We start from the raw sequence: 113,267 nt of genomic DNA on the forward strand, positions 1-113,267 counted from the left end.
AGGGCGAGGGCGCCGCGCACGCCGCCGTTGCAGCCGGGGCTCCAGCAGTAGACCACCACGGGCACAGCGGGATCGAGTTCTCGGGGTGCGCGGGCAGGGAGGTCTGCGTGCGGTATGTGTGTGGCGCCCTGGACGCGGCCCTGGGCCCACGCCTCGGCGTTCCGGACATCGATGATCACGAAGCGGTCTCCGGCGCGTTGTGCGGCATACACATCCGCGGGATCCGTCTCGTGCTGCAGGCGACGCTGGAAGTAGTCGACAGCGTCTTCTGGGGTCGGCATGGGTCCACCGTAGCGACGCGGGGTCGTGGTGCGGCCTCCATGGACCGCCATGGGGCGTACGACGAGCGCCATTCTTTCCGCCGTGGCGTCGGCCCTCCGTCAGGCGCAGAAGAACGGCCCCTCTCGGAAGAGGGGCCGTTCTCACATATGACTCAGCGTCAGGACTTCTTGCCGTCGTCCTCCGGGATGATCACGTTGGAAGGACGGACAGCGGTCTCGGACTGGTGACCGTCGTCGATCGGGACGTGCGGTGCATCCGGAACGCCCGCGCGCTCGTGGGCGGCCTGCAGCTCGCGATCCTCTTCCTCGGCGATGTGTTCGAGCTCATGGTGCTGGTGAGCCAGCGCGGCGTCGAGCTCGGACTGCGTGACCGGGGTCAGGCGGTCCTCGAAGAACCAGCGCGACACGGCGGCCCGGAGGTTCTGGTGCCAGGGGATGCTGCCCTTGGCGTTCGGACGCACGACGAGCGGCTCGTAGGTCTCGTAGTCGATGAGCTTCCAGCGCTCGTACTCGTCGACGGGCTGGTGCACCTCGATGTACTCACCACCGGGGAGGCGGACGATGCGTCCGGACTCGTAGCCGTGGAGTGCGATCTCACGGTCCTTCTTCTGGAGCGCGATGCAGATGCGCTTCGTGACGAAGTAGGCGACGATCGGGCCCAGGATGAGTGCCGCCTGGAGTCCGTGGATGACTCCCTCCATCGTCAGCCAGAAGTGCGTGGCGATGATGTCGGAGGATGCAGCGGCCCAGAGCACGGCGTAGAAGGTCACGCCGGCGGCGCCGATGGCGGTACGCGTCGCGGCGTTGCGCGGACGCTGGGCGATGTGGTGCTCGCGCTTGTCGCCCGTGACCCACGCCTCGATGAAGGGGTAGATCATCACCAGCACGATGAAGACGCCGAGTCCGACGAGCGGGACGAGGATGTTCATCGAGAAGGTGCGGTCGAAGAGCACGAACTCCCAGTGCGGCGGAATGAGACGCAGAGCCCCGTCCGCGAAGCCGATGTACCAGTCAGGCTGCGTTCCCGCGGACACCGGTGACGGGTCGTAGGGGCCGTAGTTCCAGATGGGATTGATCGTGAAGAGCGACGCGATCAGCACCAGCACGCCGAAGACGATGAAGAAGAAGCCGCCCATCTTCGACATGTAGACCGGCATCATCGGGTAGCCCACGACGTTGCTGTTCGTGCGACCGGGACCGGCGAACTGCGTGTGCTTGTTGATGATCATCAGCATCAGGTGCACCGCGAGGAGGGCCACGAGGATCGCCGGCAGGATCAGGATGTGCAGGGCGTAGAGGCGACCGACGATCGCGGTGCCGGGGAACTCGCCGCCGAACAACAGGAACGACGTCCACGTGCCGATGAGCGGGATGCCCTTGATCATGCCGTCGATGATCCGGAGGCCGTTGCCGGAGAGCACGTCGTCCGGAAGCGAGTATCCGGTGAAGCCTTCGGCCATGGCGAGGATGAACAGGACGAATCCGATCACCCAGTTGATCTCGCGTGGCTTGCGGAACGCGCCGGTGAAGAACACGCGCAGCATGTGCACGCCGATGCCGGCGACGAAGACCAGGGCGGCCCAGTGGTGCAGCTGGCGGACGAGGAGACCGCCGCGGGTGTCGAAGGAGATCTCGAGCGCCGACGCCATGGCGGCCGACATCTCGATGCCCCGCATCGGCTCATACGCGCCGGTGTAGTGCACCTCGGCCATGGAGGCCTGGAAGAAGAACGTCAGGAACGTCCCCGACAGGAGGACGACGACGAAGCTCCACAGCGCGATCTCGCCGAGCATGAACGACCAGTGGTCGGGGAAGATCTTGCGACCGAGCTCCTTGACCATGCCGGAGAGGCTGGTGCGCTCGTCGATGTAGTTCGAGGCGGCGCCGACGAAGCGGCCGCCGAGCGGCTTGTCGCGGGTGCCGGCCTCGGCCGGCGTCCCCTGCGGATCAGTGGTTGCGGTACTCAATGACGCTCCCAGAAGCTCGGGCCCACGGGCTCGGTGAAGTCGCTGCGGGCGACGAGGTATCCGTCGGCATCCACGGTGATGGGAAGCTGCGGCAGCGGGCGGGCAGCCGGTCCGAAGATGACCTTGGCCTGATCGGTCACGTCGAACTGGGACTGGTGGCACGGGCAGAGCAGGTGGTGCGTGAGCTGCTCGTACAGGGCCACGGGGCACCCGACGTGGGTGCAGACCTTGGAGTACGCGACGATGCCGTCGTACGACCAGTCGGCGCGGTCGGCCGGCTCGATGAGATCTTCCGGCTGGAGACGCATCAGGAGGACGATCGCCTTCGCCTTCTCCTCCAAGTAGCCGTCTTCGTGCGACAGGGCGGCCAGCGGCTGCGGGATGACGTGGACCGCCGAGCCGATGGTCACGTCGGCGGCGCGGATCGGCTCACCGGTCGGGTCATGCGCGAGGCGCATCCCCGGCTCCCACATCGTGTGGCTGAGCAGGGCGACCGGGTTTCCCGCGATCGGGTTGGTCGGGGTGTTGAACGGAGCAAGGCCACGGAAGAGGACGACCGCGGGCGCCACGGAAGCGACGAGCGCCGCGATGAGGGAGTTGCGCACCATCGTGCGGCGGCCGAAGCCGGACTCCTCGTTCGCGACCTCGAAGACCTCGATGGCGGCGGCACGGGTCTCGTCCCGACCGCGGGTCGCATGCCGATCCTCGACGTGCTCCTTGTCGGGCATGACCGCCTTGGACCAGTGGATCGCCGCGATGCCGATGGCGAGGAGGGCCAGGGCGATTCCGAGACCGATGAACAGGTTGTTCGCCCGGATGTCGACGATCTGACCGCTCTCGATGGGGAAGAGCATGTAGGCGGCGATCGCCCAGATGCTCCCCGCCACCGAGAGGTAGAACAGCGTGTAGATGGTGCGGACCGCGCGCGTCATCGCCGCCGGGTCCTTGTCCGTCATCCGCTCGCGGTGCGGAGGAAGGTCCGGGTTGCGCACCGGGTCGCTGACGACGACGGCGAGCCCCGACGAGGGCTTCCAGCTCTCCCTCTCGTGCTCGAGGGCGTCAACCTCGTGTGCCATGCTGCTCCTCGTTCGTGCTGGTGTTCATGATTCGGTCAGTTGGATTTCGCCGTGATCCACACGGTGATCGCGATCAGAGATCCGATCCCGAAGATCCAGATGAACAGGCCCTCCGACACGGGACCGAGGGAGCCGAGCGAGAATCCACCGGCGGACTCGTTCTCCTGCAGGTAGAGCAGGTAGGAGATGATGTCCCGCTTCTCCTCGAGCGTCAGGTTCAGGTCGTTGAAGACCGGCATGTTCTGCGGGCCGGTGACCATCGCGGCGTACATGTTCAGCGGCGTCGTGGTGTGCAGCGCCGGGGCGTACTTGCCCTCGGTGAGCGCGCCACCGGCGCCGGCGACGTTGTGGCACATCGCGCAGTTGATGCGGAACAACTCACCGCCGTGGGCGACGTCGCCCTCGCCGTCGAGCACGGCGTCCGCGGGGAACGACGGCCCGGGGGAGGTCGACTGGACGTACGCGCCGATGGCGGCGATCTGCTCGTCCGTGAACTGGACCGGCTTCTGCGGAGCCTGGGGGCCCTGCATCTGCAGCGGCATGCGACCGGTGCTCATCTGGAAGTGCACGGAGAGCTCGCCGACGCCGTAGAGCGCGGGGCCCTCGAGGCTTCCCTGGAGGTCGAGTCCGTGGCAGGTCGCGCAGTTCGCCTGGAAGAGCTTCTTGCCGTCGTCGATGGTCAGCGCGGAGTTGATCGTCGGCTCGGTCGTCGACGCCATCGCGGCGGATGCGCCCGCGTAGGCCCCGCCCGTGATGAGCAGGCCGATGCCGATCAGCGCGGCGGCTGCCCAAGGGCTGCGACGTCCGTGATTGCGGCGCTGTGTGGTGCGTGCCATGTCGGGAATCAGCTCCTATTTCAGGAAGTAGATGACGAGGAACAGAGCGATCCACACCACGTCGACGAAGTGCCAGTAGTACGAGACGACGATCGAGGAGGTCATCTCCTTGCGGCCGAAGTTCTTCACCGCGTAAGCGCGGCCGATGACGAGGAGGAAGGCGACCAGACCGCCGGTGACGTGCAGGGCGTGGAACCCGGTCGTCAGGTAGAAGGCGGAGGCGTAGGCGTTCGTGTCGATCGCGACGCCCTCGGCGACGAGCTGCGCGTACTCCCACACCTGGCCGGAGACGAAGATGGCGCCGAGCGCGAAGGTCAGCCAGAACCACTCCACCATTCCCCAGCCGAGGATGCCGCGCTTCTTCGTCGAGTACGGCTGGAAGCGCTCAGCGGCGAAGACGCCCATCTGGCACGTCACGGAGGACATGACCAGGATGATCGTGTTCACGGTCGCGAAAGGGACATTCAGCAGCGCGCTTTCCTGGGCCCAGAGCTCGGGCGAGGTGCTGCGCAGGGTGAAGTAGATCGCGAAGAGACCCGCGAAGAACATCACCTCGCTGCCGAGCCACACGATGGTTCCGACGGCGACCGGATCCGGCCGCTTGACGGACCGCATGGCCTGGGAGTAGGTCGCAGTGGAGGTCGTCACGCTCACCATTATGGCCGATACCCGGCCCGCTGGATCGCACCGACGGAGATACTTTCGCCCGGCATGCACCTCGGACGGGCCTTCGCGCGGGCCGGGAATCGGCTGAGAACCCCCGACGAGAGCGCTGAACACCGGACAGCGGCATCCGGGTCACGGATCGATCTCGATTCGCCGTCGCCAGTAGGCTCGGTGGAATGGCGGAGCTGTACACCTGGCCGGATGTCCTGACCACCCTTCTCGACCGACGCGATCTGAGCGTTTCGGAGTCGACCTGGGCGATGCGCGGCATCATGCGCGGCACGGCCACGCCTTCTCAACTCGCCGCGTTCCTGATCGCACTGCGCGCGAAGGGGGAGACGGTCGACGAGATCGTCGGATTCCGCGACGCCATCCTGGAGTCGGCTCTTCCGCTCCCGGTCGACCCGGGAGTCCTCGACATCGTCGGCACCGGCGGGGATCGCTTCGGAACGGTCAACGTCTCGACGATGGCCGCGCTCGTGGCCGCCGCGACCGGCGTCCCCGTCGTCAAGCACGGCAATCGCGCCGCCAGCTCCTCCTCGGGATCCTCCGACGTCCTCGGCGCCCTCGGCGTGGATCTGAGTCTCTCCCCGGAGGCCGTCGCCGAAGCCCTGCCCCGGGCCGGGATCACCTTCGCCTTCGCCGCAGCCTTCCACCCCGGCTTCCGTCACGCCGCAGCCACCCGGAAGGAGCTCGGGGTCCCGACGGTGTTCAACTTCCTCGGGCCTCTGTGCAACCCCGCCCGGGCCGAGGCGAACGCGGTCGGTGTCGCCCATCTCGACCGTGTGCCCCTCATCACCGGTGTCTTCCGCACCCGCGGCGCGACGGCACTCGTCTTCCGCGGCGATGACGGGCTGGACGAGCTGACGACCACCGGTCACAGCCGTCTGTGGGAGGTGAGCCGCGGCGACATCCACGAGCATGATCTGGATCCGCGCGATCTCGGCATCCCTCTCGCCGACATCTCCGATCTCCTCGGCGGAGATCCCGCGCACAACGCGGCGGTGGTCCACCGCACGTTCCAGGGCGAGAGCGGCGCCGTCCGCGACATCGTCCTGCTGAACGCCGCGGCGGGTCTGGTGGCCTACCGTCTGTTCCGAGACGCGGGGCAGGTGCAGCGTCCGATCCTCGAGCGGCTCGCGGAGGCGCGCGACGATGCCGCATCGGCGATCGACTCCGGCGCGGCGGCGTCCACCCTTCAGCGCTGGGTCGACGCCACGCGCGATCTCGCAGGCTGACCCGGCAGGCACGATGGACCCGCACGCGGCACTGAGCGAGATCGCGGGTCTGCTCGAGCGCGAGCGGTCGTCCCGGTACAAGTCGCGCGCGTTCCGCGTGGCGGCGGATGCCGTCGCCGGCCTGACCGACGCCCAGCTGGACGACGTGGCGGTTCTGCGGCGCACGAAGGGGATCGGGGAGTCGACCCTCGCGGTGATCGTCCAAGCGCGCGCGGGAGTCGTCCCGGACTATCTCGCGGATCTCCGCACGCGTGCCGGCGTCGAGCAGGACTCCCGGCTGCGCGGGCTCCTTCGCGGGGACCTGCACGCCCACAGCGACTGGTCGGACGGGCTCACCTCCCCTGCGCTCATGGCCGCGGGGGCACGGGAGCTCGGCCACGAGTACCTCGCGCTCACCGACCACTCTCCGCGTCTGCGCGTCGCTCACGGCCTGAGTGCGGATCGGCTGCGTGCACAGCGCGATGTCGTCCGCGGGCTCGGGACGGACGCCTTCACCATGCTGTGGGGGATCGAGGTCGACATCCTCGACGACGGCGACCTGGACCAGGACGCCGAGCTCCTCGCCCAGCTGGACATCGTCGTGGCGTCGGTGCATTCGAAGCTGCGGATGGATGCGGACGCGATGACGAGGCGGATGGTCGCCGCCGTCGCGGGAGGTCGCGTCGACGTGCTCGGGCATGTCACCGGCCGGCTGGTGGAGGGTGCCCGTGGCATGCGCCCCCCGTCGGTGTTCGACGCGGCGGCGGTCTTCGACGCGTGCGCGGCCCACGGCGTCGCCGTGGAGATCAATTCCCGGCCGGAGCGACAGGATCCGCCGGAGGAACTGATCGCGATCGCCCTTGCGGCGGGCTGCCTGTTCTCGATCGACTCGGACGCCCACGCGCCGGGCCAGCTCTCGCTCCTCGACCACGGCGCGCGGAGGGCCGAGGACGCCGGGATCCCCGCCGACCGGATCGTGACGACGTGGTCACTCCCGCGCCTGAAGGACTGGATCGCGGGCCGACGACCCCGCGGGGCGTGACCCGGACCGCCGCCTAGACTCGGCGCGTGACCGCCGGCAACCGACCGTTCGTCCCCGGAACGGGTATCGCCCTGGTCGTGGTCGGCATCCTCGTCGCCGCGATCAGTCTGCGCGGTCCGATCGTCGCGCCCACGCCCGTGCTCCGTGAGATCGAGGACGACCTCGGAATCGGCTCTGCCGCCGCGGGACTGATCACAACCGCACCGGTGCTGATGTTCGCGCTCCTCACTCCGGTGGCGGCGCTGGTCATCCGCCGGGCGGGCGCCGAGATCGCGCTGCTGATCTCGCTCACGGGCGTCCTGTGCGGCACGCTCATCCGGACGGTTCCCGGATTCGAGTGGATGCTCGCGGGGATGCTCGTCATCGGAGCGGCCGTGACGATCGGCAATGTGGTCATTCCGGTGATCATCCGACGGGATGTCCCGGGGCCGAGGGTCGCCGTGGTGACCGCGGCCTACGTGGCGATGCTGAACGTCGGATCGCTCCTGACCTCCCTTGCCACCGCCCCGCTGGCCTCGCTCATCGGGTGGCCGGCGGCTCTGCTGGCCTGGGGCATCCTGACCGTGGCGGGCATCGCGCTGTGGAGCGTGCATCTCCGGCGAGCCCGACGATCCGGGGACCGGTTCTCGGGGCCGGCGACGGCCACGGCGGTCGCATCCGGCGGAGGTGGCGGGGAGGTGGCCCGCCTCACGGGGCCGCTCCCGGTCGTCGTCGCGCGGCGCGAGCGATCTTTCGCCCGTCGCCCCGTCACCTGGCTGCTCCTGGCTTCCTTCGCCGCCCAGTGCACCATCTACTACGCGCTGACGACGTGGTTGCCCACGCTCGCCGCCGACACCCTCGGCCTCGGCGCCACCGCGGCGGGCGCCCTCGCGTCCGTCTATCAGGGGGTGGGTGTCGTCGGGGCGTTCCTGGTGCCGCTCCTCGCGCGCTACGCCCCGCGCGCGGTGGCCCCGATGGTGATCTGCGTGTGCTGGATCCTCGTCACCGGCGGGATGCTCCTCGCGCCCGACCTGCTGTGGGTGTGGCTGATCGCCGGGGCGATCGGTCACTCGGGAGGATTCGTGGTGATCTTCTCGGCGCTCGTCGCCGTCGCACGCGATGACCGGGAAGCGGCCGGGATGTCGGCGCTCATCCAGGGCGGCGGCTATGCCGTCGGAGCGCTCGGTGGCCCTGCCATGGGCCTCATCCACGAGATCACCGGCCGCTGGACCGGCGGACTCGTCCTCCTGCTCGCGCTCGCGATCGTCTACTGCGTCGCCCTGTCGACGGCGGTGGCGGCGGCGGGCCGCGCCCGGCGCTGAGTCAGTCGGCTGCTGCCGAGATCGCCGCCAACGCGCGCCCCATCGCCGCCGCAGCGCCCCATCGGCGTCCGAAGGCCTCCGCCTCCGCGCGGGAATCGGTATCCGGCGTCCGCAGGCGCGCGTCGACCTCGGGGAGATCCAGATCGCGGACGACGGCGACCACTCGAGGGGCCACCGCGAGATAGTCGGCGCCCGCGATGATCTTGGCTCGCACTCCCGCGCTCAGACCGCTGTCGGGCGCGTCCGCGGCGGCACGGATGCCGGCGATGTCGCCGTGCGCGGCGAGCAGCGCGGCCGCGGTCTTGTCGCCGATGCCGGCGACCCCGGGGAGGCCGTCGGAGGCATCGCCGCGCAGCGTGGCGAAGTCGGCGTACTGCGCGGCGCGCACGCCGTACTTGGCGACCACGACGTCGTCGGTCACGGTCTCGAGGTTGCTCATGCCGCGCGCCGTGTAGACGACGCGCACGTCTCGGGCGTCGTCGATCAGCTGGAAGAGATCGCGGTCGCCGGTGACGATGTCGACGGGCATGCGCGCGTGCGTCGCGAGGGTGCCGATCACGTCATCGGCCTCGTGTTCAGCCGCTCCCACCACGGGGATGCCCAGGAGTCCCAGCGCCGCGCGGATGAGCGGAACCTGCGCCTCGAGGGGATCGGGGACCTCCTCGACGTCGGGTCCGGCCGCCACCTCCGCCACCACGCGATGCGTCTTGTACGTCGGAAGAAGATCCACACGCCACTGCGGACGCCAGTCGTCGTCCCAGCACGCCACGACGTGGGTGGCCTCGGAGAGGGGGATGAGCTTGGCGACCATGTCGAGGAAGCCTCGGAGGGCGTTGACGACCGTGCCGTCGTCTGCGCGCACCGAGTCGGGGACACCGTAGAAGGCCCGGAAATAGAGCGAGGCGGAGTCCAGCAGCAGCAGGCGGTCGGTCACGCCCTCATCCTGTCACGCGCCCCCCGACGGCGGGAGTTCACCGAATGGACGCGCGACGGACTCGCCCGCGCCACGCCCCGGTCGCCTTCGGCGCGGAAGGTGGCGCGAACGGCGAGGGCAGGAGGCGACATGGGACGAACCGATGTCATGGCGTGGGTGGAGTCCCCGCTCCAGCTCCTCGGCGCCGCCGAATGGGCCGAGACGCACGGCAAGACCGTGGGCGTGGCCGGGAGGCTCACGCCGCAGATGTCCGAGACCGCGGAGGAGCTCCTCGCCCGCGGGGCGCGGTTCGGCGTCCTGGAGCCGTACGTCGGCATCCCGTGGGCGATGCTGGCGCGTCACGGACACTGGCTGATCGGCGACGGGTTCTCGGGGCAGTTCCGGCTCGCGGCCACCGTGCTCGGTCCACGCCGGCTGACCTTCCTCGACGACGGCGCGGGAGCGCTCGCCTACGCCGCCACGCTCGCCGGCGAGCGCCCGTACGAGCGTCCGCATCAACGCGAGGGGCGCCTGCACCGCCTGCTCGGACCGCTCGCGCATGAGCGCGTCGCCCGTCGGGCCGTGGCCGGTCAAGTGGAGATCTTCACCGCCTTCGACCTCGGAGACGCACGCGTCGCGGCGCTGGAGGAACGCGGCTACCGCATCTCCCGCCACCGGTTCGCGGGGATCCGCCGCACCCCTCCGCGCACGTCGACCGGCGCGGTCCGCGAGACCCTCGGCGCGCGCATCATCCTCGGCAGCGCGCGACCCACAGACGGGCGGATGCCGCTGTCCGAGTACCGGGAATGGATCGGTCGTGTCGCGGACCGAGGCCCCGCGGTGTACGTCCCGCACCGTCGCGCGTCGACGGCGCAACGCGCTGCCGTGGCCGCGGTCCCGGGCATCCGGATCGTGGAGCCCGCCCTCCCGATCGAGGTGCTGCTGGCCGGGACCACCCGCGCGCTCGCCCTGTTCACCCTCCCCTCGAGCACGACGACGACCTTGCCGCCGATCCTGGCCGGGTCGGGTTCGCGCCTGCACGTGGGGCCCGCGGATGTCGGTCCGTGCCTCGCCGCGCCCGCGACGATCGGTCGAGACCGGTGAGCGCCGTGGTCGCGGTCATCCCCGCGCGCGGGGGATCGAAGGGTGTGCCGCGGAAGAACCTCCGGCGCGTCGGCGGCGTGCCCCTCGTCGCCCGCGCCGTGGCCGCCGCGCGGCGATGCCCCGAGATCGACCGGGTGATCGTCTCGACCGATGACGCCGACATCGCCGCGGTGGCGGCGGAGTGGGGCGCGGAGGTCGTCGAGCGGCCCGTTGAGCTGGCCGGCGACGAGGCCAGCTCGGAGAGCGCGGTCCTCCACGTTCTGGAGACTCTGGATCCGGATGCCGACGCGATCGGCGTGGTCGTGCTCCTCCAGGCCACGAGCCCGTTCCTCGACGTCCCGGCCCTGGGGGACGCAGTCCGGCTGGTCCGGTCGCGCCGACGCGACGTGGTCTTCTCGGCTGTGGAGACATACGGATTCCTGTGGCGCCGCGCGACAGGCGACGCCGCGGAGGCGGTCAACCACGGGGCGTCCGCGCGTCCGCGACGGCAGGATCGCGAACCGCACTTCCTGGAGACGGGGGCGTTCTACGTGCTCCGCGCGAAGGCCTTCCGTGTGACCCGTCACCGCTTCTTCGGCAGCGTCGGGATCACCGAGGTCGCCGCCCGCACGGCGATCGAGATCGACACCGAGGACGAGTTGGCCGTCGCGCGTGCGCTCGCCCCGCTCGTGGACCGACCGGAGCCGCTCGACGTCGACGCGGTCGTCACCGACTTCGACGGCGTCCACACCGACGACACGGCACTGCTCGATCAGCACGGCGTCGAAACGGTCCGTGTGAGCCGCTCGGACGGCATGGGCGTCTCGCTCCTGCGCCGCGCGGGCGTTCCGATGCTGATCCTGTCGACCGAGGCGAACCCGGTCGTCACAGCGCGGGCCCGCAAGCTCGGAGTCGACGTCGTGCAGCACTGCGACGACAAAGCCGCGGCCCTCCGCGCGTGGGCGGCGGAGCACCGCCTCCCGCTGTCCCGCATCGCCTACCTCGGCAACGACGTCAACGACCTGCCGTGCCTGGAGATCGTCGGCTGGCCGGTGGTGGTCCCCGACGCGCACCCGCGCGTGCGGGCAGCAGCCCGGGTCGTCCTGGACACCCCCGGCGGCGACGGGGCCGTTCGCGATCTCGCCGAGCGCGTGCTGTCCGCGCGCGACGCCGCCCCGGCGGCATCCCTCCCCGGCTCCGGCGTCGCCGCAGCCCCGACGAAAGAGAACCCGTGACCGTCACCATCGGAACCCGCGTCATCGGCGGCGGCCGCCCGGCCTACGTCATCGCCGAGATCGGCCTCAACCACAACGGCGACGTCGACCTCGCCAAGCGTCTCATCGACGTCGCGGCGGATGCCGGCGCCGACGCGGTGAAGTTCCAGAAGCGGACGCCTGAGATCGCCACCCCCGAGCACATGCGCGACGTCCCGCGGGAGACGCCGTGGGGGACGATGACCTACCTCGACTACCGCCGGCGCGTGGAGTTCGATCGGGCGCAGTACATCGAGATCTCCGATCACGCGCTGCTCCGGGGCCTCGAGTGGTTCGCGTCGCCGTGGGACGTGCCGAGCGTGGCGTTCCTGGAGGAGCTCGGCGTCGCCGCGCACAAGGTCGCCTCCGCGAGTCTCACCGACCACGCCCTCCTGCGGGCGCTCGCCGACACCGGCAAGCCGGTCATCCTCTCCACGGGGATGTCGACGATGGCCGAGATCGACGCGGCTGTGAGCGTCCTCGGCACTGATCGGCTGGTGCTGATGCACGCGACGTCGACCTATCCGATGGAGCCGGAGGAGGCGAACCTGCGGATGATCCCCGCGCTGCGGGAGCGCTTCCCCGGTGTCCCCGTCGGCTATTCCGGCCACGAGCGCGGACTGCAGATCTCCCTCGCCGCGGTCGCGCTCGGCGCCGTGGCCGTCGAGCGGCACATCACCCTCGACCGCACGATGTGGGGCTCCGATCACGCCGCATCGCTGGAGCCGACCGGGCTGACTCACCTCGTGCGCGACATCCGTGTCATCGAGTCGGCGCTCGGCGACGGGGTGAAGCGGGTGTACCCGGGCGAGCTCGCACCGATGGCGAAGCTCCGCCGCGTCCCCGCGTGAGCGGAGCGGATGCCGCACCCCTGCGGATCGTAGGACTCGCCGACACCGACTCCTACGTGAAGTGGGCGGCGCACCTGCTGGGCGCGCTCGGACCCGCGTGGTCTCCGGTGCTGACGGTGGTGACGACGCCACTGGTCGTGAGCGACGCGCAGCTGACCAGTGCGCTCGCGGGGAGCGGTCTCGCCGCACTCGACGTCGAGCGTCGCGACCTCGAGGTCGTCGCGGAGCGTCTTCGTGCGGACCCGCCCGACGTCGTGCTGGTGGCCGGTCGCGGCCCCCTCGTCCGGTTGCTCGCGTCGGTGGTGGCCGACATCGTCCCGCGGCCGGTGATCGTCACGGGGCTCCCCGGGATCTCCATCCCGGCGACGCGCAAGGCCCTGCTCTACCGCGCCCAGTGCGACCTGTTCGTCGTGCACTCGCAGCGCGAACGCCGCGACTTCACCGCCCTCGCGCGGGAGCAGGGTGTTCCGCATCGCTTCGCGCTCGCCACCCTCCCCTTCGCGCGGGGCGGAGTGACGGAAAGGCATACGGCGGTTGTCGGCGAGACCGCGGCGACCGCCGCGGGAGCCGACCTGGTCTTCGCCGCGCAGGCGAAGGTTCCGGCGCTCGCCGCGCACCGGCGGCACGTCGCGCGCCTCCTCGTGCGGGCGGCGCGCGCGCGTCCGGATCGCCGGGTCGTGGTGAAACTGCGCGCCAAGCCGGGCGAGAGCCAGACGCACCTCGAGGAGACGGACTATCGCGATCTCGTCGCGGAACTCGGGCCGATGCCGGAAAACCTCGTGTTCTCGACGGCGCCGATGGCTCGGGCGCTCGACAGTGCCGGAGGGCTCGTCACGGTCAGCTCCACCGCGGCGATCGAAGCGATCGCGCGCGGTGTCGGGGTGATCGCGCTGGACAGCTTCGGTGTGTCGGCCGAACTGATCAACGAAGTGCTCGCCGACGCCGGTCTCCTCGGATCGGAGGCGGATGTCGAGGCGCGGCGATTCCGGCATCCGGCGCCGCACTGGCTCGCGGAGAACTACTTCCACGACCTGTCCGCGGACGACTGGGAGGAACAGACCGCGAGGCTCGTCCGCGCTCGCCGTCGCGGCGACCTGGTTCCACGCCCGCCCGTCGCGGGACGCGGGGGGACTCTGCGGGCTGCCTGGGACCGGAAGGTCGTCCTGGGTCCGCTCGACACGTCGGCGGCGGGTCGCCTCGCGACCGTCGTCGGGATCCCCGTCCGCGCGGTCGTGCGTGCGGCGCGCCGGGTGCGCAACCGTGCGGCGGCGCGAAGCGATCGTCAGCAGCCCGCGGCGAGGGGATCCTCGGCGCAGGAGCGGTCGACGAGCGCCGTACGGACGTCGACGACCTCGACCGGGTAGGCGCCCGAGCGTGCCGTGACGACACCGTCGACCGGACGCCAGGTACCACTGCCGAAGTCGACCGCCGCGGCGTACTCCACGGCGACGACGACCGGGTAGACGCCGCGCGAGCGGTAGACGTGGCTGGTCGACGTGGGCGTGAATTGACCCTGCCCGAGGCTCTCCCATGTCGATCCGCCCGAGGTCGCGCGCGCCTGCGTGCCGTCGCCGTAGACGAACACGTAGCCGGAGGGCGTGAAGCGGACCACGACGTCCCAGCCGAGGATCGTGCCCGGGATGATCTGTTCGGACGCGGCCGCCACGACGTTCGTCGGCATCCCCGTCACGCCGAAGCCGTCGGGCTGCCCGCTGATGCTCGGTGACGCCGGGCGGAAGGAGGCGAGATCATCGATCGTGACGTCGGGCGGAGTGACGACGGTGTAGTTGCCGCGGCATCCGAGCGGCCCGCAGTCCTCCGGCTCGACCGCGGCGCCGGGCTGCGCCGCATCCTGTGGCGGAGCACCGCCCCCGGAATTCCCACCACCCCCCGGGGTGGTGATGCCCGCGCTGATGTCGACCTGCGTCCCGTCCGTCGACGTGACGTCGCAGAAGGTCCAGGTGCTTGACCCAGTGCATGAACTTGTGGGGACGGACAGGGGTTGTGGAGCAAGCATGAGCGCCAACACCAGAGCTACGGTCCGCATCTGTCGTCCTCGACAGCGTTGCTGCTGCTTATCTTCAGGCCGAACTCGGCGTCCGGCTCCGGTACGAACGTGACCGACAGCGCGTATACGTCGGGGCGAGCGTCCGGAACAACGGAAGTCCCACCCGAATCAACGACTTCGACGCGGGAGACGTCGCTACACACGACGGCTGCTGTTGGACTGTCGGTCGATGGGGCTGTAGGACGCAAGAAGGAAGCGACTACGGTGTCGCCCTCTACCTGCCATCCGTCCGCTGACATCTGGCTCAATGACTTGCGCTCGTTTGCATTGGCCTCGCCGGTGGTCCAGGCGTAGACGGGTTCGAAGGTGGCGGGGTCGCTCAGATCCACCTGGTTGAGGGCGTCGACGTAGGCGCGATAGGTCGCTTCGGCGGCGGCGAAGGCATCCTCGTCGCTCGAGAACGACGGTGTCGGTGTCGGCTCGGACGCGTCGGGCGCGCAGCCCGTCAGGAGCGCCCCCGTCACGAGAGCGAGGAGGAGCGTGCCGGTCCAGCGAGTCATCACGCGACCACGGTAACCGCCGTGGCGCCGCGCCGGAGCGGTTATCCACAGGGCGGACGCCGCGCGTCGCTTCCCTCGCCGTCACCCGCGGTGCCATGCTGAGCGCATGCGAATCTCGAGAGTCCTGACGGCTTCGGTCGTGGCGGTCGGTCTGTTCTCCCTCGCGGCCTGCGCGCAGCAGGAACCCGCTCCCACACCGGTGATCGCGCCGGTCACCCTCGACGTCGGGGACCTCCAGGGGCAGGCGGTCGATCTGGTCGTCGGCCAGGTGCTCAACATCAACACCGGCGACCTCGCGGTCGACAGCTACAGCGGCGAAGTGTCCGACCCCGCGGTGGCGGAGTTCACGGCCGGTCGCGAGGAGGGCGGCACGGTGTTCAACCCCGGCGTCACGGCGCTCGCCGAGGGCTCGACCACGGTGGTGCTGGAGAACTCCGACGGCGGCATCCAGCCGGTGACCTTCACCGTGGACGTCTCGGGCTGACCTCCTGCGGGGCCGCATCCTCGCCGCGAGCGGCGTCGGACGCAAGCCCCGGTCCCCGGTCGGGGCGGTCGTTAGCGTGAGCGCATGACCACTTCACAGGACAAAGCCCGTACGCTCGCCGACCTGCACCGCGCCCCGGAGATCCTCCGCGTGGTGAACGTCTGGGACGCCGTCTCCGCGGCGACCGTGGCGGCCCTGCCGGAGACGCGCGCGCTCGCGACCGCGGGTCATTCGATCGCGGCGACGTTCGGGTACCCGGACGGCGAGAACATCCCCCGCGACCTCATGCTCGACATGGTCGCGCGCATCGTCGAGACCGCCGGGGCCCTGCCCGTCAGTGCGGACCTCGATGCCGGCTTCGGCGACCCCGGCGAGACGGCGCGGCGCGCGATCGGTGTCGGCGTGGTCGGCGCCAACATGGAGGACCGCCTCCGGCCCCTGGCGGACTCCGTGCGCGCGGTCGAAGCGGTGATCGCAGCCGGTGCGGCGGAGGGTGTGCCCTTCGTGCTGAACGCGCGTACCGACGCGTTCGTGCGGGGCGGCGACCGACCGGTGCGCGAGTCGATCGACGACGCCGTGACGCGGGGCCGCGCCTATCTGGACGCCGGTGCCGATCTGGTGTTCGTCCCCGGCGTCCTGTCGGCCGATGTCACCCGCGCACTCGTCGACGGCATCGGTGAGCGCAAGGTCAGCGTGATCGGACTGCCGGGTGCGCTGACGGCGGGGGAGTACGAGGCCCTCGGGGTGGCGCGCATCTCCTACGGCCCCATGACGCAGCGCGTCGCGCTGACGGCGCTGCAGGATGTCGCGTCCGAGCTCTATTCCGACGGAGTCGTCCCCGAGGGCACGCGCGCACTCAACTGAGGCGCGGGTGCGGGCCGGGTCATGTGTCGCGCTCGACGGGCCCGGCATCCTCGCGATGATCGTCGGTGCCCCCGGCGGGGAACTCGGCCCGCTCCGGTTGCCGCGCGAGGAAGACCACGCTCGCGATGAGTCCGCCCCAGACGACGACGATGGCGAGGACGAGGAAGGTGATGGCGATGGGGGTCATCGTGCGTCCTTTCGGCGGGCGAGGAGGGTCGTCGCGGAGGCCTCGTCGACCGGAGGCCACGCGGTGAAGTCGTCGGGCCGTCTCTTCCACGGGACGAGCGGCAGGATGACGGCGGCGACGACGAGGAGGAGCACGGTGCCCCAGCCGACGACCGCGAGGTATTCGCCGGGGTATCCCTCGTAGCCGTCGATGAGGAGCGCGATGATCCGCGTCACCAGCATGTAGGTGAGGACGACGGGCGCCAGTCCACCGACGAGGAAGACCCAGACCCTGCCGACCCGGAACGTCGAGACGGCGTTGAGGTGGAACCGCAGTTCGCCGCCCTTGCGCAGCACCCAGATGACGAGCACGGACGTCGCGATCGCCGACGCGACGATGCCGATGTTGTTGGCCCAGTGGTCGGTGGTGTCCAGCGCGATGAGGCCGGTCGTGGTGGAGAACAGCAGGATCGAGAGGATCGCCGAGACCACGCCGAGCGCGACCGCGGCACGCCGCGGAGACAGCCTCGTCTTCTCCTGGATGGCCGCCGACACGACCTGCAGGACCGACAGAAGCGACGTGAACCCGGCCATCACGAGCGACCCGAAGAACAGTGCTCCGAAGATCGGACCGCCCGGCATCTGCGACACGATCGCGGGGAAGGTGATGAAGGACAGCCCCACGCCCGTGAGGCCCTCGAGGTCTGCGACCGAGACGTTCTGCTCGAACGCGAAGAACCCGAGCGTGGCGAAGACGCCGATGCCCGCGAGGATCTCGAACGAGGAGTTCGAGAAGGCCACGACCAGACCCGGCCCGGTGAGGTTCGCGCGGCGGCGTCGGTAGGACGCGTACGTGATCATGATGCCGAAGGCGATCGACAGCGAGAAGAAGATCTGGCTGTAGGCGGCGATCCACACATCCGGGTTCGCCAGCGCCGCCCAGTCGGGCGTGAACAGCGCGTTGAGGCCGTCGACGGCGCCGTCGAGGAAGAGGGCGCGCACCACCAGGATGAGGAAGGCCACCACCAGCAGCGGTAGGAAGATGAGGTTCGCCCGCTGGATGCCCTTGGCGACTCCGGCGGCAAGGACGGCGATCACCGCGATCCAGACGATCGCGAGCGGGATCAGCACGCCGGGGACGAACTCGAGGCTGAAGCCGGGCTCGCCCACCTGGAGGTACTCGTTGAGCAGGAAGGCCTGCGTGTCATCGCCCCAGCGGAGGTCGAACGAGAAGATGAAGAAGCTCGCCGCCCACGCGATGACCGCCGTGTAGTAGAGACCGATGACGAACGCGATGGCGACCTGGAACCATCCGAGTCCCTCGAGCCAGCGGCCGTGACGCGGGCCCCCGAGCCGGCGGAACGCCGTGGGCGCCGCCCCGCGGAATCGGTGGCCGATGGCGTAGTCGAGGAAGAGGATCGGGATGCCGGCGGTGATCAGCGCGACGAGGTACGGAATGAGGAACGCCCCGCCGCCGTTCTCGTACGCCACACCGGGGAAGCGCCAGATGTTGCCGAGACCGACGGCGGAGCCGATCGCGGCGAGGATGAACCCGAGCTGGCCGGTCCATTCCTCCCGGGGCCGCTCCGCGGAGTCGGGGGCGGAGGTTCCACGGGCTGCTGAACTCATGAGTACCGTCCTTCGCTGGTCGCTCGGCTGCGTCGCACGCTATCAGGGCGACGGTGTCGGACACAGGAGATCCGGCGGAAAGAGGACGATGTCGCCGCAGTCGACCTGTTCCGGTACGGGCGCCCGCCCTCGGCGCATGCGCGGGCGCAGGATCGCGCACGGGCCGGGCTCTCTGATAGCCTGAAGTGTCATTCTCAGGACGCGCTTCGGCGTGCCCGCCGTCTCCGGACGGGGAATGACGCGTACGACCCCATCCACCCGGCCACGGCGAGGGCATCCGCCTGCCTCCGGCATCCGGAGAGAACCACTCCGTCGGGCCCCGATACCCCAACCATCCAAGGACAACCCACTACATGACTACCGCAACGACCGCCCCGGCCATCAAGCAGGTCGCGATCAACGACATCGGATCTGCCGAAGACTTCCTGGCCGCGGTCGAAAAGACCCTGAAGTTCTTCAACGACGGCGACCTCATCGAAGGCACCGTGGTGAAGATCGACCGCGACGAGGTCCTCCTCGACGTCGGATACAAGACCGAGGGTGTCATCCCCTCGCGCGAGCTCTCCATCAAGCACGACGTCGACCCCAACGAGGTCGTCAAGGTCGGCGACGAGGTCGAGGCGCTGGTCCTCCAGAAGGAGGACAAGGAAGGCCGCCTCATCCTGTCGAAGAAGCGTGCGCAGTACGAGCGCGCGTGGGGCGACGTGGAGAAGATCAAGGAGACCGACGGTGTCGTCACCGGTCAGGTCATCGAGGTCGTCAAGGGTGGCCTCATCGTCGACATCGGCCTGCGCGGCTTCCTGCCCGCCTCGCTGATCGAGCTCCGTCGTGTCCGCGACCTCACGCCGTACCTCGGCCAGGAGATCGAAGCGAAGATCCTCGAGCTCGACAAGAACCGCAACAACGTCGTGCTCTCGCGCCGCGCCCTGCTCGAGCAGACGCAGTCCGAGTCGCGCACCACGTTCCTCAACAACCTCCACAAGGGTCAGGTCCGCAAGGGCACGGTCTCCTCGATCGTCAACTTCGGTGCGTTCGTCGACCTCGGCGGCGTCGACGGTCTCGTCCACGTCTCGGAGCTCTCGTGGAAGCACATCGAGCACGCGTCCGAGGTCGTCGAGGTCGGCCGGGAAGTCACCGTCGAGATCCTCGAGGTGGACCTCGATCGCGAGCGCGTGTCGCTCTCGCTGAAGGCCACCCAGGAAGACCCGTGGCAGGTGTTCGCCCGTACCCACGCGATCGGTCAGGTCGCGCCGGGCAAGGTCACCAAGCTCGTCCCCTTCGGTGCGTTCGTCCGCGTCGCCGACGGCATCGAGGGTCTGGTCCACATCTCCGAGCTCTCCGGCAAGCACGTCGAGCTCGCTGAGCAGGTCGTTTCGGTCGGCGAAGAGGTCTTCGTCAAGATCATCGACATCGACCTCGAGCGTCGCCGCATCTCGCTGTCGCTCAAGCAGGCCAACGAGTCGGTCGACCCCAACGGCACCGAGTTCGACCCGGCCCTGTACGGCATGGTCACGGAGTACGACGAGAACGGCGAGTACAAGTACCCCGAGGGCTTCGACCCCGAGACCAACGCCTGGCTCGAAGGATTCGACGAGCAGCGCGAGAAGTGGGAGCAGGAGTACGCTGCGGCCCACGCGCGCTGGGAGGCCCACAAGGCTGCTGTCGCCAAGGCCCTCGAGGCCGAGGCCGAGGCCGTCGCGACCGCCGGCGTCGGCGGCTCGTCGTTCGCGTCCGAGAGCAGCTCCGTCGGCACCCTCGCCGACGACGAGGCCCTCGCCGCCCTGCGCGAGAAGCTCTCCGGCCGCTGAGTCGAGACACTCTGACGGTCGACGGGCCGGAATCCTTCGGGGTTCCGGCCCGTCGCCGTTTCATCCGTCGCGCGGTTCGCGTCGTCGTGGCGGGAGCACGCGGAGGAGCACGACCGCGGCCGCGGTGACGGCGGCGGCGAGCAGCGTGAACAGGACGCGTTCGACGTCCCCCCGCAACAGTTCGTCGCGGTCGAAGGTGAGCATCACCACCGTGATGGTCACGGCCGTCGCCGATTTCCAATAGGCCGCGCCGCGGACCGTGAGGACGACGTTGGCGGCGAGCGCGATGAGTCCGAGCGCCACCGGCGCGACGGCGGTGGGGAGGATCAGCGCCAGCCCGGCGGCGACCGCTCCGCCGATCAGCGTGCCCAGCACACGCGCGCCCAGCTTCGACCACAGCCGGTCGCGTGTGGGCTGCAGGATGATCGCGACCGTGAGGACCGTCCACCAGGCGTTCGAATCGGGGAACGCCCACAGGCTCACGAGCGTGAACCCACCCGCGAGCACGGCGAGCAGGACGCTGTAGGGCACCGTGGGGGTGGGCAGCTCGGGCCGCGGGAGCGTGTGGCCCCGGAGGGCGACGGACAGCACCGCGGCGATCCACCCGCTCGTTGCGCCCACCACGAGGGCGACGAAGACCGGTCCCGCCCACGCGCCGATGTCGTCGACGGGCGTCGAGACGGGCGTGATCAGAAGGAGAGCCGCGAGGGTGACGACCATCCCACCCGAGGCGGTGAGACCGTATCGGGGGAGGGCGCTGGTCGCGAGGGAGGCGATCACCACGAGTGCCGTGCCGATGATCGGCACCGCATCGCCCGTCAGCGTGGCGAGTCCCGCGAGCAGGGCCACGAGCGTCGACGACACCGCCATGCGCCACATCGCCGGCGTGCCGCGTCGGACGGACCCCGCCGTCGCGATCACCCCCAGGACACTCGCCCCCAGCGCGCTCGAGAGGGGAGTCGCGGCGACGACGACCAGCGGTGTGAGCACCGCGCCGACGAGGACGGTGAGCCGCGCAGGACCGATGTGAAGAGCCACGAGGCGATCCTGGCAGAGCCCGCGGCCGACACCGGGGTGACCCGCCTCGCTAGGGTGGGGCGCGTGAGTTCACCCGCCTCGCCGCAGGCTCCCGTCGAAGCGCCCCCGCGCCCCCGCCTCGTGCTGACCGCGCTCATCCTGGGAGCGCTGGTGTGCAACATCAACCTCGCGGCGGCCAACATCGCCCTCCCGGACATCGGCGACGCGTTCGGTGCGGGGCAGACGGCCCTCAACCTCGTCGCGGTGGGGTGTTCGCTGGGGCTCGCGATGTCGGTGCTCTACCTCGGGGCCGTGGCCGATCGGTACGGGCGCAAACAGCTGCTCGTCCTCGGGCTGGCGCTGACGGTCGTGGTGAGCTTCTTCGCCGCCTTCGCCGCCTCGATCGAGATGCTCGTGGTGGCTCGGATCTGCACGGGCATCGCCGCGGGGATGGCGTATCCCGTGACACTCTCACTCATCACCGCTCTCTGGGCACCGGGCCGCCAGCGCACGCTCGCGATCGCCCTGTGGTCGGCGGTGTCCGCGACGGCGACGGTCATCGGCTCGGTGCTGGCCGGCATCCTCCTCCTCTGGTTCTGGTGGGGGGCGGCGTTCTTCCTCGCGGTCCCCTTCGCGGTGGCCGCGCTGGTGCTGGTCGTGCTGTTCGTGCCCTCCCACGTGGCCGAGAACTCCGACCGCGTCGACCACCTCGGCGGGGTGCTGTCCGTGTTCATGGTCGCGTGTCTCGTCCTGGGACTGTCCACCGTGTTCGTCCCCACCACGGCGACGTTCGGGCTGATCCTCCTCGTCAGCGGAGCGGTGCTCCTCCTCCTGTTCGGGTGGCGTCAGCGGCGGGCGCGCTCCCCTCTGTACGACCTGCGTATCGCGCGGCGACGGATGTTCTGGGCGCCGGCCACCGGGGGGCTCATCGTCTTCGGCTCGCTCATGGGGGCGATGTTCGTCGGGCAGCAGTTCCAGCAGAACATCCTCGGGTACTCGACGCTCGACGCGTCGTTGTCGATCATCCCCGCCGGCGTCGGTCTGTTGCTCGTCGCGCCCCACTCGGCTCGTCTGGTCCTCGCCCGGGGGTCGCGTTTCACGATGCTGCTCGGATACGGCTTCGTTCTGCTCGGGTTCATCACGATGCTCTTCTGGAACACCACCACCCCCTTCTGGTGGGTGAGCGTGGCCTATCTCGTCATCGGGATCGGAGCCGGCTTCGCCATGACCCCCGCATCCCGGGCGATCACGGAATCCACGCCGGTCCGACGCGTCGGGATGGCGTCCGCCACGGCGGATCTGCAACGGGATCTCGGCGGCTCGATCATGCAGGGCGTGCTCGGGGCGATCCTCGCCGCGGGTTTCGCCCGTTCCTTCGGCACCCTCATCGCCGGCTCGGACGAAGCGGACAGCATCAGCGCCCAGGTGGTCGCCGCCCTGCAGGCCTCCTACGCCTCGGCGATGCACGTGGCCGAGCAGTACCCGCAGTACAAGGATCAGATCGTCCAGGCGGCGCAGCAGAGTCTCGTGGACGGGGCTATCGCGGCGTACGCGGTCGGGGCGATAGCGATCGCGCTCGGCGCGGTGGTGGTGGCGATCTTCCTGCCGCGGAGAGAGCGCGAGCTCGCGCTGGTCGCGGCGTACGAGAAGGAGGACGCCGGCCGATGAGCATTCCGGCGCATGCGGTCGACATCCCCGATCAGGTGCGCGCGCTCGTGCCCGGCGCGGACCTGAGCGCCGTGTGGCTCAACGACGCCGGCGGCGTGACGTTCCGGGGCGCACGCGAGGACGACGTCGTGTTCGTCAAGCTCCAGCCCCGCGGCGGCGAGACCTCCGTGGCGGAGGAGGTCGATCGCCTCCGCTGGGCATCCTCGTTCACCGCCGTGCCCGACGTGCGGCACTGGGGTGGGGATGCCACGCACGAATGGCTCGTGACGACGGGCATGGCGGGGGAGAGCGCGGTATCCGAGCGGGGGACCCGCGCGCCGCGACAGGCGGTCCGGACGATCGGCGCGGGGCTCCGGCAGTGGCATGAACGGTTGCCGGTCGACGCGTGCCCCTTCACGTGGGACGTGTCCGAGCGGATCGCGGCGGCGCGGGCGCGGGGGATCCGGGTGCCCGCGATGTTGCATGATGCGCCGCCCGTGGACCGACTGGTCGTCTGTCACGGCGACGCCTGCGCTCCCAACACGCTGATCGACGCGGGCGGCCGGTGGGCGGGCCACGTCGACGTGGGGGCAGCGGGCCGCGCGGACCGGTGGGCCGACATCGCCGTGGCCGTCATGAGCCTGGAATGGAACTTCGGTCCCGGGTGGGACGCGGAGTTCTTCGCCGCCTACGGGATCGAACCCGATCCGGTTCGCCAGGCCTTCTATCGCGCGCTGTGGAACGCGACGTGAGAGAGGGGGCGTGTCGCGGCGTCATTCGTCCGCACGGCACCCGCGGCATCCATTAGCGTCCCAGTATGACCCGGCGTGCAACCGGGCCGGCGACTCCCCGCATCGGCCGGCCCGTCGGGGCTCGCTCCCCACGAGCCGCATCCGACGCGAGCGACCTCGCGCGCGATCGCGCGGTCCTGTTGAACCAGATCCTGCTCACCGCCGTTGTCTTCATCGTCGCCGGACTCGCCGTCGTCGGGTCCTTCGCGGGCGACGCCGCGCTCTTCTTCCTGGGCGTCGTCCTGGTGTTCGCCGTGGCGGGAGCCACCCTGTTGGTCCCGTGGAATCGACTGCATCCGGTCTGGGTCGCCGTCGTCCCCGCGCTGGACGGCGTGGCGATCACCCTCATGCAGTTCGCGGCTCCCGGAACGACCCTCGGTCTGCTGTGGGTGTTCCCGGCGACCTGGCTCGCCGCGTCGTTCGGCCTCGTCGGGCTGTGGAGCGTGATCGCCGCGATGGTCGGCGTCAACGTTCTGGTGTTCCTCTCTACAGGGGACCCGCTGGGCGCCATGACCGTCCTGGTCCCCGTCGTCCTCGTCGCCGTCGCGGTCGGCAGCCACGTGGCCGCCTCGAGGAGCACGGCGCAGCGGAACCTGCTCGTCAAGCAGTCGGACCTGCTCCGGCGACTCCTGGAGACGACCCGCCTGCAGGAGCAGACGGTCACCGAGGTCTTGGATGCGGTCGACTTCGGCGTGATCCGGGTCGGCAGGGACGGACGTGTGGCGGTGACGAACGACGCGCATGCGCGCCTCCAGCGGGCCGTGGGCGGGGAGGGGACGGCCCCTGCTTTCCGCGACGACGGGGTCACCCCGCTCCCCGACGACGAGCGTCCGCTCGAGCGGGCGTTGCGCGGCGAGGGTTTCGACGACGCCGTCGCCTGGTTCGGCTCCGATCCGGCCACCCGTCGCGCGCTCAGCATCACCGCGCGTCGCCTCGTCGATGACACGGGAGCGGATGCCGGTGTCGTCGTGGTGTCGCGGGATGTGACGACGGAACTGCTCGCGTTGCGCGCGAGGGATGAACTGGTCGCATCCGTGTCGCACGAGCTGCGGACGCCGCTCACGTCCATCATCGGCTACCTCGATCTCGCCATCGACGCACCCGCGACGCCGACGGATGTCCGTCGCGACCTGCAGGTCGCCGAGCGCAACGCGGAACGGCTCCTGCTGATCGTCGGCGACATCCTCGCCGCCTCGAGCAGCGCCGCAACCGCGGCGACCTCCGTCGAACCGAGGATGGTCGCGGTGCAGGACATCGTCGCCGCGTCGGCCCAGGCCCTCCGCCCGCGCGCGGACGCACGGGGTGTGCTCGTGCACCTCGACGAGGTGCGTCCCGCGACCGGCTGGGCCGACCCCGATCGACTGCGCCAGGTGGTGGACAATCTCGTCGCCAACGCCGTGACGTACAACCGCGAGGGGGGTCACGTTCACCTGGCGACCGCGGTGGATGCGGGCTGGACCCGCATCGTGGTCCGCGACACCGGGCAGGGGATGTCCGAGGACGAGTGCGCGCGTCTGTTCCAGAGGTACTATCGCGCCGGGGCGCAGGTGACGGGGACGGGACTGGGGCTCGCCATCAGTCGCGACATCGTCCGTCAGCTCGGAGGCGAGATCACCGTGACGAGCGCCGTCGGCGTGGGATCCACCTTCGTCGTCAAGGTCCCTCAGGTCGAACCCTCCGAGAGGCTGTCATGACCCTCGATCTCCTCAGCGTCCTGATCATCTCCAGCGTCGTGGTCAACGTCAGCGGGATCGTCTTCATCGTCGAGACGCTTCTCCGGCGCGACGACGGGGCGGGACGGGTGTGGGCGCTGGGGTTCCTCGCCGCGATGCTCACGACCCTGACCTACGTGCTGTGGGCGCGCTCGGGGACGGAGCTGTGGGCGCTCGCCGCCGGGAACGCCACGTTCGTGACGGCCACCGGCTGCATGTGGCTCGGATGCCGCCGGTTCAACGGTCGCCGCATCCGTCGAGACGGTCTCCTGGTGGTCCTGGGCGCCGGCGGCGCGGCGGTGGCCGTGCTGGTGGAGGGGTTTCCGGCGGGGGACTGGGCGGGCGCGGTCTGGATGTTCCTGGCGCTCACGGTGTTCTCGGCCGCCGCGGCCGCCGAGTGCCTGCGCGGTCTGCTCGGCGCGACGCGATCAGCATGGGTGCTGGCCGTCGTGTTCGCCCTGCAGTGCGGGTTCTACATCGCCCGTACGGTCGCATTCCTCCTCGCCGGGCCGGAGAGCGCGCTGTTCCAGGTGGCTTTCGGCTCGATCGCGCTGAGCTTCGGCACGGTGACCCTCACCGTCGTCGCCGTGGTGATCCTGTCCGTCCTGCGTGCCACGCGGGTGCCGCTGGTCGATCAGAGCCGGATGACGCTCTCGGACATCGCGCGCGACGGCATCGTCTCCGACGCGGTGTTCACCGGCATGTGGACTGCGCTGTGCGTCCGGGCGCGCCAGCAGGGTGCGACGCTCGCGCTCGTGGCCGTGCGCATCGACGACCTCGCGCAGATGACGACGGCGTTCGGCGGCGATGTCACGGGTCTCGTCGTCGACGAATGGCGACGCGGTGTCGCGGCATCCGTCCCCGTCGGCGCGATCATCGGCGAGGACTCCCGGGCCGGGTTGCTGGTCGGATGCGTCGTTGACGACGCCCGCGGCGCCCGCGAGGCCGCCACCGCCGTGTACCGGGGCGTGTTCGACCGGCTCGGTGCCGCCACCCACGGCATCATCCCCGTCGTCGGGGTCGGGGTGGCCGACAGCACCGTCGTCGGGTACGACCCGCGCGCACTGGTCGAGGCGGCGCGCGACACCGCGCTCACCGCCGCGACACGGGTGGACGCCGCCGTGGTCTCGTTCGAGCCGCGCGACGCGACTCAGGCCTGATCGGCCGTGAGCCGGTAGCCCACCCCGCGGACCGTCTCGATCCATCGCGGATGGGTGGGCGACTCTCCGAGTTTCCGCCGGAGGTTGGCCACGTGGACCTCGATCGCCCGCGCGTCGCTCTCACTCACGAACTCGCCGCCTCCAGGCTCCTCACCGCGGAGCATCAGAGCGAGGTCCGACTTCGCCCGCACGCGGCGTCCCGATACCAGAAGGTCGGCGAGGATGTCGAACTCGCTGCGCGTGAGCTCCAGGTCGCGCGCGTCGACACTGGCGACCCGCATCGCGGGATTGAGTCGGAGACCGCGATGCGCGCGCCACTCGTCGCCGTCCTCGTTCTCCGCGCCGCCGCCGTCGACACGGTGGCGGGGGCGACGGAGCATGGCGTCGATGCGCGCGCGCAGCTCCCGCGGACGGAACGGCTTGGCGATGTAGTCATCGGCGCCCGCCTCGAGCCCCTGCAGTGCGTCGATCTCCTCCGTACGGGCGCTGAGCATGACGATGTACGTCGCGCTGAAGCTGCGGATGCGCTTCGTCGTCTCGAAGCCGTCCATGCCGGGCATGTTGACGTCCAGGGTGGTCACCAGCGGATCGTGCTGACGGACCAGTTCGATGCCCTCCGCGCCGGTCGCCGCTTCGAACACCTCGAAACCGGCTTGCGAGAGGATCGTCGAGAGCAGGCCTCGAATATCGTCTTCGTCCTCGACGACGACGGCGACGCGGGTCGTATCCACAGCACACTCCCTCAGCGCCGCGTGAGGGTCCGGCGCCCGAACGTCGGTCAGGATATCCCAGATCCGCCTGTATCCGCGGCCGGCGACCGCGACATGACATGCTCGTCGCATGCCTCTTGTCGCGCTCACCGGGGGGATCGCCTCCGGCAAGTCCACGATCGCCGCTCGGCTGGCGGAGCACGGAGCGGAGATCGTCGACGCCGACCGGATCGTCCGCGACGTCCAGGCGCCGGGCTCACCCGTGCTGGATCGCATCGCCGCCGCCTTCGGCGACGGAGTGATCGCCCCCGAAGGCACCCTCGATCGTGCCGCGCTCGGTGCGCTGGTCTTCGCCGACGACGATGCCCGTGCGCGTCTCAACGCGATCGTCCACCCGGCGGTGCGCGAGGAGTCCGCGCGCCGCTTCCGCACCGCGCTCGCGGCGGATCCCGATCGTGTGGTCGTCTACGACGTCCCGCTTCTGGCGGAAGCCCGATCGGACGATCCCTGGGATCTCGTCCTCGTCGCCGACGCGCCGGCGGACCTCCGTGTCCGACGCATGGTCGAGCTCCGCGGCATGGACGAGGCGGATGCCGCCGCCCGCGTGGCCGCGCAGGTCGATGACGCGGCTCGTCGCGCTCTCGCCGACGTCGTCATCGACACGAGTGGCGACCTCGCGCACACCCTGAGTCAGGTGGACGCGGTGTGGGACGGTCTTCCGTCGCTCATCGCCGCCCGCCGACGCTGACGACGCCGGGCGCGCCGAACCCCCCACACGGCGGCCACGACACCCGTCAGGAGCAGGAGGAACCCGAGGAGCGGCGCGAGCAGGGCGAGCACCGACAGGGTGAGAGCCGACGCATCCTCGACCGAGGACACCAGAGGTGCGGCGATCCCCGCGGTCGCGGCGTTGACGATCGGGCGCGAGAGCGCCTTGAGGGCGTGGACGCCCAGCGCGATGGCGATGCCCAGGACGATGGGGATCCAGCCGCCGTCCGAGACCAGGGTGGCCGGGTCGTCGACGGCGAGCGACTCGGCGCCGGATCCGGCGCCGAAGACGACTCCGCCGGCCGCGGGGCGGATGAGGGTCTGCACGACGTCGTTGATCGAATCCACCGCGGGGATCTTGTCGGCCACGATCTCCAGGACGAGAAGGATGCCGACGATCCAGAGCGCGACGTCGGAGGAGAGCCAGGACCATGCGGCGGGGAGCTGGACCGCCGGGAGGAGGCGGTCCGCCAGCCCGAGGACGAGCAGCGGCATCCACGCGTTCAGCCCCGCCGCGGCGGCGAGGCTCGATCCGACCATGAACTCCAGCACGTCGCCAGCCTACGGAACCTTCGCGCCGGCGCGTCCTCGCGCGTCCGCCTCCCGCGAACGGCCGACGGAGTGTCGGAGGCCGCGCCTACCCTGGATGAGTGCAGACCACGCGATCCGTCCGGCCCTTCGAGGTCATCAGCGAGTATTCCCCTTCGGGCGACCAGCCCCACGCGATCGCCGAGCTGGCCGCGCGCATCAACGCGGGGGAGACGGATGTCGTCCTGCTCGGTGCGACCGGCACGGGCAAGTCGGCGACCACCGCATGGCTCGTCGAGGCGGTCCAGCGGCCGACGCTCGTTCTGGCGCACAACAAGACGCTGGCCGCCCAGCTGGCCAACGAGTTCCGCGACCTCATGCCGAACAACGCGGTGGAGTATTTCGTCAGCTACTACGACTACTACCAGCCCGAGGCCTACGTCCCCCAGACGGACACGTTCATCGAGAAGGACTCCTCCATCAACGCCGAGGTGGAGCGGCTGCGCCACTCCACGACGAACTCCCTGCTGAGCCGGCGGGACGTCGTCGTGGTGAGCACCGTGTCGTGCATCTACGGGCTGGGTGCTCCGGAGGAGTACCTGCGGGCCATGGTCGCGCTCCAGGTCGGCGAGGCGTACGACCGCGACGCGCTGATCCGCAAATTCATCTCCATGCAGTACAACCGCAACGACGTCGACTTCTCGCGCGGCAACTTCCGCGTCCGAGGCGACACGATCGAGATCATCCCCGTGTACGAGGAGTACGCGATCCGCATCGAGATGTTCGGCGACGAGATCGAGGCGCTGTACATGCTGCACCCGCTCACCGGCGATGTCGTGCAGAAGATGGATGCGGTGCCGATCTTCCCCGCCTCCCACTACGTCGCCGGAACCGACACCGTCCAGCGCGCGATCGGGACGATCGAGACCGAACTCGCCGATCGGCTGGGCGAGCTGGAGAAGCAGAACAAGCTGCTCGAGGCGCAGCGGCTGCGCATGCGCACCACCTTCGATCTGGAGATGCTGCAGCAGCTCGGGTTCTGCTCCGGCATCGAGAACTACTCGCGCCACCTCGACGGGCGCTCCGCGGGCGATCCGCCGCACACGCTGCTGGACTTCTTCCCCGACGACTTCCTGCTCGTCATCGACGAGTCCCACGTGACCGTGCCCCAGATCGGCGCGATGTACGAGGGCGACGCGTCGCGCAAGCGCACGCTCGTCGAGCACGGCTTCCGCCTGCCCTCGGCGATGGACAACCGACCGCTGCGGTGGGACGAGTTCAAGAACCGCATCGGCCAGACCGTCTATCTGTCGGCGACGCCCGGTCGCTACGAGATGGGGATCGCCGACGGCGTCGTCGAGCAGATCATCCGACCCACGGGGCTCGTGGACCCGCAGATCGTCGTCAAGCCCTCCAAGGGGCAGATCGACGATCTGCTGGAGGAGATCCGACTGCGCGTCGAGCGCGACGAGCGCGTCCTCGTCACCACGCTGACCAAGAAGATGTCCGAGGAGCTCACGGACTTCCTCGCCGAGCACGGCGTGCGGGTGCGGTATCTGCACTCGGACGTCGACACGCTGCGGCGCGTCGAGCTGCTGAGCGAGCTCCGCGCCGGGGTGTACGACGTCCTGGTCGGCATCAACCTCCTGCGAGAGGGGCTCGACCTCCCGGAGGTGTCGCTGGTGTCGATCCTCGACGCCGATAAGGAGGGATTCCTCCGCAGCGGAACCTCCCTCATCCAGACGATCGGACGCGCGGCGCGGAACGTCTCCGGTGAGGTGCACATGTACGCCGACAAGATGACCGACTCGATGCGCAACGCCATCGACGAGACCGAGCGTCGCCGCGAGAAGCAGATCGCCTACAACCTCGAGCACGGCATCGATCCGACCCCCCTGCGCAAGAAGATCGCCGACATCACCGATGCCCTCATCCGGGAGGGGGAGGACACCAAGGCTCTCCTCGGCCGGAAGGAAGCCGCGGCGTCCAAGAGCGGGAAGGGCAAGAGCCCGACCCCGCGCCTGCGCCGTGAGGGGATCGCGGCGGAGGGGGCGACGCAGCTCGAGGCGACGATCGCGGATCTGTCGGACCAGATGCTCGCGGCGGCATCCGAACTGAAGTTCGAACTCGCCGCACGTCTGCGGGACGAGGTGCAGGACATGAAGAAGGAACTGCGGGCGATGGAACGGGCCGGGCACGCCTGAGCGCGTAGCGCTTCGCGGAGAGCGAAGCCACCCCGGAGCCCGTGTCGGAGGCCGCGCCTACACTTGACGGGTGCCCATCGTCCCCGTCTCCTCCCATGCCCACTCGAGCGGAACTCTGTCCGTCCGGGGAGCCCGCGTCCACAATCTGAAGGACGTCGACCTCGAGATCCCGAGGGACTCGCTCGTGGTGTTCACCGGGCTTTCCGGTTCGGGGAAATCGAGTCTGGCCTTCGACACGATCTTCGCCGAGGGGCAGCGCCGGTACGTCGAGTCACTGAGCGCGTACGCGCGCCAGTTCCTCGGGCAGGTCGACCGTCCGGACGTCGACTTCATCGAGGGTCTCAGCCCCGCCGTGTCGATCGATCAGAAGTCGACCAACCGCAATCCGCGATCGACGGTCGGCACCATCACCGAGATCCACGACTACATGCGGCTGCTGTGGGCCCGCATCGGCGTACCCCACTGCCCGGATTGCGGCGCGCCGATCCAGCGCCAGACGGTGCAGCAGATCGCCGACCAGCTCATGGAGCTCCCCGATCGCACCCGCTACCAGATCGTCGCCCCGGTCGTGACGCAGAAGAAGGGGGAGTTCGTCGACCTCTTCAAGGAGCTCTCGGCCAAGGGGTACGCCCGCGCCGTCGTCGACGGAGACCTGATCCAGCTGGCCGAGCCCCCGGCGCTGAAGAAGAGCTACAAGCACGACATCGCCGTGGTCGTCGACCGTCTGGTCGCCGGTCCCGACATCCTCACGCGGATCACGGACTCGGTCGAGACGGCGCTGGGACTCGCGGGTGGCGTCATGCAGGTCAACTTCGTCGACGAAGAGGGCGACGACGCGTGGCAGTCGTTCTCCGAGAAGCTGGCCTGCCCCAACGGGCACCCGCTGCAGCTGACCGAGATCGAGCCCCGCACCTTCTCCTTCAACGCCCCCTTCGGCGCGTGTCCCGCGTGTTCCGGGCTCGGGACACGGATGTCGGTGGATGTCGATCTCATGCTCGGCGACGAGGAACTGTCCATCCGCGAGGGGGTCATCATCCCCTGGACGACGCAGGGCAAGGGCCTCTTCCAGTACTACGAGCGTCTCCTCGAAGGCCTCGCCGCCGACCTCGGCTTCTCGCTCGACACTCCGTGGCGGAAGCTCCCTCAGCAGGTGCGGGAAGCCGTTCTCCGCGGTGAGAACTACAAGGTCACGGTCAAGTGGAAGAACCGCTACGGCCGCGAGATGCGCTACTCGTCGGGCTTCGAGGGCGTCGTGCCCTACATCGAACGCCAATACCTGCAGGCAGAGTCCGATACTCAGCGGCAGCGGTGGGCGGACTTCCTCCGCGAGGTCCCCTGTCCGATTTGCGACGGCGCCCGTCTGAAACCCGAGGTACTCGCCGTCCAGGTCCACGGACACTCCATCGCCGACGCGTCGCGTCTGAGCCTCGCCGACGCGCACGCCTTCTTCGCCGAGCTGGAACTGACCGACCGCGAGGCGAAGATCGCCGCGCAGGTCCTGCGCGAGATCCGACTGCGCCTCGACTTCCTCATCCAGGTCGGCCTGACCTACCTGAATCTCAGCCGTTCGGCCGGTTCCCTGTCCGGCGGCGAAGCGCAGCGCATCCGTCTGGCCACGCAGATCGGCTCGGGGCTTACCGGCGTGCTGTACGTCCTGGACGAACCGAGCATCGGGCTCCATCAACGCGACAACCGTCGACTCATCGAGACGCTCATCACTCTGCGCGATCTCGGTAACACCCTCATCGTCGTCGAGCACGACGAGGAGACGATCCATGCCGCCGACTGGGTCGTCGACATCGGCCCGCGTGCCGGCGTCGACGGAGGAGAGGTCGTCCACTCGGGCCCCCTCGCGCAGATGCTCGAGGACCGGTCCTCGATCACGGGCGACTACCTCGCCGGGCGTCGTGCCATCCCCACACCGACGAAGCGCCGACGCATCGACAAGAAGCGTCAGATCTCGGTGGTCGGCGCCCGCGAGAACAACCTGCGCAACGTGACGGCGGAGTTCCCCCTGGGCGTCCTCACCGCGGTGACCGGGGTGAGCGGCTCGGGGAAGTCCTCCCTCGTCAACGACGTCCTCTACCAGGTGCTCGCCGCACGGCTCAACGGAGCCCGCACGGTCCCGGGGCGCCACACGCGCGTGACCGGACTCGACAACCTCGACAAGGTCGTGCACGTCGATCAGGCGCCGATCGGACGTACGCCGAGGTCGAATCCCGCGACGTACACCGGGGTGTTCGACCGGATCCGCACCCTCTTCAGCGAGACGCTCGAGGCGAAGGCGCGGGGATACCAGCCCGGACGCTTCAGCTTCAACGTCAAGGGGGGTCGGTGCGAGGCGTGCTCGGGTGACGGCACGATCAAGATCGAGATGAACTTCCTCCCGGACGTCTACGTCGACTGCGAGGTCTGCCACGGCAAGCGGTACAACCGCGACACCCTGAGCGTCCACTACAAGGGGAAGAACATCGCCGAGGTCCTCGAGATGCCGATCTCCGAGGCGGCGGAGTTCTTCGAGCCGATCCAGGCGATCCACCGCTACCTCAAGACGCTCGTCGACGTCGGCCTCGGGTACGTCCGACTCGGTCAGTCGGCCACGACGCTGTCGGGCGGCGAGGCGCAGCGCGTCAAGCTCGCCACGGAGTTGCAGCGACGATCCAACGGGCGCTCGATCTACGTACTCGACGAGCCCACCACGGGCCTGCACTTCGAGGACGTCCGACGCCTCCTGGAGGTGCTCGGCGGGCTGGTCGACAAGGGCAACACCGTCATCGTCATCGAGCACAACCTCGATGTGATCAAGTCCGCGGACTGGATCATCGACATGGGCCCCGAGGGCGGCTCCGGCGGCGGGCAGATCATCGCCACCGGCACGCCCGAGCAGGTCGCGCGCGTCGCTGAGAGCCACACCGGCCAGTTCTTGGCCGAGGTCCTTCCGGGCGGCGCGGCGGTCCGTAAGGCGGGCTGACGTGGCGCGCGCCGAAACCGGGCGCGGCCGTGCGGCACCGACCGTGTCGTACAAGCCGCGTCCGGGTGAGATCCCGACCAACCCGGGCGTGTACCGCTTCCGCGACGCCGACGGGCGCGTGCTGTACGTGGGAAAGGCCAAGAACCTGCGGGCGCGGCTGTCGAACTACTTCGCGCCGCTGCACACCCTGCACGAACGCACGCGCCGGATGGTGCTCTCGGCGGCATCCGTCGAGTGGACGGTCGTGCCCACGGACGTCGACTCGCTGCAGCTGGAGTACCAGTGGATCAAGGAGTTCGATCCCCCCTTCAACGTCCGCTACCGCGACGACAAGTCCTACCCCTTCATGGCCGTGACCCTCGGCGACGAGGCGCCTCGGGTGCTCGTGACCCGCAACCGCAAGATCCGCGGCGCGAAGTATTTCGGGCCCTATCCCAAGGTGTGGGCGGTCCACGAGACGATCGACCTGATGATCAAGGTGTTCCCGATCCGCACCTGCAGCGACGCGTCGTACAAGAAGGCCATGCAGTCGGGGCGCCCCTGCTTCCCGGGCCAGATCGGCCGCTGCGGCGGCCCGTGCTCGGGGCGCGTGACCATCGAGGAGCACCGGGCGGTCGTCGAGGACTTCGTGGCGTTCATGGCCGGGGGAGACCAGCGGTTCACGAAAGACCTGACCGCCCGCATGCGCGCGGCGGCGGCGGCGATGGACTACGAGGCAGCGGCCGTGTACCGCGACCGGCTGCAGGCGATCGACGCCGTGCTCAACAAGAGTGCCCTGGTCCTCGCGGAGGACACGGATGCCGATCTTTTCGGCATCGCCGAGGACGAGCTCGCCGCCGCTGTCCAGCATTTCGTCATCCGCGGCGGGCGCGTGCGCGGTGTGCGCGCGAGCACCATCGAGAAGGAACTCGACATCAGCGGCGCGGATCTCGTCGACCAGGTCATCCAGCGCACGTACGGCAACGCGTCGGGCGCCGACATCCCGCGTCAGGTGCTGGTGCCCGCCCTTCCGGAGGACGCCGCGGAGCTGACGGAGTGGCTGCGGGAGCGTCGCGGGAAGAACGTGTCGATCCAGGTGGCCCAGCGGGGCGGCAAAGCCGACCTCATGAAGACGGCGACTCTGAATGCGCAGCAAGCGCTGATGGTCCACAAGACGCGCCGAACGAGCGACTACGTCGCCCGCACGCGAGCGCTGACAGATCTGCAGGAGGCGCTCGGCCTCGAGGAGGCGCCGCTGCGCATCGAGTGCTTCGACGTCTCCCACCTGAGCGGCACCAACGTCGTCGCTTCGATGGTGGTCTTCGAGGACGGGCTTCCCCGCAAGGACCAGTACCGTTCGTTCTCGGTGGCGGAGACCACGGACGACACCGACTCGATCCACCAGGTGCTCACGCGCCGGCTGGCCTATCTCGATCGACCCGAGCCGGACGCCGAGATCGCAGGAGACGGAACCGCACACAAACGCCCGCGGTTCGCCTACCGGCCCCAGCTCCTGGTCGTCGACGGCGGGCAGCCGCAGGTGCAGGCAGCTGCACGCGCGCTCCGCGACGCCGGTCACGAGGAGATCGCGCTGTGCGGGATCGCCAAGCGACTCGAGGAGGTGTGGCTGCCCGGGGAAGAGTATCCGGTCATCCTCCCTCGCACCTCGGAAGTGCTGTATCTCCTGCAACGCCTGCGCGACGAAGCGCATCGATTCGCGATCACCCACCAGCGCAAGCGTCGCCGACGGGACATCCAGTCGGTGCTGGCCGAGGTTCCCGGACTCGGTGACGCGAGGATCCGCGCCCTGCTCCGGCACTTCGGGTCGGTCACGGCGCTGCGCGGGGCGACCGAGGAGCAGATCGCAGAGCTCCCCGGCATCGGCCCGAAGCTCGCGGCATCGATTCGCGCGCATCTTTCCGGCGGATAGGCTGGGCGCAGCGACGACGGAGGTCAGATCCATGAGCGAGACCGAGCGCAGCGACACCGGCGAGGTGCTGATCGTCACCGGGATGTCGGGGGCGGGACGCTCGACGGCGGCGAACGCGCTCGAGGATCTCGGGTGGTACGTCGTGGACAACCTTCCGCCGCAGATGCTGCGGCCGCTCCTGGAGCTGACGAGCCTCGCCGGAGGCGTCCTCCCTCGTGTGGCGGTCGTGGTGGACGTGCGCGGACGCGATCTGTTCTCCGAGCTCCCGGAAGCGCTGCGGGCACTCCGAGAGCGGCGGGAGATGCGACTGATGTTCCTGGACGCCTCCGACGAGGCGCTGGTGCGTCGATTCGAGGCGGTCCGTCGGCCCCACCCTCTGCAGGGCGAGGGAACGATCGTCGACGGCATCCGCCGCGAGCGCGAACGGCTGGCGGCGGTGCGGGAGAGTGCCGATGTCATCGTCGACACGACGCGGTACAACGTCCACCAACTGGCCACGCGCGTGGTGGAGCTCTTCTCCGATGAAGGCGACGCGCGCCACACCCTGACGATCCTCAGCTTCGGCTTCAAGTACGGCGTGCCCCCGGATGCCGACATGATCGCCGACATGCGGTTCCTCCCCAATCCCTTCTGGGAGGAATCGCTGCGCGCTCTGACCGGAGAGGACGCCGCGGTGCGCGACTACGTCCTCGGACAGCGGGGCGCCGTGGAATTCCTCGATGCGTACGCGGGTGCGCTGGCCCCGGTCCTCGCCGGCTACCAGCGTGAGAACAAGCGTCATTCGGTCATCGCCGTCGGCTGCACCGGAGGCAAGCACCGGTCGGTGGTCATGGCCCGACAGCTCGCCGAGCGACTCGAGACCCTTCCGGGCGTCGCCGTGCGGGTACGGGATCGCGACCTCGGCCGCGAGTGAGCGCGGCGGCAGGATCGGGCGCGCGCGAGTAGGCTGGTCGATCGTCCCCCACCCCTGAACGACGAGGAGCCCCGTGTCGCTGACCGCCGATGTGAAGGCCGAGCTGATCACCGTGCGCGACCCGCGCCCGACGGCCCGGGTCGCCGAACTCACGTCGCTGCTGCGGTTCTCGGGAGGCCTGCACTCCATCGCGAACCGCGTCGCCGTCGAGGCGGAAGTAGACTCCGACGTGCTCGCCCGTCGCACCGCGCGCGACCTCATGGAGATCTACGGTGTGCGCCCAGAGCTAGTGCACGTCCAGGGGTCGGGCGGACGCGGGGGGAGCCACTACGCCGTCCGGGTGATCGAGGGCGGCGAGACGCTCGCCCGCCAGACAGGACTCCTCGATCAACGGCGGCGTCCGGTCCGCGGACTGCCCAACAAGCTCACCACCGGGAACAGGGGGGACTTGGCCGCGATCTGGCGGGGTGCCTTCCTGGCGGCCGGTGCGCTGAGCGAACCCGGTCGGTCGGCGGCGCTCGAGATCACCTGTCCGTCCTCCGAGGCCGCGATGGCGCTCGTCGGTGCGGCGCACCGTCTGGGCATCCCCGCCAAGGCGCGAGAAGTCCGCGGGGTGCCCCGTGTCGTCGTCCGGGAAGGGGAGGGCATCCGTTCCACCCTCGCCGCGATGGGTGCGCGCAAGGCCGCCGAGGAGTGGGACCAGATGCGTCAGCGGCGCGAGGTGCGCGCCGGCGTCAACCGTCTCGTCAACTTCGATGACGCCAATCTGCGCAGGTCCGCCCAGGCCGCCGTCGCCGCGTGCGCGCGTGTGGAGCGGGCCATGGAGATCCTCGGCGATGAGATCCCCGCGCATCTCCGACAGGCCGGAGACCTGCGACTCGCCCACCGTGACGCGTCCCTCGACGAGCTCGGCCACCACGCCGACCCTCCGCTGACGAAGGACGCCGTCGCGGGGCGCATCCGACGACTCCTGGCCATGGCCGACAAGAAGGCCGAGGCGGAGGGCATCCCGGGCACCGAGTCCGCCGTGCCCGCCGGCGTCGAGGACTGACGCATAAACCACGCTTCGGCGGGAAGCAAGTCCCGCCGTGCGCGGTTGGCGCTCAATAGGATGAACCCGTCACCCTCGCGGCGTCGAGGATCGTCGGCGCCGCGCCGATAGGAAGAAGAGAACATGGCGAAGTACACCTTGCCCGACCTCCCCTATGACTTTGCGGCTCTGGAGCCGCACATCAGCGGCAAGATCATGGAGCTGCATCACGACAAGCACCACCAGGCGTACGTGACCGGCGCGAACACCGCGCTCGAGCAGCTCGCGGAGGCCCGTGAGAGCGGGAACCTCGCGAATGTGAACAAGCTCGAGAAGGATCTGGCGTTCAACCTCGGCGGCCACGTCAACCACTCGATCTTCTGGACCAACCTCGCTCCCGCGAACGACGGCGGCGGGGGAGAGCCCGAGGGCGAACTGCGCGCGGCGATCGATGAGTTCTTCGGCGGGTTCGACAAGTTCAAGGCGCACTTCACGGCGGCTGCCACCGGCATCCAGGGCTCGGGTTGGGCGGTGCTGAGCTGGGACCCGATCGGTGAGCAGCTCATCATCCAGCAGCTCTTCGACCAGCAGAGCAACACCGCGCAGGGCACCATCCCGGTGTTCCAGCTCGACATGTGGGAGCACGCCTTCTACCTCGACTACCTCAACGTCAAGGCGGACTACGTCTCCGCGGCCTGGAACATCGCGAACTGGCAGAACGTGGCGCAGCGCCTCGACGCCGCTCGTGGGAAGACCGCGGGCCTGCTGGTACTGTCGTAAACGGTGTGGGCGTCCCGGCGGGATTCCCCGCCGGGACGCCGTTGTCCACTGTCTGAATCGCACCAACCGCGCGCTCGCGCACGACACTTCTCAGGAGAAACTCCGTGGCTGTCAAGATCGGTATCAACGGCTTCGGCCGTATCGGACGCAACTTCCTCCGCGCGGCCCTCGAACAGGGTGCGGACCTGGAGATCGTGGCGGTGAACGACCTCACCGACAACAAGTCCCTCGCGCACCTCCTCAAGTACGACTCCGTCGGCGGACGCCTGTCGGAAGAGGTGTCGTACACCGAGGACTCCATCATCGTCGGCGGCAAGAGCATCAAGGTGTTCGAAGAGCGCGACCCCGCGAACCTCCCCTGGGGCGAGCTCGGCGTCGACATCGTCATCGAGTCGACCGGACGCTTCACCAAGGCTGCGGATGCCGGCAAGCACATCGCGGGCGGCGCCAAGAAGGTCCTCATCTCGGCTCCCGGCACCGACGTCGACGGCACGTTCGTGATGGGTGTCAACGACGGCGAGTACGACCCCGAGACGATGCACATCATCTCCAACGCCTCGTGCACCACGAACTGCCTCGCCCCGCTCGCGAAGGTGTTCAACGACAACTTCGGCATCGAGCGCGGCTTCATGATGACCGCGCACGCGTACACCGCCGACCAGAACCTGCAGGACGGCCCGCACGGTGACCTGCACCGTGCGCGTGCCGCCGCGCTCAACATCGTCCCCGCCGCGACCGGTGCCGCCAAGGCCATCGGCCTCGTGCTGCCCGAACTGAACGGCAAGCTGAGCGGCTCGTCCTACCGCGTTCCGGTTCCCACCGGGTCGATCGTCGACCTCACCATCATCACGCCGACCGAGGGTCTGACCAAGGAGACCATCAACGCCGCGTACGAGAAGGCCGCCGCCGAGGGTGCCCTCGTCGGCTACCTGAAGTACAACACCGACCCGATCGTCTCCACCGACATCGTCCACGACCCGTCGTCCTCCGTCTTCGACGCGGGCCAGACCAACGTCAGCGGCAACCTCGTCAAGGTCTCCGCCTGGTACGACAACGAGTGGGGCTACTCCAACCGTCTGGTCGACCTGACCTCTCTCGTCGCCTCCAAGCTCTGATCGTCATGGCACTGCGCACCCTCGAGTCGCTGGGTTCGCTTGCCGGCAAGCGCGTCATCGTCCGTGCCGACTTCAACGTCCCCCTCAAGGACGGTCGGATCACGGACGATGGCCGCGTGCGGGCGGCGCTTCCGACCCTGAACGCCCTGATCAACGCCGGCGCACGCGTTGTCGTCTGCTCGCACCTCGGTCGGCCCGACGGTGCGCCGGATGCGAAGTACAGCCTGGAACCGGTGGCCCAGCGCCTCTCCGAGCTCCTCGGGTCTCCCGTCGCGTTCGCGCGGGACACCGTGGGCGAGTCGGCGCGTGACGCCGTGGCGGCGCTCGAGGATGGGGATGTCGCCGTCATCGAGAATCTCCGTTTCAACGCCGGAGAGACGGCGAAGGATGACGCCGTGCGTCGTGCCTTCGCCGAGGAGCTCGCCGCGCTCGGCGATGTGCTCGTCTCCGACGGTTTCGGCGTCGTGCACCGCAAGCAGGCCTCGGTCTACGACCTGGCAGAGCTCCTTCCGTCGGCTGCGGGACTCCTCATCGAGAAGGAGGTCGACGTCCTCGACCGCCTGACCGAGAACCCGGAGCGTCCCTACACCGTGGTTCTGGGTGGATCGAAGGTGAGCGACAAGCTCGGCGTCATCGAGCACCTCCTCCCGCGCGTCGATCGCATCCTCGTCGGTGGCGGCATGCTGTTCACCTTCCTCGCCGCGAAAGGCTACCGAGTGGGCTCCAGCCTCCTCGAGAAGGACCAGATCGACACCGTCACCCGGTACATGACCACTGCGGCCGAACGCGGCGTCGAGATCGTCCTCCCGGTCGACGCGGTGATGGCGTCCGCCTTCGCGGCCGACGCCGAACACGTCGTGGCTCCGGCCGACGCGCTGGAGGAGACGGCGTTCGGCGCGTCCGGCCTCGGTCTGGACATCGGTCCGGAAACCGCCCGCATCTTCGCGGACGCGGTCCGGTCGAGCCGCACGGTGTTCTGGAACGGCCCGATGGGCGTGTTCGAGATGCCGGCGTTCGCGGCGGGGACCAAGGCCGTGGCCGAGGCTCTGACCGCGGTGGACGGGCTGTCCGTCGTGGGTGGCGGCGATTCCGCCGCCGCTGTCCGTCAGCTCGGATTCACCGACGACGCCTTCGGTCACATCTCGACCGGCGGCGGCGCCAGCCTCGAGTTCCTCGAGGGCAAGAAGCTCCCCGGACTGGAGGTCCTCGGATGGCAATGACCACACGGATGCCGCTCATCGCGGGCAACTGGAAGATGAACCTGGATCACCTCCAGGCGGTGGCGTTCGTGCAGAAGCTGCACTGGACCCTCAAGGACGCCGGGCACGACCACAGCACCGTCGAGGTGGCCGTGTTCCCGCCCTTCACCGATCTGCGCACGGTCCAGACGCTTCTGGACGCGGACAAGATCCCCTTCGCCCTCGGCGCACAGGACCTGTCCACGCACGACTCGGGGGCCTACACCGGCGAGATCTCGGGTGCCTTCCTGTCGAAGCTGGACGCGCGCTACGTCATCATCGGGCACTCGGAACGGCGCGAGTACCACGCGGAGGGCGATGACGTCGTCGCTGCGAAGGTGCAGGCCGCCCTCCGTCACGGACTCGTCCCCGTCATCTGCGTCGGGGAGACCAGCGAGGATCTCGAGAAGTTCGGCGCCAGCGCCGTTCCCGTGTCCCAGCTGCGTGCGGCCCTCGACGGGGTCGCTGCGGACGCGGACATCGTCGTGGCGTACGAGCCGGTGTGGGCGATCGGCTCCGGCCAGGCTGCGACCCCGGACCAGGCGCAGGATGTCTGCGCGAAGCTCCGCGACGTCGTCGCCGAGGCGTTGGATGCAGATGCGGCCGCGCGCACGCGTGTGCTCTACGGGGGATCGGTGAAGGCGGCGAACATCGCCGGCTTCATGCGGGAACCCGACGTGGACGGAGCCCTGGTCGGCGGCGCGAGTCTGCTGGTCGACGAGTTCTCCTCGATCATCCGTTTCCAGAAACACGTCGGCGTCTGACCCCGCCTATACTGGGAAATCGTGCGCCCCGACGGGCGCGGTGAAAGGCGTAAGTTCCGTGCAGATCCTCGAGTTCGTCCTGCAGGTCATGCTGGGCATCACCAGTCTCCTGTTGACCCTCCTCATCCTGCTCCACAAGGGGCGCGGCGGGGGTCTGTCCGACATGTTCGGCGGGGGCATGACCTCGGCACTCGGCTCGTCCGGGCTCGCGGAGCGCAATCTCAATCGATTCACGATCGTGCTCGCGCTGGTGTGGTTCGTCGCCATCGTCTCGCTCGGGCTCATCACGAAGTTCCAGGGGATCTGATGGCAACCGGAGGAAACGCCATCCGCGGTACGCGGGTGGGTGCGGGCCCCATGGGGGAGCAGGATCACGGCTTCCACGCCGATCGCGTCGCGGTGTCCTACTGGGATGCGCTCGGCAACGAGACGGTGCGGTACTTCGCCGCGGGTATCCCCGACGAGGAGATCCCGGAGACGATCGATTCGCCGCACTCCGGTCTCCCCGCCGGTCGCGACAAGGACAACCCGCCTGCATTGGCCAAGACCGAACCGTACAAGACGCATCTCGCGTACGTGAAGGAGCGCCGCACCGAAGAGGAAGCCGAGGCTCTCCTCGACGACGCGCTCGCGCAGCTGCGGGATCGCCGCGGTCAAGACTGACCCGCTCAGCGTGAACGAAAGAGCCGGATCCGCCCTGGAGGCGGGTCCGGCTCTGTCATTCACTCGCGATCGATGAGTTCCGGCGGGACGTTGCCCGCGGCATCCTCGTCGACGAAGAACATGGTCTGTTTGCGGCCCTTGGCACCGGCCGCGGGAACGCTCGCGTAACTCGCGCCGGCCAGCGCCAGGCCGAGGGCGGACGCCTTATCGGTGCCGGCGAGGACCATCCACACGCGCTGGGCGCTGTTGATGACGGGGCGCGTCATGCTCACGCGCTCGGACGGAGGCTTGGGGGAGTCGCGGACGGCGACGACAGCGCGATCCGTGACCCGGATCTCCGACCGGTCGGGGAAGAGTGATGCGATGTGGCCGTCGGGTCCGACACCCAGGAAGCAGATGTCGAACGCCGGCCACGCGGCGTTCTCCGAGCCGAATCGCGCGAGTTCGGCCGCGTACGCGTCTGCGGCATCGTCGAGTCGGATCCCGCTGTCCGCCGCGGCGATCGCGTGGATGTTCGCGTCCGGCATCGGAAGGGAGTCCAGGAGCGCCTCACGCGCCTGGGTCTCGTTCCGATCGGCATGTCCGCGGTCGAGGTAGCGCTCGTCGCTCCACCAGAAGTGAACACGCGACCAGTCGACACGTTCCCGCTTCGGATGCCGTGACACCGCGGCGAGGACGGCCGACCCCATCGAGCCCCCGGTGAGGGAGACATGGGCGATGTCGCTGGACTCGAGCCGCTTGGCGACCTTGCGGAGGAAGCGATCGGCGACGGAGCGGGCGAGGGCCGTCGGGTCCGTGCTGATGATGACGCGCTTCTCGGACCAGACTTCGACCATGCCGCTCATCTCCGTGTTTCGTCCTGCGCCTTCGCGTTACCCGGGGGGCCCAGGAGCTCCCACCCCTCCGTGATCACTCGACCATACAGGACGTCCGGATCGAGACGGCGGAGCTCCTCGGCGAGGCACTCGCGCAGTGTGCGCCGGGGGAAGGCGAGGTCGTGACTCGGCTGCTCGGGCTGGGTGAGGATCGCCACATCCGAGCTGGGTCGCTCCAGGACGATGTCCCCGCTGTCGCGGTGGAGGCTCACCGACTTGATGCCGTGCGGCCACTCTTCGGCGGGCAGGTACGCCCAGTCCACCGGGACGTCCAGAGCCAGACGGAGCCACGCCGCGAGGAGCGCGGTGGACGGCGAATCAGCGGCGCCGCGCACGGTCACCGCAGTCACGGGCTCGTACGGAGGCTGATCGAGGATCGCCGCGAGCTGCTCCCGCCAGCGGGTGAGGCGGGTCCACGAGAGGTCGGTGTCTCCCGGCGCGTAGGAGGCCCCGAGCCCCGCGACCCACGCAGTGGGATCGGGCTTCGTCGCGGCATCCGTGATGCGGCGCTGGGCGATGCGGCCGATGGACGTCTTCGCCGTGACCGGCGGGGTCTCATCGGGCCACCAGACCACGACCGGTGCGTCGGGGAGGAGAAGGCCGGTCACGAGCGACTCCAGGGGTGCGCGCCCCGCCTCGCCGACCACGTGCAACGTGACGACCTCGCTCGCGCCGGCATCGCCGCCCACCCGGATCTGGGCGTTCAGGCAGGAGTCGGTCTGGGCGCCGTCGCCGATCATCAGGACGATCACGCGCATCGGATGCTCGCGGGAGGCGTCGTTCGCCGCTTCGATCACGGCTTCCTCGGCGCCGAGTCGGGTGATGATGATGAGGGTCAGGACGCGCCCGAGCGCGACCGCGCCACCCTCCTCCCGGACGCTCACGAGCGCCCGGGAGATCTTGCTCACGGTGGTGTCGGGAAGATCGACGATCACGGGCGCCTCCAGATGCGTCCATCGCGGGCGAGCATCTCGTCCGCGGAATCGGGGCCCCACGAACCGGGGGCGTACTGCTCGAGGGGGCCGCCCTGCTCCGCCCAGAACTGCTCGATGGGGTCGAGGATCTTCCAGGAGAGCTCGACTTCTTCGTGGCGCGGGAACAGCGGCGGGTCTCCGAGCAGGACGTCGAGGATGAGACGTTCGTACGCTTCGGGGCTCGCCTCGGTGAACGCGTGGCCGTACCCGAAGTCCATCGTCACGTCCCGCACCTGCGCGCCCGCGCCGGGGACCTTGGACCCGAAGCGGATGGTGACGCCCTCGTCGGGCTGGACGCGGATGACGAGGGCGTTCTGCCCCTGCCCCGACGTCTGGCTCCGCGGGAAGAGCATCTCCGGTGCGCGCTTGAAGACCACGGCGATCTCCGTGACGCGTCGCCCGAGGCGCTTCCCGGTGCGCAGGTAGAAGGGGACGCCTTCCCAGCGCCGCGTGTTGATCTCGAGGGTGATCGCGGCGTACGTCTCCGTCGGGGACTGGGGGTTCATCCCGTCCTCTTCCAGGAAACCGAGGACCTTCTCGCCGCCCTGCCAGCCGCCGGCGTACTGACCGCGCGCGGTCGAACGCGCCAGGTCGTCCGGAAGCGTGACCGCTGCGAGGACCTTCTCCTTCTCGGCGCGGAGATCCTTCGCGTCGAAGGAGATCGGCTCCTCCATCGCCGTCAGGGCGAGGAGCTGCAGCAGGTGGTTCTGGATGACGTCGCGCGCGGCGCCGATGCCGTCGTAGTAGCCCGCCCGTCCGCCGACGCCGATGTCCTCGGCCATCGTGATCTGGACGTGGTCCACGTAGTTGCGGTTCCAGATCGGCTCGTAGAGTTCGTTGGCGAAGCGCAGCGCGAGGATGTTCTGCACCGTCTCCTTGCCGAGGTAGTGGTCGATCCGGAAGATCGAGTCGGTCGGGAACGCCGACCGGAGGGCGTCGTTGAGCTCTCGCGCCGAGGCGAGGTCGTGCCCGAAGGGCTTCTCGATGACGACGCGGCGCCAGCGCTCCGGGCTGTCGGCGGTGTCGTCGACGAGGCCCGAGGCCTTCAGCTGCTCCGCGACCTGCGGGAAGTCTTTAGGCGGGATCGACAGGTAGAACGCGTGGTTGCCCATCGTCCCGCGCTCGGTGTCGAGCTTCTGGACGGTTTCGCGGAGGCGCCGGAACGCGTCGGGGTCGCCGAACTCGCCCGAGACGAAACGGATCCCCTGCAGGAGCTGCTGCCAGGTCTCCTCGCGGAACTCCGTGCGCGCGTTCTGCCGGACGGCGTCGTAGACGACCTTCGCGAAGTCCTGATCCTCCCAGTCGCGACGCGCGAACCCGACGAGCGCGAAGCCCGGCGGGAGGAGGCCGCGATTGGCGAGGTCGTAGACGGCGGGCATGAGCTTCTTCCGCGACAGATCGCCCGTGACGCCGAAGATCACCAGGGCGCTGGGCCCTGCGATGCGATTCAGGCGGCGGTCGTCGGCGGCGCGGAGCGGGTTCTTCCCGCGTGAGATCTCGACGGTCATCGAACTGGAACTCCTACTGTGCCGCTTCGAACAGCGACAGGATCTCGATCTGCGGATCGGTGAGGGTGAGGGTCACGACGGGACGGCCGTGGCCGTCGGCCAGGACACGGGCGTCGCCCGCCGCCTGAGCCGCGATGAGCTCGCCGAAGGTGAACGGCAGCCCGGGGATCTCGAGGTCGACGTCCGTGGCCTCCAGGATCTGCAAGAACACGCCGTTGGCCGGACCGCCCTTGTGGTACTGCCCCGTGGAGTGCAGGAACCGCGGCCCCCAGCCGAAGGTCGTGGGCCGCGCCGCATCGGCGGCGACGAGCTCGCGCAGTCCCTGAAGATGCGGCAGGGATGTCCGGTCGACGTACGCCTGGACCGAGACGTAGCCGCCCTGCGGGATCTCGGCCCACAGCGCGTCCAGCACGCCGGCGATGGTGCCGGATGCCGCGAGCGCGGGGTCCGACACGCGGACCTCCACTCCGTCGACGGTGAACGCCGGCGCCGTGGGTGCGGGCCGGTCGCGCAGCAGGGCGCGTGCGGCGGTCTTCGCCGACTCGACGTCGGGCTGGTCGAACGGGTTGATCCCCAGCATCCGTCCGGCGATCGCAGTGGCGTACTCCCACACGACGAACTGGGCGCCGAGGGATCCGCTGATGAGGATCTCGCCGGGATGGTGCTCGAACAGATGGAACCGGCGCGCCTCGTCGACCAGGCGCACGATCTGAAGATCCTCCGGGGTCGCCTCGACCTCGGGCGAGACGGGGAGGAGGACCACCGGGAGGATGCCGGTGCCGTCCTTCCCGGTCGACTCCGCGACGAGCTGCTCGATCCAGTCCGGCAGGCCGACGATGTGCGTGCCGTCGGTGACGAGCCCGAGCTTGTCTCGGCGCGGGTCGCCGCCGGCCAGCGCCGCGGCGAGGACGAGGGAGGGGTTGTCCGGACTGTCGATCGCGACTTCGAGCAGGGTCGCCTCGGCTTCGTCGAGGAGACCGGCGATGTCTGCACCCGCGAGTCCCGCCGGAACGAGCCCGAACGCGGTCAACGCCGAGTACCGGCCGCCGACGGTCGGGTCGGCGTGGAAGACGGTGTAGCCGTCGGCCCGGGCCGCGGCATCGAGCGGCGAACCCGGGTCGGTGACGACGACGATGCGCTCGGCGGGGTCGATGCCGAGGTCGCGGAACGCCGCCTCGAACGCGCGCTTCGCGGCATCCGTCTCCACCGTGCCGCCGGACTTCGACGACACCACGAGCACGGTGTGCTCGAGTCCGCCGGATTCCGCGTCGCCGTCGATCGCCGACAGCACCTGCGCCGGCGAGGTCGAGTCGAGGACGACCAACGGCACGTGCGCGGTCCGGGTGATGACCTCGGGTGCCAGCGAGGAGCCGCCCATGCCGGCCAGGACGACGCGCGTCACGCCGCGAGCGATGAGTCCCTCGCGCAGGGCGAGGATCTCTCCGACCAGCGGACGGGAGACGGAGACGGCCTGCAGCCATCCGAGTCGCTCGGAGGCCTCGGCCTCGGCCGCCGGGCCCCACAGCGACGAATCGCCCGCCGTGAGGCCCGACGCCACCAGCTCGGACACGAGGATGGGCAGTGTCGCGTCGACGACCGCCTTCACGTGTCCGCTCAGGTGGAGGTCGAAGGTCATGCGGATGTCTCCTGGGCGGAGCGCAGCGCCTCCGTGACGGTCTGCTGGAGCTCGTGCCAGGAGGCGATGAACTTCTCCACGCCTTCGTCCTCGAGCAGCTGGGTCACCTCGACGAGGTCGATCCCCGCTGCGGCGAGGCGGTCGAAGACCTCGTGTGCGTCGCCGTAGTTGCCGGTGATGGTGTCGCCGGTGATCTCCGCGTGGTCGAACGTGGCCTCGAGCGTCTTCTCGGGCATGGTGTTGACCGTGCCCGGCGCGACCAGCTCGGTCACGTAGAGGGTGTCCGGGAGCGCCGGGTCCTTGACGCCGGTGGATGCCCACAGCGGACGCTGGAGGTTCGCGCCGGCGTTGACCAGCGCCTGGGCGCGGCCGGTGGCGAACTCCTTCTGGAAGAGCTCGAACGCCAGACGGGCGTTGGCGACACCGGCCTTGGACTTCAGCTGCTCGGCGTCGCCGCCGATCGCCGTGAGGCGCTTGTCGACCTCGGTGTCCACCCGCGAGACGAAGAACGACGCCACCGAGTGGATGCCGGCGAGGTCGTGCCCGGCGGCCTGGGCCTGCTCGAGTCCGGTCAGGTACGCGTCGATGACCTCGGCGTAGCGCTCCAGGCTGAAGATCAGCGTGACGTTGACCGAGATGCCCTGTGCGATCACCGCGGTGATCGCCGGGAGGCCGGCCTTCGTGGCGGGGATCTTGATGAGAGCGTTGGGGCGGTCGACGCGCTCCCACAGCTGAACGGCCTGGTCGACCGTGGCGGCGGTGTCGTGGGCGAGATCGGGGGAGACCTCGATCGACACCCGTCCGTCCACTCCGCCGGTGGCGTCGTAGACGGGGCGGAAGATGTCCGCCGCCTCACGCACGTCGTCGGTGGTGATCTCGAAGATGGCCTGATCGGCCACGGCACCGCGAGCGGCGAGCGAGGCGACCTGCTCCTCGTAGGCAGCGCCCTGCGACAGGGCCGTGGCGAAAATCGTCGGGTTGGTCGTGACGCCACTGACGTTGCGGCTGGTGATGAGCTCGGTCAGGTTGCCGGACGTGATGCGCTCACGTGAGAGGTCGTCGAGCCAGATGCTGACGCCCGCTGCGGCGAGCTGTTCGGTGGGGGTGCTCATGCGTTCTCCTGGATCGTTTCGCGAGCCGCCGCGACGACGGCCTCGGCGGTGATGCCGAACTTCTGGAAAAGGGTCTTGTAGTCGGCGCTCGCTCCGAAGTGCTCGATGGAGACGGAGCGTCCGGTGTCGCCGACGATGTCGCGCCAGCTGAGGGCGAGTCCGGCTTCGACCGAGACGCGCGCCTTCACGGCACGGGGCAGCACGCTCTCGCGGTACGCCTCGTCCTGCTCGGCGAACCATTCCAGCGACGGTGCCGACACGACGCGGGCGTTGACACCCTCTTCGGCCAGCGTCGCGCGGGCTTCGACGGCCAACTGCACCTCGGACCCGGTGGCGACGAGGATGACGTCGGGGCTGCCGTTCGGCGCCTCCGCGAGGACGTACGCGCCCTTGGCGGTCAGCTCTGCGCTGGCGAACACCTCACCCGAGGCGTCTCCGTCACCGCGCTCGAACACCGGGATGTTCTGGCGGGTCAGCGCGAGACCGCCGGGGCCCTCGTTCCGACGCAGGAGTTCGAGCCATGCCACCGCGGTCTCGTTGGCGTCCGCGGGACGCACCACCGTGAAGTTCGGGATGGCGCGCAGCGACGCGAGCTGCTCGATCGGCTGGTGGGTGGGTCCGTCTTCACCCAGCGCGACGGAGTCGTGCGTCCAGACGAAGAGGCTCGGGATGTTCATCAGCGCGGCCAGGCGCACCGCGGGGCGCATGTAGTCGCTGAAGATCAGGAACGTCCCGCCGAAGGCGCGCGTCGGGCCGTGCAGCACGATCCCGTTGACGATCGCGCCCATGGCGTGCTCGCGGATGCCGAAGTGGAGCACGCGGCCGTAGGGGTCGCCGGACCACTCGTGGGTCGACCACTGGGCGGGGATGAACGACTTCGCCGACTTGATGGTGGTGAGGTTGGATTCGGCCAGGTCCGCCGATCCGCCCCAGAGCTCGGGAAGGACCTCGGCGAGGGCGTTGAGCACCACGCCGGAGGCGGCACGGGTCGAGACGTCCTTGCCCGATTCGAACGAAGGAAGCGCGGCGGCGACGTCCGCCGGCAGCTCGCGAGCCTCGAGCCGGTCCCACAGCGCCTTGCGCTCCGGGTTGGCGTCGGCCCACGCGTCCCACTTCTGCTGCCACTCCGCACGCGCCTCGGCGGCGCGCTCGGCGAGGGCGCGGGTGTGAGCGATCACATCGTCGGCGACGACGAAGGACTGCTCGGGATCGAAGCCGAGCACCTCCTTGGTCGCCTTGAGCTCGTCCGCGCCGAGCGCCGAACCGTGGATCTTGCCGGTGTTCTGCTTGCCCGGGGACGGCCAGCCGATGATCGTGCGCAGGATGATGAGGGAGGGCTTGTCGGTCTCGCCCTTGGCCGCCTCGATCGCGGCATGGAGCTCGGCGACGTCTTCGACGTACTCGCCGGTGCGCTTCCAGTCCACGGTCTGCACGTGCCAGCCGTAGGCCTCGTACCGCGCGGCGACGTCCTCGGTGTAGGCGACGTTCGTGTCGTCCTCGATCGAGATCTGGTTGGAGTCGTAGATCGCCACGAGGTTGCCGAGCTGCTGGTGACCGGCGAGGCTCGAGGCCTCGCTCGTCACACCCTCCTGCAGGTCGCCGTCACCGGCGATCACGTAGACGTGGTGGTCGAACGGCGAGGTGCCGGCCGCCGCCTCCGGGTCGAAGAGGCCGCGCTCGAAACGAGCCGCGTAAGCGAATCCGACGGCCGAGGCGAGGCCCTGGCCGAGCGGTCCGGTGGTGATCTCCACGCCGTCGGTGTGGCCGAACTCGGGGTGTCCCGGCGTCTTCGAGCCCCAGGTGCGCAGGGACTTCAGGTCGTCCAGCTCGAGGCCGAAGCCGCCGAGGTACAGCTGCACGTACTGGGTCAGCGAGGAGTGGCCCGCCGACAGGATGAACCGGTCGCGTCCGGCCCAGTGGACGTCCTTCGGGTCATGGTTCATCACCCGCTGATACAGCAGGTACGCCGCGGGGGCCAGGCTCATCGCCGTTCCCGGGTGCCCGTTGCCCACCTTCTCGACTGCATCCGCAGCGAGGACGCGGGCGGTGTCCACCGCGCGCCGATCGATCTCATCCCAACGCAGTTCCGACACCGGGCCGCCTTTCTCAAAGAGCCGCGCCCGGACGTGGTCGATCCCCGAGAACATTTCCGTGAGGAGATGGAGGATTCGGCGCTGGGCGCGCGTGTGGTCCTCAGCATAGCGAAGGGGTATGCGCCGCCCGTCATGCGTGCCCTCGTATGACGATCGCAGCCGCCGGTCGCCGTGGCGGCATGCCATAGACTTGGGAGGATTTGACTTGCGGTGATTGCGGGGGAGATGGACATCACGTCGACGGTCGGGACGGACGCCACGGTCCGCGCCACGCGCCCCTCTTTCGGTCGCACGGTGCGCGCGTACGTGGCTCTGATGAAGCCCCGCGTGCTCGAGCTGCTGCTGGTGACGACGGTGCCGGTGATGATCCTGGCCCAGGGCGGGCTGCCGAACATCTGGCTCGTCCTGGCGACGGTCATCGGCGGGACGGCGAGCGCCGGCTCCGCGGCGGCGTTCAACATGTACCTCGATCGCGACATCGACGCCCACATGCAGCGGACCGTCAACCGTCCGCTCGTCACGGGCGAGGTGTCGCCCCGCGGCGCTCTGATCTTCGCGTGGTCGCTCGCGGTCTTCTCGACGGTGTGGCTCTGGGCGACGACGAACGCGCTCGCAGCGGCGCTGTCCGCGGGAGCGATCTTCTTCTACGTCGTGATCTACACGATGATCCTGAAGCGCCGCACCGAGCAGAACATCGTCTGGGGCGGGATCGCCGGGTGCTTCCCGGTCGTGATCGGCTGGAGCGCGGTCACAGGTTCGCTCGCGTGGCCGCCGGTCATCCTCTTCGCCCTCGTCTTCCTCTGGACCCCGCCGCACTACTGGCCGCTGTCGATGAAGTACAAGGACCAGTACGAAGAGGTCCAGGTGCCCATGCTCGGAGCGACCCGGGCCGGATCGCAGGTGGGCCTGCAGGTCATCCTGTACGCCTGGGCGACCGTCGCGTGTTCGCTGCTGCTCATCCCCGTCGCCGGCATGGGTGTCGTCTACACGGTCTCCGCCCTCGTGTTCGGCGGATGGTTCATCTACGAGTCCCACCGTCTCTACACGCGCGCGGTCCGAGGGACGGAGCCGCGCCCCATGCGCGTCTTCCACGCGTCGATCACCTACTTGACCCTGTTGTTCGTCGCGATCGCCGTGGACCCGCTGCTTCCCTGGTGACCACCTCACGCAGGATGTGAGGAAGGGCCGGCCATCCATTCGGATGCCCGGCCCTTCCTTGTTCACTGCGTGGAGGTGCCACGCGTCAGCGCGACGTGGAGGCCTTCTCCAGATCGACGTCTTCCGCGGTGGGCGCCTCGCCGGCGTCCGCCGCGCCCGGAGCGACTCCGTCGCGTGCGGCGTCGTCGTCGAGTTCGGCGGCATCCGCGGAGGGGGCCGGCGTCACCGGCTCGTCGGTGACGTCCGCGAGGACGGTGGGCGTCGCGGTGGCCGGTGCGACGTAGGCGGGCGGTGCCGCGACGCCGGCGTGCGGGCGGAGCGACGCGGCGGCGGCGACGGCGAGAGCCAGCAGGATGCCGATCACGCCGGCGCCGATGAGGATGGCGCCGAGGACCGCGACGGACTGTCCGACGTAGACCTCGACGCCGGTCGCGGTGCCGTCGTTCAGGGTGGCGGTCATGACGCCGAGCCGGTCGGAGACCAGCCACGCGCCGACGGCCGTGGTCGCGACCGATCCGACGAGGAGCACCCAGAAGGGGATGCTGCGGGCGAGCGGGGGTCTGGTGGTCATGCGTCATCCTCCTGATCGGGCCGTGAGGGGATCACGGCGACGTTTAGTGTGGAGGACGCCCTTCCACCGTTCGTGTGCGTCGTCGATGAATCGGCTGTGAGGGGCGGCGACGGTTCAGGCGTGGACGTCGGCCCGATCGTTCTCCGCGGCACGCGCGTCGACGTCCCCGTGGCCGGACATGGGACGAGAGAGGTGCAGCACGACCGCCGTCATGGCGGCCGCCGTGAGTGCGGCGAGCACCATGTGGATGCCCACGGCGAGGATCGGCAGACCGTTTCTAGCCTGGAACAGTCCGACGGCGATCTGCACCAGTTCCGCCGCCAACAGGGTGATACTCCAGCCCGCGAGGAGCGGAGTCCGGTCGCGCTGACGCCACGCGCCGATCACGAAAGCGACCGTCAGGGCGAAGAGGACGTAGCTGGGCCACGCGTGAATGTGCTCCAGGAGCTCCGCGTCGAATCCGCTGCGGCCGGCATTCGGGTCGCCGGAGTGAGGGCCGGCGCCGGTGGTGAGGATGCCGAAGACGATCGTGACGACGAGGGCGGCGACCGCGCCGCGAGCCGTCCATCGCAGCCACGGCGCCACCGCGGAGACGCGGGGCAGGTCGGGGCGGTTCATCCTGACGAGGAAAGCGGCGGTGATGCAGACCAGACCCACCGACACGACGTAGTGGAAGCCGACGATGAAGGGGTTCAGTCCCGTAAGGACCGTGATGCCGCCGACGAGGGCCTGCGCGACCACTCCGATCAGGACGAGCCAGGCGAGCACCACGAGGTCTCGACGTGTCGGGGTGGTCCGAACGGAGCGCACGGCGGCCGCGATGACCGCGACGAGGAGGATACCGTTCGCGAGAGGGCCGGCCGGGATGTCCAGGGCGATGCCGAGTGCGACGGCGGCACCGGCCCCCACGATTCCGCCGAGCGCGAACCACAGGGTCGGCGGCAGCGCCCGGCGCCCGCCGGTGCGGACGATGATTCCGATCACGACGGCGAGCGCCAGGATGCCCACGAGACCGGTGAGCGTCCGGTTCCCGAACTCGATGACGCCGTGGATCCCCATCTCCGGGGTGGGGACGATCGAATCGGCCGTGCACCGAGGCCACGTGGGGCATCCGAGCCCGGAGCCGGTCAGCCGGACGGCCCCGCCGGTGCCGATGATGAGGACTTCGGCGAGGAACGACAACCATGCGAAAACGCGCAGAGGACCGCCGATCCGCCCCGGCAGTCGACGCGGACGAGGAGTGACGGTCGCGGGCGCGGACATGGGAGGACCTCCTGGGTCGGATGCCGCCGGGCATCCGACGCGGGCCGGAGGGAAGGCGGAACCTGTAGAATCGAGGGGTTCGGTCGCGCGCCGTCGGGCGCAACCCCTTCCGAACAGTTTAGGCGCCGATTCCGACGCCAGGAGAGGGTCCACCCAGCGGCTTTCCCCGCCGGTAACTCCACCGGTGGATCAGGGGGGCCGGAGCGGATGACACCGCCAGACCCGGAGGAGAACGAGACGATGTCTGATGTGCTGATCGACCGCCCAGAGCTTGACGGCCTGGGGGTCTACGAATTCGGCTGGCACGACACCGACGCGGCCGGCGCGGTGGCTCAGCGAGGAATCAACGAGGACGTGGTCCGCGGGATCTCCGCGTTGAAGTCCGAACCCGAATGGATGCTGAAGACCCGGCTCAAGGGCTATCAGCTATTCGGCCGCAAGCCGATGCCGACGTGGGGGGCCGACCTCTCCGCCATCGACTTCGACAACATCAAGTACTTCGTGCGGTCCACGGAGAAGCAGGCCCAGACCTGGGAAGACCTGCCCGAGGACATCAAGAACACCTACGAGCGGCTCGGCATCCCCGAGGCCGAGCGTCAGCGCCTCGTGGCCGGTGTCGCCGCGCAGTACGAGTCGGAGGTCGTCTATCACCAGATTCGCGAGGACCTCGAAGCGCAGGGCGTCATCTTCATGGACACCGACACGGCGCTCCGCGAGCACCCGGAGTTCTTCGAGGAGTACTTCGGAACGGTGATCCCCGCGGGCGACAACAAGTTCGCGGCGTTGAACACCGCCGTGTGGTCGGGCGGGTCCTTCGTGTACGTGCCGCCCGGCGTGCACGTGGACATCCCCCTTCAGGCGTACTTCCGCATCAACACCGAGAACATGGGTCAGTTCGAGCGGACGCTGATCATCGCCGACGAGGGGTCCTACGTCCACTACATCGAGGGCTGCACCGCGCCGATCTACAAGTCGGACTCCCTGCACTCGGCGGTCGTCGAGATCATCGTGAAGAAGAACGCGCGCGTGCGGTACACGACCATCCAGAACTGGTCGAACAACGTCTACAACCTCGTCACCAAGCGCGCCGTCGCCCACGAAGGCGCGACGATGGAGTGGGTCGACGGCAACATCGGCTCCAAGGTGACGATGAAGTATCCGTCGATCTTCCTCATGGGCGAGCACGCCAAGGGCGAGACCCTGTCGGTCGCCTTCGCCGGTCCCGGCCAGCACCAGGATGCCGGCGCCAAGATGATCCACATGGCGCCCTACACGCAGTCCTCGATCGTGTCGAAGTCCATCGCCCGCGGCGGTGGCCGCGCCGGCTACCGCGGCGAGGTCCGCGTCGACGCGAATGCGCACCACAGCGCCAACACGGTGCGGTGCGATGCGCTCCTGGTCGACACGATCTCGCGCTCGGACACCTACCCCGCGATCGACATCCGCGTCGACGACGTGCAGCTGGGACACGAGGCCACGGTCTCGAAGGTCAGCGAGGAGCAGCTCTTCTACCTCATGAGCCGGGGACTCCCCGAGGACGAGGCGATGGCGATGATCGTGCGCGGCTTCATCGAGCCCATCGCACGCGAGTTGCCGATGGAGTACGCCCTCGAACTCAACAAGCTCATCGAGATGGGCATGGAAGGATCCGTCGGCTGATGACGACAGCGACCCAGGCCCCCGCCGCGGCGGAGGGCCACATCGACCCTGCCGCCGCGTTCGTGCCGGTGCAGACCCGCTCCGAGCGGCTGACATCGTTCGCACCGGAGGACTTCGGCGTCCCGACCGGGCGCGAAGTCAACTGGAAGCACACTCCGATCCGTCTTCTCGAAGCGCTCTTCGACGATGTCGCGGGCGAAGAGGGCGCCGTGCGCGTCGGTGCCACGCTCCCCGACGGTGTCGAGAGCGCCGCACTCGAGGTCGGCCAGGCGCCGCGCGGGGAGGTCTTCCGGCCCGAGGATCGCGTCGCCGCCGTGGCCTGGTCGCAGGAGCGGATCGCGCACCTCGTGCGCATCCCCGCCGACACGGTGATCGACACGCCTATCGTCCTCGACATCGAAGGTCAGGGCGGTCGCGCGCACGCGCACATCGTCCTGGAGGCGCTGCCGCATTCGCGCGCCACGGTCCTCCTGCGTCACCGCGGGTCGGCGACGTTGGCCCAGAACGTCGAGATCATCGTCCGCGACGGGGCCGCTCTCGACGTGGTCTCGGTCCAGCAGTGGGCCGACGACGCCGTGCACGCCGCGTCGCACCAGGCACGCGTCGATCGTGACGCGACGCTCCGACACACGGTCGTGAGCCTCGGTGGGGCGCTCGTGCGCGTGAACCCCTCGGTGGAGCTCGCCGGTGCCGGCGCGGACGGACGCCTGTACGGACTGTCGTTCGCGGACGCAGAGCAGCACCTCGAGAGTCAGGTGTACCTCCATCACAAGGGGCCTCACACCGTCGGCGACGTCCTGTACAAGGGGGCGCTCCAGGGCACAAGTGCGCACACGGTGTGGATCGGCGATGTCCTGATCGGTCGCGACGCCGTCGGCACCGACTCCTACGAGGCGAACCGGAACCTCGTCCTGACCGACGGGGCGCGGGCGGACTCGATCCCGAACCTCGAGATCGAGACCGGCGACATCGTCGGCGCCGGACACGCCAGCGCCACGGGGCGCTTCGACGACGAGCAGCTGTTCTACCTGCAGGCCCGCGGCATCTCCGAAGAAGAGGCCCGTCGCCTCGTCGTGCTCGGCTTCCTCGCCGAGATCGTCCAGAAGACCGGCATCCCGTCGCTGGAAGAAGAGCTGATGGCCGCGATCGAGGCAGAGCTGGCCGTGGAGGAGCGGGCATGAGCGCGCAGAAGGTGCTGAATCTCAGCGACCTCGAGCAGGACACCGCGGTGCGGGTCGAGGTCGACGGCGTGCCGATGGCCGTGGTCCTCGACGGTGAAGGAGTCGTCCACGCCATCGGCGACACCTGCACCCACGGCGACATCTCCCTCTCGGACGGTTTCGTCGAGGGCGAGACACTGGAGTGCTGGGCTCACGGCTCGGCGTTCTCGCTCCGCACCGGGCGCCCCCTGAATCTGCCGGCGTACGAGCCGGTCCCCGTTTACGAGGTCACGATCGACGGCGACGATGTGCTCATCGATCCCGCCGTGACCAAAGCAGTCGACTGAAGAAGGTAGCCACTATGTCTGTTCTCGAGATCCGCGATCTCCACGTGACCGTGGAGACGGATGCCGGAACCACGCCGATCCTCAACGGGGTCACCCTGACGATCAGCACCGGTCAGACGCACGCCATCATGGGCCCCAACGGCTCGGGCAAGTCCACCCTGGCGTACACGATCGCCGGGCACCCGAAGTACACCGTCACGAGCGGCTCCATCACGCTCGACGGGGAGGACGTCCTGGAGATGTCGGTCGACGAGCGCGCCCGTGCGGGTCTGTTCCTGGCCATGCAGTATCCCGTCGAGATCCCGGGTGTCACGGTGACGAACTTCCTCCGCACCGCTAAGACCGCCGTCGACGGCGAGGCGCCCTCGATCCGTACCTGGACCAAGGACGTCAAGGGCGCGATGAAGGACCTGCGCATGGATCCGAAGTTCGCCCAGCGCAACGTCAACGAGGGCTTCTCCGGCGGCGAGAAGAAGCGGCACGAGATCCTGCAGCTCGAGCTGCTGAAGCCGCGCATCGCCGTCCTCGACGAGACCGACTCGGGTCTTGACGTGGACGCGCTCAAGGTCGTCTCCGAGGGGGTCAACCGCGCCAAGGAGGCCACCGACCTCGGTGTGCTCCTGATCACGCACTACACCCGGATCCTCCGCTACATCCGTCCCGACCACGTCCACGTCATGGTCGCCGGTCGCATTGCGGAAGAGGGCGGCCCGGAACTGGCCGATCGCCTGGAGGCCGAGGGCTACGACCGCTACCTCCCGACCGGTGATTCCGAGCCCGCCGACGCGCCCGCCGCGGCCGGCGCGTAGGATCGTTACATGACCGCAACCCTCTCGCCCGAGAAGTTCGACGAGGTCACCGAGGCCCTGAAGGACGTCATGGACCCCGAACTGGGGATCAACGTCGTCGATCTGGGGCTCATCTACGACCTCGGCTGGGACGACGAGAACGACGCCCTGGTCATTCACATGACGCTGACATCGGCCGGCTGCCCGCTCACCGATGTCCTCGAGGAGCAGACCGCGCAGTCTCTCGACAACGTCGTGGATCGCTTCCGCATCAACTGGGTGTGGATGCCGCCGTGGGGCCCCGAGCGGATCACCGACGACGGACGCGACATGATGCGCGCCCTCGGCTTCGCGATCTGACGACCGACCGCTTCGGCCCGCGCGTCGTTTCGTCCCGTGACGCCCGAGCGCGCAGGCCGCCGGCCTGCGTCCTAGGCTCGGGTCATGAGCGTCGTCCCGCTGCAGGCCCTTCCCCTCGACCGGTTGCGGGAGCGCGCGAGCACGAAATGGCGCAGCTACCCCGAGGATGTCCTGCCGCTCTTCGTCGCCGAGACCGACTATCCGCTCGCGCCCGCGATCACCGACGCCCTCACGCGTGCGGTGCTGCTCGGCGACACCGGGTACACCCCGCCTGATCCGGGGCTGGGCGTCGCGTTCTCGGGGTTCGCCCGACGCCGCTTCGGATGGTCCGTGGACCCGGCATCCGTCTCGTCGACCTGCGACGTGATGATGGGGGTCGTGGAGATCCTCCGCCGTGTCATCGCGCCGGGGGAGCGGGTCGTGGTGATGCCGCCGGTCTACCCGCCCTTCTACGACTGTGTGGAGGAGGCGGGAGGCGTCGCCGAGCGCGTTCCGCTCGCGGTGTCGGACCGCGGATGGCGGATCGATCTCGAGGGTGTCGGCCGCGCGCTCGATGGGGGCGCGCGCGCCGTGCTCCTGTGCAATCCCCAGAACCCCACCGGGACCGCCCATTCCCGCGACGATCTGGCCGCGCTGGCCTCGCTCGCGGCCCGCCACGGTGCGGTCGTCATCAGCGATGAGATCCACGCGCCGCTCACTCACGCACCGGCGCGGTTCACGCCTTTCCTCTCCGTCTCGGAGGAGGCGGCATCCGTCGGCTACTGCGTGACCAGCGCGAGCAAGACCTTCAACCTCGCGGGCCTCAAGTGCGCGCTGATGATCGGCGGCGCGGAACAGCAGCGTTCCCTGCTGCGCGCGCTGCCCCCGGAGGTCGGCTGGCGCACGGGTCTTTTCGGGGCCCTGGCCGGTGTCGCGGCGATGTCGCCCGAGAGTGACCCGTGGCTCGACTCTCTGCTCGTGGCGCTGGACGACCAACGTCGACTGCTGACCGATCTCCTGGCGGCGCACCTTCCGGATGCGCGGTACCTCGAACCCGACGCCGGGTATCTGGCGTGGGTCGACGTCTCCGCCTACGGCTGGGGCGACAATCCCGCGACCCGGATCCGCCGCGATGCGCGTGTGGCGCTCCACCACGGGCCGCTGTTCGGGGCCGAGGGGCGCGGACACGTGCGCATCAACATCGGATGCGCGCCCGAGATCCTCGCCGAGGCCGTCGAGAGGGTGGGTACACTGGCGAGGCGATGAGCTCCTCTTCCCGTTCCACCGGTATCTGGAGCGGGGAGTACCTCTGGGTCACCCTCGGAGCGGTCGCGATGATCTTCCTGGCCGCGACGCAGGCGTTGGCCGTCACGACCGTCATGCCCCTGGTCAGTGCCGATCTCGACGGCGAGGCGCTGTACGCCGTGGCCTTCTCGGCCACGGTCGCCACGAGCGTGATCGGCATGGTCGCCGCCGGTGCCTGGTGCGACCGCGGGGGAGTGCTGGCTCCGCTGTCCACCTCGGTGCTGCTCTTCGTCCTCGGTCTCGTCGTCGCCGGCGCGGCCGCGAGCATGGAGTGGGTGGTGATCGGCCGTCTCATCCAGGGGCTCGGGACGGGTGGGCAGACGGTGTCGCTGTACGTCGTGGTGGCTCGCGTGTACCCGGCGATGGTGCACGGGCGGGTGTTCGCGGCGTTCTCGGCGGCCTGGGTGATCCCCTCGCTGGTCGGTCCGCTGCTCGCCGGCGCCGTCGCCGAGTTCTTCCACTGGCGCTGGGTGTTCCTGGGCGTGGCGGCGCTGACGCTGTCGGCCTTCGCCGTCGTCGTCGCACGACTCCGCGGGCTCCCGTTGGACGCGCCCGAGCGCGGTGCGACCGACGTGGGACGCCGACTGGCGTGGGCCACGGCGCTGGCGGTCTCCGCCGTGGCCCTGAGCCTCGCGGGCGAGGCGGGTCCTGCGCGGATCCCGATCATCGTCGTGGCGGTGGTCGCGATCGCGGTGACGGTCCGGCCGCTCCTGCCGTCGGGTGCCCTCCGCGCGCGCCGGGGCCTGCCCAGCGTCATCCTCATGCGCGGCGTCATCGCCGGCGCTCTCTTCGGCGCCGAGATCTACGTGCCCTATCTGCTCATCGACGAGTACGGCTTCAGCGCGACCTGGGCGGGGCTCGGGCTGACCGCGGCGGCGCTGGCCTGGGCGGCGGCCGCCGAGGTGCAGGGGCGCGTGGGCGATCGGCTGGGGAACCGGCGCATCACCCTCATCGGAGTCGCGTTCCTGGCCTCGTCGATGGCGATCGTCGGCCTGGTCGCGGTGACGCACGCCCATCCGGGGATCCTCATCGCCGGATGGGGGCTCTCGGGTGCCGGGATGGGGCTGATGTACCCGCGCCTGACGGTTCTCACCCTGGCCTACTCGACGACGCAGAACCAGGGCTTCAACTCCGCCGCCCTCTCCATCTCGGACGCCGTCGGCGCGGCGACCACCATCGCCGTGATGGGACTCGTCTACACGGGCCTCGGTGGCGGCATCCTCGCCTTCACCTGGGTCTTCGCGCTCGGGACGATCGTGGCCCTCGCGGCTCTGGTGCCCGGACTCCGTCTCGGACATGGAGCGGAGGTGCGCGCGACGACCGTGCCGACGTGAGCAGGGCGTTACCGCGCGTTTGGCCATTCGGGGAAGGTGAGGCTACCCTTACTTCGTGCCCGCCATCGCTACCGAGGTCCGACCCGCGTACCGCCCGTACATCCTGCAGGTCGCCGGAGTCCAACGGCTCTCGCCGCATTTCGCGCGCGTGCGGCTCACGGGCGACGACCTGGAGCACTTCGGGACCGCGGGGCTCGACCAGCGCGTGAAGATCCTCTTCCCCGACTCGCGCGGCGCCTTCGCCGACGTCGGCCAGGACGAGGGCGCCGGCGACTGGTACGACCGGTGGCGCGCACTCCCCGACGCGTCGCGGAACCCGTTCCGGACGTACACCGTCCGGCGGATCGACCCGGTCCGGCGGGTCCTGGAGATCGACTTCGTCGTCCACGAGGACCCTGGCCCGGCCGGGGCATGGGTCGGCGTCGCCACGGTCGGCGACCCCCTGATCGTCGTCGGGCCCGACGAGCGCAGCCCGCACTCGCGCGCGGGCCTCGACTGGCACCCCGGGACGGCGAGGCGCGTGCTGCTTGCCGGTGACGAGACGGCGGTGCCCGCGATCAGCGGCATCCTCGAGGCGCTTCCCGCGGGATGCACGGCCGAGGCCTTCCTGGAGGTGCCGACCGCGGCGGACGCGCAGGACCTCGTCGTCGGCGCGGGTACGCGCGTCCACTGGATCGCGCGGGACGGGGCAGAGCACGGATCCGGCCTTCTCGTCGCGCTCCGGGCATGGACGGGGGAATCGTCCGATCTGCTCGCCCGCGCCTCCGCGCCCCGACCGCAGGCGCTCGCCGATGTCGACGTCGACGCGGAGCTCCTGTGGGACTCCCCGCTCGACGGCGAAGGCGAGTTCTACGCCTGGATCGCCGGCGAGGCCGCGATGGTCAAGACCGCGCGTCGTCTGCTGGTGTCGGAGTGCGGCGTGGACCGCAAGCGCGTCGCCTTCATGGGCTACTGGCGCCTCGGACAGTCAGAGCGCACGGGATGACCCGCGCCCCGCGGTCGGCGGGGCAACGTCGCATCGCCGTCACCGCCGTCGTCGCGGCGGCGCTGACGCTGGCCGCCGTCGTCCTGAGCCTCGCCGTCGGCGCGCGGCCGATCGCGCCCGCCGTCGTCGTCGACGCGCTCCTCGCCTACGACCCGAGCCTCAATGACCACGTCGTGGTCCTCACCCAGCGCGTGCCCCGCACCCTCATCGGCCTCCTCGCGGGTGCCGCGCTGGCGCTCGCGGGCACGACCATGCAGGGTCTGACGCGGAACCCCTTCGCCGACCCGGGACTCCTCGGCGTCAACGCCGGGGCATCCGTCGGCGTCCTCGCGGCCATCACGTTCGCGGGGATCCGTCAGCCCGCGGGTTTCGTCTGGTTCGCGTTCGCCGGCGCGGCCGTCGCAGCGGTCTTCGTGGCCGTCATCGGCTCCCGCGGACCGGATGCCGCGTCGCCGGCCAAGCTGGCCCTCACGGGGGCCGCGGTCACCGCCGGACTCACCTCGATCACGCTGCTCATCCTCACCACGCAGTCCGCGGCCCTCGACGTGTACCGCTACTGGTCGGTGGGCGCCCTCACCGCCCGGGGCCTGGACACGGTCGCGCTGGTCGTGGTCCCTCTCGCGGTGGGCACCGTCCTCGCTCTGGCCTCCGCGCGAGGCCTCGACCTCCTCGCGCTCGGCGAGCAGACGGCGACCGGCCTCGGACACAGTGTTCCGCGCACGCGCGCGATCGGCATCCTCGCGGCGGTCCTCCTCGCCGGGGGTGCGACGGCCATCGCCGGCCCGCTCGTCTTCCTCGGACTCGTCGTGCCTCACCTCCTCCGCTTCCTCGTCGGCGCCGGCTACGCGGCGCTGCTGTGGATCGGGATGCCGGTGGGGGCGACGCTGCTGCTCGTCGCCGACGTCCTCGGCCGTGTCGCGGCGCCCCCCGGCGAAGTCCAGGCCGGCGTCGTCCTGGCGATCATCGGCGCGCCGGTACTCATCGCGCTGGTCGTGCGCGGAGAGAGGGTGTCGCTGTGATCGCCGTCGCGGACGTCCGGCGCCTCGCCCGGCGTCGCTGGGGCGTCGTGCTCGTCTCTCTCGGTGCGCTCACGGTCGTCGCAGCCGCGGCGGCGCTCATGATCGGCGACTATCCGCTCGGCCCCGGACAGGTGCTCGCCGTCCTGTTCGGCGGCGGCGAGCCGGTGGAGCAGTACGTCGTCCTGCAGTCCCGCCTGCCGCGGCTGACCATGGCGCTGCTGGTCGGGGCGGCCCTCGGAGTGGCCGGTGCCCTGCTCCAAGCCCTGTTGCGCAATCCGCTCGCGAGTCCCGATCTGCTGGGGATCTCCGGCGGGAGCACGCTCGCCGCGGTGTTCTGCCTCCTCGTCCTCGGACTGACAGGGCCCGTGCTCGCCGCCTTCGCCCTCGTCGGCGGGCTCGCGGCATCCGCTCTCCTCCTCGCCGTGGCGCGGGGGCGCGCCGCGGGGTACCGCCTCATCCTCGCCGGGATCGGGGTGTCCTTCTTCTGCGCGGCCCTCGTCGGCTTCCTCATGACCCGCGCGCAGCTGCAGCAGACGCAGGCGGCGCTCGTCTGGCTCACCGGCAGCCTCGCCAGCACGCCGTGGTGGCAGGTCATCGTCCTCGCCGCGGTGTGGCTGCTCGTGCTGCCCCTGCTCCTTCCGCTGGCGCGTCGCCTTCCTGTCCTGATGCTCGGCGAGCAGACGGCGACGGGTCTCGGCGAGCACTCGGGGCGGGTCCGCACCGCCGGCGTCGTCGTCGCGGTCATCCTGACGGCGGTGACGTGCGCCTTCGCGGGCCCCATCTCGTTCGTGGCGCTGTGCGCGCCCGCGATCGCCCGGCCCCTCACCGGTCACGGGTCGGTCGCCCTCGCGCCGAGTGCGCTGGTCGGCGCGGCGCTGCTGGCGCTGTCGGATCTCGTCGCGCAGTACGCGCTCCCGAACGTGTCGATGCCGGTAGGTGTGGTCACCGGGGCGTTCGGCGCCGTGTTCCTGCTGTGGTTGCTCGCGACGTCGAAGGGACGCGCACTATGACGACATCCGCCCGCACCACCCGCGTCGAGGCGCGACGGCTGACCGCGCGTGCGCTGCGCGCCGGCTATCCGGGGCGCACGGTCATCGACGGGTTGGATCTGGATCTGGCCCCGGGCCGGATCACGATGATCATCGGCGCCAACGCGTGCGGCAAGTCCACGCTGCTCGGAGCTCTCGCACGCCTGCGGGCGCCGTTGTCCGGCGCGGTGGAGTTGGACGGAGAGGACGTGGCTCGGATCCCGCGTGCGTCGTACGCGCGCGCCGTGGGCCTCCTGCCCCAGCATCCGATCGCTCCCGAGGGGATCACGGTCGCCGAGCTGGTGTCGCGGGGGCGGCATCCGCATCGGGGACTGTTCCGTCGCTGGAGCGCGGAGGACTCGGCTGTCGTCGATGACGCACTGCAGCGCACCGGCACCGCGGAGCTCGCGGCACGTCCGGTCGGCGACCTGTCCGGAGGCCAGCGGCAGCGCGTCTGGATCGCCATGGCGCTGGCCCAGGACCCGAGCATCCTGCTGCTGGACGAGCCGACGACGTTCCTCGACCTCAGCCACCAGATCGAGGTCCTCGACCTCCTGCGCGAGCTGAACACCACCCGCGGTACGACCATCGTCGCCGTCCTCCACGACCTCAACCTGGCGGCCCGCTACGCCGACGAGCTCGTGGTCCTCGCGGGAGGACGGCTCATCGCGCAGGGTGCGCCCGTCGATGTCCTCACCGCGAAGGTCGTGGCCGAGGCGTTCGCGCTCGAAGCCCTCGTGATCCCCGACCCGCTCACGGCGACTCCGCTCGTCGTCCCCGTGCCCGGCGGTGCGCACGTCACCGCCGACCCCGCCTGATCCCGGCACCCGCGGATCACCATCAGAAAGGAAACCCGATGACCCGCTTGCGCCCGGTCCTCGCCCTCGCCGCCGCCACCTCGCTGGCGCTCTCCCTCGCCGGCTGCGCGTCCGCCGCCGAGGAGTCCGACGCCACCGCGCCCGCCGCCGGCGACAGCGCCGCCTTCCCGCTGACGATCCCCTCCGCGCTCGGCGACGCCGTCCTGGAGTCCGCCCCGGAGCGGGTCGCGACCTGGGGGTGGGGTGCCACGGACGCGGTGCTCGCCCTCGGCGTCGTGCCCGTCGCCATCCCCTCGGACGACTACTCCGGCGGCGAGTCCCGGATCTCCCCGTGGATCGAGGACGCGCTCGAGGAGATGGATGCCGAGACTCCCGTGATCCTGGACAACTCCGCGTACGAACTCCAGGTCGAGGAGCTGCTCGCCGCCGACCCCGACGTTCTGATCGCCCCGTACTCCGGGCTCACTCAGGAGGAGTTCGACGCGGTGACCGGAGCGGGGATCCCGGTCGTCGCGTACCCCGAGGCACCGTGGACGACGCCGTGGCGCGACGTGGTGACCATCACGGGGGAGGCGCTCGGGCTCGAGGCCGAGGCCGACGAGGTGCTGGAGTCACTCGACGCGGAGGTCGCCGCGGCCGCCGCCGCGCACCCCGAGTTCGAAGGCGTCTCGATCTCGGTGCCGAGCGATTCCGCGGGGACCTGGTACCTGTACCTGCCCGCCGACCCGCGTGTGGAGATCCTCGAGGACCTCGGCTTCGTCACGCCGCCGAGCGTCACCGATCTCGACACAGGTGAGTCGACGTTCTACACCACGGTGAGCCCGGAGAACCTCGACCAGGTGGATTCCGAGGTCGTGCTGACCTTCGTGGACAGCGAGGAGGCGTTCGAGGGCTTCCTCGGCTCGTCCACCGCGCAGCTCATGCCCGCGGTGGCGCAGGGTGCGGTGGCCGGCCTGGTCGGCGTCGAGGAGATCTCCGCGCTCACCCCCACGCCGCTCACCCTCCCGTGGATCCTTCCCACGCTGACGGAGAAGCTCGCCGCGGCGACGGCGGTCGCGCAGGGCTGACCGGCTCCGTCCAATACGAGGAGAGCCCCCGACCGCACGGTCGGGGGCTCTCCTCGTATCGTCAGACGATCACGCGTCGCGACGTCGGTCGACCGCGCGGACGCCCACCCAGGCGAGGGGCACGAGGACGGCCGCGGCGGCGGCCTTGATCAGGCCCGGCAGGATGAAGGGCACGACCCCCGCAGCGAGGACGGAGGCCGCGGTGACCTGCTGGCCGAGCACGGTGCCGAGGATCAGCGCCATGTAGGGGACGCCGACCAGGAAGGGGACGACGCTGGCCGCGACGAAGCCCACGAACGCCAGCCAGGGCTTCCGGTCCCAAGCGCGCTCGGCGAACCACCCGGCCAGGAAAGCGGCCGGAATGAACCCGACGATGAACCCGAAGGACGGCGACAGGACGTAGGCCGGGCCGGCGACCGGGCCGGCGAAGACGGGAAGTCCCGCGAGGCCGACCAGGAGGTAGGACGTCAACGCCGCGGCGCCGCGACGGGCGCCGAGGGCGGCGCCGACGACGATGACGCCGAGCGTCTGGCCGGTGATCGGGATCGGTCCGATGAAGAAGGACACCTTCGCGAGGAGCGCGACGAGCGCCACGCCGGACAGGACCAGGGCGGCATCCACGGCGAAGGCGCGGGAACGGGTTGCGGGACGACCGAGAGCATCGGCGAGGACGCGTCGGCGGTGCGGGGCGGCGAGCGAGGACATGGGTCTCCTTCGGCGTCAGGGGAGGGCGCCGCGCCGGTGGCGGCATCCCGCGTCTCACTCTAGGGCGACGCGCCCCGGCGACTCTGTCGGGTTCTGACGGAGGAACGAGGGAATCTTTGTATGGGCGGTCAGGCGGTAGACTGGGCGGCTGGCCGTCGGCCATCCTCCACCCTCGATCGAACGGACCTCCGCTGTGCTCGCCGTGCACGAACTCGAGATCCGCGTGGGCGCCCGTGTGCTCATGTCGGACGTGTCCTTCCGCGTCTCCGGGGGCGACAAGATCGGACTGGTCGGCCGCAACGGCGCCGGCAAGACCACGTTGACGAAGGTTCTCGCCGGCGACCTCCTCCCCGCCGGCGGATCGGTCGACCGCATCGGCGAGATGGGCTACCTCCCGCAGGACCCGCGCTCAGGGGATCCGGAGATGCTCGCGCGCACGAGGATCCTCGACGCGCGTGGCCTCGGCACGCTCGCGCTCGGAATGCACGAGGCGTCCCTCGCCATGGGCGATGACGACCCCGCCGTCGCGGCCAAGGCGATGAAGCGCTACGGATCGCTCACCGAGCGTTTCGAGGCGCAGGGCGGGTACGCCGCCGAGGCGGAAGCGGCCTCCATCGCGCACAACCTCTCGCTGCCGGACCGCATCCTCGACCAGCCGCTCAAGACGCTGTCGGGCGGGCAGCGGCGTCGCATCGAGCTCGCCCGCATCCTGTTCTCGGATGCCCAGACGATGATCCTCGACGAGCCCACCAACCACCTCGACGCCGACAGCGTCGTGTGGCTGCGGGAGTTCCTGAAGGGGTACAAGGGCGGACTCATCGTCATCTCCCACGACGTCGAGCTCGTCGGCGAGACCGTGAACCGCGTGTTCTACCTCGACGCCAACCGACAGGTCATCGACGTCTACAACATGAACTGGAAGAACTACCTGCGCCAGCGGGTGGCCGACGAGGAGCGCCGCAAGAAGGAACGGGCGAACGTCGAGAAGAAGGCCACCGCCCTGCAGCAGCAGGCTGCGCGCTTCGGTGCGAAGGCCTCCAAGGCCGCCGCGGCCCACCAGATGGTCGCGCGCGCGGAGAAGCTCCTGTCCGGTCTCGAGGAGGTCCGCCAGGAGGACCGGGTCGCGAAGCTGCGGTTCCCGAAGCCCGCGCCCTGCGGCAAGACCCCGCTGATGGCCTCCGGACTGTCGAAGTCCTACGGGTCGCTCGAGATCTTCACCGATGTGGACCTCGCGATCGATCGCGGGTCGCGGGTCGTGATCCTCGGACTCAACGGTGCGGGCAAGACCACGCTGTTGCGCATCCTGGCCGGGGTCGATCAGCCCGACACCGGCCAGCTCGAACCGGGGCACGGTCTGAAGATCGGCTACTACGCCCAGGAGCACGAGAACCTCGACGTCTCCCGCTCGGTGCTGGACAACATGATGTCCGCCGCTCCGGACATCACGGCGACCGAAGCCCGCAAGGTGCTGGGGTCTTTCCTCTTCACCGGCGACGACGTGCTGAAGCCGGCCGGGGTGCTCTCCGGCGGCGAGAAGACGCGACTCTCCCTCGCCACGCTCGTGGTCTCGTCGGCGAACATGCTCCTCCTCGACGAGCCCACCAACAACTTGGACCCGGCTTCCCGCGAGGAGATCCTCGGCGCGCTTGCGCACTACGAGGGCGCGGTCGTCCTCGTCTCCCACGATGAGGGCGCGGTCGAGGCACTGAACCCCGAGCGCGTCCTCATCCTCCCCGACGGGGTCGAGGACATCTGGGGTCGCGACTACGCCGAGCTCATCTCGCTGGCCTGAGCGTCGCGCGTGGGCCGCGCGCGGTCCGCGTCGAGGAGGGCGTCTTCGTCATCGGCGTCGCGATCGCGTCGACGGCGTCGGCGCGGAGACGGTGCCGCGGCGTCGTCTCCGGCATCCTGTTCATCCTCGAGGCGGTGGCGACGCTCGGTGCGGATCACATATCCGATGAAGATGAAGCCCATCAGGGCGAAGAGGATCCACTGGATCGCATACGACAGGTGCGGCCCGGGGTCTTGCGACGGAGAGGGGAGCGTCGCGGGGGTGTCCGCCACCGCGGGGGTCTCCGAGACGAGGATGCCGTACACACCCCCGATGAGCGCGTCCGCCGTCGCGGGGGAGAGCTCGCCCCCGATGAGGTCGACGTTGATCGTCGGGACTTGCCCCTCGGGCGCGGATCGTCCGGATGTCGGCGCGGCCTCCTCCGGGCGCAGGCGCACGATGACGGTGGACTCGCCGAGCGGTGGATCGGGCACGACCGCCGGCCCCGTGCCTTCCTCGGCGGGAGGCACCCAGCCCCGGTCCACGATCACGACGCGGCCGTCCGAGAGACGGAAGGGCGCGAGGACCTCGAAGGCCGAAGTTCCGCCATGCGGGCGATTCCGGACGGTGATCTGCTCGGCCGCGAGATACTCGCCTCGCAACACCACCGGTCGCCACTCGTCGGCGGGGGAGAGCCCGTCGCCGACGGGGATGACCTCCTCCACGGCGACCGGAGCGGCGTCGTAGTTCTGCTCGACCAGTGCGAGTTGCGCCGCCCGGTCGTCGTTGCGGGAGAACTGCCAGTTCGAGAGCCAGACGCAGGCGATCGCGAAGACGACGGCCAAGCCGATGTAGATGCTCCACCGGCCGGCGCGGGGGAGCGACTGCATACTCACTCCGCGGTCGCCGCTCACGACATCCTCCGCTCCGTCGCGTCGGCCGCGCCGAGCGACGAGACCGAGACGGGGAAGTCGCGGGCCGTGAGGAAGTCGCGCAGATAGTCGCGATGCTCGTCGCAGGCGACCCACGTCTTCGTCCGGTCGACGCCGTGGATGCGAGGATTGCGCCAGTCGATCCGCCATCGTGCCGCGGCGCGGCATCCCGCTCGGGAACATTCGGCGCGCGCCGGAGCGGTCACGGGCGCGGGGGCTGCTCGGACGGCGGATTCTCCTCCATGCGGAAGACCGCGGTCGTGCCCGGCGTCTCCTCGACCCGGATCACGAGAGGCTCCTCCGCGCGAACCGGCCGCTCGGAGGCGGACACCGGAAGCGCCCGCTCGGGATCCACCCGCGCCTCTGTCAGCGGCTTGTCGTCGACGTTGGCGTCGACCACCGCGAAGTACGGCAGGAGAACCGCGGCCGCACCCAGGATCCACGTGTACCAGCCGTACGGCGTGATGACGACCATCAGGATGAAGCACAGGATGCGCGCCGCCATCATGATGAGATACCGCGTCGACCGCGCGTCCGCCGCGTCCCGCGGCGATCGCGGCAGGGACGTGGTGGAGGGGGCGTGGCGACGGTTTCTCACGGTGGTACCAGGGTACGCCCGTGGGGTGGGTGCGGCTCCGGATGCGCACGTCTGTTCTGCGCGCGCTCAGCTGTAGGAGGTGGAGCCGCTGACCAGGATCGCGGGAAGCAGAATGAGCAGGAAGAGGAGGAGGCCGAGGACGATGAAGCCGAGGCCCACCCAACCGACGATCGTGCCGGCCAGAGCGAGGCCGCGCCCGTTCTCGCCGGTGCGCTTGATCTGCGACAGCGACATGTGGCCGGTGATCACACCGACGAGCGAACCGATGAAGGGGAGAATGACGAGGGCCGCGAGGGAGGACACCAGCGAGACGATCGCAAGCGTGTTCGTCTTCGGCGCCGACGGGTAGCCGTACCCCTGGAGACCGGAGGCTCCCTGCGGGTAGGCGGGTGCGGCGTAGCCGGAGGGGGCGGGGTAACTCGGCGCGGCGCCCGCCGGAGAGGCGTATGCCGGCGGCGGCGCGTAGCCGGGAGCGGGCGGAGGGGTCGGTGCCGATCCTTCAGCGTCGGGGTTCGAGCCCGGGGAGTTGTCGCTCACGGTCAGCCTTTCGTCGAGTGTGACTCCAGCGTTCCAGCGGCGGGTGGGCGTGTCAAACCGCCCGACGCTAGGCTGGGGCGGTTCCCCCGCAACCTGCTCCAGGAGTGTGCATGTCCACTGACCGCGTCGTCCTCGTCACCGGTGGAAACCGCGGCATCGGCCGTGCCATCGCGGAGCGCTTCGTGCGCCTCGGATATCGGGTCGCCGTCACCACGCGCTCCGGCGAAGGGCCGGAAGGCACGCTGACGGTCCGTGCGGATGTCACCGACGCCGCCTCGGTGGATGCCGCGTTCTCCGAGGTCGAGGCAGCCCTCGGCCCGGTCGAGATCGTCGTCGCCAACGCGGGGATCACCAAGGACACCTTGCTGATGCGGATGACCGAGGACGACTTCGACAGCGTGGTGGCCACGAACCTCGGCGGTGCCTTCCGGGTCGTCAAGCGCGCGTCCAAGAACATGCTCCGTGCGCGGTGGGGCCGGGTCGTGCTCATCTCCAGCGTCGTGGGGCTCTACGGCTCGGCCGGTCAGGTGAACTACGCGGCATCCAAGAGCGCCCTCGTGGGATTCGCGCGCTCCCTCACCCGTGAGTTGGGCGGCCGTGGGATCACGGCGAACGTCGTCGCGCCGGGATTCATCGAGACGGACATGACCGCCGAACTCCCCGACGCGACGCAGGCCGAGTACAAGAAGAACATCCCCGCCGGTCGCTTCGCCACCTCCGATGAGGTGGCGGGGGTCGTGGCGTGGATCGCCTCCGACGACGCCGCCTACATCAGTGGTGCGGTCATCCCGGTCGACGGCGGTCTCGGCATGGGGCACTGACGCCCGACTCGCCTGCGCCGGTCACCGGGGCAGGAGCGGGATGACCTCGCGCAGGTCGACCGGACCGATGACGAGGTCCGCGTGCGTCCGGACGGTCGGCTTGGCGTTGAAGGCGAGACCGAGCGCCGCGACTCCCATCATCTCCAGGTCGTTCGCGCCGTCGCCGATGGCGATGGTCCGCCCGTAGGGGACGCCGAGGTCGTCCGCCCAGCCCGAGAGGGTGCGGGCCTTCGCCGTGGCATCGACGATCTCGCCGGTGACCGTTCCGTCGAGGACGCCGTCGCTCTCGCCGAGTCGGTTCGCCCGCCAGCGATCGACGCCGAGATCGGGTGCGACATGGTCGAGGATCTCGTGGAAGCCCCCGGACACGACGCCGACGACGCCGTCGCGCGCGTGCACGGCGGCGATCAGCTCCCGGACACCCGGGGTGGGTTCGACCCGTGAACGGACGCGGGCGAACGCCGAGACGGGCACGCCCCGCAACGCCGCGACGCGGGAGCGGAGGCTGGTGGCGAAGTCCACTTCTCCGCGCATCGCGGCCTCGGTCGCGGCGGCGACCTCGTCACCGCGACCCGCCTCGTCCGCGAGGAGTTCGATCACCTCGTTGCGGATCAGGGTGGAGTCGGCATCCAGGACCACGAGGAGTCGCGCGCGGGCGTCAGGCATCCCTCGAGGCTATCGTTCGCGGGCGCATCGGCCCGTCACCGATCGACGTGGACGCCCTTGCCGACGATGGTGATGCCGGTCTCCGTCACCGTGAATCCGCGCTGGAGGTCGCGTTCGCGATCGACGCCGACGGTGGCGCCCTCGCCGAGGACGACGTTCTTGTCGAGGATCGCGCGATGGATGCGCGCCCCCGCGCCCACGCGCACGTGGTCGAACAGGACCGAATCGGTGATCGTCGACCCCCCGTCGGCGAGCGTCCAAGGACCGACCACGCTGCGCTCCAGATGGGTACCGGACAGCACCGATCCGAGCGAGACGATCGAGTCGATGGCGTTGCCGATCCGCCCGACCGAGTCCCGCACGAACTTCGCCGGCGGCGAGTTCACCGCCTGCGAGTGGATGGGCCATTCGGTGTTGTAGAGGTTGAACACCGGGAGCGTCGAGATCAGGTCCATGTGCGCATCGAAGAAGGACTCGATCGTCCCCACGTCCCGCCAGTAGGAACGATCGCGGTCCGTGGACCCCGGCACCTCGTTGCGCTTCATGTCGTACACGCCCGCCTCGCCGCGCGAGACGAAGTAGGGCACGATGTCGCCGCCCATGTCGTGGTTGGAGGTGGGGAGCTCCCCGTCGCTCTCGACGGCGGCGATGAGCGCATCGGCGTCGAAGATGTAGTTGCCCATCGACGCCAGCACTTCGCCCGGGGAGTCGGCGAGCCCGGTCGGATTCTGCGGCTTCTCCAGGAAGTCGTTGATGCGCGTGGGATCGTCGGCGTCGACGTCGATGACGCCGAACTGGTTCGCGAGGGAGATCGGCTGGCGGATGCCGGCGACTGTCGCCTTCGCTCCCGACGCGATGTGCGCACCCAGCATCTGCTGGAAGTCCATGCGGTAGACGTGGTCCGCGCCGATGACGATGACGATGTCGGGCTGCTCGTCGTTGATGAGGTTGAGGCTCTGCAGGATCGCGTCGGCGGAGCCGGAGAACCACCGCTTGCCGAGGCGCTGCTGAGCGGGCACCGAAGCGACGTACGAGTTCAGCAGCGCCGACATCCGCCACGTCTGCGAGATGTGGCGGTCGAGGCTGTGCGACTTGTATTGGGTGAGGACCACGACCTGCCGCAGACCCGAGTTGATGAGATTCGAGATGGCGAAGTCGATGAGTCTGTATTGGCCCCCGAACGGAACGGCGGGCTTCGCGCGATCCGCCGTGAGCGGCATCAGACGCTTGCCCTCGCCGCCGGCGAGGATGATGGCGAAGACCTTCGGCGCTGCAGGCATGGGAACACACTATGGCGCGTTGGGCCGGTGTACTAGCGTTCGATCATGCGCGTCGACATCATCACGAAGGAATACCCGCCCGAGATCTACGGCGGAGCGGGAGTCCACGTGACCGAGCTCGTCCGCGCGCTGCGCGCGGACGTGGACGTGCGCGTCCGGGCCTTCGGAGCGTCGCGCGACGAGGCAGGCACGTCCTCCTACCCCGTGCCCGAGGGACTTCGGGACGCGAACGCCGCGCTCCAGACGCTCGGCACTGACCTCGAGATCGTCGGAGACGTCGCCGGTGCCGACATCGTCCACTCCCACACGTGGTACGCCAACTTCGCGGGGCACCTCGCGGCGCTCCTGCACGGCATCCCGCACGTCGTCACCGCGCACAGCCTCGAACCGCTCCGGCCCTGGAAGGCGGAGCAGCTCGGTGGCGGGTACGCGGTGTCGAGCTACATCGAGAAGACGGCGTACGAGGGTGCGGCGGCGGTGGTGGCGGTGAGCGAGGGGATGCGCGCGGACATACTCCGCAGCTACCCGGCCCTGGACCCCGCGAAGGTGCGGGTCATCTACAACGGCATCGACACCGACAGTTGGCATCCCGTCGAGGATCCCGATCTCCTGCGCGGCCTCGGCATCGATCCCGCGCGCCCGTCCGTCGTCTTCGTCGGGCGCATCACGCGGCAGAAGGGACTGCCGTACCTCCTGCGTGCCGTCGAGTCCCTCCCGCCGGAGGTCCAGGTGGTGCTGTGCGCCGGCGCCCCGGACACCCCGCAGATCCTCGCGGAGGTCGAAGGCCTCGTCCGCGGGCTTCAGGCCACGCGGGACGGCGTCGTCTGGATCGACCGGCTCCTGCCGCGCCCCGAACTGTGCGCGATCCTCACGGCCGCGACGACGTTCGTCTGCCCCTCGGTCTACGAGCCGCTCGGCATCGTCAACCTCGAGGCGATGGCCTGCGGGGCCGCGGTCGTCGGCACGGGGACCGGAGGCATTCCCGAGGTGGTCGTCGACGGCGTCACCGGCAGGATCGTCCCGATCCATCAGGTGCAGGACGGCACCGGAACCCCCACGGATCCCGACGCGTTCGTCGCCGACCTCGCCCGCGTCCTCACCGAGGTGGTGAGCGACCCCGAGCGTGCGCGCGCCTACGGCGAGGCCGGACGCGCCCGCGCGCGCCAGGACTTCAGCTGGGCGTCGATCGCCGCGCAGACCGAGGCGCTCTACACCGAGTTGCGCGCCACCGGCAGATAGGCTGGGCGGCATGCCGCAGGTGCTCGAGTTCTCCGATGTCGTCGTCCGCCGAAACGCCCGCAACATCGTCGATCACCTCGACTGGTCCGTCGAAGACGACCAGCGCTGGGTGATCCTCGGCCCGAACGGCGCCGGGAAGACGACCCTCCTCCAGCTCGCCGACACGCTGCTGCACCCCACCTCGGGGCGAGTGTCGATCCTCGGCGAGCAGCTCGGCCGAACGGACGTGTTCGAGCTGCGCCCCCGGATCGGCTTCGCCTCCTCGGCGATGGCGCGGCGCGTGCCGCCGGAGGAGACGGTGCTCGACGTCGTCCTGACGGCTGCGTTCTCCGTCGTCGGTCGGTGGCGCGAGGACTACGAGGACATCGACGAGCGGCGCGCCCTCCGCGTCCTGGCCGAGTGGAACCTCGATCACCTGGCCGACCGCACGTTCGGCACGCTCAGCGACGGCGAGCAGAAGCGCGTGCAGATCGCCCGCGCCGTCATGACCGACCCGGAACTCCTCCTCCTCGACGAGCCCACCGCGAGTCTCGACCTCGGGGCGCGGGAAGAGCTCCTGGCGCTGCTGAGCGGGTACGCGCAGGCGCCGAGCACGCCCGCGATGGTGATGGTCACCCACCACGTCGAGGAGATCCCCATCGGATTCACGCACGTCCTGCTCCTCGCCGAGGGCCGCGCGGTCGCGGCCGGACCGATCGCCGAGACCCTCACGGCGGAGGCGCTCACCGAGGCGTTCGGGGTGCCGATCACCCTCACCGAGGCGGAGGGGCGGTTCGCCGCGCGCGCCTCGCGCGCCCCCGGTTCGGCGAACGCCTGACCTCCTGATAGACTCGTCCCTTGGTGCACGCGCACCGCAGACTTTCGAAGCCTCCCGCAAGGATCATCATGAAGACTGACATCCACCCCGACTACAAGGCCGTCGTGTTCCGCGACCTCGGTTCGGGCGACACCTTCCTCACGCGCTCGACCGTGTCCAGCGACAAGACCATCGAGCTGGACGGCGTGGAGTACCCCGTCATCGACGTCGAGATCTCCTCCGCCTCGCACCCGTTCTACACGGGCAAGCAGCGCATCATGGACTCCGCCGGCCGTGTCGAGAAGTTCAACCAGCGCTTCAAGAACTTCGGTTCCAAGTAAGCCCTGCGATGAACGAAGACCCCGCTCCGGCGGGGTCTTCGTTCATTCCGGGGCGATTCATCGGATGGGCCAGCTGCCGTCGATGCGGTCGTCGGGGTCGAGTCGCCCGATCGAGATGAAGTACTCGGTCAGGCTGTCCGCCTGGGCACGTGCCCACGCGATCTGACGGGTGTGGAGTTCGGTCGCCGTCGTGGGCAGCCAGGGGGCGAAGCGCTCCGCAAGAGCCTGCGCGACGCGCCCTGCAGCCGTCGCGTCTGCGGCCGCCTCGTGTGCTCCGTCCAATCGCACCGCGTAGTGCGCGGCCACCGCCGACAGCGTGCGCTTCCCGCGCCGCCAGCGGTCGTAGGTCTTGTCGACGACGAGTGGGTCGATCACCGGCGCCGGGGCGTCGATCGGGACGAGGCCGTGCCGCAGCGCCTCGTTCTTCAGAAGCGAGAAGTCGTAGGGCGCGTTGTAGGCGACGACGGGGATGCCCGCGGCGAAGAGCGCCCGGAGCGCCTCGAGCACCTCGGCGACGACCTCCTGCGCCGGTCGCCCGTCCGCGCGCGCCCGCGCCGTGGTGACCCCGTGGATGGCGGCAGCGCCGTCGGGGATCGGGACGCCGGGGTCGGCGAGCCAGTCGCGAGCCTCCAGGACGCGACCGTCGGCGTCGAGGACGCCGACGTGGGCTGTCACGATGCGATCGGAGCGGACATCGACCCCGGTCGTCTCGAGGTCGAACACGCCGATGACCCGCATCCAGTCGGGGGCGTCGAACAGGGCGAGCTGCGAGTCCATGGCGCTCAGGGTAGGCCGGTCCTCCGACACCGCCGGCAGGCCGCGCAGGATGACGGAGATGTGCACGATGACGGAGCCCCTGGCGTCTCGGCATCCGTGATCCTGCACATCGACGCGATCGGGCTCACGCGGGGTGCGCGCCACGGCCTCGTAGACTCGGGGAGTGGCCGCACCCAACCCCTACGCCGAGCTCCTCGACGCGATTCCGGTCGAGCGGCACGAGATCGAGGTGCAGGGGGGCGCCACCGCGTACTGGGTCTACGGCCCCGCCGATGCGGCGACGACGATCGTCGCGGTGCACGGCTTCCGCGGCGAGCACCACGGTCTCGAGCCGGTCGTCGCGCACCTCGACGGAGTCCGGATCATCTCGCCCGATCTTCCGGGCTTCGGCGAGACGCCCCCGCTGCCCGGAGTGCGCCATGACCTGGCGACCTATGCGGGGTGGTTGCGCGCGTTCGCCGCTGCCGTGGCGCCGGGGGCGGTGATCCTCGGGCATTCGTTCGGTTCGATCGTCGTGGCGGCCGCCGTCGCGGACGGCCTCGAGACGCCGCGCGTCATCCTGGTGAATCCGATCGGAGCCCCCGCCCTCGAGGGGCCGCGCGGCATCCTGACCCGACTCGCGGTGTTCTACTACTGGAGCGGTGCGCGTCTGCCGAAGCCGATCGGCGATGCGCTCCTGCGCAACGGCGCGATCGTCCGCGTGATGAGCGTGTCGATGGCCAAGACGCGCGACGCCGACCTGCGTCGCTTCATCCACGACCAGCACGACACGTACTTCTCCCAGTTCGCCGATCGCGATGTGCTGCACGACGCATTCGTCGCCTCGGTGTCGCACGACGTGCGCGAGTTCGCACCGGCCATCGCGCAGCCGACCCTTCTGATCGCCGCGCAGGAGGACGACATCACCCCGATCGAAGCCGAGCGCCATCTCGCGACACTCTTCCCGGATGCCGCGCTCGTCGAGATCCCCGACGTCGGGCACCTGATCCACTACGAGACTCCGGGGGTCGCGGCCGCGGCCGTCACCCGATTCCTGACGCCCTCCGACGGCGGTACGCGATGACGTTCATGCGGTTGCCGCAGTTGCCGGTGTCGCAGTAGCGCTTGGACCCGTTCTTCGAGTAGTCCACGTATGCGGCGTCGCAGTCGTCGGCGTCGCATCGGCGGATGCGGTCGTATTCGTCGGCGCGGATGACGTCGACGAACGCCATCGCCGACTCCACCAGCATCCGCACGTCGAGGGGGGAGTCGTCGGAGGTCGCGTGGATGTGCCAGTCGTACTCGTCGTGGATGACCAGGCGGGGGAGGGCGCCGCCGTCCTCGAGCATGGAGTTGACCAGCGGCACCGCGCCGGCGCGGTCCACGTCCCAGAGCGCGTCCAGGCGTGCGCGCACGTGCCGGACCGCGGCGAGCTCTGCGTCGTCGAGCCGCACGACGCCGCTGTACGGATGCCGCGAGAGGAAGGCCCGGAGGTCGTCGACCGTCGCGAGCCCGTCCTCTCGTTCCCCGTCCGGGAGGGTGTTCACCAGGTCGACGACCATCATCAGCGTGCGCTTGGTGTCATGAATGAATACCACGTTGACTCCTGACCTCGGCATCCCCTACTGTCACGAGTGTAAACACAGTTCGCCCCTGACAGTCGGATGCCCATGACCGCCGCGACCGCGCCCATCCCCCTCATCGCCCCGGAGCGCGGGGCTCCCCGCCGCACGGCGGGTCTGTTCATGGCCGTCGCATCGGCGCTCGCGTTCTCTTCGAGTGGACCCTTCATCAAGCCCCTGCTGGAGGAAGGCTGGTCGCTCGGCGCGGCTCTGCTCGTGCGCATGGCGCTGGCGGGTCTCGTCCTGTCGCCGGCGCTGTGGATCGCGATCCGCCGTCAGCGCGGATTCGTCCGCCTGCACGGGCGTCTGATCGTGGGCTTCGGCCTGACGGCCGTGCTGGGCTGTCAGCTGTTCTTCTTCGCGGCGATGCAGCGGATGCCCGTGGCCGTCGCGCTGCTGATCCAATACCTCGCTCCGGTGATGCTCGTCGCGCTGGTGTGGGTGCGCACGCGTCGTCGCCCCTCCCGGCTCGTCTTCGTCGGCTCCGTGGTCGCGGTGGCCGGGCTCGTCCTGGTCGTCGACATCTCCGGCGCCGGATTCGACCTCCTCGGGACGCTGCTCGCGTTGGGCGCCGCGGTCTGCGTGATGGCGTACTTCCTCATCGCGGAGCGGACGGGCGACACCCTGCCGCCGCTGGCGTTGGCTTCGGGTGGCCTGTTCGTCGGCGCCGCGGTGATCGGGCTCCTCCTCGCGGTGGGGGTGATGCCGTGGCATGCTCCCGCCGTGACGGTGGTCCTCGCCGGGGCGGAGGTGCCGTGGTTCGTGCCGCTGCTGTTCGTGGGTCTTGCCGGAACGAGCATCGGCTACGCGTTCGGGGTGATGGCGGTGCCGCGGATCGGGTCGCGCGTCGCGTCGTTCGTCGGACTGTCCGAGGTGCTGTTCGCCCTCGGGTTCGCATGGATCCTCCTCGCCGAGGTGCCGGCCCCGGTCCAGTTCGTCGGCGGAGCGCTCATCCTGCTCGGCGTCGTCCTCGTCCGCGCCGACGCGGAGTCGGCCGCGGAGCCGAAGGGGGAGGCCGCTATCGTTCCCGTCGTGCCAGCTCCATGAGGGGCAGGACGCGATGGGCGATGACCTCGCCCATCACGAGCGACGTCTCGGTGCGCTCCACGCCGTCGATCGCCAGGATGCGCGCGTCGGTGTCGAACAGGTGCTGTGTGTCGCGGCAGGCGACGCGGACCAGGACGTCGACCGGTCCGGACAGTCCGTGGGCGTGGACGATCTCCGGAACCCGCGCGAGTTCCGCGGTGATCCTCGGCAGGTCCGCCTGTCGCACCGTCACGCTGATGAACGCCTCGATGGGGAACCCCAGAGCCTCGGCGGAGATCGCCCGCTCGAACGAGAGGAACACCCCTGTCCGCTCCAGGCGGGCCATGCGGGCCTGGACGGTGTTGCGCGAAAGGCCGAGGCGCTCCGCCAGGGCGACCACCGTGGCCCGGTGATCGGCGGACAAGGCGGCGAGAAGCTCGAGGTCGACGTGATCCAGCCCACTCATAGTGCTGAACATTAGCAGGTATCTCGCGAGTGTGTGGGGCATCATGCTCAATCGGATGCCGAATGGTTGAGCGTCGTGACGTCTGGACGTAGCGTGGCCCTGACCGGCGACGACGCCGGTCGACGCCACTGCCGGATGACTCACGAGGTCCTCCGGCCGAGGAGGGATGACGATGACGCACACCCTGAACCCCACGGCCGACATCGCGACCGACATCGATGATGTCGCGCGCCTGATCGGCCCCGACGGCACCCGCGTGACGGACCCGGAACTGGAGCGCTGGGTCGCCGACGTCGATGCCGAGACCCTGCGGGGGCTCTATCGCGACATGGTCCTCGTCCGTCGGATCGACACGGAGGGCGTCGCTCTGCAACGCCAGGGGCAGCTCGGACTCTGGGCGCCGTGCCGCGGTCAGGAGGCGGTGCAGGTCGGTACCGCACGGGCTCTGCGCGCGGACGACTTCGTCTTCCCCAGCTACCGGGAGGTCGGCGTCCATCATGTGCGGGGTGCAGCGCCGCAGGACTTCGTCCTCGCGTGGCGCGGCGTGACGCACTCCGCGAACGACCCCTACACGACCAACACCGCCACGTCGCAGATCATCATCGGCGCACAGACGCTGCACGCCGTCGGGTACGCGATGGGGATCCAGCGAGACGGCGCCGATCAGGTCTCGGTGGCGTACTTCGGCGACGGGGCGACGAGCCAGGGTGATGTGAACGAGGCGATGGTCTTCGCATCGTCGTTCTCCGCGCCGGTCGTGTTCGTCTGCTCCAACAATCATTGGGCGATCTCGGAACCCGTCTCCGTCCAGGCCGCGTACCCGATCGCGGGGCGTGCACCCGGATTCGGCATCCCGAGCCTCCGGGTCGACGGCAACGACGTGCTGGCGTGTCTCGCGGCGATGCGGTGGGCCACGCACCGGGCGCGGACAGGTCAGGGGCCCGCCTACATCGAGGCCGTGACCTACCGCATGGGGCCGCACACGACGTCGGATGACCCCACGAGGTATCGCGACGAGGCGGAGGTGGAGCGCTGGCGTCGTCGCGATCCGATCGACCGGCTCGAGGCGTTCCTGCGCGGCCAGGGAGAGCTCGACGACGCCTTCAGCCGGTCCGTCGACGCGGACGCGGACATCCTGGGCGCGGCGGTGCGCGCCGCCACGCTCGGGGCGCGCACCCCCGACCCCCTGGAGGTGTTCGACCACGTCTACGCCGAGCCGCACACCGGTCTCGATGAACAGCGTGGCTGGTTCGCCGCCTACCTCGACGGCTTCGCGGCGGAGGAGGAGGCATGACCGAGCTGACCATGGCGAAGGCGATCACGGCGGGATTGCGCCGTGCGATGGCGGATGACCCGAAGGTCCTCGTGATGGGGGAGGACGTCGGTTCCCTCGGCGGCGTCTTCCGCGTCACCGACGGTCTTCAGGCCGAATTCGGTGCGCAGCGGGTGATCGACACCCCGCTCGCGGAATCGGGCATCATGGGCACGGCCGTCGGCTTGGCCTTCCGGGGCTTCCGCCCCGTCGTCGAGATCCAATTCGACGGCTTCGTCTACCCGGCGTTCGACCAGATCGTCTGCCAGGTCGCGAAGCTGCACTATCGCACGCGGGGCGCCGTGCGGATGCCGATCACGATCCGCATCCCGTGGGCCGGTGGCGTCGGAGCCGCCGAACACCACTCGGAGTCCCCCGAGGCGTACTTCGTGCACACCTCGGGACTGCGGGTCGTCGCGGTCTCCGATCCGCAGGATGCGTATGTGTCGCTTCGTCAGGCGATCGCCTCCGATGACCCGGTCGTCTACTTCGAGCCCAAGCGGCTCTACCACCTCAAAGGCGAGGTCGATCTCTCGACGGATCTGGCGGATGCCGCGCCGCTCGGGCTCGCACGCGTCGTGCGGGAGGGCCGGGACGTGACGCTGCTCGCATACGGCGCGATGGTCCGCACCGCCGTGGATGCCGCTGATGCGGCGGAGGCGGAGGGGATCTCGATCGAGGTCATCGATCTGCGCTCGCTGTCTCCGGTGGACTACCGGACGCTGGAGGCGTCGGTGCGCAAGACCGGCCGCGTGGTCATCGCGCACGAGGCGGCCCGCGAGGCCGGTGTCGGGGCGGAGGTGATCGCGAGTCTCACCGAGCGGTGTTTCCACTATCTCGAGGCGCCGCCCGTACGCGTCACCGGTCACGACATCCCGTACCCGCCGGCCAAGCTCGAGAAGCATCACATTCCCGACCTCGACCGGATCCTCGACGCGGTCGACCGCGTCCTGGACCGCCCGAACAGTCGATCGGAGGTGGTGGGGTCGTGATCGAGCGGTTCCTTCTGCCCGACCTCGGAGAAGGTCTTCCCGAAGCGGAGATCGTCCAGTGGCATGTCGCCGAGGGGGACGCCGTCGTCCTCAACCAGACGATCGCCGAGGTCGAGACCGCGAAGGCGATCGTGGAGATCCCCTCGCCGCACGCCGGTGTCGTCCGCTCGCTCCATGCCGCCGCGGGCGAGGTCGTCGACGTCGGCGCCCCGCTGATCTCCTTCGAGATCGCCGCTGAGGCCTCCGCCGACGCCCCCGGTTCCGCATCCGCGTCGGAGGCGCCGGGTGAGGAGGAGTCGGGCCCCAACCTGGTCGGCTACGGCGCCGCGGCGCGCCGCGCCGGGCCGCCACGGCGTCGCGCGCGCACGCATGGGGCGCGGAGGAGCGACGTCGACACCGCCGTTCTGGAGGCTGCTCCCCACGATGCCCGACCCCGTCCCGAGCCCGCGGAGGAGCCCGGCCGGGAGCGCCCGCGCTCGACGCCCCCCGTCCGGGCGCTCGCGAAGCGGCTGGGCGTGGACCTTTCACTCGTCGAAGCCTCCGGCGTCACGGGCATCATCACGCGCGAGGATGTCGAGGCGTATGCGGAGACGGTGGCGCCGAGCCGCCGGGGCGATGCGGTGTCCGCCGTCGCGCTCTCCGCTCCCGACGGGGGCGCACGCACGACGCGAATGCCCATCCGCGGTGTGCGCAAGCACACGGCGGAGGCGATGGTGCGCAGCGCCTTCACCGCGCCGCACGTGACGACCTTCCTCACCGTGGATGTCACCGAGACGATGGACCTCCTCGCGCGCCTGCGGGAGGACCGCGAGCTGGGCGAGGAGAAGATCGGCATCCTCGCCGTCGTGTCGAAGGCCGTGTGTCTCGCCCTCCGCCGGCACCCGGAACTGAACGCGCGATGGGAACAGGACGCCGGAGAGATCATCCAGCACCACTACGTCAACCTGGGGATCGCCGCTGCGACGCCCCGAGGACTGCTCGTGCCCCATGTCGCCGACGCCGAGCGGATGTCGGTCATCGAGCTGTCGCGGGCGATCCGCGACCTCGCCGACACCGCCCGCTCAGGTCGCACCGCGCCCGGTGCGCTGACCGGCGGCACCTTCTCCATCACGAACGTCGGGGTGTTCGGCATCGACGCCGGAACCCCGATCCTCAACCCCGGTGAGGCCGGGATCCTCGCGCTCGGCGCGGTGCGCCGCCAGCCGTGGGAGCACCGGGGAGAGGTGGCACTCCGCCAGGTGACGACACTCGCGCTGTCGTTCGACCATCGGCTCGTGGACGGCGAGCAGGGCGCGCGATTCCTCGCGTTCGTCGGAGACCTGCTGCGCGATCCCGCCCGAGGACTGATGCTCGCCTGACGGGGTCAGCGGATCTTCGGGTAGAAGAGCCCGAGCCCGTGCGTGCGGAGGGTGTGGAACGCATCCGCGTACGTCTCGGGCTCGGGAGTGCCCGGCGCATAGCGGGCCAGAAGAAGCCCGAGCAGACCTCGTCCCGGATTGCTGATCGGCTTGTCCTTGTGCTTGCCCTCCGCGAGATCGTCGAGGTCGTCCTCGTGCGGGTTGGCGGGCACGTACATGGGGTGCACGCGGGGCCATTGCGACGCCGGCCGGGGTGTGTCGAGGTTCACCACGGCGAACAGGTCGTTCGCCTCGGCGTCCCGCCTCGTCAGCGGGCGCAGCCCATGCAGGCGGGACAGCGTCGCGATGACAGCGCCGTGATGCATCTCGTCGTGCAGGATCGTGCCCGCTCGTGTGTAGGCCGACACGGCGATCGCGGGAACGCGGCATCCCAATCGGTCGAAGGTGAAGCCCATCTCTCCCGGCTCGGCATCGGCCACCGGGGGAGTGGCGGCCGGGGGAGGAACGTGGTCGTACGTGCCGCCGTGCTCGTCGAAGGTGATGAGCAGGAGGGTGTTCATCGCGTTGGATCCGCCCGGCGTCGCGCTGGTGCGGACCGCGTCCTAGATGTCGGCGACGAGCTTCTCGCCCGCGCGGACGTCGGAGACGGCCGAGTCCACGATCTCGTCGCCGTCGACCTCGCTCGCGCGGAGGACCCCGAACGGGGGGTGGAAGTCGTTGTGGTTGTACACGAGCCGCGGCTCGATGAACGCGTACGCGGGGAGGGTCCCGGCCTCCGCCTCCGCGTAGAACTCCTCCATGTGCCCGAAGCGGTTCGTCCGCCAGAACTGCTGCAGGACCGGCGCGTGCATGATGCCGGTCAGCGACACCAACTGCTGCTCGTCGAAGTAGATCTTCCACGAGATCCCCGCCTCTTCCAGACGGTTGAAGATGGTGGGGGCGGGCTCCGCCTCCAACCATTTCTCGTAGCCGCCGCCGTGCTTGTTCGACACGTAGCCGTGCGAGGTGGAGGCGTGGAAGAACGACCGGTTGCAGTAGGTCTGGGAGGGGACGGCGGCAAACCACGCGTCGAACACAGCGAACTCGCGCGCGAGCTCGGACAGCACGGGAAGCTGCTGCGGCGAGAATCCGCCCATGATGTGGCGGACCTCTCCCGGCTCGGGCTTCGCGCCGCCGCGGAGTTCGCGGACGTTGTTCTCGTAGTCGCGGACGAACCCCGACATCGTCGGCGTGGTCCCGGGCGGAGGGGCGTTGAACGGTGCCGTCATCGCCCCGACGCCCACGGTGGCGTTCCCGGCCGGCTCCACGCGGTCGAACAGCTGCGTGTTGACGTGAGGGAACTCCTCGCCGGGGTCCGGGTTCGGGCGACCCATCAGCTCGTCCGTCGGACCGTCGGACCGTCGTACACGTGCGCGGGGATGCGCTCGCCGTCGGAGGTCGTGTTGGCGTAGTCGCCGAACGCGAGACCGTCGAAGCGCTGTCCGGCCGGGAGGGTCTCGGGGGTGTACAGCCAGCCGAGCATGTTGTCGAAGGAGCGGTTCTCGCCCATGAGGACCACGACGTGGTCGAACCCGGGTGCGCTTCGCGGCGGAACAGCACCGAAATCGGTCGATCCCTCTTCGTAGCCGATGCGGTGCCCGATCGTCGCCCCGACCGCGGCCCCGCCGCCTCCGGCCGCGACCACGCCGGCTGCCGCGATGCCGCCGAGCGTGAGGAAGTCACGCCGTGATGTCCTCGTGTCCTCGGAGGGAGGGTCGGACGAGACGGAGTGAGGCGTCGAGCGCGGCTTCTTCTTCATGATCGGGGCCGATTATGGCACCCCGCGATCCCCGATGCCCAGGGCGGCGAGGGCCATGTCGGCGAGGAGGCGGCGCACCGCGGCATCCGACGGTCGGCCGGCTCGGCGGCGGACGCTGTGCGGCGTGGAATTGATCAGGCCGAAGCAGGCGTACGCGCGCGTACGGAGTTCGTCGGGGTCGGCATCCGGGGCGTCCGCGGCGAGTGCGCCGACCCACAGTTCGGCGTACTCGCGCTGGAGCCGCCGAACCGTGCGACGATCCCCGTCGCCGAGGCTCGCCAGATCGCGATCCTGCACCCGGATGACGTCGCTGTCCGCGAGCGCGAAGTCGACATGGAAGCTGACGAGACCGCGTAGCTGCTCCCGCGGGTCGTCCGTTGCGGCCACCACGGCGGAACCGCCGGAGAGGAGGCGTTCGCTCACCGCGGTGAGCAGTGCGCCCAGGAGGGCCTGTTTTCCGGCGAAATGCCGGTAGACCGCGGGTCCGCTCACCCCGACCGCTGCGCCGATGTCTTCGAGGCTGACCCCGTGGAAGCCGCGCTCGGCGAACAGGCGTGCGGCTTCGCGGAGCAGCGCGTCGTGCCGATCCGCCTTGGCCCGTCCGCGCTCGGTGGGGGGTCTTGTCATCTCAGTTAATCCTCGCTAACCTAAGACTCGGTTAATGAACACTAACCAAACTCGTCACGTCCGGACAACGGATGTGACCGGATCGTGACGTCGACGGAGATGACATGAGCGTCGTGCAGAGCGCAGTCGATCGGGATGAGGCGTTCGCGGACGCGCACGATGGTCAGTCGGCACTCGCCGCCGCGTTGCGCGAGCGGTTGTCCCGCATCGCCCGCGGCGGCACCGAGAGCGCGCGGGAACGTCATCGCTCGCGCGGCAAGCTCTTGCCCCGCGATCGGGTGGACCGGCTCCTGGACGAGGGCAGCCCGTTCCTCGAGGTCGCGCCGCTCGCGGCGGAGGGCGTGTACGACGGACAGGCCCCCGGAGCCGGGGTGATCGCGGGGATCGGTCTCATCCACGGGCGCCACGTCATGGTCATCTGCAACGACGCGACCGTGAAGGGCGGAACCTACTTCCCCCTCACGGTGAAGAAGCACCTGCGCGCCCAGGAGATCGCCGCGGAGAACGGGCTGCCGTGCGTGTACCTCGTCGACTCCGGGGGTGCTTTCCTCCCACAGCAGGACGAGGTCTTCCCGGACCGGGATCACTTCGGGCGCATCTTCTACCAGCAGGCGCGGATGTCGGCGGCCGGCATCGCGCAGATCGCCGCGGTTCTGGGATCCTGCACCGCGGGCGGCGCGTACGTCCCCGCGATGAGCGACGAGACGGTGATCGTTCGCGGGCAGGGGACGATCTTCCTCGGCGGTCCTCCTCTGGTGAAGGCCGCGATCGGCGAGGACGTCAGCGCGGAGGACCTCGGCGGCGGCGAACTGCACGCCCGGCGATCCGGCGTCGTCGATCATCTCGCGGAGAACGACGAGCACGCGCTCGAGATCGTGCGGGACATCGTCGCGACCCTCCCGCCGCCACCGTCGCCCGCGTGGGAGATCGCGCCGACCCGGCCACCCCTAGCCGACCCCGACGAGCTCTACGGGGTCGTGCCGGTCGACGTCAACCAGCCATACGACGTCCGGGAGGTCATCGCGCGCCTCGTCGACGGAAGCGACTTCCACGAGTTCAAACGGTCGTACGGCGAGACCCTCGTCACCGGCTTCGCCCGTCTGCACGGGCACCCGATCGGGATCATCGCCAACAACGGCGTGCTCTTCAGCGAGTCGGCGCAGAAGGGGGCGCACTTCATCGAGCTGTGCGACCAGCGCGGCATACCGCTGCTGTTCCTGCAGAACATCTCCGGCTTCATGGTGGGACGCGACGCGGAGGCCGGCGGGATCGCGAAGGACGGCGCGAAGATGGTGACCGCCGTCGCCACGACCCGCGTCCCGAAACTCACGGTGATCATCGGCGGTTCCTTCGGTGCGGGCAACTACGCGATGTGCGGCCGTGCGTATGGACCGCGGTTCCTCTGGACCTGGCCGGGAAGCCGGATATCGGTGATGGGCGGTGCCCAGGCCGCCTCGGTCCTCGCCACCGTCAAGGCGGACCAGCTGGCCGCTCGCGGCGAGGTCTTCGACGCCGCGACCAGGAGCGATTTCGAGGCGCCGATCCGAGAGCAGTACGAACGCCAGGGCGACCCGGTCTACGCCAGCGCGCGCCTGTGGGATGACGGCATCGTCGACCCGGTGCAGACCCGTGACGTCCTCGGCCTCGCCCTCGACGTCGTCTCTCGCACCCCTCTCCCCGAGCCGCGGTTCGGCCTCTTCCGGATGTGACCTCCATGACCGTCCCGCTCTTCGACACCGTCCTCGTCGCCAACCGCGGCGAGATCGCCCGGCGTGTCATCCGCACGCTCCGCGCCCTGGGCATCCGCTCCGTCGCCGTCTACAGCGACGCGGATGCCGGTGCCCCCCACGTGCGCGAAGCCGACCGCGCGGTCCGGATCGGCCCGGCCGCGGCGGTGGAGTCATACCTGTCCGTCCCCGCCCTCCTCGCCGCGGCGCGGGAGACCGGCGCCCGGGCTGTGCATCCCGGATACGGCTTCCTCTCGGAGAACGTCGCCTTCGCACGGGCGTGCGCGGACGAAGGGCTGGTCTTCATCGGTCCCGGCATCCGTGCGCTCGAGCTGATGGGGGACAAGATCCGCGCGAAGGAGCACGTGGCCGCGCACGGGGTGCCGGTGGTCCCGGGGTTCAGCGCGATCGGGATGGACGACGCCGCCCTCGCGGAGGCCGCGGTCGCCACCGGCTTCCCCCTGCTGGTGAAGCCCTCCGCCGGCGGCGGGGGGAAGGGGATGCAGATCGTCCGGGCCGTCGACGAACTGGCGACGGCGGTGGAGACGGCGCGCCGCGTGGCCCGGTCGGCGTTCGGAGACGACACGCTCCTCGTGGAGCGACTCGTCGAACGTCCACGCCACATCGAGGTGCAGGTCCTCGCCGACGAGGCCGGGAACATCATCCACCTCGGTGAGCGGGAGTGCACGCTGCAGCGGCGGCACCAGAAGGTGATCGAGGAAGCACCGTCCGCCGTCGTGGATGCCGCCACGCGCCAGCTCCTGGGGAAGGCGGCCTGCGCGGCCGCCGCCTCCGTCGACTACCGCGGAGCGGGAACGGTCGAGTTCCTCGTCGCCGGAGACAGCACCGAGGACTTCTTCTTCATCGAGATGAACACGCGTCTGCAGGTCGAGCATCCCGTCACGGAGATCGTGACCGGCGTCGACCTCGTCGAGCAGCAGATCCGGATCGCCGCGGGAGAGGACCTGACCCTCCGTCAGCCCGATCTCGGCATCCGCGGCCATGCGATCGAGGCACGCGTCTACGCGGAGACCCCGGCGCGCGGGTTCCTGCCCGCCACCGGCGACGTCCTGGAGTGGCGTCCTGCCCCGGGCGTACGGACGGATGCCGCGGTGGAGACCGGATCGGTCGTCACCTCCTACTACGACCCCATGATCGCGAAGGTGATCGCCTCCGGTGACGACCGGGACGCGGCGCTCTCCGCTCTCGACGCCGCGCTCGCCGACACGGTGGTTCTCGGCCTCGACACGAACATCGCGTTCCTCCGCTCGCTGCTGAACGATCCGGAGGTGCGGGCCGGTCGCATCGACACCGCCCTGATCGACCGCCTCCCCGCGCCGTCTCCCGCGCCCGTGACGCCCGCGATCCTCCGTGCTGCGGCCGGGGCGCTCCCGGACGGCCCCGCGCGGCATGCGGATGCCGTGCACGCGTCGGACCTGTGGCGATCGGGGTCGGGCTGGCGCGCCGCGGGACCCCGCCCCGCGCGCACCGTGGCCTTCCTGGGCGATGACGATGCGGTGCACGAGGTCAGGATCGAGGGTGGGGAGGACGAGCGGGAACCCGGCGTCGGGCCCGCGGCGGTCGACTCCGACGGCGCGGTGTGGGTCCATACACGCTCCGGCGCGCAGCGTCTGCGTCCGCTCACCCGCCGCGAGGCGACGTTCGTCGGCCTCGCGCGGAGGGGGAAGGCGGCGAACGCCTCCTCTCCCGAGGTGGGCGCGCCGATGCCCGGCGCCGTGACCGCCGTCCATGTCACCCAGGGCGACCCGGTGGAGGAGGGGGAGCGGATCGTGACGATCGAGGCCATGAAGATGGAGCACCCCGTCCTCGCCCCGCACGCGGGCACCGTGCACCTGAAGGTCGCGGTCGGCGACCAGGTGCGACGAGACCAGACCATCGCCATCGTCCGGAACGCCGACGGGGCATCCCCGGAGGACTGAGAACCGAGGAGAACCATGTCCGAGAACACCCTGATCGACCCCACGCTGACCGACGAAGAGCGCGAGCTCTCCGGAATGCTGCGCTCCTTCGCCGACGACGTCGTCGCTCCGCGGTCGTACGAGGCCGATCGCACTCGCACCCTCCCGCTTGACGTCGTGGCGCAGATGGGGGAGCTGGGGCTCTTCGGACTGCCCTTCCCGGAGGAGGTCGGCGGGCAGGGTGGCGACTACTTCTCCCTCTGCTTGGCCGTGGAGGCGCTGGGGCGCGTGGATCAGTCGATGGCGATCACGCTTGAGGCCGCCGTCAGCCTCGGCGCCATGCCGATCTTCCGCTTCGGTACCGCCGAGCAACGCGAGCGGTGGCTGCCCGACCTCGTCGCCGGCCGCGCGCTCGCCGGCTTCGGGCTCACCGAACCGGAGGCGGGCTCCGATGCCGGCGCCACCCGCACCACGGCGCGTCTGGATGACGGCGCCTGGGTCGTCAACGGCTCGAAGCAGTTCATCACCAACTCCGGCACGGACATCACCCGCTTCGTGACGGTCACCGCCGTCACGGGCGAGAGCCAGGGGAAGAAGGAGATCTCCACGATCATCGTCCCCTCCGGTACTCCGGGCTTCCACGTGCTGCCGGCCTACGACAAGGTCGGGTGGCACGCCTCGGACACCCACCCCCTCGCGTTCGACGACGTGCGCGTGCCGGAGGATCACCTGCTCGGCGAGCGCGGGCGAGGATTCGCCGCGTTCCTGCACATCCTCGACGAGGGGCGCATCGCGATCGCCGCGCTCGCGACCGGTGCCGCGGAAGGGTGCCTGGAGGCCGCGGTGGAGTACTCCCGGTCCCGGAACGTCTTCGGCTCGCCCCTGTCGAGCCGCCAGAGCATGCAGTTCCTCCTCGCGAGGATGCAGCTGCGTGTGCACAACGCCCGGCTGGCGTGGCACCACGCCGCCCGGCTGCGCGACGCGGGACGGCCGTTCAAGACCGAAGCGGCCATCGCGAAGCTCACCGCGAGCGACGCGGCCATGGACAACGCCCGCGATGCCACCCAGGTCTTCGGGGGCAACGGGTTCATGAACGAGTTCGCCGTGGCGCGTCACTACCGCGATTCCAAGATCCTCGAGATCGGCGAGGGGACGACCGAGGTCCAGCTCCTCGTGATCGCGCGTTCGCTCGGTCTGGTGTGAGCGCGGTAGCGTGAGCGGGATGGAGCCGATCGTCGAACGCGGACGCTACGTCGAGGAACTGCCGGTCGGCGCGGTGTTCCTCCACCGGCCGGGGCGAACGGCCACCGAGGCCGACAACGTCCTGTTCTCGGCGTTGACGATGAACACGCAGGCCCTCCATCTGGACGCGGCGTTCTCGGCGACGCAGCCCTATGGTCGACGTCTGATGAACTCGATGTGGACGCTCGCGACGATGGTCGGGGCCTCGGTCGCCCAGATCACCCAGGGCACCCTCGTGGCACAGCTCGGACTCTCCGACGTGACCTTCCCCGCGCCGCTGTTCGCGGGGGACACGCTCTATTGCGAAACGCGCGTCGTCGACAGCAGGCTGTCGGCGTCGCGCCCCGGTCAGGGGGTGGTGACGCTGGCGCACGTGGGCCGGAACCAGGACGATGAGGTGGTCGCGACGGCGACACGGGTCGCACTGATGTGGTGTCGCCCGACCGCTGCCGATGCGACGCCCACGACCCTTCCGACGGAGACACCATGACCTTCGCCCTCGGCCCCGCGCTCCTGTTCTGCCCCGCGGACCGCCCCGACCGATTCCGCACCGCGCTCGCCCGTGCCGACGCCGTCATCCTCGACCTCGAGGACGCGGTTGCGCCGCAGGCGAAGGCGGACGCCCGTGGCGCCCTCATCGAGGCCGACGTCGATCCGGAACGCGTGATCGTCCGGGTCAACCCGGTCGGGTCCGCGGACTTCGTGGCCGACATGGCGACCCTGTCGCAGACCGATTTCCGGCGGATCATGGTCGCGAAGGCGGAATCGCCCAAGCGGCTGGCCAGGATCGACCCCCGATTCCGACTCATCGCGCTGTGCGAAACGGCGCGGGGGGTGGCGCGTGCGGATCGCATCGCCGAGCTCCCGCGGGTGGAGGCGCTGATGTGGGGCGCGGAGGATCTCGTCGCCTCGCTCGGGGGCACATCCAGCAGGAAGCCCAACGGGCGCTACCGCGACATCGCCCGCTACGCCCGCTCCCGCGTGCTGCTGGCCGCGGGAGCGGCGGGAGTCGCCGCCGTCGACGCCGTCCACCTGGACATCGGCGACGCGAAAGGTCTGGCGCGCGAGGCGGCGGATGCCGCGGCCTCCGGATTCGCCGCGACCGCGTGCATCCATCCGTCGCAGGTCCCCGTGATCCGCGAGGCGTATCGACCGGATGCCGCGACCCTGCGGTGGGCGCGCGGCGTCCTGGCCTCCGCGGCCGGAAACAGCGGCGTCTTCACGTTCGAGGGTCGCATGGTGGACGAGCCGGTGCTCCGGCACGCCCGCGCGGTGCTCGCGCGGGCGGGGGACGCTCAGGCGCCGGCGTAGGAGAGCAGGCTGAGTCGCTCGCGCTCGTACCGCAGGTCGTAGGCGGAGGCGTTGGGCAGTCGCTGGCCCGGCGGCGGGAACGCGCCCGCCGTGGCGTGCCGCAGGAGTTCGCGGATGAGTGCTCCGTGGCTGACGACGATGAGTGACGCCGGTGCCGGCGCGGTGTCGCGGCGGATGTCCGCCACCGCCTCGGCGAGCCCACCGAGGGCCCGCGCGCGCAGCTCCGGCCAGGGCTCGGCGCCGGGGACCTCCGCGGTGTGCCAGTCGCCGAACCGCTGGAAGAACTCCGCGGTCTCCAGACCCTCGGCCTCGCCGTAGGCGCGTTCCCGGAGTGCGGGATACACGCGGGGAGTCTCGAGGTCGAGGATCTCGGCGATGATCTCTGCGGTCTCACGCGCACGGGACAGGTCGCTCGAGACCACACGTGTGGGCGCCTCGGGGCGCAGCGCGAGGGCCTGAGCGGCCTCGCGGGCCTGGGCGCGGCCGGTGTCGTTGAGGGGGATGTCGGTGGAACCCTGGATGCGCAGATCCCGGTTCCAGTCCGTCTGGCCGTGCCGGATCATCGTCAGGTGCGTCACGGGACGAGCCTACGACGTGGATCAGGAGGACAGCGCCGGGAGGGCCTCGGCGAGGACGCCGAGGACCTCGCTGGTCCCGCCGTCGATCTTCACGGTGGCCCTCGCATCCGCGCGGGTGGATCCGCGGTTCACGATGACCACCGGCATCCGTCGCCGCCGCGCGCGTTCGAGAAGGCGGATGCCGGAATTGACCACCAGAGACGACCCCGCGATGAGCAGGGCCTGGCTGGTGAGGACGAGTTGTTCCGCCTCGCGGAACTTCTCCGCCGGGATGTACTCGCCGAAGAAGACGACGTCCGGTTTGAGCATCCCCGCGCAGACGGTGCACACCGGGATGCGGAACCCGTCGGTGCTCTCGGGGAGCACATCCCCGTCGGGGCCGAGGGCGATGCGCTCCGGCACCCGGATCCACGGGTTCTCCTCCTCGACGCGGGCGGCGAGGTCGCGCCGGTCGAAGACCTGCCCGCAGTGCGCGCAGAACACCCGGCGCATCGTCCCGTGGAGCTCGACCACGCGTCGGTTCCCCGCGCGCACGTGTAGACCGTCCACGTTCTGGGTGACGACGCCGGTGAGCAGCCCCCGCTCCTCGAGTGCGGCGAGGGCCCGGTGCCCGGCGTTGGGGGCGGCGGCGGCGAAGGCGTTCCATCCGAGGTGCGAGCCGACCCAGTACCGCCGGCGGGCGCTGTCGCTGGCGAGGAACTGCTCGACCGTCATCGGGGTGCGCGCAGGTGCTCCCTGACCGCGGTAGTCCGGGATGCCGGAATCGGTCGAGACCCCCGCGCCCGTGAGGACGGCGATGCGACGCCCGGCCAGCACCGAGGTCGCCGCCTCGATCGCGGCCTGCGTCTGCGGATCGCCTCCGGTCAGCGTCGTCACGCGCACCCCTTCCGAGTGTCGAGTGTAGGCCGCCCGCTTTTCCGGCGCGTTACGCGAGGTGCCAGAGTGGAGGGATGCCGATCCTCCGCGTCACGGACCCCGCCGATCCGCGCCTGCGCGACTATCGAGACCTCACGGACGTGGCGCTGCGGCGGGTGCGCGAGCCCGAAGAGGGCCTGTACATCGCCGAGTCCGCGAAGGTCATCGCTCGGGCGATCGCGGCCGGCCATCGCCCGCGATCGGTTCTGGTGCAGCAGAAGTGGCTCGCCGAGGTCGAGGCGCTCCTCACCGGTGACGTCGAGGTGCCCGTCATCCTCGTCGAGGACGCCGTCGCCGAAGCGGTCACCGGATACGCGGTGCACCGTGGCGCCCTGGCGGCGATGACGCGCCCGGCGCCCGTCGATCCCCGTGCCCTCCTGTCGGCGGCTCGCCGCGTCGTGGTGCTCGAGGACATCGTCGACCACACCAATGTGGGCGCGATCTTCCGCTCGGCGGCGGGTCTCGGTGCAGATGCCGTCCTGGTCAGCGCCCGGTGCGCCGATCCCCTGTACCGGCGGAGCGTGCGGGTCAGCATGGGCACGGTGTTCCAGGTGCCGTGGGCGCGGCTGCCGGAGTGGGGCGAGGCGCGCGTGCTGTTCGGGGAGACGGGGTTCACGTTGGCCGCTCTGGCCCTGCGCGAGGATGCGGTCGCCCTGGACGACTTCGCCGCCACGGCGCCGGCGCGCGTCGCCGTCGCGTTCGGGGCCGAAGGGGACGGACTGTCGTCCGCCGCGCTCGATGCGGCGGACGCGATCGTGCGGATCCCGATGGCCGGGGGAGTGGACTCCCTCAACGTCGCCGCCGCCAGCGCGGTCACCCTGTGGGCTCTGCGTCCTCATTCATGAGCGGGCTCGTGGCGCGCACGACCGGCATCGGCTCGGGGCGCTTGGCGTGGACGGTGTCCCCGGAGGACTGCTGACGCAGTCTCCGCAGCACCCAGGGGACGAGGTGGGTGCGCGCCCAGACGAGATCGTTCTGCCGTGCGGCGCGCCACGTCCGAGACGGCAGCGGATCCGGCTGCATCGGGGCGAGGTCGTTGGGGACGTTGAGCGCGCGCAGCACCATGCGGGCGACCTCGTGGTGGCCGAGGGTGTTCATGTGCAGTCGATCGTCATCGAAGAAGCGCATGTCCTGCACTTCCTTCAGCGCCCACTGATCGGCCACGACGCAGTCGTACTTGTCCGCGATCGCCCGGATGTTCTCGTTGTAGATCGCCACGCGGCCGCGGATCCCCCGGAAGACGGGCGTGAACTGGGTGTCGATGCCGGTGAACACCACGACGGTCGCTCCCTCGCTGCTCAGCCGCACCACGGCATCCTCGAACAGCTCGGCGACCGCATCCGGATCGCCACCGGGACGGATGACGTCGTTCCCGCCGGCGGAGAAGGTGACGAGATCGGGCTTGAGGGCGAGCGCCGGCTCGACCTGCTCGGCGACGATCTGTCCGATCAGGCGTCCTCGCACCGCGAGGTTGGCGTAGGCGAAGTCGTCCACCTGCGCGCCGAGCACCTCGGCGACGCGATCAGCCCACCCGCGCAGACCGTTGGGAAGGGAGGGCTCGGGGTCGCCCACGCCCTCGGTGAACGAGTCCCCGAGGGCCACATAACGCCGCCACGGGTGGGCGCTCGGGTCGGAGGCGAACGGGGCGGGTGTCTCGGTGGTGTCCGGCATGGCTCTCCTCGCGGTTCGTGACCGTTCCCCAGGGTAGCCCGGGTGTCGGACGGCTCGTTTAGGGTGGTGAGTCGTCGTGCGCGTCGAGCGTCCGGCGTGCGTCGAGGGCTGGGAGGTGTGATGGACGAGGCCGCAATCCTCGAAGAACCCCACTTCGGAAGCTTCGCCGCCGAGCACCTCTCACCGACCTACCCGCAGCGCGCGCCGTGGGGTACCGCGCAGCGCCTGCGCGCGTGGCAGGCGGAGGCACTCGACCTGTACTTCGGGATGGACGGCCCGGACGGACCCGGCAAAGGCCCCCGCGACTTCCTCGCCGCCGCGACACCGGGGGCCGGCAAGACGACGTTCGCTCTGCGGCTCGCGAGCGAGCTGCTGCGCCGCGGCGTCGTCGACCGGATCGTCGTGGTCGCTCCGACCGAGCATCTCAAGACGCAGTGGGCCGATGCCGCGGCCCGCGTGTCCATCCGACTGGATCCGGCGTTCAGCAACCGTCACGCGGCACCGGCCCGGCAGTATCACGGGGTCGCCGTCACGTACGCCCAGGTGGCGGTCAAGGCCTCCGTGCACCAGAGGCTCGTCCTCGATGCCCGCACCCTCGTGATCCTCGACGAGGTCCATCACGGGGGCGACGCGCTGAGCTGGGGCGATGCGCTCCGCGAGGCCTACAGCCGCGCCACACGGCGTCTGCTGCTCTCGGGCACGCCGTTCCGCAGCGACACCGCTCCCATCCCGTTCGTGGAGTACCACCCCGATGCCAAGGGGATCCGGCTCTCCCGCACCGACTACAGCTACGGGTACCGCCGGGCCCTCGAAGACGGCGTCGTCCGCCCGGTGCTTTTCCTCGTCTACGCCGGCAGCATGCGCTGGCGCACCAAGGCCGGTGACGAGATGGAGGCCCAGCTCGGCCAGGACAACACGAAGGACATCACCTCCCAGGCATGGCGCACCGCGCTCGATCCGCAGGGCGAATGGATCCCCGCGGTCCTGCGGTCGGCCGACCGTCGTCTCACCGAGGTCCGCGAACAGGTTCCGGATGCCGGGGGACTGGTCATCGCCACCGACCAGACCGCCGCCCGCGCCTACGCCGAGATCCTCGCCGCCCTCACGGGGGAGACGCCCACCGTGGTGCTCTCCGACGAGGCAGAGGCGTCGTCTCGGATCGAGACGTTCTCGAAGGGCACGAGCCGGTGGATGGTCGCCGTCCGGATGGTCTCCGAGGGCGTGGACGTCCCTCGGCTCGCCGTCGGGGTCTACGCGACCTCGGCCTCCACTCCGCTGTTCTTCGCGCAGGCCATCGGACGTTTCGTGCGGGCGCGCAAGCGGGGCGAGACGGCGAGTGTCTTCCTCCCCAACGTCCCCGTCCTCCTCGCGCTCGCGGGAGAGCTCGAGCGACAGCGCGATCATGCCCTGGACCGCGAGTCGGACGGCGACGACTGGAACGCCGAAGAAGACCTCATGGACGCCGCGGAGCGCGAGGATTCCGCGTCGGACGCGCTGACCGAGGAGTTCAGCTTCCAGGCTCTCGGATCCCTCGCCCATTTCGACCGCGTCCTCTACGACGGTCGGGAGTTCGGGCAGCTGGCCGTTCCGGGAACGCCCGAGGAGGAGGAGTTCCTGGGGCTGCCGGGGCTGCTCGAGCCGGAGCACGTCCACGACCTGCTCATGCAGCGGCAGGCGCGGCAGAGCCGGCATCGGAAGGACCGCGAGGCGCAGGCTCCCGCGGCGGAGGCGCACGATGGGCTGCCCGCGCCCCTGCACCGCACGCTCAAGGAACAGCGGCAACTGCTGAACAGCCTCGTGGGACTCTACGCGCGTCAGTCCGGCGAGCCGCACGGCGCCGTACACGCCGAGCTCCGGCGTCTGTGCGGCGGGCCCGCCGTCTCGCACGCGACGGTCGCACAGCTGCAGTCGCGCATCGATCTGCTTCGTCGCCGCGTGCACTCCTGACCGCGGGTTGACCGTTCGAGGATGCCGGGCTACCGTGGTCCCCACGCACGGAAAGCGCTATCCAACCGAGGGTCGACGTCTGACCGCTCGGGACACACATCTGTGACGAGGTTTCGAAGATGACTCCCCACATTCGTTCGTTCCGTCTCCCTGTCGCCGCGCTCGCGGCCGGCTGTCTCGTGGTGGGCATGGCCCACCCCGCCTCCGCCCGAGACGAGCCGCGCGGGCCGTTCGCGCGCGAGCACACCCCGAAAGGACTGGCCCAGCTCGAGGATCTGGATCGAGGGCTGGTCGCCCTCGGCACGGCGGAGGGCACGTTCTTGTCGTGGCGCCTCCTGGCTTCGGAGGTCTCCGGGGCCACCGAGACGGGTCAGGCGGGCCCCGCCTGGCGGGTCGCCCGCGACGGCGAGGAGATCGCCACCGTCTCCGACGTGACCTCCTACCTCGATCCGGGCGGCCACGCCGAGGCGCGGTACACCGTCACCCCTGTCCGTTCGGGAGTCGCGGGGGAAGCGAGCGCGCCGGCTCCGGTCCACGCGGACGGCTTCTTCGACATCCCCCTCGTCCGCCCTGCGGACGGGGTCACCCCGGTCGGCGAGGCGTACACGTACTCCGCCAACGACGCCTCGGTGGCCGACGTCGACGGCGACGGCCGCTATGAGCTGATCGTGAAGTGGGATCCGTCGAACTCCAAGGACGTCTCCCAGGTCGGGTACACCGGTGAGGTGTTCGTGGACACCTACACGCTCGAGGGTGAGCTGCTGAACCGCATCTCGCTCGGGAAGAACATCCGCGCGGGCGCGCACTACACGCAGTTCCTCGCGTACGACTTCGACGGCGACGGGCGCAGCGAGCTGATGATGAAGACCGCTCCGGGGACCTCCTCCGCGACCTACCGGAATGGCGGCCTGGTCGAGGAGAGCACGATCACCCTGCCGCGCGGGGACGTCCGGGCGGGCGTGTCGCACGACGACGACTACCGCATGAGCAACGACGATTTCCGCGCGCACCTCACGGAGATGTTCCTGACGTGGCACGAGCGGGACGAGGTCGTCTCCGGGCAGTGGCCGGCGACGCTCGAGGAGGCGTGGGGCACCGAGGTGCGTCACGACTATCCGCTGTCGCCGGATGCCGCCGCCGAGCTCACCGACTACTTCATCGACGTGTACGCGCCCTCCCGCAGCGGGAACAACCGTCTCTGGAACTTCGAGGGCTTCATCGTGGACGGACCCGAATACCTGACCGTGTTCGACGGCGAGACGGGCGCGGAGCTGGAGACGATCCCGTACAAGCCGGGCCGCGGTGACGACGGACTGCTCTGGGGCGACTACGCGATGTCGCGCATCGAACCGGGAAACCGCGTGGACCGATTCCTCGCGGGCGTCGCGTATCTGGACGGCGCGCAGCCCTCGGCGGTCTTCGCCCGCGGCTACTACACCCGCTCCACGCTCGTCGCGTACGACTGGGACGGCAAGCGGTTGAAGGAGCGCTGGTACGTCGACAGCGGCCACGCCCCGCTGACCAACCCCTTCAATGACGGACCGCACGGTCGCGACGGCACCGACCCCGAGTTCGGGACGCTGACCACGCAGGGGTTCCATTCGCTGAGCGCGGCCGACGTCGACGCGGACGGCAAGCACGAGATCGTCTACGGCTCCGCGACCATCGACCACGACGGCAGCCTCCTGTACAGCTCCTTCGCGGAGATGCCCCCGCAGAGCGCGCAGCCGGGGGAGCAGGCACGCCTCGGCCACGGGGACGCCATGCACGTCACCGACATCGATCCGGCGCGTCCGGGGCTGGAGATCTTCACGGTCCACGAAGGCGGCGCCTATGCGCCCTACGGCTACGCCCTGCGGGGTGCCGCGGACGGCGAGATACTGTACGGCGACTACACCGGACGCGACACCGGGCGCGGCATGATCGGCGATGTCGATCCGACGGTCCCGGGACTGGAGACGTGGGCGACCCGGCTGCGCGCCGCGGACGGCGCGGAGCTCGGAGCCGCCACCGGCCTCGGTACGAACATGTCGATCCGCTGGGCGGGGGACCTCACCACCCAGATCGTGAACGGCAGCGGCGACGCGGTGCCCACCATCGACGACCGGCAGCGCGGGACCCTGCTGAGAGCGGAGGGGACGCGCACCAACAACGGCACGAAGGGCAACCCCGCCCTCGTCGCCGACATCCTCGGCGATTGGCGGGAGGAGCTTCTGGTGCGGACCACCGATTCCGCGGCGATGCGCGTCTACGTCTCGACCGAGGAGACCCCGCACCAGCTGGCGACGCTGATGCACGACCCGCAGTACCGCGCGGAGGTCGCCCGCCAGCAGACCACGTACAACCAGCCGTCGTACACCGGCTGGCACCTCGGCACGGGAATGGACTTCTCCGCCGTTCCGGTGCTCACCCACGAGGTCGTCCCGCGCGCCCCCAAGGTGCACGACCGTCCGGGGCGCGGGAAGGACGAGGTGCAGGTGAAGGCCACGCCGGGGATCGCCTGGTACGTCGACGGCGAGCGAGTGACCCACCCCAGCGGGAAGGTCCGCGTCGGCGCCACCGCCGAGATCGTCGCGGTGCCCACGGCGTGGTACCGCATCGCCGACGGAGCGACCTCGGCGTGGACGGTGACCCTCACCCGCTAACGCGTCACGGGTGACACGAACCCCGCCCCGACCGCTCTCCGCTTTCCGTGCGGGCGGTCGGGGCGGTCCCGCTTCGGAGGCCCGAAATGCTGGCAATCCTCGGCTTTCGCCGTTGTCGGCGGGGACGCGTCAGTAGCGTGGACGAATCCCCCCCACCGCCGCCTCGGAAGGCCTCCGCATGACCGCGCCCGCGCCCGCCCACCCCACCGCCCGGGATCGACGGCGGTGGGCGCAGTATCTCGTCGACGAGCGCGCCGAGGCGCGCGTCTACCGGGACCTGTCCGTGCGCCGCACCGGCGAGGAGCGTGCGATCCTGCTCGCGCTCGCCGAGGCGGAGGGGCGCCACGAGGCCCACTGGCTCGCCCTTCTCGGCGGTGAGCCCGAGCGGCTGCCGCGTCCGGACGCGCGGACGCGGCTGCTGTCGCTCCTCGCCCGACGGTTCGGGTCCATCTTCGTCCTGGCGCTCGCCCAGCGCGCCGAAGCACGCTCGCCCTACGAAGCGGAGCCGTTCGCGACGGCCGCGATGGCCGCGGACGAGAAGATTCACCACGAGGTCGTCCGCGGTCTCGCTGCACGGGGGCGGCGCCGGCTGTCGGGGACTTTCCGCGCAGCGGTCTTCGGCGCCAACGACGGACTGGTCTCCAATCTCGCCCTGGTCCTCGGGATTGGGGCCACCGGCGTCGGCAGCCAGGTCGTCCTGTTCAGCGGCATCGCGGGACTCCTGGCGGGCGCCCTCTCCATGGGCGCGGGCGAGTTCGTGTCGGTGCGATCCCAGCGGGAGCTCCTGCGTGCGACGGAGTCCAATCAGGACGCCGACCACGTGATCCCCGATCTCGACCTCGACGCCAACGAGCTCGCCCTCGTCTACCGCACCCGGGGGATGTCGGAGTCCGACGCCCGCGCGCGGGCGCACGAGGTCGTCGAGTCCGCGCAGCGCACCGACCGCGCGCTGCCGTTCCGTGTCGAGGCGCACCGGCACACGGTGGACATCGACGAGCACGAGATCGTCGGCAGGGCGTGGGGAGCCGCGATCTCGAGCTTCCTCTTCTTCGCCTCGGGCGCGATCATCCCCGTTCTGCCCTGGATCTTCGGGATGTCCGGGACGGCTGCCGTGATCGTCGCGCTCGCGCTCGTGGGCGTCGCGCTGCTGATCACGGGCGCCACCGTCGGCATCCTCTCCGGTGCGTCGCCGCTGACCCGCGGTATCCGTCAGCTGCTCATCGGATACGGCGCCGCGGCCATCACCTACGTGCTGGGGCTGCTGTTCGGGGTCACTCTGGGGTGAGCCCGGTTCGGCGCCGCACCGTTGACGTGATAGTGTCGTTCCTCGGTTGTGAAACCGAAAAAACCACTCGCGCGGGTGGCGGAATAGGTAGACGCGCTAGCTTGAGGTGCTAGTGCCCGTATAGGGCGTGGGGGTTCAAGTCCCCCCTCGCGCACAGAAGACGAAAGGCCCCCGGAAACGGGGGCCTTTCGCTTGTCACGGCCGCGAAACGTCCGGAGGGTAGGTTGGAGCCCATGCCTTCGCTCGATCCGGAGATCCCGCACGTCGCCGCCCTCGCACGCGACCTGATCCGCTTCGACACCACGAACCACGGCGGTGGTCGTGCCCAGGGCGAGCGGGAGGCGGCGGAGTACGCCGGTGCCTACCTCGAGTCGCTCGGCCTCGACGTCGAGTACTACGAGCCCATCGCGCGTCGGACGAACCTCACCACCCGGATTCCCGGCCGCAACCCCGACAAGCCGGCCCTGATCCTGCACGGCCACCTCGACGTCGTCCCGGCCGTCGCCGAGGACTGGAGCGTCGACCCCTTCGCGGGGGAGATCCGCGACGGGATGCTCTGGGGACGCGGTGCGGTGGACATGAAGGACATGGACGCCATGATCCTCGCGGCCGTCGGAGATCTCGTGCGCGCGGGCGAACAGCCCGAGCGCGACCTCATCGTCACGTTCTTCGCCGATGAGGAGAACGGCGGGGTCGAGGGCTCCGCGCTCGTCGTCAGGGACAAGCCCGAGTGGTTCGCCGGAGCGACCGAGGCCATCAGCGAGGTCGGCGGGTACTCGATCTCCGTCGACGACCGCCGGGCCTACCTTCTGCAGGTGGGCGAGAAGGCCCTCGTGTGGATCCGCCTGGTGGCCCGCGGGCGCGCCGCCCACGGCTCGAGCTTCCACACGGACAACGCCGTCACGGCACTCGCCGACGCCGTCGCCCGTCTCGGCCGCACGGACTGGCCCGTGGAGCTGACACCGGCCACCGCGCGCATGGTCGAGGATCTCGCACGACTCTCCGGGGTGGATGCGGCCGACGCCGACGCGGTGGCCGCCGCGACCGGCGCGGCATCGGGATTCCTCCGCTCCACCCTCCGCACGACGACGAATCCGACGGGGCTCGCGGCGGGCTATAAGCACAACGTCATTCCCGATCGCGCGGAGGCGCTCATCGACGTCCGCGTGCTCCCCGGGACGGAGGACGCGGTCCTGACCGCGATCCAGGAGATCGTCGGCGACGAGATCGCGATCGAGATCGTCCACCGGGACATCGGGCTCGAGGTCCCCTTCGCGGGCGATCTCGTCGATGCCATGGTCGGAGCGCTCGGGCGCCACGACCCCGGCGTCCCGGTGATCCCCTACCTCATGGGGGGCGGCACCGACAACAAGGCCCTCGCCGAACTCGGAATCGCGGGATTCGGCTTCGCGCCCCTGCGCCTGCCGTCCGACCTCGACTTCACCGGGATGTTCCACGGCGTGGACGAGCGCGTGCCCATCGACGCCCTCGTCTTCGGCCAGACCGTCCTGGCAGACCTCATCCGCACCTACTGACGCATCCGCATCTCCCGACGCATCCGGATGCTGCGGCATCCGCCTCCCCACGAAAGGCGCCCATGCTGTTCGAGGCGATCTTCCTCGGCCTGATCCAGGGGCTGACCGAGTTCCTCCCCATCTCCTCCAGCGCGCACCTGCGCATCGTGGGGGAGTTCATGCCGTCCGCGCAGGACCCCGGCGCCGCCTTCACCGCGATCACGCAGATCGGTACCGAGGCGGCGGTGGTGGTGTTCTTCTGGCGCGACATCGTCCGCATCATCGGCGCCTGGTTCCGCTCGCTCGCGGGCAAGGTGCCGCGCAACGACCCCGACGCCCGCATGGGGTGGCTCATCATCATCGGCAGCCTCCCGATCGTCGTCCTGGGGCTCCTGTTCGAAGACCAGATCGAGACCACCTTCCGCTCACTCTGGGTCATCGCGGTCATGCTGATCGCCTTCGGCATCCTGCTCGGAATCGCCGACTACGTCGGCGCCAAGCGACGCAAGCTCGACCAGCTCACCGTCGGGCACGGTGTCGTGTTCGGATTCGCGCAGGCGCTCGCCCTCATTCCCGGGGTGTCCCGTTCGGGCGGAACGATCACGGCGGGGCTGTTCCTCGGCTACGAGCGCGCCGCCGCGGCGCGTTACGCCTTCCTCTTGGCGATCCCCGCCGTCTTCGGCAGCGGGTTCTACCAGCTCGGGAAGAGCTGGAACCAGGAGGGGCCGTTCACCCTCGTCGAGACCGGCGTGGCGACCGTCGTCGCGTTCGTCGTCGCCCTCGCCGTCATCGCCTTCTTCATGAGCTGGATCTCCAAGCGGAGCTTCCTGCCCTTCGTGATCTACCGGATCGCCCTCGGGTCGGTGGTCCTGGTGCTGCTCTCGACGGGCGTGCTCTCGGCGTACTGACCGGCGTCAGCGGCGGGGATCGTCGCGACCCGGCTTGCCGGGGCCGTCACCGCGGCGTCGCAGGTAGCGTTCGAACTCCTGCGCGATCGCGTCGCCGGACGCCTCGGGCGAATCCCACGTGTCGCGGGTGGTCTCGAGCTGGCGGATGTACTCCGTCATCTCCTCGTCGTCCGCCGCAGCGGCGTCGATCGACGCCTCCCACGCCGCGGCGTCGGTCGGCAGAGACCCGCGGGAGATGTCCGCGCCGGTGAGGTCTTCGAGGCGGTCGAGGAGGGCGAGGGTCGCTTTGGGCGACGGCGTGTGCCCGGCGACGTAGTGGGGCACACTCGCCCAGAGGCTCGCCGCGGGGATGCCGGCGGCGTCCGCGGCGTGCGCGAGCGCGCTGAGGATCCCCACCGGTCCCTCGTAGGAGCTGCGCTCGAGATCGAGGCTGGCACGGAGCTGATCGTTGTCGCTGCCGGCGAAGACCGAGATCGGCCGGGTGTGGGGGACATCGGACATCATCGACCCGAGCGCCACGAACCCGGTGACGTCTTCGCGGAGCGCGACGTCGACGAACTCGTTCGCGAACGCCTGCCACGCGCGGGCCGGCTCGACGCCGGTGAGTAGCAGGAGCTCGGTGCCCTCGGAGGACGTGGTCGGGCGCAGGAGAGTGGCCTCCGGCCACCGGAGGGTGCGCTTGCCTTCCGCGTCGGCGGCGATGTGCGGTCGCGTGTACTGGTAGTCGAAGTACAGCTCGGGGTCGACCGAGAACACCGGTTCGTACTCCCCGGCGTCCCGCAGGTGCGCGAGCGCGGACGAGGCGGCCTCGCCCGCGTCGTTCCAGCCGTCGAACGCGGCGACGAGCACCCGGCGTCCCAGTCCGTCCACGCGACCTCCTCCTGCCCGCCGGCGCGAGCTGTCTCCAGGATAGGCCCGTACCATGGGCCGGATGACGTCTCCCACCCTCGCCGCGGTCCTCTGGGACATGGACGGAACGCTCGTGGACACCGAGCCCTACTGGATGAACGCCGAGACACCGCTCGTGGAGGCTCACGGCGGTTCGTGGTCGCACGAGCAGGCCCTGGGCCTCGTCGGGCTCGGGCTCGAGGACTCCGCCCGCATCTTCCAGGAAGCCGGCGTCCGCATGGGCGTGCACGAGATCATCGACCACCTCACCGACGACGTGATGCGCCAGCTCGCCGAGACCGGGGTGCCCTTCCGCCCGGGGGCGCGCGAGATGCTCGCCGCGCTGAAGGAGGCGGGCATCCGCACGGCTCTCGTGACGATGTCGATGCGTCGGATGGCGACCACCGTGGTCGATCTGATCGACTTCGACGCGTTCGACGTGATCATCGCCGGTGACGACGCGACCCGCCCGAAACCACACCCCGACCCGTACCTGCAGGCCTGCGCTGCGCTCGGGGTGGATCCCACCGAGGTGGTCGCCATCGAGGACTCCCCGAACGGACTCCGCTCCGCGGTCGCCTCCGGAGCGGCATCCATCGGCGTCCCGCTCATGGTCTCCCTCGAAGGCGCCGGCGCGCACGCCCTGTGGCCGAGCCTCGAGGGGCGGTCGGTCGACGACCTCCGGGCCGTCCATGCCGCCCACGCCGCACGTCGTCGGACGCAGGTCTCCGCATGAGCGGGCGACCGAGCGGTCCGTTCCGGCTGGGCGACAGGGTGCAGCTGACCGGTCCGAAGGGACGTCTGCACACCATCACCCTCCGCGAGGGGGGAGAGATGCACACGCATCACGGAGTGCTCCGTCACGCCGACCTCGTGGGCCTCCCGGACGGCAGCGTCGTCACCGGCAGCGGTGGGCACGAGTACCTCGCCCTCCGACCGCTGCTCCGGGACTTCGTGATGTCCATGCCTCGGGGTGCGGCGATCGTGTACCCGAAGGATGCGGCGCAGATCGTCGCGGAAGCGGACGTGTTCCCCGGGGCCGTCGTCGTCGAGGCGGGCGTCGGGTCCGGCGCCCTCTCGCTCTGGCTCCTGCGTGCGATCGGCCCGCAGGGGAGGCTCGTGTCGTTCGAGCGGCGCGAGGACTTCGCCGAGGTCGCGCGGGCGAACGTGGAGACCTTCGTCGGAGACACCCCGGAGAACTGGGAGGTCGTGGTCGGCGACCTGGCCACCGCACTCCCGGGGACGCTACCCGCGGCATCCGTCGACCGGGTCGTGCTCGACATGCTCGCCCCCTGGGAGTGCATCGACGTCGTGGCCGATGCCCTCACCCCGGGCGGTGTCGTGCTCTGCTATGTCGCCACGGCTACGCAGCTGAGCCGCGTGGCGGAGTATCTGCGCGGGACCGGACTCTTCACCGATCCCGAAGCGAGCGAGACGATGGTCCGCGGGTGGCATGTCGAGGGACTCGCCGTGCGTCCTGACCACCGCATGATCGCCCACACCGGGTTCCTGATCTGGGCGCGGCGCCTCGCACCCGGCGCCGTCGCGCCGGAGCAGAAGCGTCGCGCGTCCAAGTCCAGCTACTCGGACGAGGATGTGGAGCTGTGGACGCCCGGCGCCGTCGGCGATCGGGAGATCACCGACAAGAATCTGCGCAAGCGCGTCCGGGAGGCCCGTCGTGCGGCGGACGCCGCGATCGATGCGCAGCGTCGCGAAGGGGCATCCGACGCTTCCGCCTAGAATCGTCGGGTGCGTACCTTCTCCGCTGCCCTGACGATCCTGGGTCTGGCCGCTGTCGGCCTGACCGGTTGCGCCGCTCCGGCGGATACCACCTGCGACCGGCCCGCCGGCGACGCGGGGGTGCTCGATCTGGTCTCCGTGTCCGGTGCGGCCGACGCGCTCCCGGACGTGGACGTCTACACGCCGTTCCGCACCGACGAGTGGGCCGCGCGCGACGACGTCACGGGCGACGGCACGCCCATCACGACGGATGACCAGCTCGTCGTGGTCGACATCGCCCTCGTCGGCGGAGACTCGGGAGAGACCGTCATCGCGACACCGTACGACGGCGATTTGACGCGGGTGACCACGCTGTCCCAGTGGGTCAACACGTTCCCGGCTTTCTCCGACGCGCTCTCGTGCGCGACGGAGGGGTCGCGGGTGACGGTCGCGCTGGCGCCCGGCGACATCGCCGAGGGTGCGGCGGAAGGGCTCGGACTCGCCGCCGACGAGTCGGCCCTGGCGATCGTGGACGTCCGGAAGGTATACCTGGCGAAGGCCGACGGTGCCGACCAGTACACCGACGGTTTCGGGCTGCCCTCGGTCGTCCGTGCGCCGGACGGCCAGCCGGGCCTCATCATCCCGGAGGGTGCGCCGCCCAGCGAGCTCGTCGTGCAGACACTGAAGAAGGGCGACGGGCCGGTCGTCACGGGTGATGCACCCGTGCGCGTGCACTACACCGGTGTGACGTGGGCCGAGCGCGAGGAATTCGACTCGTCGTGGGGCCAGGCTCCGGCCTCCCTCACCCTGGACGGGGTGGTTCCCGGATTCGCCGCGGCGCTCGAGGGGCAGACCGTCGGATCCCAGGTGCTCGTGGTCATTCCGCCCGACCAGGGGTACGGAGACACCGCGCAGGGTGCCATCCCCGCGGGATCGACCCTGGTCTTCGTGATCGACATCCTCGGGCTCGACGCCGCGCCGTGATCGGACGGGGTCGGCCGCTCGGCGGCACGACCGTAGGATGAAGGCGATGTCAGCCCCGTCCGCCAAGATCCCGCCCGAGGAGCGACTGGTCAATCTGGTCGTCGCCCTCCTCGCCACCGAGCAGGGGCTCACCAAGGACGCCGTCCTCGCCTCCGTCGCCGGCTATCGCGAGCAGGGCACGGCCGGCGCGTCCAAGGACGCGCTGGAGAAGATGTTCGAGCGTGACAAGGAGAATCTCCGCGCGCTGGGTGTGCCGATCGAGACGATCGGGGACTGGCTCGATCCGGATGATCTCCGAGAAGCCCGCTACCGCATCCCGACGTCCGAGTACGAGCTTCCCGCCGACATCGACTTCCGCCCCGATGAGATCGCGCTGCTCAACCTCGCCGCCGAGGTCTGGGGGGAGAGTTCGATGTCGGACGGCGCGCGCGGCGCGCTGCGGAAGATCCGCGCCCTCGGGATCGCCGTCGACGCGCCGATCGTCGGCTTCGCCCCCCGCATCAACCTCCGAGACGCCGCGTTCGCACCGATGCAGCAGGCCATCGAGAGCGCGCGGGTCATCGCCTTCGACTACCTCAAGCCGGGGGAACGCGCTCCCCGGCGGCGCCGTATCCGTCCCCTGGCGCTGGTGGACTACGAGGCCCGCTGGCATGTCTTCGGCTGGGACCTGGACCAGGATGCCGAACGCACCTTCCTCCTCTCCCGGGTGATGGGCGATGCCGTCCTGACCCGCGAGAGGTTCGATCCGGCGATGCGTGAGGGCGCCGGTGCACGCGCACGGGAAGGCCTGGAGCAGGTGGCGTCCCGCAACGTCGCGCTCCTCGAGGTGGACCCGGGCACCGAGGCCGCCCTGCGCCTCGCGCGCCGCGCCCTTCGGGCGGAGCAGGGCATCCGCGTGCCGTTCGTCGACCTGCACGTCTTCGCCGACGAACTGGCGTCCTACGGCCCGGAGGTGAGGGTGGTGGAGCCCGATGCCCTCCGCGACCAGGTCGTGGCGCGATTGATCGCCGTCCGCGACCGCCACGAGGTGGCCTCGTGAGCGCGCGTCCGCAGCTCGCCACCGATCGGGCGGCGCTCATGCTCCAGCTGGTGCCGTACCTCGTCGGGAAGGGGGAGGTCTCCGTCCTCGAGGCGGCGGAGACCTTCGATGTCACGCCGGAGCAGATGCGGGCGATGGTGCAGAAGCTCACCGTGATCGGGCTGCCCGGCGATCAGGGCTTCTGGCAGATGTCCAACGACCTGTTCGACATCGACTGGGATCTGCTCGATCAGCAGGATCGCATCGTCATCACCAACACCGTCGGTCTGGAACGGGCCCCCCGCCTGACCGCGCGCGAAGCGGCGGCTCTCCTGGCGGGTCTCCAGCTGGCGCGTTCGATTCCGGGCGTCGGCGACTCGGAGGTCTTCAACGGACTCCTCGCCAAGCTCGCCCGCGGCGCGTCGGCGGCACCGGCGGATCTCGTGATGGTGCCCGGCCCCGTGGACGACGCGCGGTCCGCGGTCGCCGAGGCCCTGGACCGTGCGGTGGCGGTGTCCTTCACCTACAAGGCTCCGGACGCCGCACCCACGACCCGCACCGTCGATCCGGTGAAGGTCCACATCGCCGACGGGCAGTGGTATCTGCAGGGATGGTGTCACCTGCGGGAGGGCATGCGCACGTTCCACCTCGACCGGGTGAGCGATCTGACGGTCACGGAGATCCCCGTCACCCATGTTCCGGACTCCGTCCCGGGATGGCTCGAGGGCGCCGGTGGCGATGTGCCGGCGCGGGTCCGCTTCCCCGTCCACTCCGCTCCGCTTCTCGGCGACTACCTGGATCGCGCGCACATCGAGGTTGCGTCCGACGGCGTGACCGCGGAGGCGACGATGCGGGTGGCCGACGCCTACAGCCTCCGGCGGCTGGCGGCGCGGCGCGGCGGCGAGCTGGAGATCCTCGCCCCGGTGGAGGCGCGGCGCGCCGCGGCGGAATGGGCCGAAGCGGGGCTCGCCCAGTATCGGTGACGATATGCGGGGGTAGGATGGCGCGTAAGCCCCTCGGAAGGACGAACATGGGAATCCAAGGCTGGCAGTGGCTCCTCATCCTCGCGGTGATTCTGCTGCTCTTCGGCGCCGCCAAGCTGCCCGCGCTCGCCAAGAGCATGGGGCAGTCCGCGCGCGTGTTCAAGGGTGAGATGAAGGCGATGAAGGAGGACGACGCGCAGACGACCGCCGACTCCGCCGTCGCGCCTCCGGCGCCGGACGTGAAGCGCTCCGACAGCAGCGGCTCACCGACCGCCAACCCCTGAGTCGGCCTATGGTCACGACTCCGCCGCCGCGCGTCGATGATCCCGACGTTCCGCGGCGAGACAAGCGCATGTCCCTGGGGCAGCATCTTGTCGAGCTCAAGAAGCGTCTGATCATCTCTGCGATCGGGCTGGTCGCGGCGATGGTGGTCGCGTTCCTCATCACCGACCCGGTTCTCTCCCTGATCACCGAGCCCATCCGAGAGGTGGCCGAATCACGCGGTGAGGCCGGGCGGGTCGAGCTGATGTTCAGCACCGTCACCTCCGGCTTCGATCTGCGCCTGCGCATGGCCTTCGCCCTCGGCATCCTGATGGCCGCGCCGATCTGGATGTGGCAGATCTGGGCCTTCGTCACCCCCGGTCTCACGCGCAAGGAGATCCGCTACACGATCGGGTTCGTCGGTGCCGCGGTGCCGCTCTTCTTCGCCGGCTGCGCGACGGGTCTGCTCGTGATGCCGAACATCGTCACGCTCATGGCCGGATTCGTACCCGACGGGGCCGCGGCGTTCTACGACGCCAGCTACTACTACGACTTCGTCTTCAAACTCCTCCTCTTCGTCGGCGTCGCCTACGTGCTGCCGGTCTTCCTCGTGGCGCTCAACCTCGCGGGCATCATCTCCGGTCGCGCGATTCTCGGCGGATGGCGGATCGCTGTGATCGTCGCCGTCGTCTTCGCCGCCCTCGCCACACCGCCGGCCGATGTCGCGTCCACGTTCATCCTCGCGGGGATCATGACGGTGCTCTTCTTCGCCGCCGCCGGGCTGTCGCTGCTCTTCGACCGCCGCCGTGCGCGGCGCGACCAGGCCCTCCTCCCGCCCGAGACCGCCGCGTGAACGACGCGAGTCCGGCCGAGCGTTACGCGCGCGCACGCGAGCGGAACGAGACCGCGCGATCGTACCCCGACACCGCGGCGTTCGCGGCGGCCCAGCGCTTCGAGCTCGACCCCTTCCAGATCGCCGGGTGCCGCGCCCTGGAAGAGGGACGCAGCGTACTCGTGGCGGCGCCCACCGGTGCCGGGAAGACCATCGTCGGCGAATTCGCGATTCATCTGGCGATGATGGAGCCGGGCGACAAGGCGTTCTACACCACGCCCATGAAGGCGCTGTCGAACCAGAAGTTCCGCGAGCTGCAGGCCGTGTACGGCGCCGACGAGGTCGGCCTCCTCACCGGCGACACCAACATCAACGGCAACGCCCGCATCGTGGTCATGACCACCGAGGTCCTCCGCAACATGCTGTACGCCGACTCTCCGGCTCTGCGCGGACTGCGTTTCGTCGTGATGGATGAGGTCCACTACCTGGCCGACAGATTCCGCGGCGCCGTCTGGGAAGAGGTGATCATCCACCTTCCGGCGTCGGTGCGCCTGGTCTCGCTGTCGGCCACGGTGTCCAATGCGGAGGAGTTCGGCGACTGGCTCGACACGGTCCGAGGCGACACCGCGGTCATCGTGTCCGAAACGCGGCCTGTTCCTTTGGAGCAGCATGTGCTCGTCCGCGGCGACCTCCTGCCGCTGTTCGATGATCGCGCCGGGGTGGCCACGGCGCAGGTGAACCAGGAGCTGCTGCGGCTTCGCTCGCTGAAGGGGCAGACGTTCGAGCGGAACCGCGATGCGCAGCGCGCCTCCAGTGCGCGCCACGCCGGCGCGGGTCAGCGGCGACCGCATCGGGGAGGTCACCGCGCCGTCCGCCCGTCGACGTCCGCGCGGCTGGAGCGGATCGACCGCCCCGAAGTCGTCTCGCTCCTCGGCCGGTCCAACCTGCTCCCCGCGATCTTCTTCATCTTCTCCCGCGTGGGATGCGACGCGGCGGTGCAGCAGGTCCGACGCTCCGGCATCCGGCTGACCACGTCCGAGGAGCGACGCGAGATCCGGGAGATCGTCGAAGAGAGGACGCGCACGCTGCTGGAGGAGGACCTGGCGGTCCTCGGATTCTGGGAGTGGCGGGAGAATCTCGAGCGCGGCGTCGCCGCCCACCACGCGGGACTCCTCCCGGCGTTCAAGGAGGTCGTCGAGGAGCTCTTCCGGCGGAAGCTCGTGAAGGCCGTGTTCGCCACCGAGACCCTGGCCCTGGGCATCAACATGCCCGCGCGCACCGTGGTGCTGGAGAAGCTCGAGAAGTTCAACGGCGAGGCGCGCGTCGCCATCACCTCCGGCGAGTACACCCAGCTCACCGGCCGTGCGGGACGGCGCGGCATCGACGTCGAAGGCCATGCCGTCATCCAGTGGACCGAGGCGATGGACCCGCAGTCCGTGGCCGCGCTGGCCTCACGCCGCACGTACCCACTCAACTCCAGCTTCCGCCCGACCTACAACATGGCGGTCAACCTGATCGACCAGTTCGGACGCGGGCGGGCCCGGGAGATCCTCGAGTCGTCGTTCGCACAGTTCCAGGCCGATCGCGCCGTGGTGGGCCTCGCCCGACGCGTCAAGGAGGAGGAGGAGTCCCTCGCGGGCTATCTCTCGGCGATGTCGTGCGACCGGGGCGACTTCCCCGAGTACGCCGACATCCGTCGTCAGCTCAGCGATCTGGAGAAGCTGAATCGTCGCGACGTCACGGCAGGTCGCGCCACCCGCGATGCGCGCCTGCGGGAGATCGACGCGCTGCGCCGACGGATGCAGCGGCACGCGTGCCACCGGTGTCCGGATCGCGAGAACCACGCGCGCTGGGGGGAACGGTACGCCAAGCTCAAGCGGTCGGTCGACAAGACGCGGCGGCAGATCGAGACGCGCACGGGGACGGTTGCCCGCGTGTTCGACCGCGTCGTGGACGTGCTCGCCGCGCTCGACTACGTCGCCGTCGACGACGGAGGTGCGACGACACTGACGCCGGCGGGGCGCACCATGCGCCGCATCTACGGCGAGCGCGACCTCCTTATCGCCGAAGCACTCCGTCGCGGCCTGTGGCGGCAGATGGATGCGCCGTCGCTCGCGGCCCTCGCCTGCTGTCTGGTCTATGAGCCGCGGCGAGACGACGGCGGGCCCGGGGAGCGCGGTCTGCCGCGCGGAGCCTTCCGCGTGGCGTTCGAGAAGACAACCGAGCTGTGGGCGAACCTCGACGATCTCGAGCGCGATCACCACCTTCCCGGATCGGAGCCGCCCGCGCCGGGGCTGGCCACCGCGATGCACGCCTGGGCTCGAGGCGCCATGCTCGATCGCGTCCTCGCGGACGCCGACATGGCCGCGGGCGACTTCGTGCGCTGGGCGAAGCAGACGATCGATCTCCTCGACCAGCTGTCCCTCGTCGCCGAGCCGGACGTCGCGACGACGGCCCGCCGCGCGCTCGAGTCGGTGCGGCGCGGGATCGTCGCCCACTCGACGGTCTGATCCGCCTCCCAGCGTCCGCGATCTAGGGTGGTGACGTGACCGCCCTCGCTCCGCCGCGTCCTCTCCTACCCCTGTGGGCGGCCGTGGTGGTGGCCGCAGCGGGCGGTGGGATCCTGGACCTGGCCTTTCCGTCCGTCGGCTGGTGGCCGCTCGCCTTCGTGGGCGTCGCGGCGTCGCTGCTGACCCTCATCGGGCGATCGGTGGGCGGTGCCCTCCTGGTCGGGTTCGTCTTCGGGGCGGCGTTCTATCTGATCCACATCGTCTGGATCACCCGTTATCTCGGCGTCATCCCATGGTTCGCGCTGGCGGGTCTCGAGACGGTGTTCATGTCCGTCGGCGCCATCCCCGTCGCCCTCGCCTACCGATGGGTTCCGCGGGTGCTCGGGGGGGCCGCGGGCCGACTGCTCGTCCTTCCCGTCGTCGTCGGCGGACTGTGGACGGCTCGGGAGCTCTTCATGGGTTCCTGGCCCTATACGGGGTTCCCGTGGGGGCGCATCGGTATGAGTCAGTCGGAGAGCCCCCTTGCCCATGTGGCGTCGTGGATCGGGGTCGCCGGGCTCACCTTCCTGATGGTCGCGTTCACGGCGGCGGTCATCGAGTGGGTGCGCCGGGGTCGGTTCTCCCAGTGGAGCACGGCCGTGCCCGCCGCCGTCATGGCGGCCCTCCTCGTCCTCGTCCCCGCCTTCCCCACGCAGGATGCGGGCATCCTCCGCGTGGGCAGCGTCCAGGGAAACGGCCCCTCAGGCTACTTCGACGAGCGATCCCGGGATGCGATCCTCAACGCCCAGCTCGCGGCGACCGCTCCGCTCCTCGGTGAGGACATGGATCTGCTCCTCTGGCCGGAGGGGGGGATCGACTCCGATCCGCTGGCGGACGCCGGTACCGCACTGACCCTCGACTCACTCGCGGCGCGGGTGGATGCGCCGTTGATCGTCAACGCCGCCACCGACCGCCAAGGGTCGACGTTCAACACGTCCCTCCTCTGGGAACAGGGGGAGGGTGCCACGCAGTTGCACGACAAAGTGAACCCGGTTCCCATGGGGGAGTACGTCCCGGACCGCTGGTTCTTCGAGGCCCTCGTACCGGACCTGGTGGGGCTGATCCAGCGCGAGTACACCCCGGGCAGCAACGCGCCCTTCTTCGACGTCGGCGGCGTCGGAGTGGGCCTGGCGATCTGCTTCGACGTGATCTACGACGACGTCATCTGGGAGGGCGCGCGGGAGGGCGCCGAGGTCTACATGTTCCAGACGAACAACGCCGACTTCCGCGACACCGACGAGAACCTCCAGCAACTGGCCTTCGCGCGGATGCGGGCGGTGGAGACCGGGCGCTCCGTGGTGAACATCTCGACCGTGGGGACCAGCCAGGTGATCGCGCCGGACGGGGCGACCCTGGACTCGCTCGACGCGGGCGTCGCCGGGCACATGCTGACCGACGTGCCCCTACGCACCGGCATCACGCCGGTGGTCGTCGTCGGGCCGGCGGTGCAGATGCTGCTCGGGTGGGGGAGCCTCCTGGCCCTCGCGGTCTTCGGACTTCTCGCGCGCCGTCTGCGCCGCGGCGATACGACGATGACGCCGACCCCCGGAGGGGCCGGCGTCATCGAGAAGTGATGCTCAGGCGCTGAGCTTGTCGGTGGACTCGCCACCTGCACCGCGCCGCGCCCGCACGTAGGCGAGGCGTTCCTCGAGGAGTTCCTCGAGCTCCGGGATCGTGCGCCGCTCGAGCAGCATGTCCCAGTGGCTGCGGGGAGTCTTGTCGCCGGAGTGGTCGACCGTCGCTGTGGTGTCGCCGATGCGGAGGA

Annotated in this window: 107 protein-coding genes, 1 tRNA gene and 1 pseudogene (2 of these 109 running past the window's edge); 70 read left to right on the top strand and 39 right to left on the bottom strand. The window is 70.1% G+C overall.

Features of this window, described 5'->3' with window-relative positions; translation table 11 throughout:
- From KZC50_RS10175 to ctaE, 5 genes are all read right to left on the bottom strand, one after another.
- A protein-coding gene (locus KZC50_RS10175) for a rhodanese-like domain-containing protein (protein ID WP_310891615.1) crosses the window boundary here: on the bottom strand, window positions 1-281 show its 5' portion. 136 nt of this gene lie to the left of the window's left edge; only the first 281 of its 417 coding nucleotides appear in the window; the start codon lies at window positions 279-281; its stop codon lies beyond the left edge, outside the window.
- 158 nt (window positions 282-439) lie between these two features.
- Window positions 440-2,248 carry a cytochrome bc1 complex cytochrome b subunit gene (gene qcrB / locus KZC50_RS10180; RefSeq protein ID WP_236968522.1) on the bottom strand — a complete coding sequence of 603 codons (1,809 nt, stop codon included), beginning with the start codon at window positions 2,246-2,248 and terminating at the stop codon, window positions 440-442.
- Window positions 2,245-3,324, bottom strand: coding sequence for a cytochrome bc1 complex Rieske iron-sulfur subunit (qcrA, locus tag KZC50_RS10185; protein ID WP_310891616.1), 1,080 nt, complete (start codon window positions 3,322-3,324; stop codon window positions 2,245-2,247). The genes qcrB and qcrA overlap by 4 nt, the downstream gene beginning before the upstream one ends.
- A gap of 35 nt (window positions 3,325-3,359) precedes the next feature.
- On the bottom strand, window positions 3,360-4,160 hold the full coding sequence (qcrC, locus tag KZC50_RS10190) for a cytochrome bc1 complex diheme cytochrome c subunit (protein ID WP_310891617.1): 801 nt from the start codon (window positions 4,158-4,160) through the stop codon (window positions 3,360-3,362).
- A gap of 15 nt (window positions 4,161-4,175) precedes the next feature.
- Window positions 4,176-4,817, bottom strand: coding sequence for an aa3-type cytochrome oxidase subunit III (gene ctaE / locus KZC50_RS10195; RefSeq protein ID WP_236968519.1), 642 nt, complete (start codon window positions 4,815-4,817; stop codon window positions 4,176-4,178).
- A gap of 185 nt (window positions 4,818-5,002) precedes the next feature.
- Here ctaE and trpD point away from each other — a divergent pair, with 185 nt between their 5' ends.
- Genes trpD through KZC50_RS10210 form a run of 3 tightly spaced genes read left to right on the top strand, consistent with a single transcriptional unit; the run spans window position 5,003 to window position 8,386 of the window.
- Window positions 5,003-6,064, top strand: a complete 1,062-nt coding sequence (trpD, locus tag KZC50_RS10200; protein WP_310891618.1) for an anthranilate phosphoribosyltransferase — start codon at window positions 5,003-5,005, stop codon at window positions 6,062-6,064.
- Window positions 6,065-6,077: 13 nt separating this feature from the next.
- Window positions 6,078-7,085, top strand: coding sequence for a PHP domain-containing protein (locus tag KZC50_RS10205; protein ID WP_310891619.1), 1,008 nt, complete (start codon window positions 6,078-6,080; stop codon window positions 7,083-7,085).
- Between the two features lie 26 nt (window positions 7,086-7,111).
- Complete coding sequence (locus KZC50_RS10210) at window positions 7,112-8,386, top strand: MFS transporter (RefSeq protein ID WP_310891620.1); 1,275 nt, start codon at window positions 7,112-7,114, stop codon at window positions 8,384-8,386.
- A gap of 1 nt (window position 8,387) precedes the next feature.
- Here the strand turns inward: KZC50_RS10210 and KZC50_RS10215 are convergent, their stop codons facing one another.
- The gene (locus tag KZC50_RS10215) at window positions 8,388-9,320 is read right to left on the bottom strand and encodes a 5'-3' exonuclease (RefSeq protein ID WP_310891621.1); all 933 of its coding nucleotides are present in this window, start codon (window positions 9,318-9,320) and stop codon (window positions 8,388-8,390) included.
- Window positions 9,321-9,449: 129 nt separating this feature from the next.
- Here KZC50_RS10215 and KZC50_RS10220 point away from each other — a divergent pair, with 129 nt between their 5' ends.
- Genes KZC50_RS10220 through KZC50_RS10235 form a run of 4 tightly spaced genes read left to right on the top strand, consistent with a single transcriptional unit; the run spans window position 9,450 to window position 13,850 of the window.
- On the top strand, window positions 9,450-10,403 hold the full coding sequence (locus KZC50_RS10220; RefSeq protein WP_310891622.1) for a hypothetical protein: 954 nt from the start codon (window positions 9,450-9,452) through the stop codon (window positions 10,401-10,403).
- The gene (locus tag KZC50_RS10225) at window positions 10,400-11,617 is read left to right on the top strand and encodes a cytidylyltransferase domain-containing protein (RefSeq protein WP_310891623.1); all 1,218 of its coding nucleotides are present in this window, start codon (window positions 10,400-10,402) and stop codon (window positions 11,615-11,617) included. The genes KZC50_RS10220 and KZC50_RS10225 overlap by 4 nt, the downstream gene beginning before the upstream one ends.
- On the top strand, window positions 11,614-12,486 hold the full coding sequence (locus KZC50_RS10230) for an N-acetylneuraminate synthase family protein (protein WP_236968512.1): 873 nt from the start codon (window positions 11,614-11,616) through the stop codon (window positions 12,484-12,486). Before KZC50_RS10225 ends, KZC50_RS10230 begins: the two co-directional genes overlap by 4 nt.
- Window positions 12,483-13,850: a DUF6716 putative glycosyltransferase gene (locus KZC50_RS10235; protein WP_310891624.1), complete on the top strand. Its 1,368-nt coding sequence runs from the start codon at window positions 12,483-12,485 to the stop codon at window positions 13,848-13,850. The genes KZC50_RS10230 and KZC50_RS10235 overlap by 4 nt, the downstream gene beginning before the upstream one ends.
- On the opposite strand, the gene KZC50_RS10240 is transcribed toward KZC50_RS10235, so the two are convergent.
- Together KZC50_RS10240 and KZC50_RS10245 are read right to left on the bottom strand one after the other, a co-directional pair.
- A complete protein-coding gene (locus tag KZC50_RS10240; RefSeq protein ID WP_310891625.1) occupies window positions 13,769-14,533 on the bottom strand; it encodes a hypothetical protein in 765 nt (254 codons plus the stop codon). The genes KZC50_RS10235 and KZC50_RS10240 overlap by 82 nt on opposite strands.
- Window positions 14,521-15,054, bottom strand: a complete 534-nt coding sequence (locus KZC50_RS10245) for a hypothetical protein (protein ID WP_236968509.1) — start codon at window positions 15,052-15,054, stop codon at window positions 14,521-14,523. Before KZC50_RS10245 ends, KZC50_RS10240 begins: the two co-directional genes overlap by 13 nt.
- A 106-nt stretch (window positions 15,055-15,160) precedes the next feature.
- Here KZC50_RS10245 and KZC50_RS10250 point away from each other — a divergent pair, with 106 nt between their 5' ends.
- Together KZC50_RS10250 and KZC50_RS10255 are read left to right on the top strand one after the other, a co-directional pair.
- Window positions 15,161-15,538, top strand: coding sequence for a hypothetical protein (locus tag KZC50_RS10250; protein ID WP_310891626.1), 378 nt, complete (start codon window positions 15,161-15,163; stop codon window positions 15,536-15,538).
- Window positions 15,539-15,622: 84 nt separating this feature from the next.
- Complete coding sequence (locus KZC50_RS10255) at window positions 15,623-16,402, top strand: isocitrate lyase/PEP mutase family protein (RefSeq protein ID WP_053547311.1); 780 nt, start codon at window positions 15,623-15,625, stop codon at window positions 16,400-16,402.
- A gap of 19 nt (window positions 16,403-16,421) precedes the next feature.
- On the opposite strand, the gene KZC50_RS10260 is transcribed toward KZC50_RS10255, so the two are convergent.
- Together KZC50_RS10260 and KZC50_RS10265 are read right to left on the bottom strand one after the other, a co-directional pair.
- The gene (locus KZC50_RS10260) at window positions 16,422-16,589 is read right to left on the bottom strand and encodes a methionine/alanine import family NSS transporter small subunit (protein WP_310891627.1); all 168 of its coding nucleotides are present in this window, start codon (window positions 16,587-16,589) and stop codon (window positions 16,422-16,424) included.
- Window positions 16,586-18,196, bottom strand: a complete 1,611-nt coding sequence (locus KZC50_RS10265; RefSeq protein ID WP_310891628.1) for a sodium-dependent transporter — start codon at window positions 18,194-18,196, stop codon at window positions 16,586-16,588. Before KZC50_RS10265 ends, KZC50_RS10260 begins: the two co-directional genes overlap by 4 nt.
- 353 nt (window positions 18,197-18,549) lie before the next feature.
- Here KZC50_RS10265 and rpsA point away from each other — a divergent pair, with 353 nt between their 5' ends.
- Window positions 18,550-20,004 (top strand): 30S ribosomal protein S1, encoded by a 1,455-nt coding sequence (gene rpsA / locus KZC50_RS10270; protein ID WP_310891629.1) that lies wholly within the window; start codon window positions 18,550-18,552, stop codon window positions 20,002-20,004.
- Window positions 20,005-20,064: 60 nt separating this feature from the next.
- On the opposite strand, the gene KZC50_RS10275 is transcribed toward rpsA, so the two are convergent.
- Entirely contained in the window at window positions 20,065-21,042 is a 978-nt protein-coding gene (locus KZC50_RS10275) for an FUSC family protein (protein WP_310891630.1), read from the bottom strand.
- 63 nt (window positions 21,043-21,105) lie between these two features.
- Between KZC50_RS10275 and KZC50_RS10280 the strand changes: the two genes are divergently transcribed.
- The 4 genes from KZC50_RS10280 to KZC50_RS10295 all read left to right on the top strand — a co-directional run bounded on the left by KZC50_RS10280 (window position 21,106) and on the right by KZC50_RS10295 (window position 26,331).
- The gene (locus KZC50_RS10280) at window positions 21,106-22,689 is read left to right on the top strand and encodes an MFS transporter (protein ID WP_310891631.1); all 1,584 of its coding nucleotides are present in this window, start codon (window positions 21,106-21,108) and stop codon (window positions 22,687-22,689) included.
- Window positions 22,686-23,420 (top strand): phosphotransferase, encoded by a 735-nt coding sequence (locus tag KZC50_RS10285; protein ID WP_310891632.1) that lies wholly within the window; start codon window positions 22,686-22,688, stop codon window positions 23,418-23,420. The genes KZC50_RS10280 and KZC50_RS10285 overlap by 4 nt, the downstream gene beginning before the upstream one ends.
- 65 nt (window positions 23,421-23,485) lie before the next feature.
- Window positions 23,486-25,153 (top strand): sensor histidine kinase, encoded by a 1,668-nt coding sequence (locus KZC50_RS10290; RefSeq protein ID WP_310891633.1) that lies wholly within the window; start codon window positions 23,486-23,488, stop codon window positions 25,151-25,153.
- A complete protein-coding gene (locus tag KZC50_RS10295) occupies window positions 25,150-26,331 on the top strand; it encodes a hypothetical protein (RefSeq protein WP_310891634.1) in 1,182 nt (393 codons plus the stop codon). The genes KZC50_RS10290 and KZC50_RS10295 overlap by 4 nt, the downstream gene beginning before the upstream one ends.
- Here KZC50_RS10295 and KZC50_RS10300 read toward each other — a convergent pair.
- Window positions 26,322-27,062 carry a response regulator transcription factor gene (locus tag KZC50_RS10300; protein WP_310891635.1) on the bottom strand — a complete coding sequence of 247 codons (741 nt, stop codon included), beginning with the start codon at window positions 27,060-27,062 and terminating at the stop codon, window positions 26,322-26,324. The two genes, KZC50_RS10295 and KZC50_RS10300, sit on opposite strands and share 10 nt — an antisense overlap.
- A 109-nt stretch (window positions 27,063-27,171) precedes the next feature.
- Between KZC50_RS10300 and coaE the strand changes: the two genes are divergently transcribed.
- Window positions 27,172-27,789 (top strand): dephospho-CoA kinase, encoded by a 618-nt coding sequence (coaE, locus tag KZC50_RS10305; RefSeq protein ID WP_310891636.1) that lies wholly within the window; start codon window positions 27,172-27,174, stop codon window positions 27,787-27,789.
- On the opposite strand, the gene KZC50_RS10310 is transcribed toward coaE, so the two are convergent.
- Window positions 27,732-28,361, bottom strand: coding sequence for a DUF4126 domain-containing protein (locus tag KZC50_RS10310; protein ID WP_310891637.1), 630 nt, complete (start codon window positions 28,359-28,361; stop codon window positions 27,732-27,734). The two genes, coaE and KZC50_RS10310, sit on opposite strands and share 58 nt — an antisense overlap.
- A gap of 98 nt (window positions 28,362-28,459) precedes the next feature.
- Here KZC50_RS10310 and uvrB point away from each other — a divergent pair, with 98 nt between their 5' ends.
- The 11 genes from uvrB (at window position 28,460) to KZC50_RS10365 (ending at window position 41,924) form a co-directional block, all read left to right on the top strand.
- A complete protein-coding gene (gene uvrB, locus KZC50_RS10315) occupies window positions 28,460-30,541 on the top strand; it encodes an excinuclease ABC subunit UvrB (RefSeq protein ID WP_310891638.1) in 2,082 nt (693 codons plus the stop codon).
- 70 nt (window positions 30,542-30,611) lie between these two features.
- Window positions 30,612-33,512, top strand: a complete 2,901-nt coding sequence (gene uvrA, locus KZC50_RS10320; RefSeq protein ID WP_053547322.1) for an excinuclease ABC subunit UvrA — start codon at window positions 30,612-30,614, stop codon at window positions 33,510-33,512.
- A 1-nt stretch (window position 33,513) separates the two neighbouring features.
- Entirely contained in the window at window positions 33,514-35,421 is a 1,908-nt protein-coding gene (gene uvrC, locus KZC50_RS10325; protein ID WP_301132419.1) for an excinuclease ABC subunit UvrC, read from the top strand.
- A gap of 31 nt (window positions 35,422-35,452) precedes the next feature.
- Window positions 35,453-36,334, top strand: a complete 882-nt coding sequence (rapZ, locus tag KZC50_RS10330; protein WP_310891639.1) for an RNase adapter RapZ — start codon at window positions 35,453-35,455, stop codon at window positions 36,332-36,334.
- 73 nt (window positions 36,335-36,407) lie between these two features.
- Window positions 36,408-37,385, top strand: coding sequence for a DNA-binding protein WhiA (whiA, locus tag KZC50_RS10335; RefSeq protein ID WP_053547324.1), 978 nt, complete (start codon window positions 36,408-36,410; stop codon window positions 37,383-37,385).
- A gap of 123 nt (window positions 37,386-37,508) precedes the next feature.
- Entirely contained in the window at window positions 37,509-38,144 is a 636-nt protein-coding gene (locus KZC50_RS10340) for a superoxide dismutase (RefSeq protein WP_301132417.1), read from the top strand.
- A gap of 104 nt (window positions 38,145-38,248) precedes the next feature.
- The gene (gene gap, locus KZC50_RS10345; RefSeq protein WP_236968493.1) at window positions 38,249-39,259 is read left to right on the top strand and encodes a type I glyceraldehyde-3-phosphate dehydrogenase; all 1,011 of its coding nucleotides are present in this window, start codon (window positions 38,249-38,251) and stop codon (window positions 39,257-39,259) included.
- Window positions 39,260-39,264: 5 nt separating this feature from the next.
- Entirely contained in the window at window positions 39,265-40,479 is a 1,215-nt protein-coding gene (locus KZC50_RS10350; protein ID WP_310891640.1) for a phosphoglycerate kinase, read from the top strand.
- Window positions 40,470-41,261 carry a triose-phosphate isomerase gene (gene tpiA / locus KZC50_RS10355; protein ID WP_310891641.1) on the top strand — a complete coding sequence of 264 codons (792 nt, stop codon included), beginning with the start codon at window positions 40,470-40,472 and terminating at the stop codon, window positions 41,259-41,261. The genes KZC50_RS10350 and tpiA overlap by 10 nt, the downstream gene beginning before the upstream one ends.
- Window positions 41,262-41,319: 58 nt before the next feature.
- The gene (gene secG, locus KZC50_RS10360) at window positions 41,320-41,568 is read left to right on the top strand and encodes a preprotein translocase subunit SecG (RefSeq protein ID WP_053547329.1); all 249 of its coding nucleotides are present in this window, start codon (window positions 41,320-41,322) and stop codon (window positions 41,566-41,568) included.
- Window positions 41,568-41,924: an RNA polymerase-binding protein RbpA gene (locus tag KZC50_RS10365; RefSeq protein ID WP_236968490.1), complete on the top strand. Its 357-nt coding sequence runs from the start codon at window positions 41,568-41,570 to the stop codon at window positions 41,922-41,924. Before secG ends, KZC50_RS10365 begins: the two co-directional genes overlap by 1 nt.
- Window positions 41,925-41,983: 59 nt before the next feature.
- On the opposite strand, the gene pgl is transcribed toward KZC50_RS10365, so the two are convergent.
- From pgl to tkt, 6 genes are read right to left on the bottom strand one after another with little or no spacing between them, the layout of a single operon-like run.
- Window positions 41,984-42,760: a 6-phosphogluconolactonase gene (pgl, locus tag KZC50_RS10370; RefSeq protein WP_310891642.1), complete on the bottom strand. Its 777-nt coding sequence runs from the start codon at window positions 42,758-42,760 to the stop codon at window positions 41,984-41,986.
- A gap of 5 nt (window positions 42,761-42,765) precedes the next feature.
- Complete coding sequence (locus KZC50_RS10375; RefSeq protein WP_310891643.1) at window positions 42,766-43,734, bottom strand: glucose-6-phosphate dehydrogenase assembly protein OpcA; 969 nt, start codon at window positions 43,732-43,734, stop codon at window positions 42,766-42,768.
- Entirely contained in the window at window positions 43,731-45,281 is a 1,551-nt protein-coding gene (gene zwf, locus KZC50_RS10380) for a glucose-6-phosphate dehydrogenase (protein ID WP_053547332.1), read from the bottom strand. Before zwf ends, KZC50_RS10375 begins: the two co-directional genes overlap by 4 nt.
- A 13-nt stretch (window positions 45,282-45,294) precedes the next feature.
- Window positions 45,295-46,917, bottom strand: coding sequence for a phosphoglucose isomerase-related protein (locus KZC50_RS10385; RefSeq protein ID WP_310891644.1), 1,623 nt, complete (start codon window positions 46,915-46,917; stop codon window positions 45,295-45,297).
- Window positions 46,914-48,029 carry a transaldolase gene (tal, locus tag KZC50_RS10390; RefSeq protein ID WP_310891645.1) on the bottom strand — a complete coding sequence of 372 codons (1,116 nt, stop codon included), beginning with the start codon at window positions 48,027-48,029 and terminating at the stop codon, window positions 46,914-46,916. Before tal ends, KZC50_RS10385 begins: the two co-directional genes overlap by 4 nt.
- A complete protein-coding gene (gene tkt, locus KZC50_RS10395; RefSeq protein WP_310891646.1) occupies window positions 48,026-50,122 on the bottom strand; it encodes a transketolase in 2,097 nt (698 codons plus the stop codon). Before tkt ends, tal begins: the two co-directional genes overlap by 4 nt.
- Before the next feature lie 225 nt (window positions 50,123-50,347).
- On the opposite strand from tkt, the gene KZC50_RS10400 reads away from it, so the two are divergent.
- On the top strand, window positions 50,348-51,280 hold the full coding sequence (locus KZC50_RS10400; protein WP_310891647.1) for a heme o synthase: 933 nt from the start codon (window positions 50,348-50,350) through the stop codon (window positions 51,278-51,280).
- Window positions 51,281-51,365: 85 nt separating this feature from the next.
- On the opposite strand, the gene KZC50_RS10405 is transcribed toward KZC50_RS10400, so the two are convergent.
- Together KZC50_RS10405 and KZC50_RS10410 are read right to left on the bottom strand one after the other, a co-directional pair.
- Window positions 51,366-51,851 carry a tetraspanin family protein gene (locus KZC50_RS10405; RefSeq protein WP_310891648.1) on the bottom strand — a complete coding sequence of 162 codons (486 nt, stop codon included), beginning with the start codon at window positions 51,849-51,851 and terminating at the stop codon, window positions 51,366-51,368.
- Window positions 51,852-51,965: 114 nt separating this feature from the next.
- Window positions 51,966-53,114, bottom strand: a complete 1,149-nt coding sequence (locus KZC50_RS10410; RefSeq protein WP_310891649.1) for a COX15/CtaA family protein — start codon at window positions 53,112-53,114, stop codon at window positions 51,966-51,968.
- A 240-nt stretch (window positions 53,115-53,354) separates the two neighbouring features.
- Here KZC50_RS10410 and sufB point away from each other — a divergent pair, with 240 nt between their 5' ends.
- The 12 genes from sufB (at window position 53,355) to KZC50_RS10470 (ending at window position 64,963) form a co-directional block, all read left to right on the top strand.
- Window positions 53,355-54,773, top strand: coding sequence for a Fe-S cluster assembly protein SufB (sufB, locus tag KZC50_RS10415; RefSeq protein ID WP_053547495.1), 1,419 nt, complete (start codon window positions 53,355-53,357; stop codon window positions 54,771-54,773).
- The gene (gene sufD / locus KZC50_RS10420; protein ID WP_310891650.1) at window positions 54,773-55,954 is read left to right on the top strand and encodes a Fe-S cluster assembly protein SufD; all 1,182 of its coding nucleotides are present in this window, start codon (window positions 54,773-54,775) and stop codon (window positions 55,952-55,954) included. The genes sufB and sufD overlap by 1 nt, the downstream gene beginning before the upstream one ends.
- The gene (locus KZC50_RS10425) at window positions 55,951-56,280 is read left to right on the top strand and encodes a non-heme iron oxygenase ferredoxin subunit (protein WP_301132406.1); all 330 of its coding nucleotides are present in this window, start codon (window positions 55,951-55,953) and stop codon (window positions 56,278-56,280) included. Before sufD ends, KZC50_RS10425 begins: the two co-directional genes overlap by 4 nt.
- A gap of 14 nt (window positions 56,281-56,294) precedes the next feature.
- The gene (sufC, locus tag KZC50_RS10430) at window positions 56,295-57,089 is read left to right on the top strand and encodes a Fe-S cluster assembly ATPase SufC (protein WP_053547340.1); all 795 of its coding nucleotides are present in this window, start codon (window positions 56,295-56,297) and stop codon (window positions 57,087-57,089) included.
- Window positions 57,090-57,098: 9 nt separating this feature from the next.
- Window positions 57,099-57,428, top strand: coding sequence for a metal-sulfur cluster assembly factor (locus KZC50_RS10435; protein ID WP_053547341.1), 330 nt, complete (start codon window positions 57,099-57,101; stop codon window positions 57,426-57,428).
- Window positions 57,429-57,512: 84 nt separating this feature from the next.
- Window positions 57,513-58,673: a MalY/PatB family protein gene (locus KZC50_RS10440; protein ID WP_310891651.1), complete on the top strand. Its 1,161-nt coding sequence runs from the start codon at window positions 57,513-57,515 to the stop codon at window positions 58,671-58,673.
- Entirely contained in the window at window positions 58,670-60,046 is a 1,377-nt protein-coding gene (locus KZC50_RS10445; RefSeq protein WP_310891652.1) for an MFS transporter, read from the top strand. The genes KZC50_RS10440 and KZC50_RS10445 overlap by 4 nt, the downstream gene beginning before the upstream one ends.
- A gap of 55 nt (window positions 60,047-60,101) precedes the next feature.
- The gene (locus KZC50_RS10450) at window positions 60,102-61,031 is read left to right on the top strand and encodes a siderophore-interacting protein (RefSeq protein WP_310891653.1); all 930 of its coding nucleotides are present in this window, start codon (window positions 60,102-60,104) and stop codon (window positions 61,029-61,031) included.
- Window positions 61,028-62,050 (top strand): FecCD family ABC transporter permease, encoded by a 1,023-nt coding sequence (locus tag KZC50_RS10455; protein ID WP_310891654.1) that lies wholly within the window; start codon window positions 61,028-61,030, stop codon window positions 62,048-62,050. The genes KZC50_RS10450 and KZC50_RS10455 overlap by 4 nt, the downstream gene beginning before the upstream one ends.
- Window positions 62,047-63,060: a FecCD family ABC transporter permease gene (locus tag KZC50_RS10460; RefSeq protein WP_301132400.1), complete on the top strand. Its 1,014-nt coding sequence runs from the start codon at window positions 62,047-62,049 to the stop codon at window positions 63,058-63,060. Before KZC50_RS10455 ends, KZC50_RS10460 begins: the two co-directional genes overlap by 4 nt.
- Window positions 63,057-63,896, top strand: a complete 840-nt coding sequence (locus KZC50_RS10465) for an ABC transporter ATP-binding protein (RefSeq protein ID WP_310891655.1) — start codon at window positions 63,057-63,059, stop codon at window positions 63,894-63,896. The genes KZC50_RS10460 and KZC50_RS10465 overlap by 4 nt, the downstream gene beginning before the upstream one ends.
- Before the next feature lie 38 nt (window positions 63,897-63,934).
- Window positions 63,935-64,963 carry an ABC transporter substrate-binding protein gene (locus KZC50_RS10470; protein ID WP_310891656.1) on the top strand — a complete coding sequence of 343 codons (1,029 nt, stop codon included), beginning with the start codon at window positions 63,935-63,937 and terminating at the stop codon, window positions 64,961-64,963.
- Between the two features lie 69 nt (window positions 64,964-65,032).
- On the opposite strand, the gene KZC50_RS10475 is transcribed toward KZC50_RS10470, so the two are convergent.
- Complete coding sequence (locus KZC50_RS10475) at window positions 65,033-65,668, bottom strand: biotin transporter BioY (RefSeq protein WP_310891657.1); 636 nt, start codon at window positions 65,666-65,668, stop codon at window positions 65,033-65,035.
- 193 nt (window positions 65,669-65,861) lie between these two features.
- Between KZC50_RS10475 and KZC50_RS10480 the strand changes: the two genes are divergently transcribed.
- Complete coding sequence (locus KZC50_RS10480) at window positions 65,862-67,460, top strand: ABC-F family ATP-binding cassette domain-containing protein (protein WP_310891658.1); 1,599 nt, start codon at window positions 65,862-65,864, stop codon at window positions 67,458-67,460.
- Here KZC50_RS10480 and KZC50_RS10485 read toward each other — a convergent pair.
- The 4 genes from KZC50_RS10485 to KZC50_RS10500 form a co-directional block, all read right to left on the bottom strand.
- Window positions 67,433-68,353 carry an SURF1 family cytochrome oxidase biogenesis protein gene (locus KZC50_RS10485; RefSeq protein ID WP_310891659.1) on the bottom strand — a complete coding sequence of 307 codons (921 nt, stop codon included), beginning with the start codon at window positions 68,351-68,353 and terminating at the stop codon, window positions 67,433-67,435. The genes KZC50_RS10480 and KZC50_RS10485 overlap by 28 nt on opposite strands.
- Complete coding sequence (locus tag KZC50_RS10490; protein ID WP_310891660.1) at window positions 68,350-68,577, bottom strand: hypothetical protein; 228 nt, start codon at window positions 68,575-68,577, stop codon at window positions 68,350-68,352. The genes KZC50_RS10485 and KZC50_RS10490 overlap by 4 nt, the downstream gene beginning before the upstream one ends.
- Window positions 68,574-68,969, bottom strand: a complete 396-nt coding sequence (locus tag KZC50_RS10495; RefSeq protein ID WP_310891661.1) for a DUF3099 domain-containing protein — start codon at window positions 68,967-68,969, stop codon at window positions 68,574-68,576. Before KZC50_RS10495 ends, KZC50_RS10490 begins: the two co-directional genes overlap by 4 nt.
- Window positions 68,970-69,035: 66 nt before the next feature.
- A complete protein-coding gene (locus KZC50_RS10500) occupies window positions 69,036-69,506 on the bottom strand; it encodes a DUF4190 domain-containing protein (RefSeq protein ID WP_301132393.1) in 471 nt (156 codons plus the stop codon).
- Window positions 69,507-69,616: 110 nt separating this feature from the next.
- On the opposite strand from KZC50_RS10500, the gene fabG reads away from it, so the two are divergent.
- Window positions 69,617-70,327, top strand: a complete 711-nt coding sequence (fabG, locus tag KZC50_RS10505; protein ID WP_310891662.1) for a 3-oxoacyl-ACP reductase FabG — start codon at window positions 69,617-69,619, stop codon at window positions 70,325-70,327.
- 21 nt (window positions 70,328-70,348) lie between these two features.
- On the opposite strand, the gene serB is transcribed toward fabG, so the two are convergent.
- On the bottom strand, window positions 70,349-70,993 hold the full coding sequence (gene serB, locus KZC50_RS10510) for a phosphoserine phosphatase SerB (protein WP_310891663.1): 645 nt from the start codon (window positions 70,991-70,993) through the stop codon (window positions 70,349-70,351).
- 35 nt (window positions 70,994-71,028) lie between these two features.
- Window positions 71,029-72,273 (bottom strand): glucose-1-phosphate adenylyltransferase, encoded by a 1,245-nt coding sequence (gene glgC / locus KZC50_RS10515; protein WP_310891664.1) that lies wholly within the window; start codon window positions 72,271-72,273, stop codon window positions 71,029-71,031.
- 45 nt (window positions 72,274-72,318) lie between these two features.
- Here glgC and glgA point away from each other — a divergent pair, with 45 nt between their 5' ends.
- The 3 genes from glgA (at window position 72,319) to KZC50_RS10530 (ending at window position 74,649) form a co-directional block, all read left to right on the top strand.
- Window positions 72,319-73,512 (top strand): glycogen synthase, encoded by a 1,194-nt coding sequence (gene glgA, locus KZC50_RS10520; RefSeq protein WP_310891665.1) that lies wholly within the window; start codon window positions 72,319-72,321, stop codon window positions 73,510-73,512.
- Window positions 73,513-73,522: 10 nt separating this feature from the next.
- The gene (locus tag KZC50_RS10525; protein ID WP_236968472.1) at window positions 73,523-74,329 is read left to right on the top strand and encodes an ABC transporter ATP-binding protein; all 807 of its coding nucleotides are present in this window, start codon (window positions 73,523-73,525) and stop codon (window positions 74,327-74,329) included.
- Between the two features lie 68 nt (window positions 74,330-74,397).
- Window positions 74,398-74,649 (top strand): type B 50S ribosomal protein L31, encoded by a 252-nt coding sequence (locus KZC50_RS10530; protein ID WP_053547359.1) that lies wholly within the window; start codon window positions 74,398-74,400, stop codon window positions 74,647-74,649.
- A 57-nt stretch (window positions 74,650-74,706) separates the two neighbouring features.
- On the opposite strand, the gene KZC50_RS10535 is transcribed toward KZC50_RS10530, so the two are convergent.
- Window positions 74,707-75,426, bottom strand: coding sequence for an exonuclease domain-containing protein (locus KZC50_RS10535; protein ID WP_301132389.1), 720 nt, complete (start codon window positions 75,424-75,426; stop codon window positions 74,707-74,709).
- 163 nt (window positions 75,427-75,589) lie between these two features.
- Here KZC50_RS10535 and KZC50_RS10540 point away from each other — a divergent pair, with 163 nt between their 5' ends.
- The gene (locus KZC50_RS10540) at window positions 75,590-76,489 is read left to right on the top strand and encodes an alpha/beta fold hydrolase (RefSeq protein WP_310891666.1); all 900 of its coding nucleotides are present in this window, start codon (window positions 75,590-75,592) and stop codon (window positions 76,487-76,489) included.
- Here KZC50_RS10540 and KZC50_RS10545 read toward each other — a convergent pair.
- The gene (locus KZC50_RS10545; RefSeq protein WP_310891667.1) at window positions 76,449-77,003 is read right to left on the bottom strand and encodes a CGNR zinc finger domain-containing protein; all 555 of its coding nucleotides are present in this window, start codon (window positions 77,001-77,003) and stop codon (window positions 76,449-76,451) included. The genes KZC50_RS10540 and KZC50_RS10545 overlap by 41 nt on opposite strands.
- Window positions 77,004-77,075: 72 nt before the next feature.
- On the opposite strand from KZC50_RS10545, the gene KZC50_RS10550 reads away from it, so the two are divergent.
- Window positions 77,076-78,074 (top strand): EamA family transporter, encoded by a 999-nt coding sequence (locus KZC50_RS10550; protein ID WP_310891668.1) that lies wholly within the window; start codon window positions 77,076-77,078, stop codon window positions 78,072-78,074.
- Here KZC50_RS10550 and KZC50_RS10555 read toward each other — a convergent pair.
- Window positions 78,046-78,519 carry an Lrp/AsnC family transcriptional regulator gene (locus tag KZC50_RS10555; RefSeq protein WP_053547363.1) on the bottom strand — a complete coding sequence of 158 codons (474 nt, stop codon included), beginning with the start codon at window positions 78,517-78,519 and terminating at the stop codon, window positions 78,046-78,048. The genes KZC50_RS10550 and KZC50_RS10555 overlap by 29 nt on opposite strands.
- Before the next feature lie 166 nt (window positions 78,520-78,685).
- Between KZC50_RS10555 and pdhA the strand changes: the two genes are divergently transcribed.
- The 3 genes from pdhA to KZC50_RS10570 are packed head-to-tail and all read left to right on the top strand — an operon-like array spanning window position 78,686 to window position 82,181.
- Complete coding sequence (gene pdhA / locus KZC50_RS10560) at window positions 78,686-79,813, top strand: pyruvate dehydrogenase (acetyl-transferring) E1 component subunit alpha (RefSeq protein WP_310891669.1); 1,128 nt, start codon at window positions 78,686-78,688, stop codon at window positions 79,811-79,813.
- Window positions 79,810-80,823 carry an alpha-ketoacid dehydrogenase subunit beta gene (locus KZC50_RS10565; protein ID WP_236968466.1) on the top strand — a complete coding sequence of 338 codons (1,014 nt, stop codon included), beginning with the start codon at window positions 79,810-79,812 and terminating at the stop codon, window positions 80,821-80,823. Before pdhA ends, KZC50_RS10565 begins: the two co-directional genes overlap by 4 nt.
- On the top strand, window positions 80,820-82,181 hold the full coding sequence (locus KZC50_RS10570) for a dihydrolipoamide acetyltransferase family protein (RefSeq protein WP_310891670.1): 1,362 nt from the start codon (window positions 80,820-80,822) through the stop codon (window positions 82,179-82,181). The genes KZC50_RS10565 and KZC50_RS10570 overlap by 4 nt, the downstream gene beginning before the upstream one ends.
- 5 nt (window positions 82,182-82,186) lie before the next feature.
- Here KZC50_RS10570 and KZC50_RS10575 read toward each other — a convergent pair.
- The 3 genes and pseudogenes from KZC50_RS10575 to KZC50_RS10585 all read right to left on the bottom strand — a co-directional run bounded on the left by KZC50_RS10575 (window position 82,187) and on the right by KZC50_RS10585 (window position 84,606).
- Window positions 82,187-83,554: pseudogene (locus tag KZC50_RS10575) on the bottom strand (alkaline phosphatase family protein).
- Complete coding sequence (locus tag KZC50_RS10580; protein WP_310891671.1) at window positions 83,554-83,979, bottom strand: alkaline phosphatase family protein; 426 nt, start codon at window positions 83,977-83,979, stop codon at window positions 83,554-83,556. The pseudogene KZC50_RS10575 and the gene KZC50_RS10580 overlap by 1 nt, the downstream one beginning before the upstream one ends.
- A 12-nt stretch (window positions 83,980-83,991) precedes the next feature.
- Window positions 83,992-84,606, bottom strand: coding sequence for an SACE_7040 family transcriptional regulator (locus KZC50_RS10585; RefSeq protein ID WP_301132379.1), 615 nt, complete (start codon window positions 84,604-84,606; stop codon window positions 83,992-83,994).
- Between the two features lie 104 nt (window positions 84,607-84,710).
- On the opposite strand from KZC50_RS10585, the gene KZC50_RS10590 reads away from it, so the two are divergent.
- From KZC50_RS10590 to KZC50_RS10610, 5 genes are read left to right on the top strand one after another with little or no spacing between them, the layout of a single operon-like run.
- The gene (locus tag KZC50_RS10590) at window positions 84,711-86,315 is read left to right on the top strand and encodes a carboxyl transferase domain-containing protein (protein ID WP_310891672.1); all 1,605 of its coding nucleotides are present in this window, start codon (window positions 84,711-84,713) and stop codon (window positions 86,313-86,315) included.
- A 5-nt stretch (window positions 86,316-86,320) separates the two neighbouring features.
- On the top strand, window positions 86,321-88,273 hold the full coding sequence (locus KZC50_RS10595; RefSeq protein ID WP_310891673.1) for an ATP-binding protein: 1,953 nt from the start codon (window positions 86,321-86,323) through the stop codon (window positions 88,271-88,273).
- A 15-nt stretch (window positions 88,274-88,288) separates the two neighbouring features.
- Window positions 88,289-89,455 carry an acyl-CoA dehydrogenase family protein gene (locus tag KZC50_RS10600; RefSeq protein WP_310891674.1) on the top strand — a complete coding sequence of 389 codons (1,167 nt, stop codon included), beginning with the start codon at window positions 88,289-88,291 and terminating at the stop codon, window positions 89,453-89,455.
- 19 nt (window positions 89,456-89,474) lie between these two features.
- Entirely contained in the window at window positions 89,475-89,984 is a 510-nt protein-coding gene (locus tag KZC50_RS10605) for a MaoC family dehydratase (protein ID WP_310891675.1), read from the top strand.
- Window positions 89,981-90,805: an HpcH/HpaI aldolase/citrate lyase family protein gene (locus KZC50_RS10610; RefSeq protein WP_053547372.1), complete on the top strand. Its 825-nt coding sequence runs from the start codon at window positions 89,981-89,983 to the stop codon at window positions 90,803-90,805. The genes KZC50_RS10605 and KZC50_RS10610 overlap by 4 nt, the downstream gene beginning before the upstream one ends.
- On the opposite strand, the gene KZC50_RS10615 is transcribed toward KZC50_RS10610, so the two are convergent.
- Together KZC50_RS10615 and KZC50_RS10620 are read right to left on the bottom strand one after the other, a co-directional pair.
- A complete protein-coding gene (locus KZC50_RS10615; protein ID WP_310891676.1) occupies window positions 90,790-91,383 on the bottom strand; it encodes a histidine phosphatase family protein in 594 nt (197 codons plus the stop codon). The two genes, KZC50_RS10610 and KZC50_RS10615, sit on opposite strands and share 16 nt — an antisense overlap.
- A 21-nt stretch (window positions 91,384-91,404) precedes the next feature.
- The gene (locus tag KZC50_RS10620; protein ID WP_375294595.1) at window positions 91,405-92,259 is read right to left on the bottom strand and encodes a Sir2 family NAD-dependent protein deacetylase; all 855 of its coding nucleotides are present in this window, start codon (window positions 92,257-92,259) and stop codon (window positions 91,405-91,407) included.
- A 74-nt stretch (window positions 92,260-92,333) separates the two neighbouring features.
- On the opposite strand from KZC50_RS10620, the gene KZC50_RS10625 reads away from it, so the two are divergent.
- Window positions 92,334-93,143: a TrmH family RNA methyltransferase gene (locus KZC50_RS10625; RefSeq protein ID WP_310891677.1), complete on the top strand. Its 810-nt coding sequence runs from the start codon at window positions 92,334-92,336 to the stop codon at window positions 93,141-93,143.
- On the opposite strand, the gene KZC50_RS10630 is transcribed toward KZC50_RS10625, so the two are convergent.
- Window positions 93,112-93,969, bottom strand: a complete 858-nt coding sequence (locus tag KZC50_RS10630; RefSeq protein WP_310891678.1) for an SGNH/GDSL hydrolase family protein — start codon at window positions 93,967-93,969, stop codon at window positions 93,112-93,114. The genes KZC50_RS10625 and KZC50_RS10630 overlap by 32 nt on opposite strands.
- 120 nt (window positions 93,970-94,089) lie before the next feature.
- Here KZC50_RS10630 and KZC50_RS10635 point away from each other — a divergent pair, with 120 nt between their 5' ends.
- The 6 genes from KZC50_RS10635 to KZC50_RS10660 all read left to right on the top strand — a co-directional run bounded on the left by KZC50_RS10635 (window position 94,090) and on the right by KZC50_RS10660 (window position 102,268).
- On the top strand, window positions 94,090-95,916 hold the full coding sequence (locus KZC50_RS10635; RefSeq protein ID WP_310891679.1) for a DEAD/DEAH box helicase: 1,827 nt from the start codon (window positions 94,090-94,092) through the stop codon (window positions 95,914-95,916).
- Between the two features lie 119 nt (window positions 95,917-96,035).
- Window positions 96,036-98,561 carry a rhamnogalacturonan lyase gene (locus tag KZC50_RS10640; RefSeq protein ID WP_310891680.1) on the top strand — a complete coding sequence of 842 codons (2,526 nt, stop codon included), beginning with the start codon at window positions 96,036-96,038 and terminating at the stop codon, window positions 98,559-98,561.
- A gap of 178 nt (window positions 98,562-98,739) precedes the next feature.
- Window positions 98,740-99,846 carry a VIT1/CCC1 transporter family protein gene (locus KZC50_RS10645; RefSeq protein ID WP_310891681.1) on the top strand — a complete coding sequence of 369 codons (1,107 nt, stop codon included), beginning with the start codon at window positions 98,740-98,742 and terminating at the stop codon, window positions 99,844-99,846.
- Between the two features lie 69 nt (window positions 99,847-99,915).
- Window positions 99,916-100,000, top strand: a tRNA-Leu gene (locus KZC50_RS10650).
- A gap of 79 nt (window positions 100,001-100,079) precedes the next feature.
- On the top strand, window positions 100,080-101,381 hold the full coding sequence (locus KZC50_RS10655; RefSeq protein WP_310891682.1) for a M20/M25/M40 family metallo-hydrolase: 1,302 nt from the start codon (window positions 100,080-100,082) through the stop codon (window positions 101,379-101,381).
- A 62-nt stretch (window positions 101,382-101,443) separates the two neighbouring features.
- Entirely contained in the window at window positions 101,444-102,268 is an 825-nt protein-coding gene (locus KZC50_RS10660; protein ID WP_236968454.1) for an undecaprenyl-diphosphate phosphatase, read from the top strand.
- A gap of 6 nt (window positions 102,269-102,274) precedes the next feature.
- On the opposite strand, the gene KZC50_RS10665 is transcribed toward KZC50_RS10660, so the two are convergent.
- Entirely contained in the window at window positions 102,275-103,138 is an 864-nt protein-coding gene (locus tag KZC50_RS10665) for a PAC2 family protein (protein ID WP_053547382.1), read from the bottom strand.
- Between the two features lie 61 nt (window positions 103,139-103,199).
- On the opposite strand from KZC50_RS10665, the gene KZC50_RS10670 reads away from it, so the two are divergent.
- The 9 genes from KZC50_RS10670 (at window position 103,200) to lnt (ending at window position 113,076) form a co-directional block, all read left to right on the top strand.
- Window positions 103,200-103,892 carry an HAD family hydrolase gene (locus KZC50_RS10670; protein ID WP_053547383.1) on the top strand — a complete coding sequence of 231 codons (693 nt, stop codon included), beginning with the start codon at window positions 103,200-103,202 and terminating at the stop codon, window positions 103,890-103,892.
- Complete coding sequence (locus KZC50_RS10675) at window positions 103,889-104,896, top strand: tRNA (adenine-N1)-methyltransferase (RefSeq protein ID WP_310891683.1); 1,008 nt, start codon at window positions 103,889-103,891, stop codon at window positions 104,894-104,896. Before KZC50_RS10670 ends, KZC50_RS10675 begins: the two co-directional genes overlap by 4 nt.
- 9 nt (window positions 104,897-104,905) lie before the next feature.
- Window positions 104,906-105,859, top strand: a complete 954-nt coding sequence (locus KZC50_RS10680) for an FKBP-type peptidyl-prolyl cis-trans isomerase (RefSeq protein WP_053547385.1) — start codon at window positions 104,906-104,908, stop codon at window positions 105,857-105,859.
- A 46-nt stretch (window positions 105,860-105,905) separates the two neighbouring features.
- Window positions 105,906-106,898 (top strand): helix-turn-helix transcriptional regulator, encoded by a 993-nt coding sequence (locus KZC50_RS10685; RefSeq protein WP_310891684.1) that lies wholly within the window; start codon window positions 105,906-105,908, stop codon window positions 106,896-106,898.
- Window positions 106,895-107,860, top strand: coding sequence for a helix-turn-helix transcriptional regulator (locus KZC50_RS10690; RefSeq protein WP_053547387.1), 966 nt, complete (start codon window positions 106,895-106,897; stop codon window positions 107,858-107,860). The genes KZC50_RS10685 and KZC50_RS10690 overlap by 4 nt, the downstream gene beginning before the upstream one ends.
- A gap of 47 nt (window positions 107,861-107,907) precedes the next feature.
- Window positions 107,908-108,144: a twin-arginine translocase TatA/TatE family subunit gene (gene tatA / locus KZC50_RS10695; protein ID WP_310891685.1), complete on the top strand. Its 237-nt coding sequence runs from the start codon at window positions 107,908-107,910 to the stop codon at window positions 108,142-108,144.
- A gap of 68 nt (window positions 108,145-108,212) precedes the next feature.
- Window positions 108,213-108,974, top strand: coding sequence for a twin-arginine translocase subunit TatC (gene tatC, locus KZC50_RS10700; protein ID WP_310891686.1), 762 nt, complete (start codon window positions 108,213-108,215; stop codon window positions 108,972-108,974).
- Entirely contained in the window at window positions 108,971-111,463 is a 2,493-nt protein-coding gene (locus KZC50_RS10705; RefSeq protein WP_310891687.1) for a DEAD/DEAH box helicase, read from the top strand. Before tatC ends, KZC50_RS10705 begins: the two co-directional genes overlap by 4 nt.
- 35 nt (window positions 111,464-111,498) lie before the next feature.
- Window positions 111,499-113,076 (top strand): apolipoprotein N-acyltransferase, encoded by a 1,578-nt coding sequence (gene lnt, locus KZC50_RS10710; RefSeq protein WP_310891688.1) that lies wholly within the window; start codon window positions 111,499-111,501, stop codon window positions 113,074-113,076.
- A gap of 3 nt (window positions 113,077-113,079) precedes the next feature.
- On the opposite strand, the gene KZC50_RS10715 is transcribed toward lnt, so the two are convergent.
- Window positions 113,080-113,267, bottom strand: the 3' end of a protein-coding gene (locus KZC50_RS10715) for an RNA polymerase-binding protein RbpA (protein WP_301132359.1). Its footprint extends 193 nt past the window's final position; the window shows 188 of its 381 coding nt (coding positions 194-381); the start codon falls outside the window, past its right edge; its stop codon occupies window positions 113,080-113,082.

It is taken from the genome of Microbacterium aurantiacum (assembly GCF_031625015.1).
GTDB classification, from domain to species: Bacteria; Actinomycetota; Actinomycetes; order Actinomycetales; family Microbacteriaceae; genus Microbacterium; species Microbacterium aurantiacum.

Excerpts from the sequence above, each read along its gene's own strand:
- qcrA (WP_310891616.1), bottom strand. The coding sequence starts at position 3,324 with ATGGCACACGAGGTTGACGCCCTCGAGCACGAGAGGGAGAGCTGGAAG.
- qcrC (WP_310891617.1), bottom strand. The coding sequence starts at position 4,160 with ATGGCACGCACCACACAGCGCCGCAATCACGGACGTCGCAGCCCTTGG.
- ctaE (WP_236968519.1), bottom strand. The coding sequence starts at position 4,817 with ATGGTGAGCGTGACGACCTCCACTGCGACCTACTCCCAGGCCATGCGG.
- trpD (WP_310891618.1), top strand. The coding sequence starts at position 5,003 with ATGGCGGAGCTGTACACCTGGCCGGATGTCCTGACCACCCTTCTCGAC.
- KZC50_RS10205 (WP_310891619.1), top strand. The coding sequence starts at position 6,078 with ATGGACCCGCACGCGGCACTGAGCGAGATCGCGGGTCTGCTCGAGCGC.
- KZC50_RS10220 (WP_310891622.1), top strand. The coding sequence starts at position 9,450 with ATGGGACGAACCGATGTCATGGCGTGGGTGGAGTCCCCGCTCCAGCTC.
- KZC50_RS10240 (WP_310891625.1), bottom strand. The coding sequence starts at position 14,533 with ATGCGGACCGTAGCTCTGGTGTTGGCGCTCATGCTTGCTCCACAACCC.
- KZC50_RS10245 (WP_236968509.1), bottom strand. The coding sequence starts at position 15,054 with ATGACTCGCTGGACCGGCACGCTCCTCCTCGCTCTCGTGACGGGGGCG.
- KZC50_RS10250 (WP_310891626.1), top strand. The coding sequence starts at position 15,161 with ATGCGAATCTCGAGAGTCCTGACGGCTTCGGTCGTGGCGGTCGGTCTG.
- KZC50_RS10255 (WP_053547311.1), top strand. The coding sequence starts at position 15,623 with ATGACCACTTCACAGGACAAAGCCCGTACGCTCGCCGACCTGCACCGC.
- KZC50_RS10260 (WP_310891627.1), bottom strand. The coding sequence starts at position 16,589 with ATGACCCCCATCGCCATCACCTTCCTCGTCCTCGCCATCGTCGTCGTC.
- KZC50_RS10265 (WP_310891628.1), bottom strand. The coding sequence starts at position 18,196 with ATGAGTTCAGCAGCCCGTGGAACCTCCGCCCCCGACTCCGCGGAGCGG.
- rpsA (WP_310891629.1), top strand. The coding sequence starts at position 18,550 with ATGACTACCGCAACGACCGCCCCGGCCATCAAGCAGGTCGCGATCAAC.
- KZC50_RS10285 (WP_310891632.1), top strand. The coding sequence starts at position 22,686 with ATGAGCATTCCGGCGCATGCGGTCGACATCCCCGATCAGGTGCGCGCG.
- KZC50_RS10290 (WP_310891633.1), top strand. The coding sequence starts at position 23,486 with ATGACCCGGCGTGCAACCGGGCCGGCGACTCCCCGCATCGGCCGGCCC.
- KZC50_RS10295 (WP_310891634.1), top strand. The coding sequence starts at position 25,150 with ATGACCCTCGATCTCCTCAGCGTCCTGATCATCTCCAGCGTCGTGGTC.
- coaE (WP_310891636.1), top strand. The coding sequence starts at position 27,172 with ATGCCTCTTGTCGCGCTCACCGGGGGGATCGCCTCCGGCAAGTCCACG.
- rapZ (WP_310891639.1), top strand. The coding sequence starts at position 35,453 with ATGAGCGAGACCGAGCGCAGCGACACCGGCGAGGTGCTGATCGTCACC.
- KZC50_RS10340 (WP_301132417.1), top strand. The coding sequence starts at position 37,509 with ATGGCGAAGTACACCTTGCCCGACCTCCCCTATGACTTTGCGGCTCTG.
- KZC50_RS10350 (WP_310891640.1), top strand. The coding sequence starts at position 39,265 with ATGGCACTGCGCACCCTCGAGTCGCTGGGTTCGCTTGCCGGCAAGCGC.
- tpiA (WP_310891641.1), top strand. The coding sequence starts at position 40,470 with ATGGCAATGACCACACGGATGCCGCTCATCGCGGGCAACTGGAAGATG.
- KZC50_RS10365 (WP_236968490.1), top strand. The coding sequence starts at position 41,568 with ATGGCAACCGGAGGAAACGCCATCCGCGGTACGCGGGTGGGTGCGGGC.
- pgl (WP_310891642.1), bottom strand. The coding sequence starts at position 42,760 with ATGGTCGAAGTCTGGTCCGAGAAGCGCGTCATCATCAGCACGGACCCG.
- zwf (WP_053547332.1), bottom strand. The coding sequence starts at position 45,281 with ATGACCGTCGAGATCTCACGCGGGAAGAACCCGCTCCGCGCCGCCGAC.
- KZC50_RS10385 (WP_310891644.1), bottom strand. The coding sequence starts at position 46,917 with ATGACCTTCGACCTCCACCTGAGCGGACACGTGAAGGCGGTCGTCGAC.
- tal (WP_310891645.1), bottom strand. The coding sequence starts at position 48,029 with ATGAGCACCCCCACCGAACAGCTCGCCGCAGCGGGCGTCAGCATCTGG.
- KZC50_RS10400 (WP_310891647.1), top strand. The coding sequence starts at position 50,348 with ATGGACATCACGTCGACGGTCGGGACGGACGCCACGGTCCGCGCCACG.
- KZC50_RS10405 (WP_310891648.1), bottom strand. The coding sequence starts at position 51,851 with ATGACCACCAGACCCCCGCTCGCCCGCAGCATCCCCTTCTGGGTGCTC.
- KZC50_RS10410 (WP_310891649.1), bottom strand. The coding sequence starts at position 53,114 with ATGTCCGCGCCCGCGACCGTCACTCCTCGTCCGCGTCGACTGCCGGGG.
- sufB (WP_053547495.1), top strand. The coding sequence starts at position 53,355 with ATGTCTGATGTGCTGATCGACCGCCCAGAGCTTGACGGCCTGGGGGTC.
- sufD (WP_310891650.1), top strand. The coding sequence starts at position 54,773 with ATGACGACAGCGACCCAGGCCCCCGCCGCGGCGGAGGGCCACATCGAC.
- KZC50_RS10425 (WP_301132406.1), top strand. The coding sequence starts at position 55,951 with ATGAGCGCGCAGAAGGTGCTGAATCTCAGCGACCTCGAGCAGGACACC.
- sufC (WP_053547340.1), top strand. The coding sequence starts at position 56,295 with ATGTCTGTTCTCGAGATCCGCGATCTCCACGTGACCGTGGAGACGGAT.
- KZC50_RS10435 (WP_053547341.1), top strand. The coding sequence starts at position 57,099 with ATGACCGCAACCCTCTCGCCCGAGAAGTTCGACGAGGTCACCGAGGCC.
- KZC50_RS10440 (WP_310891651.1), top strand. The coding sequence starts at position 57,513 with ATGAGCGTCGTCCCGCTGCAGGCCCTTCCCCTCGACCGGTTGCGGGAG.
- KZC50_RS10445 (WP_310891652.1), top strand. The coding sequence starts at position 58,670 with ATGAGCTCCTCTTCCCGTTCCACCGGTATCTGGAGCGGGGAGTACCTC.
- KZC50_RS10455 (WP_310891654.1), top strand. The coding sequence starts at position 61,028 with ATGACCCGCGCCCCGCGGTCGGCGGGGCAACGTCGCATCGCCGTCACC.
- KZC50_RS10465 (WP_310891655.1), top strand. The coding sequence starts at position 63,057 with ATGACGACATCCGCCCGCACCACCCGCGTCGAGGCGCGACGGCTGACC.
- KZC50_RS10470 (WP_310891656.1), top strand. The coding sequence starts at position 63,935 with ATGACCCGCTTGCGCCCGGTCCTCGCCCTCGCCGCCGCCACCTCGCTG.
- KZC50_RS10475 (WP_310891657.1), bottom strand. The coding sequence starts at position 65,668 with ATGTCCTCGCTCGCCGCCCCGCACCGCCGACGCGTCCTCGCCGATGCT.
- fabG (WP_310891662.1), top strand. The coding sequence starts at position 69,617 with ATGTCCACTGACCGCGTCGTCCTCGTCACCGGTGGAAACCGCGGCATC.
- serB (WP_310891663.1), bottom strand. The coding sequence starts at position 70,993 with ATGCCTGACGCCCGCGCGCGACTCCTCGTGGTCCTGGATGCCGACTCC.
- glgC (WP_310891664.1), bottom strand. The coding sequence starts at position 72,273 with ATGCCTGCAGCGCCGAAGGTCTTCGCCATCATCCTCGCCGGCGGCGAG.
- glgA (WP_310891665.1), top strand. The coding sequence starts at position 72,319 with ATGCGCGTCGACATCATCACGAAGGAATACCCGCCCGAGATCTACGGC.
- KZC50_RS10525 (WP_236968472.1), top strand. The coding sequence starts at position 73,523 with ATGCCGCAGGTGCTCGAGTTCTCCGATGTCGTCGTCCGCCGAAACGCC.
- KZC50_RS10530 (WP_053547359.1), top strand. The coding sequence starts at position 74,398 with ATGAAGACTGACATCCACCCCGACTACAAGGCCGTCGTGTTCCGCGAC.
- KZC50_RS10535 (WP_301132389.1), bottom strand. The coding sequence starts at position 75,426 with ATGGACTCGCAGCTCGCCCTGTTCGACGCCCCCGACTGGATGCGGGTC.
- KZC50_RS10550 (WP_310891668.1), top strand. The coding sequence starts at position 77,076 with ATGACCGCCGCGACCGCGCCCATCCCCCTCATCGCCCCGGAGCGCGGG.
- KZC50_RS10555 (WP_053547363.1), bottom strand. The coding sequence starts at position 78,519 with ATGAGTGGGCTGGATCACGTCGACCTCGAGCTTCTCGCCGCCTTGTCC.
- pdhA (WP_310891669.1), top strand. The coding sequence starts at position 78,686 with ATGACGATGACGCACACCCTGAACCCCACGGCCGACATCGCGACCGAC.
- KZC50_RS10565 (WP_236968466.1), top strand. The coding sequence starts at position 79,810 with ATGACCGAGCTGACCATGGCGAAGGCGATCACGGCGGGATTGCGCCGT.
- KZC50_RS10580 (WP_310891671.1), bottom strand. The coding sequence starts at position 83,979 with ATGAAGAAGAAGCCGCGCTCGACGCCTCACTCCGTCTCGTCCGACCCT.
- KZC50_RS10585 (WP_301132379.1), bottom strand. The coding sequence starts at position 84,606 with ATGACAAGACCCCCCACCGAGCGCGGACGGGCCAAGGCGGATCGGCAC.
- KZC50_RS10590 (WP_310891672.1), top strand. The coding sequence starts at position 84,711 with ATGAGCGTCGTGCAGAGCGCAGTCGATCGGGATGAGGCGTTCGCGGAC.
- KZC50_RS10595 (WP_310891673.1), top strand. The coding sequence starts at position 86,321 with ATGACCGTCCCGCTCTTCGACACCGTCCTCGTCGCCAACCGCGGCGAG.
- KZC50_RS10600 (WP_310891674.1), top strand. The coding sequence starts at position 88,289 with ATGTCCGAGAACACCCTGATCGACCCCACGCTGACCGACGAAGAGCGC.
- KZC50_RS10605 (WP_310891675.1), top strand. The coding sequence starts at position 89,475 with ATGGAGCCGATCGTCGAACGCGGACGCTACGTCGAGGAACTGCCGGTC.
- KZC50_RS10610 (WP_053547372.1), top strand. The coding sequence starts at position 89,981 with ATGACCTTCGCCCTCGGCCCCGCGCTCCTGTTCTGCCCCGCGGACCGC.
- KZC50_RS10625 (WP_310891677.1), top strand. The coding sequence starts at position 92,334 with ATGCCGATCCTCCGCGTCACGGACCCCGCCGATCCGCGCCTGCGCGAC.
- KZC50_RS10630 (WP_310891678.1), bottom strand. The coding sequence starts at position 93,969 with ATGCCGGACACCACCGAGACACCCGCCCCGTTCGCCTCCGACCCGAGC.
- KZC50_RS10635 (WP_310891679.1), top strand. The coding sequence starts at position 94,090 with ATGGACGAGGCCGCAATCCTCGAAGAACCCCACTTCGGAAGCTTCGCC.
- KZC50_RS10640 (WP_310891680.1), top strand. The coding sequence starts at position 96,036 with ATGACTCCCCACATTCGTTCGTTCCGTCTCCCTGTCGCCGCGCTCGCG.
- KZC50_RS10645 (WP_310891681.1), top strand. The coding sequence starts at position 98,740 with ATGACCGCGCCCGCGCCCGCCCACCCCACCGCCCGGGATCGACGGCGG.
- KZC50_RS10655 (WP_310891682.1), top strand. The coding sequence starts at position 100,080 with ATGCCTTCGCTCGATCCGGAGATCCCGCACGTCGCCGCCCTCGCACGC.
- KZC50_RS10660 (WP_236968454.1), top strand. The coding sequence starts at position 101,444 with ATGCTGTTCGAGGCGATCTTCCTCGGCCTGATCCAGGGGCTGACCGAG.
- KZC50_RS10670 (WP_053547383.1), top strand. The coding sequence starts at position 103,200 with ATGACGTCTCCCACCCTCGCCGCGGTCCTCTGGGACATGGACGGAACG.
- KZC50_RS10675 (WP_310891683.1), top strand. The coding sequence starts at position 103,889 with ATGAGCGGGCGACCGAGCGGTCCGTTCCGGCTGGGCGACAGGGTGCAG.
- KZC50_RS10685 (WP_310891684.1), top strand. The coding sequence starts at position 105,906 with ATGTCAGCCCCGTCCGCCAAGATCCCGCCCGAGGAGCGACTGGTCAAT.
- tatA (WP_310891685.1), top strand. The coding sequence starts at position 107,908 with ATGGGAATCCAAGGCTGGCAGTGGCTCCTCATCCTCGCGGTGATTCTG.
- tatC (WP_310891686.1), top strand. The coding sequence starts at position 108,213 with ATGTCCCTGGGGCAGCATCTTGTCGAGCTCAAGAAGCGTCTGATCATC.